The sequence below is a fragment of the Streptomyces sp. NPDC021093 genome, from assembly GCF_044333135.1.
Lineage (GTDB): Bacteria > Actinomycetota > Actinomycetes > Streptomycetales > Streptomycetaceae > Streptomyces.
Genome location: NZ_JBIRQJ010000001.1, coordinates 1 through 115,343, shown reverse-complemented (window position 1 = coordinate 115,343; position 115,343 = coordinate 1). Strand labels below are relative to the sequence as shown.

Annotated in this window: 92 protein-coding genes and 2 pseudogenes (1 of these 94 running past the window's edge); 42 read left to right on the top strand and 52 right to left on the bottom strand. The window is 72.5% G+C overall.

Translation table 11 applies throughout. The features are described 5' to 3' along the window. Nucleotides 1-625: the 3' portion of an HAD family hydrolase gene (locus ACH4SP_RS00470; protein WP_398407956.1), read on the top strand. It extends 167 nt beyond the left edge of the window; the window shows 625 of its 792 coding nt (coding positions 168-792); its start codon lies off the left edge, out of view; its stop codon occupies nucleotides 623-625. A gap of 67 nt (nucleotides 626-692) precedes the next feature. On the opposite strand, the gene ACH4SP_RS00465 is transcribed toward ACH4SP_RS00470, so the two are convergent. Continuing rightward, entirely contained in the window at nucleotides 693-1,592 is a 900-nt protein-coding gene (locus ACH4SP_RS00465) for an aminoglycoside phosphotransferase family protein (protein ID WP_398407955.1), read from the bottom strand. Nucleotide 1,593: 1 nt separating this feature from the next. After that, nucleotides 1,594-2,190, bottom strand: a complete 597-nt coding sequence (locus ACH4SP_RS00460) for a TetR/AcrR family transcriptional regulator (RefSeq protein ID WP_398407954.1) — start codon at nucleotides 2,188-2,190, stop codon at nucleotides 1,594-1,596. A 333-nt stretch (nucleotides 2,191-2,523) separates the two neighbouring features. Here ACH4SP_RS00460 and ACH4SP_RS00455 point away from each other — a divergent pair, with 333 nt between their 5' ends. The 4 genes from ACH4SP_RS00455 (at nucleotide 2,524) to ACH4SP_RS00440 (ending at nucleotide 6,343) form a co-directional block, all read left to right on the top strand. Next, a complete protein-coding gene (locus ACH4SP_RS00455) occupies nucleotides 2,524-3,951 on the top strand; it encodes an APC family permease (protein ID WP_398407953.1) in 1,428 nt (475 codons plus the stop codon). Nucleotides 3,952-4,001: 50 nt separating this feature from the next. After that, nucleotides 4,002-4,868 (top strand): carbon-nitrogen hydrolase family protein, encoded by an 867-nt coding sequence (locus ACH4SP_RS00450; RefSeq protein WP_398407952.1) that lies wholly within the window; start codon nucleotides 4,002-4,004, stop codon nucleotides 4,866-4,868. 57 nt (nucleotides 4,869-4,925) lie between these two features. Beyond that, a complete protein-coding gene (locus ACH4SP_RS00445) occupies nucleotides 4,926-5,696 on the top strand; it encodes a class I SAM-dependent DNA methyltransferase (RefSeq protein ID WP_398407951.1) in 771 nt (256 codons plus the stop codon). A 302-nt stretch (nucleotides 5,697-5,998) separates the two neighbouring features. Beyond that, entirely contained in the window at nucleotides 5,999-6,343 is a 345-nt protein-coding gene (locus ACH4SP_RS00440) for a DUF5713 family protein (protein WP_398407950.1), read from the top strand. Between the two features lie 50 nt (nucleotides 6,344-6,393). Here ACH4SP_RS00440 and ACH4SP_RS00435 read toward each other — a convergent pair whose 3' ends face one another. Then, on the bottom strand, nucleotides 6,394-7,125 hold the full coding sequence (locus tag ACH4SP_RS00435; protein WP_398407949.1) for a TetR/AcrR family transcriptional regulator C-terminal domain-containing protein: 732 nt from the start codon (nucleotides 7,123-7,125) through the stop codon (nucleotides 6,394-6,396). 187 nt (nucleotides 7,126-7,312) lie between these two features. Between ACH4SP_RS00435 and ACH4SP_RS00430 the strand changes: the two genes are divergently transcribed. From ACH4SP_RS00430 to ACH4SP_RS00420, 3 genes are all read left to right on the top strand, one after another. Next, a complete protein-coding gene (locus ACH4SP_RS00430) occupies nucleotides 7,313-9,136 on the top strand; it encodes a CocE/NonD family hydrolase (protein ID WP_398409446.1) in 1,824 nt (607 codons plus the stop codon). A gap of 242 nt (nucleotides 9,137-9,378) precedes the next feature. Continuing rightward, the gene (locus ACH4SP_RS00425) at nucleotides 9,379-11,742 is read left to right on the top strand and encodes a M12 family metallo-peptidase (protein ID WP_398407948.1); all 2,364 of its coding nucleotides are present in this window, start codon (nucleotides 9,379-9,381) and stop codon (nucleotides 11,740-11,742) included. A 94-nt stretch (nucleotides 11,743-11,836) separates the two neighbouring features. Further along, a complete protein-coding gene (locus tag ACH4SP_RS00420; RefSeq protein ID WP_398407947.1) occupies nucleotides 11,837-12,832 on the top strand; it encodes an NAD(P)-dependent alcohol dehydrogenase in 996 nt (331 codons plus the stop codon). A 75-nt stretch (nucleotides 12,833-12,907) separates the two neighbouring features. On the opposite strand, the gene ACH4SP_RS00415 is transcribed toward ACH4SP_RS00420, so the two are convergent. Then, nucleotides 12,908-13,870: an NAD(P)H-dependent flavin oxidoreductase gene (locus ACH4SP_RS00415; RefSeq protein ID WP_398407946.1), complete on the bottom strand. Its 963-nt coding sequence runs from the start codon at nucleotides 13,868-13,870 to the stop codon at nucleotides 12,908-12,910. 122 nt (nucleotides 13,871-13,992) lie between these two features. Further along, the gene (locus tag ACH4SP_RS00410) at nucleotides 13,993-14,700 is read right to left on the bottom strand and encodes a TetR/AcrR family transcriptional regulator C-terminal domain-containing protein (RefSeq protein WP_398407945.1); all 708 of its coding nucleotides are present in this window, start codon (nucleotides 14,698-14,700) and stop codon (nucleotides 13,993-13,995) included. Between the two features lie 122 nt (nucleotides 14,701-14,822). Here ACH4SP_RS00410 and ACH4SP_RS00405 point away from each other — a divergent pair, with 122 nt between their 5' ends. Beyond that, nucleotides 14,823-16,373, top strand: coding sequence for an FAD-dependent monooxygenase (locus ACH4SP_RS00405; protein WP_398407944.1), 1,551 nt, complete (start codon nucleotides 14,823-14,825; stop codon nucleotides 16,371-16,373). Here ACH4SP_RS00405 and ACH4SP_RS00400 read toward each other — a convergent pair. The 3 genes and pseudogenes from ACH4SP_RS00400 to ACH4SP_RS00390 form a co-directional block, all read right to left on the bottom strand. Next, a pseudogene (locus tag ACH4SP_RS00400) lies at nucleotides 16,374-17,378 on the bottom strand (hypothetical protein); the annotation flags it as partial. Further along, nucleotides 17,375-20,839, bottom strand: a complete 3,465-nt coding sequence (locus ACH4SP_RS00395; protein ID WP_398407943.1) for a DNA polymerase III subunit alpha — start codon at nucleotides 20,837-20,839, stop codon at nucleotides 17,375-17,377. The gene ACH4SP_RS00395 and the pseudogene ACH4SP_RS00400, both read right to left, overlap by 4 nt. 170 nt (nucleotides 20,840-21,009) lie before the next feature. Further along, a pseudogene (locus tag ACH4SP_RS00390) lies at nucleotides 21,010-21,381 on the bottom strand (dienelactone hydrolase family protein); the annotation flags it as partial. A gap of 242 nt (nucleotides 21,382-21,623) precedes the next feature. Here ACH4SP_RS00390 and ACH4SP_RS00385 point away from each other — a divergent pair. Beyond that, nucleotides 21,624-22,379, top strand: a complete 756-nt coding sequence (locus tag ACH4SP_RS00385; RefSeq protein ID WP_398407942.1) for an SDR family oxidoreductase — start codon at nucleotides 21,624-21,626, stop codon at nucleotides 22,377-22,379. A 17-nt stretch (nucleotides 22,380-22,396) separates the two neighbouring features. Here the strand turns inward: ACH4SP_RS00385 and ACH4SP_RS00380 are convergent, their stop codons facing one another. Then, nucleotides 22,397-23,812: an MFS transporter gene (locus tag ACH4SP_RS00380; RefSeq protein ID WP_398407941.1), complete on the bottom strand. Its 1,416-nt coding sequence runs from the start codon at nucleotides 23,810-23,812 to the stop codon at nucleotides 22,397-22,399. 275 nt (nucleotides 23,813-24,087) lie between these two features. Here ACH4SP_RS00380 and ACH4SP_RS00375 point away from each other — a divergent pair, with 275 nt between their 5' ends. Both ACH4SP_RS00375 and ACH4SP_RS00370 read left to right on the top strand, forming a co-directional pair. Beyond that, on the top strand, nucleotides 24,088-26,082 hold the full coding sequence (locus ACH4SP_RS00375; RefSeq protein WP_398407940.1) for a tetratricopeptide repeat protein: 1,995 nt from the start codon (nucleotides 24,088-24,090) through the stop codon (nucleotides 26,080-26,082). Between the two features lie 190 nt (nucleotides 26,083-26,272). Next, nucleotides 26,273-27,769 (top strand): S41 family peptidase, encoded by a 1,497-nt coding sequence (locus tag ACH4SP_RS00370; protein WP_398407939.1) that lies wholly within the window; start codon nucleotides 26,273-26,275, stop codon nucleotides 27,767-27,769. Between the two features lie 13 nt (nucleotides 27,770-27,782). On the opposite strand, the gene ACH4SP_RS00365 is transcribed toward ACH4SP_RS00370, so the two are convergent. Beyond that, nucleotides 27,783-30,266: an ATP-binding cassette domain-containing protein gene (locus tag ACH4SP_RS00365; protein ID WP_398407938.1), complete on the bottom strand. Its 2,484-nt coding sequence runs from the start codon at nucleotides 30,264-30,266 to the stop codon at nucleotides 27,783-27,785. 228 nt (nucleotides 30,267-30,494) lie between these two features. Here ACH4SP_RS00365 and ACH4SP_RS00360 point away from each other — a divergent pair, with 228 nt between their 5' ends. From ACH4SP_RS00360 to ACH4SP_RS00345, 4 genes are read left to right on the top strand one after another with little or no spacing between them, the layout of a single operon-like run. After that, nucleotides 30,495-30,731, top strand: coding sequence for an acyl carrier protein (locus tag ACH4SP_RS00360; protein WP_398409445.1), 237 nt, complete (start codon nucleotides 30,495-30,497; stop codon nucleotides 30,729-30,731). After that, nucleotides 30,728-32,050, top strand: a complete 1,323-nt coding sequence (locus tag ACH4SP_RS00355) for a beta-ketoacyl-[acyl-carrier-protein] synthase family protein (protein ID WP_398407937.1) — start codon at nucleotides 30,728-30,730, stop codon at nucleotides 32,048-32,050. The genes ACH4SP_RS00360 and ACH4SP_RS00355 overlap by 4 nt, the downstream gene beginning before the upstream one ends. Beyond that, nucleotides 32,047-33,003, top strand: coding sequence for a hypothetical protein (locus tag ACH4SP_RS00350; protein WP_398407936.1), 957 nt, complete (start codon nucleotides 32,047-32,049; stop codon nucleotides 33,001-33,003). The genes ACH4SP_RS00355 and ACH4SP_RS00350 overlap by 4 nt, the downstream gene beginning before the upstream one ends. Nucleotides 33,004-33,037: 34 nt before the next feature. Next, nucleotides 33,038-34,570, top strand: coding sequence for a patatin-like phospholipase family protein (locus ACH4SP_RS00345; RefSeq protein ID WP_398407935.1), 1,533 nt, complete (start codon nucleotides 33,038-33,040; stop codon nucleotides 34,568-34,570). Here the strand turns inward: ACH4SP_RS00345 and ACH4SP_RS00340 are convergent. Next, on the bottom strand, nucleotides 34,562-35,926 hold the full coding sequence (locus ACH4SP_RS00340) for an MFS transporter (RefSeq protein WP_398407934.1): 1,365 nt from the start codon (nucleotides 35,924-35,926) through the stop codon (nucleotides 34,562-34,564). The two genes, ACH4SP_RS00345 and ACH4SP_RS00340, sit on opposite strands and share 9 nt — an antisense overlap. Nucleotides 35,927-36,062: 136 nt before the next feature. Between ACH4SP_RS00340 and ACH4SP_RS00335 the strand changes: the two genes are divergently transcribed. From ACH4SP_RS00335 to ACH4SP_RS00315, 5 genes are all read left to right on the top strand, one after another. Further along, nucleotides 36,063-37,307, top strand: coding sequence for a PLP-dependent aminotransferase family protein (locus ACH4SP_RS00335; RefSeq protein WP_398407933.1), 1,245 nt, complete (start codon nucleotides 36,063-36,065; stop codon nucleotides 37,305-37,307). A gap of 88 nt (nucleotides 37,308-37,395) precedes the next feature. Then, nucleotides 37,396-37,974, top strand: coding sequence for a Type-2Aa cytolytic delta-endotoxin (locus tag ACH4SP_RS00330; RefSeq protein ID WP_398407932.1), 579 nt, complete (start codon nucleotides 37,396-37,398; stop codon nucleotides 37,972-37,974). Nucleotides 37,975-38,098: 124 nt separating this feature from the next. Beyond that, on the top strand, nucleotides 38,099-39,088 hold the full coding sequence (locus tag ACH4SP_RS00325; protein ID WP_398407931.1) for an NAD-dependent epimerase/dehydratase family protein: 990 nt from the start codon (nucleotides 38,099-38,101) through the stop codon (nucleotides 39,086-39,088). A 219-nt stretch (nucleotides 39,089-39,307) separates the two neighbouring features. Beyond that, nucleotides 39,308-39,628, top strand: a complete 321-nt coding sequence (locus tag ACH4SP_RS00320; RefSeq protein WP_398407930.1) for an ArsR/SmtB family transcription factor — start codon at nucleotides 39,308-39,310, stop codon at nucleotides 39,626-39,628. Beyond that, on the top strand, nucleotides 39,625-40,014 hold the full coding sequence (locus ACH4SP_RS00315) for a VOC family protein (RefSeq protein WP_398407929.1): 390 nt from the start codon (nucleotides 39,625-39,627) through the stop codon (nucleotides 40,012-40,014). Before ACH4SP_RS00320 ends, ACH4SP_RS00315 begins: the two co-directional genes overlap by 4 nt. A 10-nt stretch (nucleotides 40,015-40,024) precedes the next feature. On the opposite strand, the gene cydC is transcribed toward ACH4SP_RS00315, so the two are convergent. The 4 genes from cydC to ACH4SP_RS00295 form a co-directional block, all read right to left on the bottom strand. Continuing rightward, entirely contained in the window at nucleotides 40,025-41,716 is a 1,692-nt protein-coding gene (gene cydC / locus ACH4SP_RS00310; protein WP_398407928.1) for a thiol reductant ABC exporter subunit CydC, read from the bottom strand. A 347-nt stretch (nucleotides 41,717-42,063) separates the two neighbouring features. Beyond that, complete coding sequence (cydD, locus tag ACH4SP_RS00305) at nucleotides 42,064-43,863, bottom strand: thiol reductant ABC exporter subunit CydD (RefSeq protein ID WP_398407927.1); 1,800 nt, start codon at nucleotides 43,861-43,863, stop codon at nucleotides 42,064-42,066. A 27-nt stretch (nucleotides 43,864-43,890) separates the two neighbouring features. Beyond that, nucleotides 43,891-44,919 carry a cytochrome d ubiquinol oxidase subunit II gene (locus tag ACH4SP_RS00300; RefSeq protein WP_398407926.1) on the bottom strand — a complete coding sequence of 343 codons (1,029 nt, stop codon included), beginning with the start codon at nucleotides 44,917-44,919 and terminating at the stop codon, nucleotides 43,891-43,893. A 40-nt stretch (nucleotides 44,920-44,959) separates the two neighbouring features. After that, nucleotides 44,960-46,174, bottom strand: coding sequence for a cytochrome ubiquinol oxidase subunit I (locus ACH4SP_RS00295; RefSeq protein WP_398407925.1), 1,215 nt, complete (start codon nucleotides 46,172-46,174; stop codon nucleotides 44,960-44,962). A gap of 295 nt (nucleotides 46,175-46,469) precedes the next feature. Between ACH4SP_RS00295 and ACH4SP_RS00290 the strand changes: the two genes are divergently transcribed. From ACH4SP_RS00290 to ACH4SP_RS00280, 3 genes are all read left to right on the top strand, one after another. Further along, entirely contained in the window at nucleotides 46,470-47,381 is a 912-nt protein-coding gene (locus ACH4SP_RS00290; protein WP_398407924.1) for a LysR family transcriptional regulator, read from the top strand. A gap of 282 nt (nucleotides 47,382-47,663) precedes the next feature. Then, entirely contained in the window at nucleotides 47,664-47,987 is a 324-nt protein-coding gene (locus ACH4SP_RS00285; RefSeq protein ID WP_398407923.1) for a 2Fe-2S iron-sulfur cluster-binding protein, read from the top strand. Then, entirely contained in the window at nucleotides 47,987-49,228 is a 1,242-nt protein-coding gene (locus ACH4SP_RS00280) for an NAD(P)/FAD-dependent oxidoreductase (RefSeq protein ID WP_398407922.1), read from the top strand. Before ACH4SP_RS00285 ends, ACH4SP_RS00280 begins: the two co-directional genes overlap by 1 nt. Before the next feature lie 38 nt (nucleotides 49,229-49,266). Here ACH4SP_RS00280 and ACH4SP_RS00275 read toward each other — a convergent pair whose 3' ends face one another. From ACH4SP_RS00275 to ACH4SP_RS00265, 3 genes are all read right to left on the bottom strand, one after another. Beyond that, entirely contained in the window at nucleotides 49,267-50,565 is a 1,299-nt protein-coding gene (locus ACH4SP_RS00275; RefSeq protein WP_398407921.1) for a D-alanyl-D-alanine carboxypeptidase family protein, read from the bottom strand. A gap of 170 nt (nucleotides 50,566-50,735) precedes the next feature. Next, a complete protein-coding gene (locus ACH4SP_RS00270; protein ID WP_398407920.1) occupies nucleotides 50,736-52,109 on the bottom strand; it encodes a hypothetical protein in 1,374 nt (457 codons plus the stop codon). A 111-nt stretch (nucleotides 52,110-52,220) separates the two neighbouring features. Next, on the bottom strand, nucleotides 52,221-53,666 hold the full coding sequence (locus ACH4SP_RS00265; RefSeq protein ID WP_398407919.1) for a glyceraldehyde-3-phosphate dehydrogenase: 1,446 nt from the start codon (nucleotides 53,664-53,666) through the stop codon (nucleotides 52,221-52,223). A gap of 123 nt (nucleotides 53,667-53,789) precedes the next feature. Here ACH4SP_RS00265 and ACH4SP_RS00260 point away from each other — a divergent pair, with 123 nt between their 5' ends. Then, on the top strand, nucleotides 53,790-54,533 hold the full coding sequence (locus ACH4SP_RS00260) for an MFS transporter (RefSeq protein WP_398407918.1): 744 nt from the start codon (nucleotides 53,790-53,792) through the stop codon (nucleotides 54,531-54,533). Here the strand turns inward: ACH4SP_RS00260 and ACH4SP_RS00255 are convergent. Genes ACH4SP_RS00255 through ACH4SP_RS00245 form a run of 3 tightly spaced genes read right to left on the bottom strand, consistent with a single transcriptional unit; the run spans nucleotide 54,530 to nucleotide 58,139 of the window. Further along, on the bottom strand, nucleotides 54,530-54,799 hold the full coding sequence (locus tag ACH4SP_RS00255; RefSeq protein WP_398407917.1) for a hypothetical protein: 270 nt from the start codon (nucleotides 54,797-54,799) through the stop codon (nucleotides 54,530-54,532). The two genes, ACH4SP_RS00260 and ACH4SP_RS00255, sit on opposite strands and share 4 nt — an antisense overlap. Beyond that, nucleotides 54,796-57,669: a M48 family metalloprotease gene (locus ACH4SP_RS00250; RefSeq protein ID WP_398407916.1), complete on the bottom strand. Its 2,874-nt coding sequence runs from the start codon at nucleotides 57,667-57,669 to the stop codon at nucleotides 54,796-54,798. Before ACH4SP_RS00250 ends, ACH4SP_RS00255 begins: the two co-directional genes overlap by 4 nt. Next, nucleotides 57,666-58,139: a hypothetical protein gene (locus tag ACH4SP_RS00245; RefSeq protein WP_398407915.1), complete on the bottom strand. Its 474-nt coding sequence runs from the start codon at nucleotides 58,137-58,139 to the stop codon at nucleotides 57,666-57,668. Before ACH4SP_RS00245 ends, ACH4SP_RS00250 begins: the two co-directional genes overlap by 4 nt. A 162-nt stretch (nucleotides 58,140-58,301) precedes the next feature. Between ACH4SP_RS00245 and ACH4SP_RS00240 the strand changes: the two genes are divergently transcribed. After that, on the top strand, nucleotides 58,302-59,069 hold the full coding sequence (locus tag ACH4SP_RS00240) for a spermidine synthase (RefSeq protein ID WP_398407914.1): 768 nt from the start codon (nucleotides 58,302-58,304) through the stop codon (nucleotides 59,067-59,069). 10 nt (nucleotides 59,070-59,079) lie between these two features. On the opposite strand, the gene ACH4SP_RS00235 is transcribed toward ACH4SP_RS00240, so the two are convergent. Together ACH4SP_RS00235 and ACH4SP_RS00230 are read right to left on the bottom strand one after the other, a co-directional pair. Next, nucleotides 59,080-59,913 (bottom strand): MerR family transcriptional regulator, encoded by an 834-nt coding sequence (locus tag ACH4SP_RS00235; RefSeq protein WP_398407913.1) that lies wholly within the window; start codon nucleotides 59,911-59,913, stop codon nucleotides 59,080-59,082. Continuing rightward, complete coding sequence (locus ACH4SP_RS00230) at nucleotides 59,910-60,503, bottom strand: helix-turn-helix domain-containing protein (protein WP_398407912.1); 594 nt, start codon at nucleotides 60,501-60,503, stop codon at nucleotides 59,910-59,912. The genes ACH4SP_RS00235 and ACH4SP_RS00230 overlap by 4 nt, the downstream gene beginning before the upstream one ends. Before the next feature lie 83 nt (nucleotides 60,504-60,586). On the opposite strand from ACH4SP_RS00230, the gene def reads away from it, so the two are divergent. Continuing rightward, a complete protein-coding gene (gene def / locus ACH4SP_RS00225; RefSeq protein ID WP_398407911.1) occupies nucleotides 60,587-61,246 on the top strand; it encodes a peptide deformylase in 660 nt (219 codons plus the stop codon). A 73-nt stretch (nucleotides 61,247-61,319) separates the two neighbouring features. Here the strand turns inward: def and ACH4SP_RS00220 are convergent, their stop codons facing one another. After that, on the bottom strand, nucleotides 61,320-62,717 hold the full coding sequence (locus tag ACH4SP_RS00220; RefSeq protein WP_398407910.1) for a phytase: 1,398 nt from the start codon (nucleotides 62,715-62,717) through the stop codon (nucleotides 61,320-61,322). A 306-nt stretch (nucleotides 62,718-63,023) separates the two neighbouring features. Here ACH4SP_RS00220 and ACH4SP_RS00215 point away from each other — a divergent pair, with 306 nt between their 5' ends. Next, nucleotides 63,024-63,614 carry a DNA-binding response regulator gene (locus ACH4SP_RS00215; protein ID WP_398407909.1) on the top strand — a complete coding sequence of 197 codons (591 nt, stop codon included), beginning with the start codon at nucleotides 63,024-63,026 and terminating at the stop codon, nucleotides 63,612-63,614. A gap of 100 nt (nucleotides 63,615-63,714) precedes the next feature. Here ACH4SP_RS00215 and ACH4SP_RS00210 read toward each other — a convergent pair whose 3' ends face one another. The 4 genes from ACH4SP_RS00210 to lanKC all read right to left on the bottom strand — a co-directional run bounded on the left by ACH4SP_RS00210 (nucleotide 63,715) and on the right by lanKC (nucleotide 70,429). Further along, complete coding sequence (locus ACH4SP_RS00210) at nucleotides 63,715-65,637, bottom strand: ATP-binding cassette domain-containing protein (RefSeq protein ID WP_398407908.1); 1,923 nt, start codon at nucleotides 65,635-65,637, stop codon at nucleotides 63,715-63,717. Then, nucleotides 65,634-67,376, bottom strand: coding sequence for an ABC transporter ATP-binding protein (locus ACH4SP_RS00205; protein ID WP_398407907.1), 1,743 nt, complete (start codon nucleotides 67,374-67,376; stop codon nucleotides 65,634-65,636). The genes ACH4SP_RS00210 and ACH4SP_RS00205 overlap by 4 nt, the downstream gene beginning before the upstream one ends. A gap of 156 nt (nucleotides 67,377-67,532) precedes the next feature. After that, a complete protein-coding gene (locus ACH4SP_RS00200) occupies nucleotides 67,533-67,661 on the bottom strand; it encodes a SapB/AmfS family lanthipeptide (RefSeq protein ID WP_398407906.1) in 129 nt (42 codons plus the stop codon). An 11-nt stretch (nucleotides 67,662-67,672) separates the two neighbouring features. Then, the gene (gene lanKC / locus ACH4SP_RS00195) at nucleotides 67,673-70,429 is read right to left on the bottom strand and encodes a class III lanthionine synthetase LanKC (RefSeq protein WP_398407905.1); all 2,757 of its coding nucleotides are present in this window, start codon (nucleotides 70,427-70,429) and stop codon (nucleotides 67,673-67,675) included. A 178-nt stretch (nucleotides 70,430-70,607) separates the two neighbouring features. Between lanKC and ACH4SP_RS00190 the strand changes: the two genes are divergently transcribed. Further along, nucleotides 70,608-71,123 (top strand): nuclear transport factor 2 family protein, encoded by a 516-nt coding sequence (locus ACH4SP_RS00190; RefSeq protein ID WP_398407904.1) that lies wholly within the window; start codon nucleotides 70,608-70,610, stop codon nucleotides 71,121-71,123. A gap of 10 nt (nucleotides 71,124-71,133) precedes the next feature. Here the strand turns inward: ACH4SP_RS00190 and ACH4SP_RS00185 are convergent, their stop codons facing one another. Then, a complete protein-coding gene (locus tag ACH4SP_RS00185; RefSeq protein ID WP_398407903.1) occupies nucleotides 71,134-71,529 on the bottom strand; it encodes a hypothetical protein in 396 nt (131 codons plus the stop codon). Between the two features lie 27 nt (nucleotides 71,530-71,556). Further along, nucleotides 71,557-72,498 (bottom strand): DUF5829 family protein, encoded by a 942-nt coding sequence (locus ACH4SP_RS00180; RefSeq protein ID WP_398407902.1) that lies wholly within the window; start codon nucleotides 72,496-72,498, stop codon nucleotides 71,557-71,559. A gap of 197 nt (nucleotides 72,499-72,695) precedes the next feature. On the opposite strand from ACH4SP_RS00180, the gene ACH4SP_RS00175 reads away from it, so the two are divergent. Then, entirely contained in the window at nucleotides 72,696-73,778 is a 1,083-nt protein-coding gene (locus ACH4SP_RS00175) for a serine hydrolase domain-containing protein (RefSeq protein ID WP_398407901.1), read from the top strand. A 29-nt stretch (nucleotides 73,779-73,807) separates the two neighbouring features. Here ACH4SP_RS00175 and ACH4SP_RS00170 read toward each other — a convergent pair whose 3' ends face one another. Both ACH4SP_RS00170 and ACH4SP_RS00165 read right to left on the bottom strand, forming a co-directional pair. Beyond that, nucleotides 73,808-74,029 carry a hypothetical protein gene (locus ACH4SP_RS00170; RefSeq protein WP_398407900.1) on the bottom strand — a complete coding sequence of 74 codons (222 nt, stop codon included), beginning with the start codon at nucleotides 74,027-74,029 and terminating at the stop codon, nucleotides 73,808-73,810. Continuing rightward, a complete protein-coding gene (locus ACH4SP_RS00165) occupies nucleotides 74,026-74,739 on the bottom strand; it encodes a BTAD domain-containing putative transcriptional regulator (protein ID WP_398407899.1) in 714 nt (237 codons plus the stop codon). The genes ACH4SP_RS00170 and ACH4SP_RS00165 overlap by 4 nt, the downstream gene beginning before the upstream one ends. A gap of 350 nt (nucleotides 74,740-75,089) precedes the next feature. Between ACH4SP_RS00165 and ACH4SP_RS00160 the strand changes: the two genes are divergently transcribed. From ACH4SP_RS00160 to ACH4SP_RS00130, 7 genes are all read left to right on the top strand, one after another. After that, nucleotides 75,090-76,613: a phage tail sheath family protein gene (locus tag ACH4SP_RS00160; RefSeq protein ID WP_398407898.1), complete on the top strand. Its 1,524-nt coding sequence runs from the start codon at nucleotides 75,090-75,092 to the stop codon at nucleotides 76,611-76,613. A 28-nt stretch (nucleotides 76,614-76,641) separates the two neighbouring features. Continuing rightward, a complete protein-coding gene (locus ACH4SP_RS00155) occupies nucleotides 76,642-77,169 on the top strand; it encodes a phage tail protein (RefSeq protein ID WP_398407897.1) in 528 nt (175 codons plus the stop codon). A 26-nt stretch (nucleotides 77,170-77,195) separates the two neighbouring features. Then, nucleotides 77,196-77,918, top strand: coding sequence for a hypothetical protein (locus ACH4SP_RS00150; protein ID WP_398407896.1), 723 nt, complete (start codon nucleotides 77,196-77,198; stop codon nucleotides 77,916-77,918). Between the two features lie 671 nt (nucleotides 77,919-78,589). Next, nucleotides 78,590-78,877, top strand: a complete 288-nt coding sequence (locus tag ACH4SP_RS00145; protein ID WP_398407895.1) for a hypothetical protein — start codon at nucleotides 78,590-78,592, stop codon at nucleotides 78,875-78,877. Nucleotides 78,878-78,896: 19 nt separating this feature from the next. After that, nucleotides 78,897-80,195: a DUF4255 domain-containing protein gene (locus ACH4SP_RS00140; protein ID WP_398407894.1), complete on the top strand. Its 1,299-nt coding sequence runs from the start codon at nucleotides 78,897-78,899 to the stop codon at nucleotides 80,193-80,195. Beyond that, complete coding sequence (locus ACH4SP_RS00135) at nucleotides 80,192-82,171, top strand: ATP-binding protein (RefSeq protein ID WP_398407893.1); 1,980 nt, start codon at nucleotides 80,192-80,194, stop codon at nucleotides 82,169-82,171. The genes ACH4SP_RS00140 and ACH4SP_RS00135 overlap by 4 nt, the downstream gene beginning before the upstream one ends. Then, nucleotides 82,159-82,386 (top strand): hypothetical protein, encoded by a 228-nt coding sequence (locus ACH4SP_RS00130; RefSeq protein WP_398407892.1) that lies wholly within the window; start codon nucleotides 82,159-82,161, stop codon nucleotides 82,384-82,386. Before ACH4SP_RS00135 ends, ACH4SP_RS00130 begins: the two co-directional genes overlap by 13 nt. Here the strand turns inward: ACH4SP_RS00130 and ACH4SP_RS00125 are convergent. The 14 genes from ACH4SP_RS00125 to ACH4SP_RS00060 all read right to left on the bottom strand — a co-directional run bounded on the left by ACH4SP_RS00125 (nucleotide 82,362) and on the right by ACH4SP_RS00060 (nucleotide 101,529). Then, a complete protein-coding gene (locus ACH4SP_RS00125) occupies nucleotides 82,362-83,810 on the bottom strand; it encodes a hypothetical protein (RefSeq protein WP_398407891.1) in 1,449 nt (482 codons plus the stop codon). The two genes, ACH4SP_RS00130 and ACH4SP_RS00125, sit on opposite strands and share 25 nt — an antisense overlap. Further along, nucleotides 83,807-86,902, bottom strand: coding sequence for a DUF6519 domain-containing protein (locus tag ACH4SP_RS00120; protein ID WP_398407890.1), 3,096 nt, complete (start codon nucleotides 86,900-86,902; stop codon nucleotides 83,807-83,809). Before ACH4SP_RS00120 ends, ACH4SP_RS00125 begins: the two co-directional genes overlap by 4 nt. Before the next feature lie 59 nt (nucleotides 86,903-86,961). Further along, nucleotides 86,962-89,154 carry a phage tail protein gene (locus ACH4SP_RS00115; protein WP_398407889.1) on the bottom strand — a complete coding sequence of 731 codons (2,193 nt, stop codon included), beginning with the start codon at nucleotides 89,152-89,154 and terminating at the stop codon, nucleotides 86,962-86,964. Further along, complete coding sequence (locus ACH4SP_RS00110) at nucleotides 89,151-91,667, bottom strand: putative baseplate assembly protein (protein WP_398407888.1); 2,517 nt, start codon at nucleotides 91,665-91,667, stop codon at nucleotides 89,151-89,153. Before ACH4SP_RS00110 ends, ACH4SP_RS00115 begins: the two co-directional genes overlap by 4 nt. 2 nt (nucleotides 91,668-91,669) lie before the next feature. After that, nucleotides 91,670-94,153: a hypothetical protein gene (locus ACH4SP_RS00105; RefSeq protein WP_398407887.1), complete on the bottom strand. Its 2,484-nt coding sequence runs from the start codon at nucleotides 94,151-94,153 to the stop codon at nucleotides 91,670-91,672. Further along, nucleotides 94,150-94,509, bottom strand: a complete 360-nt coding sequence (locus ACH4SP_RS00100; protein ID WP_398407886.1) for a GPW/gp25 family protein — start codon at nucleotides 94,507-94,509, stop codon at nucleotides 94,150-94,152. Before ACH4SP_RS00100 ends, ACH4SP_RS00105 begins: the two co-directional genes overlap by 4 nt. Before the next feature lies 1 nt (nucleotide 94,510). Then, on the bottom strand, nucleotides 94,511-94,831 hold the full coding sequence (locus tag ACH4SP_RS00095) for a hypothetical protein (protein ID WP_398407885.1): 321 nt from the start codon (nucleotides 94,829-94,831) through the stop codon (nucleotides 94,511-94,513). Then, nucleotides 94,831-95,337, bottom strand: a complete 507-nt coding sequence (locus tag ACH4SP_RS00090; RefSeq protein WP_398407884.1) for a phage baseplate assembly protein V — start codon at nucleotides 95,335-95,337, stop codon at nucleotides 94,831-94,833. Before ACH4SP_RS00090 ends, ACH4SP_RS00095 begins: the two co-directional genes overlap by 1 nt. Beyond that, the gene (locus ACH4SP_RS00085; RefSeq protein ID WP_398407883.1) at nucleotides 95,334-96,467 is read right to left on the bottom strand and encodes a hypothetical protein; all 1,134 of its coding nucleotides are present in this window, start codon (nucleotides 96,465-96,467) and stop codon (nucleotides 95,334-95,336) included. Before ACH4SP_RS00085 ends, ACH4SP_RS00090 begins: the two co-directional genes overlap by 4 nt. 65 nt (nucleotides 96,468-96,532) lie before the next feature. Further along, entirely contained in the window at nucleotides 96,533-96,850 is a 318-nt protein-coding gene (locus ACH4SP_RS00080) for a LysM domain-containing protein (RefSeq protein WP_398407882.1), read from the bottom strand. 1 nt (nucleotide 96,851) lies between these two features. After that, nucleotides 96,852-97,523, bottom strand: a complete 672-nt coding sequence (locus tag ACH4SP_RS00075; protein WP_398407881.1) for a hypothetical protein — start codon at nucleotides 97,521-97,523, stop codon at nucleotides 96,852-96,854. Between the two features lie 209 nt (nucleotides 97,524-97,732). Beyond that, the gene (locus tag ACH4SP_RS00070) at nucleotides 97,733-99,250 is read right to left on the bottom strand and encodes a SulP family inorganic anion transporter (protein ID WP_398407880.1); all 1,518 of its coding nucleotides are present in this window, start codon (nucleotides 99,248-99,250) and stop codon (nucleotides 97,733-97,735) included. A 54-nt stretch (nucleotides 99,251-99,304) separates the two neighbouring features. Further along, nucleotides 99,305-100,009: a carbonic anhydrase gene (locus ACH4SP_RS00065; RefSeq protein WP_398407879.1), complete on the bottom strand. Its 705-nt coding sequence runs from the start codon at nucleotides 100,007-100,009 to the stop codon at nucleotides 99,305-99,307. Nucleotides 100,010-100,422: 413 nt separating this feature from the next. After that, entirely contained in the window at nucleotides 100,423-101,529 is a 1,107-nt protein-coding gene (locus tag ACH4SP_RS00060) for a M24 family metallopeptidase (RefSeq protein WP_398407878.1), read from the bottom strand. A 99-nt stretch (nucleotides 101,530-101,628) separates the two neighbouring features. On the opposite strand from ACH4SP_RS00060, the gene argG reads away from it, so the two are divergent. Continuing rightward, complete coding sequence (gene argG / locus ACH4SP_RS00055) at nucleotides 101,629-103,074, top strand: argininosuccinate synthase (protein WP_398407877.1); 1,446 nt, start codon at nucleotides 101,629-101,631, stop codon at nucleotides 103,072-103,074. 102 nt (nucleotides 103,075-103,176) lie between these two features. Here argG and ACH4SP_RS00050 read toward each other — a convergent pair whose 3' ends face one another. The 3 genes from ACH4SP_RS00050 to aac(3) all read right to left on the bottom strand — a co-directional run bounded on the left by ACH4SP_RS00050 (nucleotide 103,177) and on the right by aac(3) (nucleotide 106,867). Then, nucleotides 103,177-104,784: a phosphodiester glycosidase family protein gene (locus ACH4SP_RS00050; protein WP_398407876.1), complete on the bottom strand. Its 1,608-nt coding sequence runs from the start codon at nucleotides 104,782-104,784 to the stop codon at nucleotides 103,177-103,179. Nucleotides 104,785-104,918: 134 nt separating this feature from the next. Continuing rightward, nucleotides 104,919-105,905 (bottom strand): MerR family transcriptional regulator, encoded by a 987-nt coding sequence (locus tag ACH4SP_RS00045; protein ID WP_398409443.1) that lies wholly within the window; start codon nucleotides 105,903-105,905, stop codon nucleotides 104,919-104,921. Nucleotides 105,906-106,012: 107 nt separating this feature from the next. Next, on the bottom strand, nucleotides 106,013-106,867 hold the full coding sequence (gene aac(3), locus ACH4SP_RS00040) for an aminoglycoside 3-N-acetyltransferase (protein WP_398407875.1): 855 nt from the start codon (nucleotides 106,865-106,867) through the stop codon (nucleotides 106,013-106,015). A gap of 279 nt (nucleotides 106,868-107,146) precedes the next feature. On the opposite strand from aac(3), the gene ACH4SP_RS00035 reads away from it, so the two are divergent. The 3 genes from ACH4SP_RS00035 (at nucleotide 107,147) to ACH4SP_RS00025 (ending at nucleotide 111,720) form a co-directional block, all read left to right on the top strand. Next, on the top strand, nucleotides 107,147-107,899 hold the full coding sequence (locus ACH4SP_RS00035) for an N-acetylmuramoyl-L-alanine amidase (RefSeq protein WP_398407874.1): 753 nt from the start codon (nucleotides 107,147-107,149) through the stop codon (nucleotides 107,897-107,899). Nucleotides 107,900-108,241: 342 nt separating this feature from the next. After that, nucleotides 108,242-109,846 (top strand): alpha/beta fold hydrolase, encoded by a 1,605-nt coding sequence (locus ACH4SP_RS00030; RefSeq protein ID WP_398407873.1) that lies wholly within the window; start codon nucleotides 108,242-108,244, stop codon nucleotides 109,844-109,846. Nucleotides 109,847-110,022: 176 nt separating this feature from the next. Further along, complete coding sequence (locus ACH4SP_RS00025; protein WP_398407872.1) at nucleotides 110,023-111,720, top strand: chitinase; 1,698 nt, start codon at nucleotides 110,023-110,025, stop codon at nucleotides 111,718-111,720. Nucleotides 111,721-111,869: 149 nt separating this feature from the next. Here ACH4SP_RS00025 and ACH4SP_RS00020 read toward each other — a convergent pair whose 3' ends face one another. After that, a complete protein-coding gene (locus tag ACH4SP_RS00020) occupies nucleotides 111,870-112,430 on the bottom strand; it encodes an isochorismatase family protein (protein ID WP_398409441.1) in 561 nt (186 codons plus the stop codon). An 11-nt stretch (nucleotides 112,431-112,441) separates the two neighbouring features. Continuing rightward, nucleotides 112,442-113,398 carry an AraC family transcriptional regulator gene (locus ACH4SP_RS00015; protein WP_398407871.1) on the bottom strand — a complete coding sequence of 319 codons (957 nt, stop codon included), beginning with the start codon at nucleotides 113,396-113,398 and terminating at the stop codon, nucleotides 112,442-112,444. A 118-nt stretch (nucleotides 113,399-113,516) separates the two neighbouring features. Here ACH4SP_RS00015 and ACH4SP_RS00010 point away from each other — a divergent pair, with 118 nt between their 5' ends. Continuing rightward, nucleotides 113,517-114,530: a zinc-dependent alcohol dehydrogenase family protein gene (locus ACH4SP_RS00010; protein ID WP_398407870.1), complete on the top strand. Its 1,014-nt coding sequence runs from the start codon at nucleotides 113,517-113,519 to the stop codon at nucleotides 114,528-114,530. On the opposite strand, the gene ACH4SP_RS00005 is transcribed toward ACH4SP_RS00010, so the two are convergent. Beyond that, entirely contained in the window at nucleotides 114,508-115,158 is a 651-nt protein-coding gene (locus ACH4SP_RS00005; RefSeq protein ID WP_398407869.1) for a class F sortase, read from the bottom strand. The genes ACH4SP_RS00010 and ACH4SP_RS00005 overlap by 23 nt on opposite strands. Between the last annotated feature and the right edge of the window lie 185 nt (nucleotides 115,159-115,343).

The following is a 115,343-nucleotide window of genomic DNA, read 5'->3' as shown; positions in this document are numbered from 1 at the left end:
GTTCGTCGGCTCCTCGGACGAGGTTTACACCGCCGCCGTCGCAGAACGTCTCGGTCGCACCCTTGAGGAGGGCTGGCGGCTGCCGTACGAGCACCTCTATGAGGAGGCGTTCGCAGCGGAACTGACCGCGGTCGACGGCATCGGCGAGATCCTCGACCGGCTCACCCGCTCCGCCACCCCCTTCTGCGTCGCGTCCAACGGCCGTCACCAGGACATCCGGCGCAGCTTCGGACTCACCTCCCTGGCGCGCCACTTCACGGACGACCGCATCTTCAGCGCCACCGACGTCCCCCGGGGCAAACCCGCCCCCGACCTCTTCCTGCACGCGGCCCGCTCGCTGGGTGTGGCGCCCGAGCGGTGCGTGGTCGTCGAGGACAGTCCGTACGGGGTCCAGGCCGCCCGCGCGGCCGGAATGCGCGTCCTCGGCTACTGCGGAGGGCTCAGCCGCGCCGCCCGGTTGGAGGAGGCGGGCGCGGTCGTGTTCGACGACATGAGCGCCCTCCAGGGCCTGCTGGACATCCAGGACCTGTCGGATGTCCCGGGGGCGTTGGACATCCCGGGGCAGTCGGACGCGGCCGGCGTGCGAGGGGCTTCCGGTCTGCAGAGGGCTGCCGGCCAGCACTGAGAGCCGACGGCTGACCGCTGACCTCTGACGGCTGACCTCTGACCTCTGACCGCTGACCGCTGAGTCCTCAGCGGTAGTTGGTCAGTCCGTCCGCCAGTTCCTCTCCGTCCCCGTCCTGGTGTGCCGCGAGAGCCTGTTGGAGGGCGAACGTGCCCTGGATCGCGGCGATACGGGCGGGCAGTGTGCGGTCGGCCGCCCCGTAGCGCGCGAGCACCCGCCCCAGAAACGCCGGGCCGTAGCTCGCCCCGATCGCGGCGAGATCCTCGGCGGGGTCGCCGAGCGTCACCTCGTCCCAGTCGATCACCCCGCTGAGCCGGGGCAGTGGGGTGATCGGGCCGCTCGGGCGGCTCAGGAAGTGCTCCCCGGGCGCGCTCACCCACAGGACGTTCTCGCCGCCGAGGTCGCCGTGGACCACCGCCCCGGTGAGGTGCGGCAGGGTGTCGAGCGCCGCCAACTCCCGTGCGGCGCGCTGACGTCCGTCCTGCGACATGAGCGCGTACAACTCCCCCCGTACCTCCGCAGCGAACAGCCGCCAGCGATCCTCCGCCGACCGCGGCAGCACCGCCCGTGCCCGCTCGTCCGCGCCTGCCGCCGCCAACTCGGCCAGCAGCGCGGCACATTGAGCCGCCACCGCCCCGGCCGCCCCGGGGTCGCCGAGTGCCGCGGCCTCCAGCGGCTCGCCGGGAACCCGGCTGAGCACCAGATGCGGCACCACGCCATCCGCCCCGTACGCCTCCGCCAGCGGTACGGGTGTACGGAACCCGAGCCCGATACCGGCAACCGCCCGCAGCAGGGCCGCACGCGCGGGCAGCCGAGCCGCGGCCGCATCGGTCCTGGCCAGACAGACCACCCGGTCCGCACCGACGACCACCTGATGGAACTGCCCCTGATGCACGGCAAGACCTCCGGCGTCCTCGCCGGGCAACAGCCCTTCCACCAGGGCCTGGTGATTCTCCGTCAATTCCACCTCAGGTCAGCCGGTGGCCGGTTACCGCCGCTGCGAAAGAGTGCAGTGCGGCGAGCACTTCCGTGCGGGTGCGGCGGCCCGCCAGGATCTCCATCTGGTAGCCGTCCTCCAGCGCCACGAAACTGGTCGCCAGCATCCGGGGCGGGTCGGTCAGGGTGAACAGGCCCTGTGCCTGGCCCAGTACCAACGTGGCGTAGTAGACCGTGATCTGACGTTCTGCCAGCGAGCTGTCCAGGGATGCGGCCCTGGGGTCGCGGAGGCTTCGCGGCCAGTACTCGAACATCAGGCGCGGCAGCGTGTCGTCCGGGCCCGTCGCGACGCCCGATTCGATGCAGCTGCGGAGCCGGTCGGCCGCGTCGGTGAGGGGCTCGACGGCCGCCTCGCGCTGGTGGCAGAAGCGCTCGATCGCCTGCTGGAACGTCTCGTACATGAGGGCGTCGAGGTCCTCGTAGTAGTACAGGACGGCGGCCGGGGTCATGCCGGCCTCCTCCGCGACGTCCCGCAGGCGCAGGCCTTCGAGGCCCCGGTTGAGCAGGGCCCGCTGGGCGGCCGAGCCCAGCTGGGCCCTGCGGGCTTCCTGGTCCTTGCGGCGGGCCACGGTGCCGCCCCCTTTCCTTGTCGAGTCGTCGAGTCGTCGAGTCGTCGAGTCGTCGAGTCGTCGAGCTGCCGAGTCGACGAGTTGTCGAGCTGTCGAAATGCCGAGCCGGTGTTCGATTCGTTGAACGGTCGAAGTCACCTTACCCCCGGGTCTTGACGGGGGCCTGAGCTATTCCTTAAATGAGCCATCAAAGAATCCGGGTCGTACGCAAGGGATACGCAAGGAGCAGCCTTGACCGCCGAATCCGCTTCAGAGCCCCCACCTCTCCCACCCCCACCGGCCCCGGGAAGCCTCGCCCCTGAGTCCACCGGCAAAGGCCTCCGCGGCGGTTCCGTGGGGCTCCTCGCTGCCGTCGTGCTCGGGCTTTCCTCCGTCGCGCCGGCGTACAGCATCGCCGTCACCCTCGGCTTCGTGACGCTCGTCGCGGGCCACTTCGCACCCGCCGCCCTGCTCCTCGGCTTCGTGCCGATCCTGCTGACCGCCTTCGCGTTCCGCGAGCTGAACCGGGAGATGCCGGACTGCGGCACCACCTTCGTGTGGTCGACGCGCGCGTTCGGCCCGTACCTGGGGTGGCTGTCCGGCGGGTGGGTGGTGCAGTGCGCCACCGTCATAGGGATGACCGCGCTGGCCCGCGTCGGCTCCGGGTACTTGCTGGACCTGCTCGGTCTGGAGTCCCTGTCGCGCAACGGCCTCGCCGTCACCGGGGTCGCCGTCGCCCTCCTCGCCGCCGCGACGGCGGTCGCGTACCGAGGCATCCACTTCGCCGCCTCCGTGCAGTATGTACTCCTCGGCCTCCAGCTCCTCGCCCTCCTCGCCTTCGGTGCCGCCGCCTTCGCCTCGGACGCCGCCGAGGCCCCTTCGCTCGCCTGGCTCAACCCCTTCGGCTTCGACGGCGTGGACTCCTTCGCCCAGGCCGTACTGCTGTGCCTGTTCATCTACTGGGGCTGGGACGCCCTGCTCACCGCCAACGAGGAGACCACCGACAGCGGCCGCACCCCCGGCAAGGCGGCCGTCATCTCCACACTGGTGCTGCTCGGCACCTATCTCTTCACCGCGTTCGCCGCGATCTCCTTCGCGGGTACGGGCACGGACGGCATCGGACTCGGCAGCCCTTCGAGCGCCGCCGACGTGCTCGCCACCCTCGCCCCGCCCGTCGTCGGCGACGCCTTCGCGAAGGTCGTCCAGCTCGCGGTCTGCGTCTCCGCCGTCTCGGCGCTCCTCACCTGCCTCGTCGGTACCTCCCGTGCCACCCTCTCCATGTCCGTGCACGGCGCGTTGCCCAAGCGCTTCGGGCGTATCCACCCGCGTTACGGAACCCCCGGCTTCGGCACCGTCTTCTTCGGTATCGCCGCAGCGGCCACCCTCACCCTCCTCACCGTCGTCTCCACCGGCTTCCTCGGTGACATCGTCCTCTCCGTCGGCCTGCTCATCGCCTTCTACTACGGCATCACCGGTCTCGCGTGCGTCTGGTACTTCCGTCGTCAACTCCGTAACTCCGTACGGGACTTGATGCTGAAGGGCGTCCTTCCGCTGCTCGGCTCGCTGATGATGGTCGCCGCCTTCGGCCGCAGCGCGTACGACATGCTCGACCCGGAGTACGGCTCCACCTCGGTCGGCGGCGTCGGCGGTGTGTTTCTGCTCGGCATCGGCTCGATCGCGGTCGGCGCAGTCGCACTGATCGCCGTACGGGCCCGCTTCCCCGGCTTCTTCCGCGACGGCCGCACCGGCGTCACGGACCGCGTCGTCACCCTGGACGACTGAGCCACCAGCACAGACGACTGAACCACCGCTACAGAACAAGGAATTCAGCCATGCGCACCCTCGCCGTCGCCGCCGTGCAGACCACCCCCGTGACGTACGACCTCGAAGCGACCTGGCAGCGCTACGCCGGGCAGGTGCGTGCGCTGCGCGACACCTTCCCGCACGTTCAGCTCGCCGTCGCCCCCGAGTTGATGCTCGCCGCCGAGGCCCCGCTCCTCGAAGCCCGCGCCGAGTGGATGCGGGAGGCGGCGGTCACCGTCCCCGGCCCGCTCACCGACCGGCTCTGTGCGCTCGCCCGCGAGACCGGGCTGTGGCTCGTCCCCGGCTCGCTGTACGAGAGGGCCGCGGACGGGCGCGTCCACAACACCGCCGTCACCATCTCCCCACAGGGCGAGATCGTCGCCACGTACCGCAAGATCTTCCCCTGGCAGCCGTACGAACACACCGAACCCGGCAGTGAGTTCGTCGTCTTCGACCTCCCCGGCATCGGCCGCGCGGGCCTGGCCATCTGCTACGACGGCTCCTTCCCCGAAACGGCCCGCCAACTGGCCTGGCTGGGTGCCGAGGTGATCATCCAGCCGACCCTGACCACCACCCGCGACCGCGAGATGGAACTCGTCTGCGCCCGCGCCAACGCCTGGACCAACCAGGTGTACGTCCTCAACCTCAACGCCGCCGACCCGGCGGGCGTCGGCACGAGCGTCATCGTCGACCCCGAGGGCATCGTCCGCCAGCAGGCGGGTCCGGGGGAGGAGGTCCTGGTCGACGTCCTCGACCTGGACGCGGTCACGCGCGTACGGACGTACGGATCGGCGGGGATCAACCGGCCGTGGGAACAGCTCGCCCGTTACGGCGAGAACATCAAGTTGCCTATGTACGGGGGGAGTTATCGGCCGCGTCCGAGTTCTCGCCCGTAGTGAGGCGGGGCGAAAATGGGGTGCGCGGTGTCGGAGCCGCGCACTACGGTCCCGCGAATGGACTCATGCGAGAACCAGAGCCCCGAGCCGGACGCGCCGGAGGACGGCTACTTCGGCGCCTCGGTCGCCGCAAGCTACGACAGCCCCACATCGGCCATGTTCACCCCCGAAGCGGTCGAACCCGCCGCCGACCTCCTCGCCCGCCTCGCCGCCGGTGGCCCGGCCCTCGAATTCGGCATCGGCACCGGGCGCATCGCCCTCCCGCTCGCCCGTCGCGGCGTACCCGTCCACGGCATCGACCTGTCCCGCGCAATGGTGAAGAAGCTCCGCGAAAAACCGGGCGGCGACGCACTCGGCGTGACGATCGGAGACTTCGCGGCCACCGAGGTGGAGGGGCGGGGGAAGTTCTCCCTCGCCTACCTCGTCTTCAACACCATCATGAACCTCACCACCCAGGACGAGCAGGTCGCCTGCTTCCGCAACGCCGCCGACCACCTCGCCCCTGGCGGCGTCTTCGTCATCGAGGTCGGGGTTCCGGAGCTGCGGCTGCTGCCGCCGGGACAGGACGCCGTACCCTTCCAAGTCACCCCCGGCCGCTGGGCTTTCGACCACTACGACGTCGCCACCCAGGCGATGAGCTCGAACTACGTCGAGGTCGTCGGGGGCCGCGGCTCGTACCGCTCGATCCCCTTCCGGTACGTCTGGCCCGCCGAACTCGACCTGATGGCCCGGCTCGCCGGAATGCGGCTGCGCGACCGCTGGGCGGGATGGTCGGGGGAGCCGTTCACGAGCGAGAGCGGGTCGCACGTCTCGGTCTGGGAGAAGTAGTGCACCGTTGACGTCAGTTGAAGATCGCTGACCGGTCCCTCCGGCTCTCCCGTCCCTCACCCGGTCCCCCTCCCGGTCCCTCCCTGCTCGGTCCCTCCTTCGGTCCCTCTTTCAGTCCCTTCTGTATCGCCGCAGGTCAAAGGGTGTACCAAAAGGCGAGACGGGGCCGAGAGGGACTCAGAGGGACTGACATCCGGAATGAGGTCAGGGGCGTTCTCGCGGCGATTGTCAGACCCGTGGTGCACGATCGGATGTGTCGGCCCGTTCCGTGCGCCGGCTCTGCGGGAGAGATGGGGACGGACATGTCGTCGGTGACGAACCAGCAGGTGAAGGACCGTGCGTTCCTGCACGCGCTGTACGGGTCCGGCTACTACCCGGAGCACGTCCTGGACAGGGGCAGGGCGGTTCTGATGGGCCTGTGCGAGCGGATCGAGGCGGAGCGGCCCGCGGATCTCGCCGCGCTGTACGTGCTCACGGAGGCGGCGACGGAGCAGTTCAATGATCTGGAGGCCGAGTTCGACGAGACGGGCAGCGAAATCGACACCGTCGCGCGCGAGGAGACAGCCGAAGAGTTCTGGTTCGTGGCGACGGCGTACGGCTTCGCGGACGCGGACGTGGAGGAGTTGGTGGCTGCCCGGGAGTGGTGAGGTGGTGGGGGAGCAGGGAGCAGGGGGCAAGGGGCAGGAAGGGGTGGGGTTCAGTCCGTGTCGAGGCCGTCGACCAGGCGGTCCAGGAAGCGGGTGAACATCGCGTCCGGGGAGAGGGGGCGCGGCGGGGCCGCGAGCGCTTCGGCGAGTTCCGGGTGCCGGCCGTCGGCGGCGACGGCGGTCAGATAGCGGATCTCGGCGGCGGTGCGGTCGGGGTGGTCCGCCGCTGCGGCCTGGGTGATCTCGTGGCCGACGTAGCCGGAGACGAAGCCGGTCAGCTGGCTGAAGACCTCCAGTTTCGCGGCGCCGTCCAGGCCGGTGGGGCGCAGGGCGGCGAGCGCGTGCTCCAGGAAGGCCAGGGCGTTCGGGCCCAGTGAGCGACGGGTGGACAGCGCCGTCGGCAGCCAGCGATGGTGCAGCATCTGGGCGCGCTGGAGGCGGGCGACGGACTTGAGGTCGGCACGCCAGTCGCCGGTGAGCGGGGACGCGGCCGTGGCCGGTGCGAGTTCGGCGCTGACGTGGTCGACCATCAGCTCCAGCAGGGTCTCCTTGTCGGGGGCGTAGCTGTAGAGGGACATGACCCCGGCCCCGACCTCAGCGGCCACCCGCCGCATCGTGACCGCGTCCAGCCCTTCCGTGTCCGCCAGGGCGACCGCGGCGGCCGTGATCGCCCCGCGGGTGAAGGCGGGCTTGCGACCCCTGCCGGACCGGGCTGTTCCGGTGCCGAGCCAGAGCTCTTGCGGGTCGACGGCTGCGGGGGCTGGGTTGTCGCCGCGGGGCATGGTCTCTTCTCGTTTCTCGGGTGGCCGGTGTGGTCCCATCCAAGCATCCGCTATTCTCGTACGACGTACGAGAATAGCGAAGGGGAACGCGATGCAGAACGAACGTGATGGGGTGGGCGGGGTCACCGGGGTCACCGGGAGCGGGTGGGCCGCGTCGGCCGCCAAGCCGCCCCTGTCCTCCCGGCTGATGCGGGCGACCTGGCGCAACCTGCCTGCCAAGCGGTACGACGTCGGGTGGCGGCCGGGGCTGGAAGTGCCGGGGGCCGACGGCAGTCCGCTGATCACCGATCACTACTTCCCGCGCGGCACGGGCGACTTCCCCACCCTCCTCGTCCGCTCGCTGTACGGGAGGGGCATTCCCTGGTCGCCCCTGTACGGGATCCTCTTCGCCGAACAGGGCTTCCACGTCGTCCTGCAGAGCTGCCGCGGCACCGGCGGCTCCGGCGGAAGCTTCCACTACTGGCGCAACGAGGCTGCCGACGGTCAGGCAGCGGTCGCCTGGCTGCGCCAACAGCCCTGGTTCAACGGCAAGTTGGGCACCGTCGGCCCCAGCCACCTCGGCTATGTGCAGTGGGCCCTCGCCCTCGATCCGCCCCCCGAGCTCAAGGCCATGGCGATCCAGGTCGGCCTGCACGACCCGCACGCCCTGTTCCACGCGCCCGGCGCCGACGGCGCCACCGGGCCGCTCCGGCTGGAGAGCACGCTCGCCATCGGCGCGGGCGTCGAGTACCAGCACCAGGGCGTCCGCCCCCTCCTGAAGGCGACGATCCGCCTCAAGCGGCAGCTCGGCCGGATCGTCGCCGCCCGGCCGCTGCGCGGGGCGTACGAACCCGCCCTCGGCGAACTGCCCTGGCTGGACGACATGATGACCCACCCGGCCCCCGACGCCCCCTACTGGGAGGGCGCCTCACTCGCCGACGTGGCCGGCCGGGTGACCGTACCCACCAGCCTGGTCGCCGGGTGGCACGACATTCTGGTCGACCAGACCCTGCAGAGTTACGAAAGGCTGCGGGCGGCCGGCTGCGAGACGGCGCTGCTCGTCGGCTCCTGGACGCACACCAGCGCACTGCAGCAGGGCTGGCCCGAGGTGTTCGCGGAGACACTGGCCTGGCTGCGCGCCCACCTGTACGACGACCCGTCCGGGCTGCGGCCCACGGCGGTACGCGTGCACATCGGTGGGGGTGGGGGGAAGGGCGAGGGAGAGTGGCGGGACCTCGACGAGTGGCCGTGGGGAGCGGGCGGTGAGGGCAGCGTGGGCGGTGCGGGCGGCTCGGGTGGTGCGGGCGGTGGGGGCAGCGCGGGCGGCTCGGGCGGTGTGTCCGGCGTCCCTGTCACCCCTGGCACTCTCCGTACTTCCGGCACCCCATGGTTCCCGGCCCCCGGTGGCCACCTCGTTCAGCAGACCCCCACGGACGACGGCCCCGTGGCCTCCTTCCGCTACGACCCGGCCGATCCCACCCCGTCCGTCGGAGGGTCCCTGCTCTCCCCGGCCGCCGGTTCCCGTGACAACACCGCACTGGAGGCGCGCGACGACGTCCTCACCTTCACCGGCCCGCCGCTGACCGAACCGCTGGAAGTCCTCGGCCCGGTCCTCGCGCGCCTCCGGATCTCCACCGGAACCGGGGGCAACGACAGCGGTGCCAACGACAGTGGTGCCAACGACAGCGGGTACGCCGATGTCTTCGCCCGCCTCTGCGACGTGGACCCGGCGGGCCGCTCCGTCAACATTTGCGACGGCATCACCTCGTTCCGTACCGCCGAAGGCGCCACGTCGGCGGTCACTGTCGCGATGAGCTCCACCGCGTACCGCTTCGCCGCCGGGCACCGTGTCCGCCTCCAGCTCAGCGGTGGCGCCCACCCGCGCTACGCACGTGGTTCTGGTACGGGTCAAATCCCGCTGGACGCAACGGAGTTCAAGCCCGTACGCATCACGGTGCGCGCGGGCTCGGCACTCAGCCTTCCGCAACTCCCGTCACCGCTCCTGTCGCAGGAGCTGCCGCCGGGGCGCTGACCGCAGGAGCCTCCGAGAGCCGTGCCGAGCCGCGCCGAGCCGAGCTGGGTCGAGCTGGGCCGAACCGTACGGCCGCGTGCAAAAGATGGAAATCCATCACGTCGCGGCCGTCATCACGGTGAAGCGGGAGGCGGGCGGGTTCCCTGGGAGCCGTTCCACACAGGGGGACCGCGCGACAGCGAGAGCTGCGAGAGAGGCTTCACGTGAACAGACGTTGGTGGCAGGCAGGGTGCGCCCTGGTCGTGGCCTGCACCGTATCCATGGGCTCGGCGTCCATGGGCTCGGCATCCACGGGCTCGGCCGAACCGGCCGTGTCCGACAGCGGGCCCGCCCCGTCCGCACCGGGCGGACCGGTCGCACGCGGCCCCGTGCCCGGTGAGCCGTGGGTGGTCAGACAGGGGAAGATCGGCGTGCCCCGCGACGTGGTCAGTCATCTGTGCGAGAACACCTCACAGGAGGCGTACGACCTGGTGATGCCGCTCTTCGGTGACGTGGAACTGCAGGTCACCGCGGATCTCGTCGTCCCGCGGGGCGACCAGCTGCTGATCACGGGACACGTGGTCGGCGGCACCGACGACGAGTCGGCCCACCTGGTGTTCTCGGGAGCCTGCTCCGACGGCCCCGTGGGCCTCTCGGGCGTGATCCGGCACGGCGTGATGCTCTACGAGCTGACCGCGACGGACGAGGGGTACAGCCTGGTCCAGGAGATCGACCTGCGCGAGAAGCGGCTGAAGCCCAGCAGCTACGACACGCCGCCGGACAAGCCGACCGTGGTGCGGTCGGGAGCGCGCACGGTGCCGCGCCAGGTCGGTGTCCTGGCCAAGTCCGCCGTCGTGGACGTCGCCGTGGGCTACACCAGCAAGGCGCTCGCCAAGGCCGGAGGACTGGAGGCGCTCAAGGCCAAGGTCGCCGTCGCCGAGAGCCAGATCAATGACGCGTTCCAGTCGGCGGGCGTCAAGGGCAAGGTGAAGTTCATCCACTTCTTCGAGGCCGACTACACGGGCAGCGAGGACGCGAGCGAGGTGATGGACGCCCTGGACGACGCGTCCACGGTGCTGGGCAAGCAGGCCCGCGAGGTCCGTGAGGCGCAGTACGCCGACCTGGTGAGTGTGCTGTCCGACGTGCCCAAGGGCTCGGGCGTGTATACCTCGGGCATCGCCAACACTCCGCGGGAGCCGCGCGACAAGCCTCAGGAAAAGAAGATCGGCAACACCACCTACCGCTACGCGGCGACGGACGACGAGGCGTGGTCGGTCGTCGACGTCGTGGACACGACGACCGGCACCATGGCGCACGAACTCGGCCACAACTTCGCCCTGTGGCACGACGACAAGACCCTGGACGAGGGGAAGGGCAAGGGGTGGGCCAAGAACCCGGTCTTCCCCTACAACCGCGGTTGGGTCACCGAGAGCAAGAAGCAGTACTCCATCATGGCCTACGGCTCGTCGTGCGACTGGAAGTGCACCATGGCCCCGCGCTACTCCAGCCCCACGGAGACGGCAGGCGCGGAAGGGCTGGGCGACGACGACCACGACAACGCGCGGGTGCTGCGGCAGACCGTGCCGGTCGTGGCGCGGTACCGCACCCCGCCCGTCGCGCCCGACGACCAGTTCGACCTCGCGCTGTCGGCATCCCCGACGGGCGGCGGCACCGCCGACGCCGCGCAGTCCGGACCGTACGACAAGGGCACCAAGGTCAGCGTGGTGGCCGAGCCCAGCGCGGGCTACGTGTTCGACGGCTGGCGGCTGGACGGCAAGGACGCAGGGAAGGCCAACCCGATCGCCGTGACGATGGACGCCGAGCACGCCCTGGTCGCCGTCTTCAAGCAGACCTCCGCCCCGGTCAAGGAGTGGAAGCTCACCACGGGCGTCACGCCGAGCGGCGCGGGCAGCGTCAAGGCGTCCGCGCCGGGCCCGTACACCGACGGTACGGCCGTCTCCGTCACCGCACGCGCCGCCAAGTGGCGGGCGCTGAGCGGATGGCAGGTCGACGGCAAGCCGTCCCCCGCGCGCAACCCGCTGCGGATCACCATGAACCGCGACCACGCGGTCACCGCCCGGTTCGACTGCGCCATCCGGCACAGCGGTGCCATCGGGGCCGCCCGCAACAGGGCGGCCCACCTCGGCTGCGCCGTCACGCCGCAGCATGCCGCGGCGGCCGGCGGCCAGTACCAGAACTACGAGAAGGGGGCCGTCTACTGGTCGAGCAAGAGCGGCGCCCACCCGCTGTGGGGCGCCGTCCACGCCAAGTGGCGCTCCCTGCGCGCCGAGCGCGGCGCCCTGGGGTACCCGGTCGCCGACCCGCGGAACGTGGTCAACTCCCGTGGCCTCAAGGGCGTGTGCCAGAACTTCCAGCGCGGGGTGATCTGCTGGTCCGCGAAGACGGGCGCCCACGCGGTGCTGCCGCCGATCCTGGCGCACTGGAAGGCACTCGGCGGGGTCGCGGGCAAGCTGGGCTTCCCCACGACGGACGTACGCAGGCTGCCCGGCGGCCGCATGCTGCCGGCCGGTGGTGACGGGCCGGTCGAGGGCCTGATCCAGGGCTTCCAGGGCGGCGACGTCATCCACGACTCCAAGAGTGGAAAGGCCACGGTCCAGCCGCACTGACAGGCTCCATGTGCCGCCGCCCCGCGTCGGGGCGGCGGCAACTCCCCTCACCTGGCGCATGCTTGGGGCCAGGACGACCGAGGGAGAGCAAGCCATGAAGGCGATCGTTCACCACACCTACGGTCCGGCGGGTCTGCTGGAGGTCCGGGAGGCCGAGCGGCCCCGCCCCGCCGACGACGAAGTGCTCGTACGGGTCCACGCGGCCGGGATCGACCGGGGCGTCCTGCACTTCATGACGGGCCTGCCCTACCCGCTGCGTCTCGTGGGCAACGGCCTCCGTGCCCCCAAGTCGCCATATCTGGGACGGGAGTTGGCCGGAGTCGTCGAAGAGACCGGCAGTGAGGTGACCGACCTCGACCCCGGCGACGAGGTCTTCGGCATCGGCGAGGGAACCTTCGCGGAATTCGCCTGCGCCAAGGCCGCCAAGCTCGCCCCCAAGCCCGCCAACCTCACCTTCCCGCAGGCCGCCGCACTCGGCGTCTCCGGCCTGACCGCCCTGCAGGGACTGCGCGACCACGGCCGGGTCGGGCCGGGCCTGCACGTCCTCATCACCGGGGCCTCCGGCGGCGTGGGCACCTTCGCCGTACAGCTCGCGGCGGTCTTCGGCGCCGAGGTCACCGCCGTCTGCCGTACGTCCAAGACCGACCTGGTCCACTCCCTGGGCGCCGACCACGTCATCGACCACACCCGTGAAGACCTGCTCGGCGCCCAGGGCAAACACCGCTACGACGTCATCCTCGACCTCGCGGGCAACCCCTCCCTCTCCCGGCTGCGCCACGCCCTCACCCCGAAGGGCACGGCCGTCATCGGCGGCGGCGAAACCTCGGGGCGCTGGCTCGGCGGCTACGACCGACAGCTCCGCGCGAGCCTGCTGAACCCCTTCGTACCGCAGCAATTGAGGACGTACATCTGCGCGGAGAAGCGCGTGGACCTGCTCGTACTCAAGGATCTCTGCGAGGCGGGGAAACTCACCCCGTCCGTCGAGCGGACGTACCCCCTGGCCGAAACGGCCGCAGCCCTGCGGCATCTGGAACAGGGGCACGCCCGGGGCAAACTCGTCATCGTGCCCTTCGCGCCCACGCTGCCCTGACCTGTTCCGGCCCGTTCCGTTCCGGCCCGTTCCGACTCGTTCCGTTCCGACTCGTTCCGTTCCGACTAGTTCCGCTCAGTGTTTTCCCGCCCGTGCCAGGGCGGTGTCGGCCTGCGCGGCCAGGGTGGCGACGAGGTCGGCCGCGGGCGGCAGGTCGGTGATGAGGTCGACGGCCTCGCTCGCCCACACCGGCAAGGGCGGTGCGTCGCCCCGTGCCACGGCGCTCTGGTAGGCCAGTTGGGCCTCGGGGGTCGCCGCGAGTTCCGCCTCCCGGCCCTGCCACGGGGCCAGGGAGGGATGGCCGAGGGTGCGAGCGGTGTACTTCGACGACGGCCAGCTGGATCCGCGGGCGATGTCGGAGACGCCGCTGCGCTCCGTGTCCTGCCCGCGTCCCTCGACGATCGCCCGTGCGGTCGAGGGGTCGACCAGGGCCTCGGCCGTGGCCTGGAAGCGGGTACCGATCAGGGCTCCGGCCGCGCCCAGCGCCAGGACGGCCGCCACGCCGCGGCCGTCGGCGATCCCGCCGGCCGCCAGCACGGGCACCGGTGCCACCAGATCCACCACGATCGGTACGAACGGCAGCGTGGAGCGCCCGTGCCGGGCACCGTGCCCGCCGCTCTCGGTGCCCTGCGCCACGATGACGTCGGCGCCCAGGTCCACCGCCTGCCGGGCTTCCTCCAGGTCGGTGACCTGAATGATCAGCGCCGCGCCCGCCGCACGGATGCGTTCGACGAACGGGCTCGGATCTCCGAAGGACAGCATCACCGCCCCGGGGCCGTGCTCCAGCGCCTGTTCCACCGCACCGGCACCGGTCGCCCAGCTCAGGAACCCCACGCCCCACGGTTTCCCGGCCCCCGCCACCAGCGGCAACTCGCGGGCCAGCCAGTCCCGTTCACCGTACGCGCCACCCAGCAGCCCGAGTCCGCCGCCGCGGGAGACGGCCGCCGCCAGGGCGCCGCCGGCCGATCCCCCCATCGGGGCCAGCGCGATGGGGTGCTCGACACCGAACAACTTCGTAAACGCCGTCGACAAGGCCATGCCCACCATCCTTCCCCGCTGACCGCCCGGCGATCCGCCCAGCGACCCAGTCAGCGACCCAGTCAGCGACCCAGTCAGCGACCCAGTCAGTGACCCGGTCAGTGACCCAGTCAGTGACCCGGTCAGTGGCCCAGCCGGGCCGCGAGCCCGTCGAGTACGCAGTCCAGACCGAACGCGAACTCGACGTCGGGGTCGAGTTCCTCGGCTTCGATGACGCGGCGGGCGAGCATCGGGTGTTCGCCCGCCGCGATGACCTGGCTGATGTAGGGGCCGACGCTGCGCTGCCACTCCTCCTCGCTGAGCCCGGTGCGCTGCTCCGCGCGCCGAAGGGCCTGCTGGGCGGCGACCGAACCCAGCACGTACGCGTGCACGGCGCCGAGCGCCCGCGAGGCCAGGGTGATGTCGGGCGTGAGCGCGACGGCGGCGCGCAGCGCGGACTCGGACCGCCGCAACCAGTTGGGGCCGAGCGCGGGCCTCCCCGCCAGTTCACCCGCCAACCAGGGGTGCCGCAGCAGCGTCGCACGCAACGCGTGCGCGACCGCCCCCAGACCGGCACGCCAGTCCTCGGTGGACTCGGGCAGCGGATCCTCGCCCTGCGCCGCGTCGACCATCAGGTCCACCAGTTCGTCGCGGTTGGTGATGTACCGGTAGAGCGAGGCGGTCCCGGAACCGAGATCGCCCGCGACCCGCCGCATCGACACCGCCGCCAGCCCCTCCGCGTCCGCGACGGCCAGCGCGGCGGCCACGTACTGGTCCACCCCGGGCGCGCGGCGACGCGGCTCGGGGCGCGGCCGGGTCCACACCGACGAGGGAGCGGGTTCGGTGGTCATGGGGGCGGATCCTTTCCTCGTTGACCCGCATCCTACCTTCTGGCTACGGTGTATCCATGACGGAGACAGCGTATCCAGAAGTGCCAGTGCCAGTGCCAGTGCCAGTGCCAGTGCCAGTGCCAGTGCTCGTGGTCGGAGGCGGCAGCGTCGGCCTGCTCACCGCGGCGCTGCTCACCCACCACGGCGTCCCCGCGGTGCTCGTAGAACGCCGGTCCGGCCCTTCGGTGCACCCGCGTGCCACCGGCATCGGACCGCGCACCGTCGAGGTGCTCCGCGAACTCGGGCTCGACTCCGCCGTCGACGCCGTCGCGGTCGACCTCAGGGGCGCCGCGGGCAAGGCGGTGGCGCGGACCGTCGTCGAGATGGGCGCGGGCGACGTCGTGACCGTGCCCATGCCGGCCCCGTCCGCCGACGAACAGGACGTGACGCCGTTCAGACTGCGCGGCGTCTGCGCCCAGGACCGGCTCGACGCCGTCGTGGCAGCCGACCTGGCACATCGCGGAGCGGACCTGCGCTGGTCGACCCGCCTGGTCGGCATCGCGCAGGAAGCCGACGGGGTCGACGTCGAACTGGAGGGCCCCGACGGCCGTCACTCGCTGCGGTGCACCCACGTCGTCGCCGCCGACGGCACGCACAGCACCGTGCGGACCGCGCTCGGCGTGGGCACCTCGGGCCCCGGCGACCTGGGCAGGTCGAAGATCAACATCCTGTTCCGCGCCGACCTCCGACCGCACCTGCGGGGAATGTCCTTCGCCACCTGCACGATCACCACGCCGGACGCGCCCGGCCTGCTGGTCACCGTGGACGGTGGGACGAACTGGGTCTTCCACGTCGCCTGCGACGTCGACGGCGGCGAACGCCCCGAGGACTTCACGCCCGAGCGCTGCGCCGCGGTCGTCCGGCTGGCGGTCGGCGACCCCGAACTCGACGTCGAGGTGCGCAGCGTGCTCCCGTGGCGGCCCCGGAGCGCGGCGGCCGAAAGCTTCGCCGTCGGCCGCGTGTTCCTCGTGGGCGACGCCGCGCACACCGTGTCGCCGCTGGGCGCGTTCGGCCTCAACACCGGGGTCGCCGACGCGCACAACCTGGCGTGGAAGCTGGCCGCCGTGCACCACGGCGAGGCCGGTGCCGGGCTGCTCGACACCTACGCGCACGAACGCGAACCGGTCGCCGCGGCGACGCTGGACCAGGCGCTGCGCAGGCTCGCCGACCCGCAGCTGCACTGGGGACGCGGACCCGAGGCCGACGCCGCCAGGGCTGCGGCGGGGGTGTGGGCGGCGCCGGTCGTGCACCTCGGCCAGCGGTACGACTCGGCCGCCGTTGTCGACCCGCGGCCCGAACTCCCTTCCACAGTGGACCTGGTGCTGGACGGGTCGCCGGGTTCACGGGTGCCCCACGCGTGGATCGACGGGGTTTCCACGCTCGACCTGGTGGCGTCCCGGTGGACGCTGCTGGCGGGCGTCGCCGGTGAGCGCTGGCTCACCGCCGCGGCGGACGTCGGACTCCCCGCGCACCGCGTCGCGGTCCCGTGGCTCCCCGCCGAAGGGGCGCTGCTCGTCCGTCCTGACGGGATCGTCGCGATGCGCGCCACGGCGTCGGCGACGGACCCGGCGCGGTTCCTCACCGGGGTCCTGGACCAGGTGCTGGCCAGGCCGGTCCCGGTGCCGAGCACCTGAACGGGGATGGGAGGAAAGGGTGCCGGGGCGGACCGCCTGATCGCCGAACCGGCCCCGTGCCCGGTCGGCGGCCTGCTCGATGCGGCGCCGTTTGCCGTCCGCGGGGTCCAGGAGCAGCTGCTGGACGGCGTACTGGGAATCGGTGAGGTCCGCGCGGAGGGTGACCGTGCGGACGCGGGCGCGCTGCAGTCCGAGGCGGGCGTACAGGTCGTACGCGGCACTCCTGAGCGCCGGGGTGTGCGCGGTGTACTCCTCCAGGGTGCGTGAGCGCTGCGTCGTGGCGCCGTCGGCGTACGTGATGCTCAGCGCGAGCCGCGCGGCGACCTGCCCGCTGGTGCGCAGCCGCAGCCCGAGACGTTCACAGAGGTCGAGCAGGGCCCGGCGGTGCGCGGCGGGGTCGAGCTCGTCGTGGGCGAACTCGTAGGAGCAGCCGGTGGACCTGGGCGCCGCCTCGGAGGAGACCGGCCGCGTGTCCAGGCCGCGGGCCCGCTCCGACAGCGTCACGGCCGTGGCTTTGCCGAGGATGCGCCGCAGCGTCAGCGGCGGCACGCCGAGAAGGTCGCCGATGCGGCGGATGCCGTACTCCCCGAGCGTCCGGGCGGTGGCCGGGCCGACGCCGAGGAGGGCGCTGACGGGTTTCGGATTCAGGAACGCGGCGACCGCCTCGGGGGTGGAGCCGACGACGGTGACCTCACCGGGGGCGGTCGCGGCCACCGCCATCGCGGCCAGCATCCGGTTCGGGCCGGCGCCGATCGTCGCGCGCAGCCCGATGTGCGCGGCCAGCCGGAGTCCGGCCATGGCGGCCAGGCCCTCCGTGTCCCGGTCGAAGAACCGCAGGGCACCGGTGACATCGAGGTCGACGGCGTCCGGCGGGAGGGCCTGTACGAGCGGGGTGAGATCGCGCAGCAGCGCGAGCGCCCGCTCGTACGCCTCCTGGCCGGCCGGGCCGAGGTCGTGGAGCTGGATCCGCAGGATGCTCCGGGCCCGGGTGGTCATGACGCTCACCCCGCCGAACCGGGCGACCGGTGGCCGAGGCGGCGCAGGTCGGCCGAGCGGGACCCGGCGGGCTGAAGATCGCTCCAGGCGTTGAGCTTCGCCCCGGCAGTACCGTCCTCGATCGTACGGCCCGCCCCCGCGGTGCTGCCGCCGCGCGCGGGTGTGGGGGCGGGAGCGGTGCGGCCGAGCAGACCGAGGGCGGCCCCGGGGCCCAGGTCACGGCGGGCGGTGGCGACTTCCTCAAGGTCCCAGGCCATCTGCCCGACCACGGTGCGCCGGTTGCCGCGCTGCTCGACGAGTCCGCGGACCAGCAGCAGGCCCGAGTGGAAGATCGTGTGCGCGCAGGCTTCGTGGGAGTCCTCGAAGAACGCGAGATCTACCAGACCGGAGCCGTCTTCGAGCGTCACGAAGATGACCCGCTTGCCGGACGGGATCGGCGGGGTCTGGGTCGAGGCCCGCACGCCGGCGACCAGCACCTGCTGCCCGCGACGCATCGCCTGCAGCCGGCGGGCGTCGGTCGCGCCGAGCTCGGCGAGCAGCCGGTGGTGGTGGTCGAGCAGATGGCGGCTGACGTCGACGGAGAGCACGTCGAGTTCGGCGTCCAGCACGTCGCGGCCGGTCATCTCGGGCAGCCCGGCCGGGTCGCCCGCGTACGTGTCACCGTCCAGTGGGAGCTGACCGTCGATCGCGGTCCGGTTGCGGGCACACCGGTGCAGCTCGGTGGCGTGCAGCAGCAGGTCCCGCCGGGTCAGCCCGCCCTGCAGCGGACCGAGGGCACCGATCTTGATGAGGCGCCGGGCGAGCGGCAGGGACGGGCGGGCGCGCAGCCACAGATCCTGCAGACCGGCGTACGGCCGGCCGGCCACGATGCGGGCGCTCTCCGCCTCGGTGATCCCGCGCACCGTGGACAGCGCGAGCCGCACGCCCCAGCCGTCGGCGGTCCGCTCCACGCTGTGCGCGCCGCGGGAGGCGTTGACGTCGACCGGCAGGATCGCCACCCCGTGCCGCTTCGCGTCCTGGACCAGCACGCGCATCGGCCACATGCCGGGGTCGTGCTGGAGCAGCCCGGCGAAGAACGCGGCCGGGTGGTGCGTCTTGAGCCACGCCGACTGGACGGCCGGGATCGCGAAGGCCACGGCGTGCGCGCGGCAGAACCCGTACGCCCCGAACTCCTTGACGATGTCCCAGACTTCGCCGATCACCCCGGGGGCGTAGCCGCGCTCACCGGCGCAGCGGCGGAACCACTTCTCCACCCCCGGCAGGCGTTCGGAGTCGGCGAGGGCGCGGCGGGCCACGTCCGATGCGGCACGGTCGCAGCCGGTCATCGTGGCCAGGATCATCATGATCTGCTCGTGCCAGATCACCACCCCGTACGTGTCGTCCATGAGCGGCACCAGGTCGGGATGCGGGAAGCGGGGCTTCTCGATCCCGTGCCGGGCGGCGATGAAACGGGCGGGCATCCCGCCCTTGACCGGCCCCGGCCGGAACAGCGAGATGTCGGCGATCACGTCCTGCATGTGCCGGGGCTGGAGCCTCGCGATGAGGTCCTGCTGGCCGGAGCTTTCGAGCTGGAAGCAGCCCAGCACCGCGGTGCTGCGGATCAGTTCGAAGGTGGGTCCGTCGGCGAGGTCGACGTGGTCGGGGCTGTCGAGGTCGAGGTGGCGGCCGGTGGTGCGGCGGATCTCGGCGACCGCGTGCGCCATCGCCGACTGCATGCGGACCCCGAGGACGTCCAGCTTCAGCAGGCCGAGGGCCTCGACGTCGTGCTTGTCCGCCTGCACGGTCGGATACGAGCCGCCGGGCGCGGGCTGCACCGGGAGGCGGTCGAGCAGGCTCGTGTTGGAGAGGATCACGCCGCACGGGTGCATGGCGAAGCCGCGCGGCAGCGCGTCCAGGCCCTCGGCGAGCTCCCACAGCGGCCCGTACCGGTCGGCCTCGGCGGCGAGTTGCCGCAGTTCGGGCAGCTCGGACAGTGCGGAGCGGATGTCGCACGCCCGGATGTGCGGAAAGCTCTTGGCGATCCGGTCCACGGTCTGCGGGCCGATCCCGAGCGCGAGTCCGGTGTCGCGCAGGGCGTGCCGGGCGCGGTAGGTCTCCGGCATCCCGGTGACCGCCACCCGCTCGGCGCCGAACCGTTCGAGGATCCGGTCGTAGACCTCCAGCCGGCGGTGGGACTCGACGTCGAGGTCGATGTCGGGCAGGGACGTGTGCCGCTCGCTGAGGAAGCGTTCGAACAGGAGCCTGTGTGCGAGCGGGTTGGCCGTGGCGATGAACAAGCTGTGGTTGACCATGGAGCCGGCGCCCGAGCCGCGGGCGGCCACCCGGATGCCCATCGCCCGGATGTCCGCGACGACCTGGGCCACCGCGAGGAAGTACGCCTCGTAGCCGAGGCGTTCGATCACCCCGAGCTCGTGGTCGAGCCGGTCCACGGCCCGCGCGTCCCGGTCGAGGCCGCGGGCGGTCATCCCGGCCTCGCAGCGCTGTCGCAGCAGCCGCACCGCGTCCCCCGGCCGGGTGCCGGCGCCCACCACGTGCGGCTCGGGAAAGTGGGGTCGGCCCAGGCCCAGGTCACGTACGGGGTCCACCGTGCACTGCTCGGCGGTGGTCGCCGTTTCCCGGAGCAGGAGCCGCCCGCGGTCGGCCGGGGCGCTCGCGGCCGCTGCCACCCGCGCGGCCACCTCGGCCATCTCCGGCCCGGACTTCAGATGGCGCTCGCCCGGGTCGAGCGGTCCACGCCGCGGGATCGGCCGCAGCAGCCGGGCGGCGTCCAGTACGTCGGCCAGGCGGTGCTGCTCGGGCCGCTCGTAGCGCACCGCGTTGGTGAGCACCGTGGGGATGCCGAGCCGGTCGCCGAGGGCCAGGGTGTGCGCGGCCAGCCGCACCGATCCCGCGCCCAGGCCGGGCAGACCGTAGGCGACGGCCTCCAGCCGAAGGCCGTCGCCCGATATCTCCCGCCACGGCACGAGCAGCCTTTCCGCGATGTCGGGCCGCCCTGCGGACAGTGCGCGTACGGGCTCGGAGGCCGGCCCGAGGAGTGCCACCACGTCCTGGCCCAGGTGTGCGTGCAGCGCCTCCCAGGAGGCGACCGGAAAGCCGTCGACCGTACGTGCGTGGGCCGTGGAGACGAGGCGGCAGATGTGTGCCCACCCGTTCGCGGAACCGGCCAGCAGCGTGATTCTCCAGCGCGGCTCCGCCACGTGCCCACCGCCGCGGACCGGAGTGCGCGGGCGCCGGGGAGCCTGCACGGTGTCGAACGCCGGGACCGCGAGGTCCACCCCGAAGATCGGACGTATCCCGGCCTTCCTGCACGCCTTCGCGTGCCGCACCGCGCCGGTGACGCAGTCCCGGTCGGTCAGCGCGAGCGCGTCCATGCCGAGCTCGGCCGCCCGGCGCACCAGGTCCTGAGGGTGCGAGGCGCCGTAGCGGGCGGAGAACCCGGAAGCGACGTGGAGATGCGTGAAAGCGCCCATCGCGCACCTCCGAATCTGCTCTGGCCCCCTCTGCTCGTCTGTCGTCCTGCTGTCAGGGCGCCACACTCGATCTATTCGCACAATAGTTCGATAGAGCGATTTCGGCCAACCGATCTTTCCGTGGCGAAAAGTCGTGGCTGTCCGACGGGGGGTGAAACTCACCGGGCCCGTCCGCCGTGGACCACCAGGCGCCGGCCGACGCCCGCGGCCTGTACTTCGGCGGAGAACGCGTCCCGTCGCGCGAGCGGCATGATCGGGTCTTCCGACCCGACCCGACCCGACCCGACCTAGACCCCGGCCCCGGCCCCGGCCCCGGCCCCGGCCCACACCGGGCAGCGGATGCGGGCCGCCTCGCCGGGGCGGCCCGTGGTCAGTGCGTTGATCGTCCCGATCGCGCGCAGGTTGACCCCCGTGCGCCCGAGCTCCAGCGCGATCGTGCCCCCGGTGCCGTAGCCGACGGCGGCGATCCGGTCGGGGTCGGTCCGCGGTTCGGCGCGCAACACGTCGAGCGCCGCGTGGCCGATGCCCCGCATCCGGGCAGGGCGGGTCGACCAGGACGTCCCCGTCGGGCTCGGTGCTCCCGTGCGAGGCGTCATCGGCGCCCTCCGGGCGGGTGCGGGTTGGCCGGACTCAACCAGCCTCCATCGGATCCAACCGGACACGATCGTGAGCCGCGCCCCGGATTGCGATCTTGTGGAGCTGAAGGGAGGGTTCAAACGGTATTTATTCCGCCCAATCAGGGCGGTGATGACACGGCTGTGCGCCCTGTGAGAGAGGCAGCGACATGAGTGACCACAACCTGTCGGGCAAGACCGTGCTGGTCGGCGCCGGGGCCAAGAACCTCGGCGGTCTGATCAGTCGCACGGCCGCGGAACAAGGGGCGAACGTGGTGGTCCACTACCACTCGGACGCGACCAGGCCGGACGCGGAGGAGACGGCGAAGGCGGTCGAAGCGGCCGGGGGCAAGTCCCTGATCGTCCAGGGGGACCTGTCCCGGGTGGACGCGGTGGAGCGGCTGTTCGCGGCTGCCGGGGAGCAGTTCGGCGGTGTCGACGTCGCGGTGAACACCGCGGGCATGGTCCTGCGCAAGCCGATCGTGGAGACGACCGAGGAAGAGTACGACCGGATGGCGGCAGTGAACTCGAAGGCCGCCTACTTCTTCATGCGCGAGGCGGGCAAGCACCTCAACGACAACGGCAAGCTGATCACGATCGTCACCGCACTGCTGGCCGCGTTCACCGACGGCTACTCGACCTACGCCGGGAGCAAGGCCCCCGTCGAGCACTACACCCGGGCAGCCGCCAAGGAGTTCGGCGCGCGGGGCATCTCCGTGAACAACATCGCCCCCGGCCCGATGGACACCCCCTTCTTCTACGGCCAGGAGACCCCGGAACGCGTGGAGTTCCACAAGTCGCAGGGCCTCGGCAACCAGCTCACCAAGATCGAGGACATCGTTCCCCTGGTCCTCTTCCTCGCCACGGACGGCTGGTGGATCACCGGCCAGACCATCTTCGCCAACGGCGGCTACACCACCCGCTGATACCCGGAGTGCTGCGGTCAGCGTCGTGCGGCCGGCAGGCTCCTTCCCAGGCGCCGCAAGGGGGAGAGGGTCATGAACAGCGGGGAGAGGGTGAGGGCGGCCGCGGTCACCAGCAGGCCGGTGTGCAGCCCCCACCACTCCGCGAGCCGGCCGCCGAGCAGTGAGCCCAGCGGGGTCAGCCCCATCCCGACGACGTTGATCGTCGCCACGACCCGGCCCTGCAGCCGGACCGGCGTACGGGCCTGTCGTACGGCCATGAGGGTGACGTTGACCGTCTGACTGCCCATACCGAAAAGGAAGTTGACCGCCATGAGGGCAAGGACCGTCGCCCAGGCGGACGCGGCGGAAGAGGCGTAAGCAGTGGAAGCGGCGGGGCCTGCGGAGCCGTGCAGCGCCGGCACGCACAGCAGTGCCCCGTCGCCCAGCACCGCCGCCCCCACCAGCACCCGCCCGTAACCCCACCTCCCGGGCAGCTTCGCGGCCAGCAGCGAGCCGATCACCGCCCCCGGTCCGACCGCCGCCAGCACCAGCCCGACGGCCGTGCCGGACAGATGCAGTTCGCGCGGCAGGAAGAGTAGCAGGACGGTCATCAGGGCCGCGAAGGAGAACTGGTAGAGGGCCGAGGCCAGTCCTACGGACCTCAACAGGGCGTCGGTGCAGACGAGTTGGAGCCCTTCGCGGACGCGTGGCCAGAGCCGTGGCGCCGGTCGCTCCGTCCGGGCGACCGTCTGCCCTTCAGCCGTCTGCCCTTCAGACGTCCGTTCTTCAGTCGTCCGTTCTTCAGCCGTTCGTTCCTCGGCTGCCCGCTCCTCGGCCCCGCCGGTCTCCTCGCGTCGGCGAATGCGCCGGATCGACAGGAACGACACCGCGAAGAACAGCGCCCCCGCCGCATTGGCCACCGGCGCCGACAGCAGCGAGACCAGTGCACCCCCGAGCGCAGGCCCACCGGTCTGCGCTGCGGACCTGCTGCCCTCCAGCGCACTGTTGCAGCGCACCAACTCACCGCGTTCCACCAGCCGTACGAGAGAGGCCTGGCAAGCCACGTCGAAGAACACGGACAGCACCCCGACGAGGAACGCGACCACCAGCAGCAGCGGGAGACCGAGCCCGCCGAGCACGTACGCGACGGGAATCGCCGCCAGCGCGAGGGCGCGGCCGAAGTCCGCCCACACCATCACGTCACGGGTCCGCCGACGGTCCACCCACGCCCCGGCGAACAGCGAGAACAGCAGGATCGGCGCCTGTTCCACCGCGCGCAGCGCGCCGAGCTGACCGGCGTCCGCAGCGAGCGCGACCACGGCCACGAGCGGCAGAGTCACCTGACTGGCATGCGCCCCGAGCTGGGAGAGGGTCTGACCGAACCAGAGCCTGCGGAAGTCGGCGTCCCGCCACAGGGCGGGCGGCGCGGAAGGAGGACGGGGTACGGGTGGCACGGGACTCCCTGGAGCTGCGCAGAGCGGCGCCGCCCGTCGGCCCGCCGCACGGTCAGGTGCGCAGGCGGAGCGGGGGCGCGGGAAAAGGCTCGCTGTGCCGCAACTCGAAGGCAGCACGCGATGACGGGCCGATCGTGGGCCTACGGCGTCAACGCGTGCTCGTGCAACCGGGACTCGGCATGCCAACTCCTCGCTCTTCAGGCTCCGTTGAAGACTACCGGAACAGCGGGAGAAGCACTGTGGGAGGCAGTCGCACCCCTGCTACCTTCCCTTTCATGACGGGCGGAGCACAAGGATCGCAGGCGCTGAGCGCCGCGCGGCGGAAGGTGGACGAGTGCCGGCGGCGGGCCGGTGACGACCCCCGGCGGAACCTGTCCGATCTCGGCTGTGCACTGTACGAGCTGAGCTATCTGCTCATGGAAGTGCCCGCGCTGCACGGCGAGTTGGCCGAGGTGCTGGCCGAGACGGTGCGGGTGTGCCGTCGTCTCGCCGTCCGGGACAAGGGCACCTGGCTGCCGAGTCTGGCCCTGGCGCTGGATCAACGTGCCCGTGTCATGGGCCTGTTGGGGCGGCGGAACGAAGCGCACGAGCTGGCCCGGGAGAGCGTCGGGCTGTACGAGGGTCTCGCGCGGAAGGACCCCGAAACGTATCTCCGCTCCCTGAGCGAGGCGCTGGCCAACCTCGGCAACCAGCTCGCCGAGCTCGGGCAGCACCACGAAGCGCTCGACCGGATACGCGAATCCGTCGAAGTGTCCCGTCTGCTCGCGTCCCGAGGGTCGGGTGAGGGAGGGGAGGAACTCGCCGCCTCGATGGCGGAGTTGGGGCTGAAGCTGGGGGAGATGGGGCGCCGGGAGGAGGCGGTCACGGTCCTGTGCGAGGCGGTGGAGCGCTACCGGGCGTTCCACGGCGGGCACGGCGGCCCCCGGACCGGGACGCCCGGCTCCGGTTCTGGTCCGAGTTCCGGTTCCGGTTCCGGTTCTGGTTCCGGTACGGGTACGGGTTCGGGTCACGGCTCCGGCACGGGTCTCGGGTTTGGCACGAGGTTCGGGTTCGGCAGGGGCCCAAGGGTCGGTGCGGGCCCGGCCTCCGGCACAGGCTCTCGCTTCGGCGAAAGCTCCGGCGCGAGCTTCAGCACGGACCCCGGCTCCCGTCCCGGCGCCGGCTCCGGCGTGCGCGGGCCCGGGTCGGTCGGTGGTCTGGCCGGGCAGTGGGTGGCTCTGCTCGCCCTCGCCCGTGAGCTTCCGCACCTCGGCCGTGCCGACGAAGTGCGCCCGTACCTCGACGAGGCCGCGGACCTCTACCGCCGACTCACCCGTACCAGCCCGGACTTCTGCGTCTTCCTGACCGAGATGGCGCGCAAACAGGGCATCACGATCACCGAGGACGGCCGGTTCGCCGAACCCGATCCCGTGGACCACCTGCGGCGCACCACGACCGCGCCGCCGGAGCCCGGCCTGCTCGACCGGATCCAGAAGCTCAACGAGAACGCCCTGCGGCTGGCCACCGGCGGCAGCCTCGGCCTGGCTTCCCGTGCGGCCCGCGACGCGGTCGACCTGTGCCGGGAGGCCGTCGGGGCGAGCCCCGGCATGCAGATCGCCCTGGCCCGCTCCCTGCACAACCTCGCCCTCGTACAGTCGTGGAACGGGCAGCTCGCCGAGGCGCTCGCCGCCGCCGACGAGTCGGTGCACCTGAGCCGCCGCATGCTCGCGGCGGCCCCCGAGCTCGTACGTCCGCTGCTCGCGGACGCACTCGACACCCTCGCCACCCGGCTCGCGGCGGTCGGCCGCCCGCACGACGCGCTGCCGCCCGCAGAGGAGTCCGTCGCCCTCCACCGGCAGCTCGCCGGGGCCGATCCGACCGCCGGACTCCCGGGCATGGCAAGGGTGTTGAACAATCTGAGCAACCGTCTCGCCGGCGCCGACCGGCACCCGGAAGCGCTCGCCACCACGCAGGAAGTGGTGGCCCTGCACCGGCGGCTGCGCGCCGACGAACCCGGTGGGCACCTGAGCGGACTGCTGCACGGCCTGGCCAACCTCGGCGTCCGGCTGCACCGGGTGGGACGCGAGGACGAAATCCTCGCCCCCACCGGGGAAGCCGTGGAGCTGCTCTCCGAACTCACCGAGATCCACCCCGGGAACGACCTCGCAGGACTCGCGGATTCCCTGGCCTGGCTCGGCGACCGGCTCATCGAGCAGGGCCACCGCCAGGAGGGCCGGGCCGCCGGCCGGGCGGCCAAGGACCTGCGGCGCAGGGTGCGTACCGGACGGTAGGGCTGCGACGCGCCAGGGACGGTGGGGCTGCGATGCGCCAGGGACGGCGGGGCTGCGACGCGCCCGCCCCCGGGGAAGCCGGAGCGCACCAGGGCCGGGGGTGGGGACAGCCCCCGCCCCGGAGTGGGGGCGGTCGGCTGGTGGGGGCCGCCGTGGCGCGGGAGGGTGGTCGGGACGGGAGTTCCGGGAAGTGTGCACGAATGAGGTGCTGGCGATGTTCGGGAGTACGGGGCGGCCGGAAGTGCGGACGGCGACGAAGTGGGGAGCGGTCGCCGTGGCGGCCGCGGCAGTCGCGGCGGCGCTGGTGGTGCCGCCGGGTGCCGCGGCGCAGGCGAAGGACGCACGGCAGTCGGCCGGGGGCGGAGCGAGTGCGGGCGCCGCGCTGGAGGGAGTCTGGCGAAGTGACGGCTACCAGCAGTACTTGACGGTGCATCAGGGAGAGATGCGGAGTTACGAGTACTCCGCTGCGGGGTGCCTGCCGGGCCGTCTGCGGCTGACCGCGGGGAAGGGGGCTCCCGGCCACAGTGGCGTGCCCTTCCGCGACAAGGACGGAGTGCGCTGGCTGACGCTCCGTACGACAGGAGCCGACAACGCCCGCCTCGCGCCCGCCGGTTCGGTGGGGGAGCAGCGTCTGGAGCGGATCGCCGCACTGCCCGCCGACTGTGCGCGCCCCCCGGCCGCCGACCCGGTGCACACCTTCGACGTGTTCTGGGCGACCCTCCGCGAGAACTACCCCTTCCTCCGCGCCAAGGGCGTCGACTGGGACGCGATGCGGGCCAAGTACCGCCCCCAGGTGAACGCGGGCACGAGCGACGACCGGCTCTTCGAGATCCTCAGCGCGATGATCGAGCCGCTGCACGACATGCACACCCAGCTCCGCGACGCCACCGGCAAGCGGCACACCCTCAATGTCCGTCCCGGCACCTTCTTCGGCGACGAGAAGTACCGGGACCGGGTGGCGGCCGTGACGCGCGCCCAACTGCCCGAGAAGGTCGAGGAGTTCGCGGACGGTCAGATCCAGTACGCGGACCTCGGGCGAGGCACCGGATATCTCCGCGTCACGATCTTCGCCGGGTACGGCGGCAAGGAAGGACCGGTCGGCCCCGATGCGGACGCGGCCATCCTGGACCGGGCACTGGCCGCCGTCTTCACCGAGAAGCGGGTACGGGCCATGCGTGGCCTGGTCGTCGACCTCCGCCTCAACGGGGGCGGCGCGGACGCGCTGGGCATCAGGATCGCGGGCCGGCTGACGGACCGTGCGTACACCGCGTACACCAAGGTCGCCCGCAACGACCCGGACGATCCGGAGAGTGGGACGCCCCCGCAGCCGATCCGGGTCCGCCCGGCGGCGGGCCCCCGTTTCACGGGACCCGTCGCCGTGCTCGGCGGCCCGCTCACCATCAGCGCCGGAGAGTCCTTCGCCCAGTCCCTCATGGGCCGCACGCCCGCGCCGATCCGGATCGGCGAACCCACCCAGGGGGTCTTCTCCGACACCATGCAGCGCGCCCTGCCGAACGGCTGGACACTGACCGTTCCCAACGAGAAGTTCCTCGACGGGGACGGCAGGACCTACGACGGCACCGGCATCCCGCCCACCCACCCCGAACCGGTCCATGCCGAGGCCGACTTGGCGAACTTCCGCGACCCGGCCCTGAAGCGGGCACTGCGGGAGCTGCGCGCTCGCTGACGGAGCGCCTCGGTCAGCCGCCCACGTACTCCGCCAAGTGTTCGCCCGTGAGGGTCGGGCGGGAGGCGACGAGGTCGGACGGGGTGCCCTCGAAGACGATCCGGCCGCCGTCGTGGCCCGCGCCGGGGCCGAGGTCGATGATCCAGTCGGCGTGGGCCATGACCGCCTGGTGGTGCTCGACGACGATGACCGACTTGCCCGAGTCCACCAACCGGTCGAGCAGGCCCAGGAGTTGCTCGACATCGGCGAGGTGGAGGCCGGTGGTCGGCTCGTCGAGGATGTAGACGCCGCCCTTCTCGGACATGTGGGTGGCCAGCTTGAGGCGCTGCCGCTCGCCGCCGGAGAGTGTGGTGAGCGGCTGGCCGAGGCTGAGGTAGCCGAGCCCGACGTCGGCGAGGCGGGTGAGGATGCGGTGCGCGGCGGGGGTGTGGGCCTCGCCGGAGGCGAAGAACTCCGCCGCTTCCGTCACCGACATCGCGAGCACCTCGCTGATGTCACGGCCGCCGAAGCGGTATTCGAGTACCGACGCCTGGAACCGCTTCCCCTCGCACTCCTCGCAGGGGGAGGAGACGCCGGCCATCATCCCCAGGTCGGTGTAGATGACGCCCGCGCCGTTGCAATTCGGGCAGGCACCCTCGGAGTTGGCGCTGAACAGGGCCGGCTTCACCCCGTTGGCCTTCGCGAACGCCTTGCGGATCGGGTCGAGCAGTCCGGTGTACGTCGCCGGATTGCTGCGCCGCGAGCCGCGGATCGCGCCCTGGTCGATGGAGACCACGCCCTCGCCCCTGGGGAGCGAGCCGTGCACGAGGGAGCTCTTGCCGGAGCCCGCCACACCCGTGATCACACAGAGCACCCCGAGCGGGATGTCGACGTCGACGTCCTGGAGGTTGTTGGCACGGGCGCCGCGGATCTCCAGCACGCCGTCGTGCTCGCGCACCGTCTCCTTGAGGGTGGACCGGTCGTCGAAGTGGCGCCCGGTGACGGTGCTGCTGGAGCGCAGCCCGTCCACGGTGCCCTCGAAGCAGACCGTGCCGCCCGCCGTACCGGCGCCGGGGCCGAGGTCGACGACGTGGTCGGCGATCGCGATCGTCTCCGGCTTGTGCTCCACGACGAGGACGGTGTTGCCCTTGTCGCGCAGCCGCAGCAGCAGGTCGTTCATCCGCTGGATGTCGTGCGGGTGCAGGCCGATGGTGGGCTCGTCGAAGACGTACGTGACGTCGGTGAGCGCGGAGCCGAGGTGGCGGACCATCTTCACGCGCTGCGCCTCACCGCCCGACAGGGTGCCCGACGCGCGGTCCAGGGAGAGGTAGCCGAGACCGATCTCCACGAACGAGTCGAGGGCGTCCTGCAGAGCGGTGAGCAGGGGTGCGACGGAGAGCTCCGTCAGCCCCCGTACCCACTCGGCCAGGTCCCTGATCTCCATCGCGCAGGCGTCGGCGATGGAGAGCTTCTTGATCTTCGACGACCTGGCCAGCTCGCTCAGCCGGGTGCCGTCGCACTCGGGGCAGGTGGCGAAGGTGACCGCCCGGTCCACGAACTCCCGGATGTGCGGCTGCATCGACTCCCGGTCCTTGGCCAGGAACGACTTCTGGATCTTGGGGATGAGCCCCTCGTAGGTGAGGTTCACGCCGTCGACCTTCACCTTGACCGGCTCGTGGTAGAGGAAGTTCTCCCTCTCCCGCTTGGTGAACTTGGCGATCGGCTTGTCCGGGTCGAGGAGGCCGGACTCGGCGTAGACCCGTACGGTCCAGAAGCTGCCGGACTTCCAGCCGGGGATGGTGAACGCGCCCTCGGAGAGCGACTTGGAGTCGTCGTAGAGCTGGGTGAGGTCGATGTCGGAGACCGAGCCCCGGCCCTCGCAGCGGGTGCACATGCCGCCGGTGCGGTTGAAGGTCGCCTTCACCGTCTTCTTGTTGCCGCGCTCGACGGTGATCGCACCGCTCGCCCGGACCGAGGCGACGTTGAAGGCGAACGCGCCGGGCGAGCCGATGTACGGCTTCCCGAGCCGGCTGAAGAGGATGCGCAGCATCGCGTTGGCGTCGGTCGCGGTGCCGACCGTGGAGCGGGGGTCGGAGCCCAGCCGCTGCTGGTCGACGATGATCGCGGTCGTCAGCCCTTCGAGCACGTCGACCTCGGGGCGGGCCAGAGTCGGCATGAATCCCTGCACGAAGGAGCTGTACGTCTCGTTGATCAGCCGCTGCGACTCGGCGGCGACCGTGTCGAACACCAGCGAGCTCTTGCCGGAGCCCGAGACGCCGGTGAACACCGTCAGCTGGCGCTTCGGGATGTCGATGCTGACGTCCTTGAGGTTGTTCACGCGTGCGCCGTGGACGCGGATCAGGTCGTGGCTCTGCGCGGCGGGGCGGCCTGCGGAGGGGCGCTTCGCGGTGCCTCTCGCGGTGCTCTTCGTGGTGCTTTTCGCGGTGCTGGTCTTGCGGCTGTTCGCGGTGACGCGCGGCGCAGACGACTGCTTGCCCGCCCTTGTGGCCCTGTCCATGGTGTCTCCATCTGTCGTGCGGGCCGTTTCCACGATCCCCGCCGGCGTCCGTGCAGGTCACGCTAGTGCGGCCGGGGTGTCCTGCGCTTCTCGAATCCTGACCGGTACGGGCGTACCCGCGGGCGGTCGCCACGCGTGGCCCAGCCATGCGTAATGATTTGTCCGATAAAGGCAATAATGTCCGGAAATCTGGTTCGCGAGGAATGCAAGGAGGTAGCCGTGACAGCCATGACAGCCGTGTTTGCCGAAGTCAGGGTGCTGATGGCGGAAACGTTGCGGATCCCGGCGGCCGACATCCGCCTCGACGGGTCGCTGGACGACCTGCAGGTGGATTCGCTCGCGATGGCGGAGCTCTGCGTCGTACTGGAGAACACCTACGGCAGCAAGGTGGACGGCGACCGGCTGGCCCGGGCCAGGACCGTCGACGAGCTGGTCACGCTTGTGGAAAAGGGCATCCGCCGGTGACGGACACGGCCGTGGTCACGGGCCTCGGTCTGGTCACTCCGGCGGGCATCGGCGTACCGGCCAGCTGGGAGGCCATCTGCGCCGGGCGCGGCACGGCCACCCTGGAGCCAGGGTGCGGAGCAGGAGCAGGAGCAGGAGCAGGAGCAGGAACTGGAGCTGGAGCTGGAGCTGGAGCAGGGGCAGGGGCAGGGGCGGAGCCCAAGCCGGGAGTCGGGGCCCGGTCGGCCGCAGGCCACCTCACCTGCCGCGTGCCCGGCTTCGACGCCGACTCCCTGCTGGGCGCGCGCGAGGCCCACCGGCTTGAGCGGTTCAGCCAGTTCGCGCTCGTCGCCGCCGCCGAGGCCCTCGCGGACGCCGGGCTCGACACGGACGGCTGGGACGGCGCGCGGGTCGGCGTCGTGCTCGGCACCGCCTTCGGCGGACTGAACGCGTACACCGTCGCCCAGCAGGCCCTCGACAGCCGGGGTGCCCGCGCCGTCTCGCCCCTGCTCCTCCCGCTGTACCTGCCGAACATGGTCGCCGGGCAGACCGCGATCGCCCACCGTGCCACCGGGCCCTGCCTCGTCGTCAGCACCGCCTGCGCCTCCGGCTCCAGCGCCGTCGGCGTCGCGCGCGACATGCTGCTCGCCGGGCGCTGCGACGTCGTGATCACCGGCGGCAGCGAGTCGGCGCTGACCCCCGCCGTACTGTCCGGCTTCGCCCGCCTCGGGGCGCTCTCCGGGCCGGGCGACGGCGACCCGGCCGCCGCCTCCCGCCCCTTCGACACCGCGCGCGACGGCTTCGTCGCGGCCGAGGGCGCGGGCGTGCTGATCCTGGAGCGCGAGTCCCACGCGCGTGCGCGCGGCGCCCGCATTCAGGCCCGGCTGGCCGGTTACGGGGCCAGTGCCGACGCCCACCACCCCGTGGCCCCGCACCCGGACGGCACCGGCCTGGAAGCGGCGGTACGGGGCGCGCTGGCCGACGCCGGAGTGGCGGCGGGGGACGTGGACCACGTCAATGCCCACGCCACCAGTACGCCCCGGGGCGACGCCGTGGAGGCCGCCGTCCTCGCCCGGCTTCTGCCGCACCGCCCGCTCGTCACCTCGGTCAAGGGGGTCACCGGCCACGCCCTGGGGGCCGCGGGCGCCATCGAGGCGGTCTGTTCGGTGCTGTCCGTGACGCGCGGGACGGTGCCGCCGACGGCCAACCTCACCGCGGCGGACCCCGAGTGCGACCTGGACATCGCCCGTACCGTCGTACGCAGGAGGGTCGACGCGGTCCTCACCACCTCCGTCGGCTTCGGCGGACAGAACGCGGCGCTGGTGGTGACCGCACCGTGAGCCGTCTCGACCGCCGTGTCCCTTTCGGCCGCCGTCTCCGGGCCTCCGCGCGCGGGCTCGGGCTGTTGGGCGCGTACGTCGTCCGGTTCGAGGCCCCGGTGCTGCTGGCCGTGGTCCGCGGCCGGGCCTCGGACCCGCAGCAGTGCGAGCGGCTGCTGGCGCGGCTCACCCACCGCGTGTTCACCGACGGTCTCCGCCGGGCCGGGCTCACCCTGGACACCGGCGACGGCCTGCCGCTGCCCGCCCCCGGCCGCCCCGTCGTCCTGCTGCTGCGGCACTCCGGGCCGTTCAACTTCCAGCTGGCGGCGCTGCTCGCCTGCCGCGTCCTGGACCGCGGCATGCTCAGTGTGGGGCGCTCCCTGCCGGGTTTCGACCCGGCGGTCGGGCTGCTGGCCCGCCGGCTCCGGGTGAACCTGATCCGCTGGAACAGGAGCGGCCCGGCCCGCGCCATGCGGGCGCTGATCCACCACTCCCGCAACATGGGACCGCGCGACGCCCTCGCGTACTTCCCGGAAGGCGCGAACATGACCGCCGCCGGGCGCCGCAGAACCCTCGCCCTGCTGGACGGCACCGATCCTGAACGGGCCCGCTGGGCAAGGGAGTTGAGGTACGTAATGCCGCCGGTGTCCGCCGGTGCCGCGCGCGTACTGGCCCAGGCGACGGAGGCGGACGTGCTCGTCGTCGGCCACACCGGCCTGGAGGACCTCGTCGGCGGCTTCGTCGACATCGGCTACCCGCCGCCCCGGGCGGACGACCGCAGGATCCACCTCACCTGGTGGCACACGCGCGCCGAGGACGTGCCCCGCGAACCCGCCGCGGCCGCCGCCTGGCTCGACGGGCAGTGGGCGGCCATGGACGAGTGGATCGCCCGCAAACGCGGTGCGCCGGACCCCGGACCCCGAGCCCCGGCGCCTGCCCAGAAGCTCCGGCGCTCCACCCCGTACGCCCCGTAAGCCCGAAACCGCACCCCAGTGAGAGATCCCGGCCATGACTGACACCCCGGCCACGACCGGCCGCCCCGATGCCACCGCCGCTGCCTCCGGTTCTCCCCGCGTCGCCTTCGTCCTGGGCGGCGGCGGGCCCCTCGGTGGCTATCAGGCGGGCATGGTGCGGGCCCTGTTCGAGCGCGGCATCGTCCCCGACTTCGTCATCGGCACGTCGATCGGCTCCGTACAGGGCGCCATGATCGCGAAGAACCCCACCCTGTCCGTGTGCGAGGAAATGGAGAGCTTCTGGCGGGACTTCGTCACCAGCAGGGCGATGCGGCTGAACGCGCGCAGCATCCTCAACGCCCTGTCCATGCGCTCGGCGATCAACTCCAACGAAGTGGTCCGCAGACTGCTCTCCGAGTACCTCGGCGCCGCCACCCGCATCGAGGACCTGGCGGTGCCCTACGAGTGCACGGCCGCCTCCATCGAGCGGGCCACCGTCCGCTACTTCGACTCGGGGCCGCTCGTCCCCTGCGTCATGGCGTCCGCCGCGATCCCGGGGCTGTGGCCGTCGATCCGTATCGGCGACGAGCATTACGTCGACGGCGGAGTGGCCGAGTCCGTGCCCCTCACGCGGGCGATCGCCCACGGGGCCACGACGGTGTACGTGCTGCGGATGCGGCAGAAGGAGCTGCAGCTGCGGCCCGCCCGGTTCCCCTGGCAGCTGGGCCCCATGGTCCTGGAGCTGTCCCGCCGCCACCACCTCCACCACGCCCTCAACAGCAGGCCGGACGGCGTGGCGGTGCACATCCTGCCCAGCGGCGAGGACCTGATGGAGCCGCCGGAGAACGGGGCGTGGACCACCCGGCGCGAGGAACTCGCCACCATCCACCGGCGGGTGGAGGGCGGCCACCGGGCGGCGGCCCGCTTCCTCGACGAGCAGGAGAACCGGCGGCCGGCGGCCCCCCGGCGCAGCACCCCCGCCGTGTCGCCCGTGCGCAGACCACTGACGCCGTTCGTGGCGGCCAAGCTCCGCAGGCATTTCGACGTGTACGACACGGATGCCGACGGCGTCGTCTCCGGTACGGACTTCCGGCGGGCGGCCCAGCGGGTCGCGGGCGCCTTCGGACACGCGGAGGGCAGCGCCCGCGCGGCCGCTCTGGAGCGGGAGTTCACCACGTACTGGGAGAGCCTCGCGGCGGCGGCAGAGGGTGCGGCAGGGGCGGCGCGGAAAGGTGTGGACGCGGACGCGGTGACGCTGGAGCGGGAGCCGTTCGGCAAGGCCCTGGCCGGGCTCGCATCGAGTTCCGCCGCGTACAGCACGCATCTGCTGCCCGTCGTGGCGGCGATTCTGGCGGTGGCCGACCACGACCACGACGGCTTCCTGAACCCCGCCGAGACCGGCCGTCTGCTGTGCGCCCTGGGCGTCGCCGAGTCCGAAAGCGCGAGGGTGGCACGGCGGTTGGACACCAACGGTGACGGGGTCACCAGCCTCGACGAGCTGGTGGAGGCGTTCCACGACTACTTCACGAGCAGCGAACCGGGCTGCGTGGGGAATTCGCTGTTCGGTACCGGCCCCGGCTCAGAGTGAGACGGCGGGAGCCGGTTGGGCGTCCAGCTCCCGTCCCTTCGTCTCCGGTGCCGCCACCGCCATCCACGCCATCGCGGCCAGCACCGCCACGCCCAGCACGGCGAACGTCCACGGCAGACCGAGCACCGGCCACAGCACCGACCCGAAGAGCAGCGGCGCGAAACCCGTCAGCGACCGGCTCACCGACGACGCCCAGCCGAAGCCGGTGGCGCGCAGCGGGGTCGGGTAGAGCTCGGACGCGTACGCGTACAGCGCCGGGATCGCCAGCTGGATCAGGAAGCCGAACGCACCGATCGCCACCAGCGGGGCGACGCCCTGGTCCCGTACCAGTGCGAAGACCACCAGCGCCACGGTGGCCAGCGGCGCGCTCACCCCGATCAGCCACTTGCGGCCGACGACATCCACCAGGGCCGTCGAGACGAGCACGCCCAGGATGCCGAGCCCGGCCATCAGCGTCGTACCGGTGAAAGCGGCGGTGTCGCCCTGCCCCTCGGCCTTGAGGATGGAGGGCATCCAGCTCAGCGCCGCGTAGTAGACCAGCAGGATCGTGGCGAACATCAGCCAGACCGCCGAGGTGATCCGAGGGCTGAACGACCAGATGAGGCGCAGCTGTTCGGCGGCCGCTGCGAGGCCCTTCGTACGGGGAGCGGCAGGCGGGTCCGGGATTCCGTACGGCTCGACGGGGGCGCCGGTACGGGCGACGAGGTCGTCGATGACCGCACGCGCCTCCTGCTCGCGGCCCTTCTCGGAGAGGTAGACCGGTGATTCGGGGACGCCCCGCCTGACCCAGAACAGCAGCAGCGCGGGCAGCGTCATCGTCAGCAGCATCCACCGCCAGTTCCCGTCCAGCGGCAGCATCGCCGTCGAGACGAGGCCGCACAGCGTGACCCCGATCGGCCACCACAGGTCGAGCGCGGTGAGGATCCGCCCCCGGTACTTGCGCGGCGAGAACTCGCTGACCAGCGCGTAGTCGACGGGGATGCAGCCGCCGAGGCCGATGCCGGCCAGGAAGCGCAGCAGCAGGAAGATCCCGTACGTGGGCGAGAGCGCGCCGAGCACCGAGAACACGGCGAAGATCAGCAGCGTGACGCTGAACGCCTTCTTGCGGCCGATCCGGTCCGCGACCGAACCCCAGGCCACGGCGCCGACGGCCATGCCGACGAGGTTCGCGGTGGCGACGAGACCGCGCTCGCCGATGGTGAGGCCGAACTCCGTGCCGACCAGGGGCATCAGAAAGCCGTTGAGGGCGATGTCGTACGCGTCGAAGAGGTAGCCGAGGCCGCCGATGACGAAGATCCTGCCCTGAACACCCCATCTCCACGGGAGCTCCTGGACAATCTGATCGCCTGTCTTCACTGCTGCTCCAAGTGGGGGGCCGATGGCCGGGGTGGGGAGGCCCGATCATAGATCCTGGCCGATCCCGCCCGGCGCACCGCGCTCGGATGTGGGAGTCCCTCTGGACGCACGGCGCCCTCTTCGTAGGGTCTGCACCATGACCACCACAGCCGGAAGCAGCCCGAGTCCCGCCAGCACCAGCCCCGCACGCCCCGGCCGCACCGCAGCCGCCGTGCCCGCCCTCGCCGCCCGTACCGCCGCCGTCGGCGGGTCTCCCGTCCGGGAGATCCTGGCGCTGACCGACGCCCCCGACATCATCTCCTTCGCGGGCGGTCTGCCAGCCCCCGAACTGTTCGACGCCGGGGGCATCCGGGCCGCGTACGACGCGGTGCTGCGCGAGTCGCCGCGGCGGGTGCTCCAGTACTCGACCACCGAGGGCGATCCCGCGCTGCGTGCGGCTGTCGCCGCCCGGCTGGACGCCCGGTCCCTGCCGACCCGCGCCGACGACCTGCTGATCACCGGCGGCTCGCAGCAGGGGCTCTCGCTGCTGGCCGCCGCCCTCCTCGAACCCGGCGACACCGTCCTGGTCGAGGACCCCACGTACCTCGCCGCGCTCCAGTGCTTCGGGCTCGCGGGCGCACGGGTCGTCCCGGTCCCCACCGACGACGACGGCGTCGTCCCGGACGCCCTGGACGCACTCGTCGCGTCCGAGCGGCCCAAACTGCTCTACCTGGTCCCCAACTTCCAGAACCCCACCGGCCGTACGCTCCCCCTCGCCCGCCGCCGCGCAGTCGCCGAGATAGCGGCCAGGCGCGGGCTCTGGGTCGTCGAGGACGATCCGTACGGCGAACTGCGCTTCGAGGGCGAACCGGTGCCGTGGATCTCCCAGTGTCCCGGCGCCGAGGACCGCACGGTCCTGCTCGGCAGCTTCTCCAAGGTGATGGCCCCCGGGCTGCGGCTCGGTTGGCTGCGCGGCCCCGCCTCGCTCCGGCGGGCCTGCGTGATCGCCAAGCAGGCCGCCGACCTGCACACCTCGACCCTCGACCAGGCGGCAGCGGCCCGCTACCTCGCCGACAGCGACCTGGACGTCCACCTCGCCGTCGTCCGTGACGCCTACCGCATACGCCGTGACGCGCTCCTCGCCGGACTGGCCGGCGCACTGCCGTCCGGCAGCACCTGGAACCATCCCGAGGGCGGCATGTTCCTCTGGGCCCGCCTCCCCGAAGGGAACGACGCGACCGCCCTGCTGAAGAAGGCGGTTGCGCATCAGGTGGCCTATGTCCCCGGCGCCCCGTTCTTCGCGGGCAGCCCGGACCAGGCGACGCTGCGCCTCTCCTTCACCACCCACACGCCCGACGAGATCGCGATCGGTCTGACCCGGCTGGCCGAGGCACTGGGCTGACCCGGAGCCGGTGGTGGGCGGGGCCGGACAGCCCTGCATACTGGCCCCGCCCTGATCGGCCGACTCCCTCAGGAGGAGAACCACAGCAATGCCAGCAACCTTCAAGACCGTCATGGAAGTCAGCCCCGAACACCTCGACCAGGCCCGCGCCGTCGACCGGCTGTTCCAGCAGGCGATCGCCCCGGCGACCGTCAACTTCGACTTCGGCCACATCAGGGAGGCCGCCGCCGCGATCCCCGACAGCTCGATCGTCAAACTGGTACGGGGCTGGGGCCTCCAGGAGACCGCCCCCGTCGCGGTCATGGCGCTCTCCCTCAAGGAGGCGGTGCGCCAGGCGCTCCCGGGGGAGTTCGCCGAGGCCTCCTTCTGGGGCACCGTCGAGGACGAACTCGTCGGCGCGTTCACCGGCCTCGCCGCCCAGGAGGGCACACCGGGACTCTCGTACTACGAGGAGACCCCCGACCGCACCAGCTACTACCGCGACCTGTTCTTCGCCCTCCAGGGCGAGGAGACTGGCGACCACCTGTACGCGATCGCGTTCTGCGTCGACGTGAGTGTCGGCCTGGACCGGGCGAGCGCGGGTGCGCTGGAGCTCACGGACATCGCCCCGTACCGGATCCGCCTCAACGCGATCGTCGTACGTCAGCAACTCGGCCTCGCCGCCTGACGGTTCGTCCGCCCATCCGTCTGAGCCCTACCGTCCCGCCGTCCCGGGCCGGTCCGGCAGAAGATCTCTCGCTGAGAGCGAACCCGTCTGGGCAGACCGGTGGCCACGGTGCTTGGGTGGAGCGATGGAGATCCTGGTACTGGGCGGAACAGCATGGGTGGGCCGGGAAGTGTCCCGGCAGGCGATCGCGCGCGGTCACCGGGTGACGTGCCTCGCGCGCGGCGAGAGCGGTGACGTCGCGGCCGGGGCGGAGCTGGTGGTCGCCGACCGGCGTGACCCTTCGGCGTACGAGCCACTGCTCGGCCGGGACTGGGACGCGGTCGTCGAGGTGTCGTGGCAGCCCGGATTCGTACGAGAGGCGCTCGACGCCCTGGGGGCGAGGGCCCGGCACTGGATCTACGTCTCCTCCGTCAGCGCGTACGCCTCGCACGGCACGCCGGGCGCTGACGAGTCCGACGCACTCCTGCCGCCGACCGAACTCGGCGAGGTGGAGAAGGAGTTGTACGGCGAGGCGAAGGTGGCGTGCGAGCAGGCGTCGGCGGCCGTCGTGGGCGACCGCCTCCTCGTCGCACGCGCCGGACTGATCGGCGGCCCCGGCGACCACAGCGGGCGTTCCGGCTACTGGGTGGCGCGTGCGGCGCGCGATCAGCGGGGCCCGCTGCTGGTTCCCGGCGAACCGGCTCTGGCGACCCAGGCGGTCGATGCGCGCGACCTCGCCTCCTGGCTGCTCGACGCCGCCGAGAAGCGATCCGTCGGCACGTACAACGCCGTGGGTCCCGTCGTCCCGTTCGGGGAGTGGATCGAGCTGTCCCGCACGGCGGGCGGGCACACGGGCCCGGTGGTCACGGCCGAATCGGCGTGGCTGCTCGCGCACGACGTGGTCGAGTACATGGGCCCCGGATCGCTGCCGATGTGGGTGGTCCAGCCGGGCTGGCAGGGCTGGGCGGCCCGCGACGGGTCGGCGGCGCACGCCGCGGGACTGCGGCACAGGCCCCGGGCGGAGATGCTGGCCGACACGCTGCGCTGGGAGCGCGAACAGGGCCTCGACCGGGAACGACGGGCCGGGCTGAGCGCGGAGCGGGAGCGCGAGCTGCTCGAAGCGCTGGGTTCCTGACGGGAAGCGCCCGGCCGGTGGGGGGGGGAAGCGCTCGGCCGGTTGCGGGAAGCGCTCGGCCCATGGCTCATCACGGAAGCGCTCGGCCGGTGAGGGAGGCTCGGCCGGGGGCAGCGCCCGGTTCCTGAGGCTGTCCGGCCGGGAGGGGCGCGCCCTAGGGGCGGTCGATGAGCATCGCCGCGGTTGATAGGCAAGTCGCTACTTGCCTATGCTGGGGTGGTGACGGACGATGTCTTCAAGGCACTGGCCGATCCCACCCGCCGGAAGATCCTCGACGAGCTGGCGGAGCGGAGCGGTCAGTCGCTGTTCGAAATATGCACGCGGCTCACGACCCGCCACGGACTGGGCCTGTCGCGCCAGGCGGTCAGCCAGCATCTGGCCGTCCTGGAGGCGGCCGACCTGGTCCGGGTCAGGCGTGAGGGCCGCTACAAGTTCCACGACCTGAACACCCGACCGCTGCGGCGCATCATGGGCCGCTGGCTCACCCCCGGCGCCCCGCCCGATGCCCCGAGCCCCACCGAACCGGAGCCCACCCCATGAAGATCCACCTGACCAGCGTCTTCGTCGACGACCAGGAGAAGGCCCTGCGCTTCTACACGGAGACCCTGGGCTTCGTGAAGAAGCACGAGGTTCCGCTGGGCGAATACCGCTGGCTGACCGTCGTGTCGCCCGAGAACCCCGAAGGACCCGAGCTCCTGCTCGAACCCGACGCGCACCCCGCGGTCGGCCCGTACCGCAGCGCACTGGTCGAGGACGGCATTCCGGTGGCCCAGTTCGCCGTGGCCGACGTCCACGCGGAGTTCCGCAGGCTGACCGGGCTCGGGGTGCGGTTCACGCAGGAGCCGATGGAGGCAGGCCCGGTGACCGTGGCCGTACTGGACGACACCTGCGGCAACCTGATCCAGATCGCCACGGTGCCCGCATAGCCCCTCCGGGTCAGCTCCGGTCGAGGGTCACGATCTCGTCGGCGGCGGCCAGGCCGGACTGTTCGTGGGTGACCAGGAGCGTGGTGCGGCCCCGGGTGGCGTCGAGGATGTCGGCGAGCACGGCGGCCGCGGTGTCCGGGTCGAGCCCCTCGGTGGGCTCGTCCAGGACGAGTACGGGCGGATCGGCGAGCAACGCGCGTGCCAGCAGCAGGCGTTGGCGCTGACCGCCCGACATCGTGGCGCCGTCCGCGCCGAGCAGGGTGTCCCAGCGGTCGGGCAGCGACTCGATCCAGTCGAGGATCCTGGCCCGCCGGGCGGCCTCGCGCAGGTCGGCCCCGGTGGCGTCGGGGCGGGCCAGGACCAGGTTGGCGCGGATCGTGGAGTGGAAGACGTGCGCGTCCTGGGTCATGCCGGTGATCGCGCGCCGGACGTCCGCGCCCGCGCAGTCGCGCAGCTCGCGCCCGCCGACGCGGATGCTCCCCGCTTCGTACGGTACGAACCGCATGAGCGCCGCGATCAGCGTCGACTTGCCGGAGCCGCTGGCACCGACGAGCACCACCCGGTGACCGGGCGGCAGCCGCAGGCTCACCCCGTCCAGAGCCGGGGGACCCTCGGGGCGGTGGCGTACCCGCAGCCCGGTGATCTCCACGCCGAGCGGACCGCCGGTGGCGGGCGGAACGGGCGGCGGAAGGGGCAGCGGGACCGGATCAGCCGGTTCGATGACGGGTGGAGGCGTGTCGAGTACGTCGGCCAACCGGCGTGCGGAGGCCTGTACTTGGGCGAACCGGCGGGCTGCCGCCGGCAGCGGCGCGAGGGCCTCGAAGGAGACCAGCGCGAGGACCGCGAGCACGGTGAGATGCACGGCGGGCAGCTCACCGGCCGCGTGCGCACGCAGTGCGAGCCGGGTGACGCCGACCACCGCCCCGCCCTGGAACAGCAGTACGACGGCCGAGGCGAGCGAGGTGGTGAGGGCCTCGCGGCGCTCCAGCACGGCGATCCGGGCGGCGGCCCGACGGGCCCGCTCGTCGGCGCGACCCCGGGCACCGTACGCGGCGAGGTCCGCCGCACCCTCGACCAGGTCGACGGCGAGCGCGGCGAGTTCGCCGCGCAGGGCCTTCTCCGTACGCCCCGCACGGCGGGACAGCGCGAGCACCAGGGCGGGTACGAGGACCCCCGCCACGACCAGCAGCACCCCGAGCACCGCACCCGCCCCCGGCAGCAGCACCGCCGCCGTCCCGGTGGCGACCACGCCCACCGCGCAGGCGGCCGCAGCCGGGATCAGGACCCGCAGCAGCAGGTCCTGGGCGGCGTCGACGTCGGCCACGAGCCGGGTCAGCAGATCACCGCTGCGGAACGCGGGGAGGCCGGCCGGAGCGAGGGGCACGAGCGCCTCGTACACCCGGGTACGGAACCCGGCGACGGCCCGCAGCACACCGTCGTGCCCCAGCAGCCGGTCGCCGTACCGCAGCACCCCGCGCCCCAGCGCCAGGGCCCGCACGGCGACGATCGCAAGACCCACCGAGGCGAGCGGCGGCTGCTCGGCGGCCCGGGTGATGAGCCAGGCGGCGACCGCCATGAGGGCCACAGCCGCAAGCTCACTCCCGGCGGCGGCGAGAGCCCCGGGCAGCAGCCGACGCCAGTGGGGGAGGAGATGACGGAGGAGCCGGAGGGCGGGCCGGCTCTCCCGCTGGGCTGTGGGCACTCGCTCCCGCCGGGCTGTGGGCCCGCTCTCCCGCCGGGCTGTGGGCATTCGCTCCCGCCGGGCTGTGGGCCCGCTCTCCCGCCGGGCTGTGGGCACCCGCTCCCGCCCGGCTGTGGGCACCCGCTCCCGCCCGGCTGTGGGCACCCGCTCCCGCCCAGCTGTGGGCACTCGCTCCCGCTCCCCCTCGCTGTGGGCATGCGTTCCGCTAGGGGCGGAACGGGTGGGCACAGCGGAACCCCTCGCTCCGGGCAGGAGCTCGTCCGCCCCGCCCCCACCCCCGTACCGCATGCTGCCTTCACGTCGGCCCGCCAACCCGAGCCCACCCCGCTCCCGCGCGCCCCGCCTCCTCACGACCCCACCACCCCTTCCGCACCCACCAGTTGGGGAACACCCAAGCTCCCCCCACGTACCTCGACCACCCGATCCGCATACGGCAGCAACCCCGCCCGATGCGCCACCACGATCGACGTCCGCCCCCGCATCAGCCGTGCCGTCGCCCGCGTGACCACCGCCTCGCTCGCCGCGTCCAGGTGCGCGGTCGGTTCGTCGAGGAGCAGTACGGGTGCGTCCTTGAGGAATGCGCGGGCCAGCGCGATCCGTTGCCGCTGGCCCGCCGAGAGTCCCGCGCCGTGCTCCCCGAGCACCGTGTCGTACCCATCCGGCAACGCCTCGACGAAGAGGTCCGCCGACGCCGCACGGGCCGCCTCCCGCACCTCGGCGTCGCTCGCCCCCGGCCGCCCCAGACGGATGTTGTCCCGTACGGACGCCGCGAACAGGTGCGGTCGCTGCGGCACCCACGCCACCTGTGCACGCCACTCGTCCGGGTCGAGGTCCGCGAGGTCGGTGCCGCCGACCGTGATCCGCCCCGAGGCGGGGGCCGTGAAGCCGAGCAGCAGCGCGAGCAGGGTCGACTTGCCCGCGCCGCTCGGCCCGACCAGGGCCACGTGCTCGCCGGGGCGCACGGAGAGGGAGACGTCCCGGAGGGCGGGCCGGGACCGGCCCGGGTACTGGACGGTGACCCCGTCGATGCGCAGGTGCGAGGTGCGGGCATCGGGGGCCGGCATGCGCTTCTCCCGGCCGTCGGGGGAACCGACCCCACCGGTGTCGTCGGCGTCGCCCTCACCCCTGTCGTCGAGAATCGCGAAGACCCGTTCCGCCACCGCGATCCCTTCCGCGCTGTCGTGGAACGCCGCACCCGCCGCGCGCAGCGGCAGATACGCCTCGGGGGCGAGGAACAGGACGATCAGCGCCGTACGGAGATCCGTCGTGCCGCCGAGCAGCCGCAGTCCGACCGGTACGGCGACCAGTGCCACCGAGAGGGTCGCCACCGTCTCCAGGACGAAGGAGGAGAGGAACGCCACGCGCAGCGTGCGCATGGTGGCGCGCCGGTGGGCGTCCGCCATCTCGCCCACCACTTTGCTCTGGTGCCGCTCGCGGCCGAACGCGCGCAGCGTCGGCAGCCCGGCCACCACGTCGAGGAAGTGCCCGCCGAGCCGGGAGAGCAACTGCCACTGCCTGGCGGTGCGTTGGGCGGTGTGCATACCGACCAGCGCGCCGAACACCGGGATCAGCGGCAGCGTCACGACCACGATCAGCGCCGACGTCCAGTCGGTCCACGCCAGCCAGCCGACGACCACGAGGGGCACCACGGTCATGGCGGCCCTGGTGGGCAGGCAGCCGACGACGTACGCGTCCAGGGCGTCGAGGCCGCGGGTGAGCAGCGTCGCCGTCTCGCCGTGCCTGCGGGCCGTGAGCCGCAGGGGGCCGGTGTGCCGCAGGCTGCCGGTGATCCGGTCGCGCAGCGCACGCTTGGCATCGGCCGCGGCACGCTGCGCGAGCGCCCCGCGGGCCCAGGTCAGCAGGGCGCGCAGCGCCATGACGGAGCCCAGGGCGGTGAGCAGGGCGATCGGGGACCCGGCCGCCCCGACGAACCCGTCCCCGACGAATCCGGCCCCGACGAATCCCTCCCCGGCCGTCTCGCTCCCGGCCAGCCCGCTCCCGGAGAAGCCGTCCGCGAGCACCGTCGCCAGCAGGCACGCCTGGGCGACGATGCACCCGGCGCCCAATAGTGCCAGCACCGCGGAGTACGTCATATGACGCCGCAGCAGCGGGAGTTCGCGCAGCAGCCGCCGTTCGGCCGGCTTCATCTCAGGGCCCTTCCCGTCGGAGTCTCATCAGAAGTAGCTGGGGTGGCGGCGGCCCGTCCGCCCCCGGAAGGCCCACCAGCTCCACGACTGGTACGCGAGGATCACCGGGACCAGCACGACCCCGAACACGGTCAGGATCTGCAACGTGACACCGTCCGTGACCGCCTGATGGATCGTCATCCCGCCACCGGCCGAGTCGATCAGTACGTACGGGTAGTGGCCGGCCCCCACGAGCAGCACGGGCAGCAGCACCGCGCAGCAGGTGGCGGCGAACGCCCGGACCCGGTGCCCGCGCGAGAGGCACCACCAGGCGCCGGTGAGCGCCGCCGTGAACAGGGCGGCGAGAACCGCCGAGGTCACGCGGTTCGTCACGGCGGCGCCCGCACCGAAGAGCGTCAGCAGCAGCGCGAGGGAGCCTGCGGCACCGGCCGCACGGAGCAGTCCCGTACCCAACTTCCTTGCCGTGGAGGCAAGTTCTGGATCGGAGCGCAGTGCGACGAAGGCTGCCCCGTGCGCCGCGAAGAGCAGCGCGGTCGTCGCACCGCAGGCCAGTACGAACGGTGTGAACACCTCGCCGAACCCGATGTGGAAGGTCCCGTCCGCCCGTCGCGGCACCCCGTGGAGCAGCAGGCCCACGACAAGTCCCCAGCACACGGCGGGCAGTGCACCGCCGCACACGATCAGGACGTCCCAGCACCGCCGGCCACGGACGCCGCGGGCGCGGCCGCGCAACTGGACCCCGGCATTGCCGAGCACAAGACCGACCAGGATCGCCACGATCAGCGGATAGAGACCGGGCAGGAGAGAGCCCTCCAGGTGCGGGAAGGCCCCGAACAGGACTCCGGCGAACGCGACCAGCCAGACCTCGTTGCCCAGGAAGAACGGTGCGATGGCGTCGAGGGCGGCGTTCCCGCCGCGGCGGCGTATGCGTGGGTCGTCCCGGCCGCCACCGAGGAGCGGGTGCAGCATCTGTGCGCCGTAGTCGTAGCCGCCGAGCACGAAGTACCCGCCGAGCAGCAGCCCGAGGAGGGCCAGCCACAGTGTCTCCAGGCTCATTTCGTTCAACTTTCTTTCCGTGTGCTGGAGTTGACGTCCGTCAGAAGGTCGTGACCGTCTCCCTCTCCTCTTCCTTCTCCTCGGCGAGCGGCTCCGTGGCGCCGAGCTGTACGGCGCCGGGACCACGGCGGACGAAGCGGACGATCAAGGTCCAGTTCACCGCCGCCAGCGCGACGAAGAGGGCGATGAACACGGCGCAGGACACGGCGAACAAGGACGTACTGACATGGGAGAGCGCGTCCTCCACCGTCAACTCGCCGTAGACCAGCCAGGGCTGGCGTCCGACCTCGCGGAAGACCCAGCCGCCCACGGAAGCGATGAAGGGGAACGGGATCATCGCCGTCATCAGGTACGCGAGAGGGCGCCAACGCACCAGCCGGTCCTTCCGCAGCAGGACGGCGGCGACGAGCAGGACGGTGGACACGGTGTTGCCAATGACCGTCATCGCGTCCAGAGAGAACTGCAGCCAGCCGCCGCCCTCGACGGCGGCCGCCTTCGCGGGCTGGTTCGCCCGGATCAGCGGGAACTGGAGGTCGCCGACGATGATGACGAAGAAGGAGGCGACCGTGGACACCGCGACCCCCAGCCGCAGGGAACCGCGGAACAGTTCGGTCTCGGTGGTCCCCCGTACGAAGTGGTACGCGCTGACCCCGGCGACGAAGACGCCTCCCGTCGTCAGCGCGGCGAGCGTGATGTGGGCGAGCGCGAGCAGCGCGTTGGGGTTGGTGAGCAGCGCCCCGAAATCGGTCAAGTACGCGGCCCCGTCCCTGACTTCGTAACCGACGGGATGCTGCATGAAGCCGTTGGCGATCAGGATCCAGTACGCGGAGGCGTACGCGGTCAGGGCGACCAGCCAGATGAGCGTCACGTGCACGCCCTTGCGCAGCCGGCCCCAGCCGAAGATCCACATGCCGAGGAAGGTGGACTCGGCGAAGAAGGCGATGAGGGTTTCGAGGGCCAGCGGGGCGCCGAAGACATTGCCCGCGAACTTGCTCAGCCCGCTCCAGCTGAGTCCGAACTGGAACTCCATGACCAGGCCGGTGGCGATGCCGACGGCGTAGTTGATGACGTAGAGCTGTCCCCAGAAGCGGGTCGTACGCTCCAGGACGGCCCGCTTCGCGGGATCGCGGGTGAACGCGGCCCGGGTGTGCATGACCGCCACCAGGGGGACGAGCCCCATGGTGAGGATCACGAACAGCCAGTGGATGCCGGTCGTGGCCGCGAACTGGAGCCGGGCCAGATCCGCAGCGCTCATGAGGTGACCTTTCCGGGAGTTGACGGGGTGGGAGTTGACGGGGTGGGGGTTGACGGGGTGGGGGTTGACCGGGCGGGAGTTGACGGGGTGGGACACAGGTATGTGGTCCGGGTCCTCGCTTCGCGTGTGCAGGTGCCGGGCGTCGTGTGCCCGTCCACCTGTGCGGTGACCCGATGAGAACGACCGTAGAGAGATTTCCTTATGCGTTCCAAGACTTGTTCTGCCATGTGAAGATGACTCTGAAGGCATAAGCGGAGACCCGGCCCACGGAAGGCCGGCCCTCGGAGGGCGGACCATGGACCTGCTGCAGTTGCGCTACTTCCAGGCCGTCGCGCGCTACGAGCACATCAGCCGCGCCGCCGAGGAGCTGCGCGTCGCCCAGCCCTCGCTCAGCCGCACCGTCGCGCGCCTTGAGGCCGAGCTCGGCTCCCCGCTCTTCGACCGGCAGGGCCGCCGCATCCGGCTCAACCAGTACGGCGCGATCTTCCTGCGGCACGTCGACCGCGCCCTGAGCGAGCTCGACGACGGCCGCAGAGCCGTCCGCGAGGCCCGTGACACGGGGCTCGGCCGGGTCGCCGTCGCCTCCGAGACCCTCCTGACGGTCACCCATCTCCTCGGCAGCTTCCGGGCCGCCCACCCCCGCGCCGACGTACGGCTCTTCCAGTCCAACGTCCGGGAGATGGACCGCCAAATCCGCGCCAGGGAGGTCGACTTCTGCGCCGCCTCACAGCCGCTGACCGGCGCGAACCTAGAATCGGTCGAGCTGCTCCGCGAGGAGGTGCTGCTCGCCGTACCGCCCGGACACCGGCTCGACGGGCGGGAGAGCGTGACGGTCGCCGAGATCGCCGACGAACCCTTCGTCACCACGCGCCCCGGCAACTGGCAACGGGCCCTTCTCGACCGGCTGTTCGCGTCCGAGGGGCTCACACCGCTGCTGTCCTGCGAGGGCGACGAACCGGGTGCCAGCCAGGACATGATCAGCGCAGGCCTCGGCATCGGGCTCATCCCGGGGATGTCCCGTCAGCTCGGCACGAGCGAAAGGGTTCCCGTCGCCTGGGTGCGCCTGGCCGCGCCCGACTGCCACCGCGTGCTCAACCTGGTGTGGAACGGCGAGGCCCACCTGTCCGAAGCGGCGCTGAAATTCCGCGAGTTCGTCACCGGCACCCCCTTCATGAGCCACCGCCTGCCGGACCCTCCCGCCTCCTGAGCAGAGTCCTGCGAGTGTCCCTCTGTGAGTCCCTCTGTGAGCTCCTCAGCGGGCTCACCTGCGGGCCGTCCTGGCGCGCCGGGAACTCCTCTGGTACGTTCCAACGCGCTGCCGCATTCCCGGCCCAGGACGTCGTGTGTCCGAACGGCCGCTCCGTGAGGCCGAGTTGGCAGGGGTGTCGCGTCCCCCGCCGGCCACCGGCGGCGTCCTTCACACCTTCCGATTTCCCTCTGCTTCCCCCTGTCCGGCCCTTTCGGCGGACCATCGAGGAGTTGTTCTGCCATGCCCAGGATCACGTACGTCACCGCCGACGGAACGGCACATCCGACCGAAGTCCCCGTCGGTACGAGCATCATGCGCGGCGCCGTCCTCAACGACATCGACGGCATCCTCGCCCTCTGCGGCGGCAACGTGCTGTGCGCCACCTGCCACGTCTACGTCGACGAGAGCGCCCTCGACAAGCTGGCACCGGCCGGGCCGATCGAGGACCACATGCTCGGGCTGTCCGCGAGCCCTCGCCTGGAAAACAGCCGGCTGAGCTGCCAACTCCCGGTGACCGAAGGCCTGGACGGCCTGACCGTCCACCTCCCCGAGCGGCAGATCTGATGACGGGCGTCGTCATCGTGGGGGCCGGGCAGGGCGGCTACCAGACCGCGGCGTCGCTGCGCGAACTCGGCCACCCGGGACGCATCACCCTCATCAGCGCCGAGGACGTGCTGCCGTACGAACGCCCGCCGCTGTCCAAGGCGTACCTCAAGGGCACGGCGGACGAGACACAGCTGTGGCTGCGGCCCGTGACGTACTACGTACGCCGGTCGATCGACCTGGTCGGCGGCACGGTGACCGGGATCGACCCGGCCGCCCGCACGGTGCGCCTCTCCGACGGCTCCGGCTACGGATACGACCACCTCGTCCTGGCCACCGGCGCCCGCCCGCGCACCCTCGACCTGCCGGGGGCCGGACCGCGCGGAATACAAGGCGGTGCGCTGCGCGGCGTACACACCCTGCGCACCGCGCAGGACGCCGCCGCCCTGCGGGCTTCGCTGGCTGCCGCCCGGCACGCGGTGGTGGTGGGGGCCGGGTTCATCGGTCTCGAATTCGCCGCCGTGGCAAGGGGGTTCGGCTGCGAGGTGACGGTCGTCGAAGCCCGGAGCCGGCCGCTCGCACGGGCCGTCTCGGTGCGTACGGCCGAGCACTTCACCCGGCTGCACGAGCGGGCAGGCACCCGGCTGCTGTTCGGCCAGGGCGTCGCCGGCCTGCACGGCGACCGGCGCGGAGCCGTGACGGCGGTGGAACTGGCCGATGGCCGACGGCTGCCCGCCGACCTGGTCCTGATCGGCGTCGGAGTCACCCCGCGCACGGAACTCGCCGCCGCGGCCGGCCTCCCGGTGGGCGACGACGGCATCACCGTCGACTCCCGCCTGCTCACCGGCGATCCGTACATCTCGGCCATCGGCGACTGCGCGGCGTTCCCCCAGGTGCGCTCCGGGAACCGGCGGCGGCTCGAATCGGTCCAGAACGCCGTCGGCCACGCCCGGCTGGTCGCCGAACGGCTGACCGGGACGCCCCGTGCGTACGACGAACTGCCCTGGTTCTGGAGCGACCAGTTCTCAACGAGCCTGCAGATAGCGGGCGTTGATGAAGGGCACGACGCCGAGGTGGTGCTCGGCGAAGACCCCGAAGGGTTCTCGGTGCTTCTCTTCCGGGGGAAGAACCTACGGGCGGTCGAGTCGGTCAACCGCCCCGTGGATCACTTGATCGCCCGTCAGCTCCTCCGGAAGGAGGTCGAATTGAACCCGGAAGAGGCTGCGGCGGAGGGCTTCTCCTTCGCCTCGCTGCTTCCGTGAAGTGAAGTGAAGTGAAGTGACGTGACGTTGCGCTGCCGTCAGCCGGTCGGCGCGTTCCCGCTCCCGTTCCCGCTTTCGTCGCCGGTCTCCTTCTTGCCCGCCCCGGTTCCGCTGCCCCTGCGGCGGTTGAGGGCGAAGGCGGCCGCGCTTCCCGCAACCACCAGTGCCGCGCCGATTCCGGTCCAGCCGAGTGCGCCCATCGATTCCGAGTCGGAGTCCGCGTCGGCCCCGGCGGCGCCCCTGGGGGGATTCGGCTCGTGGGCCGTGGTGGCGGTGGGGTTCAGGCTGCCGATCGGCGTGGCCCTGCCCGCGGTGGCGAAGCCCCAGTCGAGGAGCTGGCGCATCTCGTTGTAGACCTCGTCGTGCTTCTGCGTCTGCGGGTTCATCACCGTGACCAGGAGCGTGCGGCCGTCGCGCTGGGCGGCCTCGGCGAGGGTGTTGCCCGCGTTGGTGGTGTAGCCGTTCTTGCCGCCGATCAGGCCGGGGTACTTGGCGACCCCGCCGATGCCGGACAGCATCCGGTTGGTGTTGGAGATGCCGAACGGCTTGCCCTTGGTCTGCGGGCCGCCGGGGAACTTGGCGTCGGCCGTGGAGCAGTACTCCTTGAAGTCCTTGTTCTTCAGCCCCGCGCGCAGGAACAGCGACAGGTCGTACGCCGACGAGACCTGACCCGGGGCGTCGTAACCGTCGGGGCTGAGGACATGAGTGTCCTTCGCGCCCAGCTCCTCGGCCCGCTTCTGCATGTCGGCGACCGTCTTCGGCACACCGCCGTTCATCGCGGCGAGCACGTGCACGGCGTCGTTGCCCGAACGCAGGAACACCCCGCGCCACAGGTCGGCCACCTGGTACTGCTGCCCCGGCACGATGCCGACCGCGCTGCTCCCGGCGCCCATCCCGGCCAGGTCCGCGTCGGTGACCTTGTGGCTGGTGCCGTGCGGGAGGGTGGGCAGCACGGTGTCGGCGAAGAGCATCTTCAGGGTGCTGGCGGGCGGGAGCGCCCAGTGGGCGTTCGACGCCGCGAGGACGTCTCCGGTGTCGGCGTCCGACACGATCCACGACAGCGCGGAGAGCTTCGCGGGCAGTGCGGGCGCCCCCGCGCCGACCTGCGGTCCCGGCTTGCCCAGCAGCTCGCCGCCGACCGTCGACATCTGCGCGGGCGGCGTCTTCCCCTTCGTCGCCCCGGTGGTGCCCGGCGCCGCAGTGGTCGCCGGGGCGGTCTGCGCCGGTGGGTGGTACGTGCTCGCGAGGGCGGGGGAGACCCCGGCGAAGGCCGTGACCGCGGTCGCGGTCAGGGCCACGAACCCGCGTCGTACCTGCGGGGATGAAGAGGGACGCATCGCCCGAACGTATCGCAGCCGACGAGGCCCGAACGACGCGTCGGGCTCCGTCGGGACGTGGAATTCGCCACGGGCCGGGGAGGGAACGGAACGGCTTCGGATCCCGTCCGGCCGCGGACGAGCCGGGTGTCGGGGTGTGGGGAGTGCGCCGGTGAGCGTATCCCGTGCGGCTACGGCCGTGCCAGCGCCTCCCGGGCGGCGTCGACGCCGAGGGCCAGGTCCGCGTGGAAGGCCTGGTGGAGGTCGAAGTCCCGGGTCATGTCGACGTAGTAGCCGTCCGGCAGGGTCGATTCGGCGCGGGAGAGGTCGGAGTTCAGGGCGTCGAGCTGGTGGAGCATCCGGTGGGTGTCGAACAGGGAGTTCCGCAGGGCGTCGGCGAGGGGGCCCTGGGCCTCGTGCCCGGTGTCCACGCCGGGTCTGTGCATCGCGCGCAGGGCCAGTCCGAGTGCGGAGCGCCGGAATCGGGCCAGGGCGAGGGACAGCTCGATGCTGTCGTAGGAGACCTCGATCGTGTAGGGATCGTCCTGGGCGAGGCCCTGCGCCAGGAATCCGGCCCGGCGCGGTACGTCGAGGTTCTGCACGGCGTCGAACATCGGCGCGGCGCGCAGGGCGTCCCGTGTCAGCGCCAGTGCGAAGGCCTGGGCGTCCTGCGCGGTGAAGTCGTCGCGGTTGGTGCGGAATCCGGACCGCTCGGACTCCCGCCGGAACCTCTCCACCTGGAGGGCGAACACGGCCCCGAGCCGCACCGCCGCCAGCTCCGCCACGGGAAACCGGTCCCGTTCGGCGACGAGGTACGGGGCGTCGCGTACCGCGAGGTCGGCGGCGTACGCCCGTACGCCGGAAGGGACGGGCTCGGCGAAGGTGTGCAACAGGGGCGCGCCGTACGGCGGAACCGGGGGCTGTGGGCCGAAGTCCTGCAATGGTGTGGGAAGTTGACGGGACGCGTCGCTCACCCGGTCGAACCCCGCCTTCAGGTCGAGTACGGGATCCAGTGCGGCGACCAGCTCGGCCAGCAGGCCCACGAAGCGGTCGTCCCGGTCGCCCGCTTCGTCGCCCGCCCCGAGCAGCCTGCCGACGTGGTGCAGTGTGCGGTGCACCTTGGGCATCGAGAGCCCCAGCTCGTAGCCGACGGCTCCGGGCGGGCAGCCGGTCAACCGGTGGGCCAGGACGTTGCGCTGACGCTCATTCAGCTCGTGGAGCGGGGTGAGCACTGCGGCTGTACGCGCGTGCAGGGGCGGGCTGTCGGCGCCTGCTCCCAGTAACGGGTCGGGCGCGGTCGCCACCCCTCCCGCTCCCTGGCCGGCCGCCGCCAGCCGGAGCGTCCATGCCCGCAGGCCCTGGGCGTCGACCCCGGTGCTCGTGCCGAGCCGGCCCGTCCAGCGGTGCGCCACGGTCATCGCGTCCTGGGCGAGGCGCACCGCGTCGACCAGACCCGTGCCCCGCAGGAGCAGCAGGGCGACGAGCGGCGCCGCGTGCGCCCGGTAGAAGTCCTCGAACCCCAAGCCGCCCTCGGAGGGCTTCGCGCCCACCGGTTCCGTATGCATCAACTCGCCCGCCCCGTCCCGCTGTTCACTGTCATCGTCGGGAGAACGTTAACTGCCCCGCACCCCTCCTCGGAGGGGTGCGGGGCAAGTTGACGCTCGGGCAGCAGCGGGTCAGACCACCGGGGCCGGGTACGTCGGGTACTCGACGCCGGAGACGTGCTGGACCACGCGGATGACCTGGCAGGAGTAGCCGAACTCGTTGTCGTACCAGAGGTAGAGGATCGCGTCGTCGCCCTCGACCTTGAGCGCGCCCGCGTCGATGATCGACGAGTGGCGCGAGCCGATGAAGTCGCTGGAGACCGCGTCGGGTGCGCTGGTGAAGTCGATCTGGCGCTTGAGCGGCGAGTTCAGCGAGATGTCGCGGAGGTGGTCGACGACCTCCTCGCGGGTGGTCTCGCGGGCGAGCCGCAGGTTGAGGATCGCGATCGAGACGTTCGGGACCGGGACGCGGATCGAACTGCCGGTGATGCGGGCGTCCAGGTCGGGCAGCGCCTTGGCGACGGCGGAGGCGGCACCCGTCTCGGTGATGACCATGTTGAGCGGTGCGGAGCGGCCGCGGCGGTCGGAGCCGTGGTAGTTGTCCAGCAGGTTCTGGTCGTTCGTGAACGAGTGGACGGTCTCCACGTGGCCGCGCAGCACGCCGTACTCGTCGGCCATCGCCTTCAGCGGCGGCACGATCGCGTTCGTGGTGCAGGACGCGCAGGACAGGATCTGCTCGTCCGGCTTGATGGTGTCGTGGTTGACGCCGTGCACGATGTTGGGGACGTCGCCCTTGCCAGGGGCGGTCAGCACGACCTTGGCGATGCCGGGGCGCAGGTGCTTGGAGAGGCCCTCGCGGTCGCGCCAGCGGCCGGTGTTGTCGATCAGGATGGCGTCCTTGATGCCGTACTCCGTGTAGTCGACCTTGGTCGGGTCGTCGGAGTAGATCATCTTGATCGTGTTGCCGTTGGCGATGATCGTGTCGTTCGTCTCGTCGACGGTGATCGTGCCCTGGAACTGGCCGTGGATCGAGTCGCGGCGCAGCAGCGAGGCGCGCTTCACGATGTCCTGGCCCGCACCCTTGCGGACGACGATGGCGCGCAGGCGCAGACCGTTGCCCGAGCCGGCCTTCTCGATGAGCAGCCGGGCCAGCAGACGGCCGATGCGGCCGAAGCCGTAGAGCACGACGTCGCGGGACTCGTTGCGCTCGATCTTGTTCTCGCCCGTGGCGCCGGCGACGGCCTCGGCGGTGAACTCCTCCACCGAGAGACCGCGGTCGTCGGCCCGGTACGTCTCGGCGAGGAGACCGATGTCGATCTGCGACGGGCCGAGGTCGAGCGTGGTGAGCGCCTGGAGGAAGGGCAGCGTCTCGGTGATCGAGAGCTCCGCACCGGCTATCTGGCGGGCGAATCGGTGGGTCTTCAGGATGCTGACCACCGACTTGTTCACCAAGGAGCGGCTGTGGATCAGGACCGTGACATCACGCTCCCGGTGCAGCTTCCCGATGATGGGGATCATCGACTCCGCGATTTCCTCGCGGTTCTTCCAGTTGGTGAACGAGTCGTCGTTGACAGTCACAGGGCTTCTCTTTCGAGCTAGGCGGCGCTCATATGCTAACCCTCGGTTGTTTTGATCACGCACGGGGCCCGTTTCCGGTGCTCAGGGGGCTGCTCGGCGCCCTGCCCGGCGGCTGTTCCGTAAGTGAAGTGGCCCACTGGAGAGAGTGTCAATCGGCCCACTGGAGGGGGTCAATCTCGGCCTGGTGTCGAGTGCACGCCGAACTTCCTGCCGCCCGTCGGGCCCCAACGGACGCTCTCCCTCGCCCAGTTGGGCAATTCCGTCGGCGACGGCGCGTTCTACGTCACCTCCGCACTCCACTTCACCCACGTCGTCGGCCTCGCCCCCGCCAGGATCGGCCTCGGGCTCGCCGTGGCGTGGGCGGTCGGCTCGGTCGACGGGGTCCCGCTCGGGCGGCTCGCGGACCGGCACGGGCCGCGCGGCACGGCGGTGCTGCTCGCGCTGGCGACCGCGGCCGCCGTCGCGTCGTTCCTCGTCGTACGGGGCTTCCTGCCGTTCGTCGCGGCCGCCTGCCTGTACGTCTCCGCGCAGTCAGGACTCGCCGCCGCCCGGCAGGCGCTCCTCGCGGGGCTGGTCGCCAGGGAGGAGCGCACCGGCGCGCTCGCCCACCTCCAGTCGACGCTCCACGCGGGCCTGGCGCTCGGCGCCGCACTCGGCGGACTCGCCCTCGCCGCCGGCACCCGCACCGCCTACCAGGTCGCCTTCGCCGTCGACGCCCTCAGCTTCCTGCTCTGCGCCCTCGTCCTGCTCCGGCTGCCCGCCGTCGCCCCGGCCCCCGCACCGCCGGGCGCGCGGCTCGAAGTGCTGCGGGACCGCCCGTACGCCGTCCTCACGCTCCTCAACACTGGTACGGTGATGCTCTTCTAGGTCCGGACCGCCCGCACGGTCCGCGACCCGGCCACGGCCGTGCGCGCGCTGCGCCGCTCGGGTGCGCTGACGCTCGCCACCTGCGGGGTCTTCGCGCTGTCCGGCGGCACCCCGACGGCGGTCGCGCTCACCGCCCTTCTCGCCGGCTCGGTTCTGCTGGTCGTCGCCGAGATGCTCCAGTCGGCCGGTTCCTGGCAGCTCGGCTTCGACGCGCGGTGGGCGGAGAGGACGCGGGTGGAGGGGGCGCGGGCGGCCCAGGCTGTCACTGCTGGAATTCCTCCGGCCAGTACCGCTTCGCGTCGGCCAGCCTCGCCATGATGGGCTCCATCGCCTTCGTCGTCGCGTCCAGGCCGTCGTCCAGCCTTGCGACGGCCCGTGCACCGCTGCTGTGCATGCCTCCCGGGGGCAGCCAGGCAAGGCAGGCGGCGGCTGCCTGCCGGGTGGTGTGCAGGGCCGAGCTCCAGGTGCGTTGGACCACGGGATCCGGATAGGGGACACCGCGCTGCGCCCGGAGCGCGTCGGCGGCGAGGGCGGTGCACACGCCACGGAACCGGACGGCCTCCGCCGGCGCGGGAGGCGCGGGGCTCCGGGCCGTGCGGAGCATGGCCTGCCGCTCCTTGCCGTACGCGCCGTAGTCGGAGAGCACCGCGAGGTTCGTGCCCTTGGTCTCCCTGAGCCAAGCGAGAGCCTGTCGGGCCCGCACGTGCGGGTCGGTCGATTCCTTGGGAGGTACGGGCGCGGGCACGGGGACGTGCCTCGCCACCGGGGGTGTGCCCGGAGCGCTGAACGCCCGTTCGCCGACGATCACCGCGGCCAGGACGAGGAGCACCGAACCCGTCACCGTCGCGGCACGGTACAGGACGGGCTTCGACCGTTGGGCCGTCAGGTCTGGGTCCGGGGCTGGTTCCGGTGCTGCCGTCACAGGGCGGTCCCTGACGCCTGCCAGGTGCATCGCTCCGAGGACCACAGCCGCGACGAGCAGGGCACCGAAGACGGCGGGGAGAGCCGATTTGGCCAGCGGGGCCGTCCAGGCCCATGCCGCACCGGGCTTCCAGGCACAGGGCGCCGCTGTGATGCTCAGGGGGCCGAGGCAGCCCCAGGTGGCCGAGACGAGGAAGCCTGCCGCCACGGCGACCGTCTGCGCCACTGCCGCGGCGACGACTGCCCGCAGCAACCGCTCGTGACGTACCAGGATCACCACCGCCAGGGCGGTCATCAGCGTGCCGAGCCACACCACACCCCGCGCGCCGAGGCCGAAGGCGACGTCGAACCCCGTGTCGCGCAGGGCCAGCGGCTGGTGCCAGGAGCGGAGGTAGGCCAGCAGACCCAGCAGGCCTGCCGCGGTGACCGCGCCGCCGACGAGGCCCGCGGCGAGGGTGCCCGCCAGCCCGCTTCCCCGGCGGCCCCCGGTCTGCCACACCCAGAGCAGCAGGGGCAACGCCCAGAGCACGAGCGCCATTATCAGCGAAGTCTTGTGAAAGGCGAGGTCGAGGAGGAGCAGAGTCATGGTGGCGAGCACCGCCAGCTGCCCATCGCGGCTCACCCAGGTGGTGGGCGAGTCGACGGCGAGCGCGCGGGTGAACTGCTCCCGCAGCCACTGGTCCTCGCCCGCCACGTAGAAGGATCCGCTCTGCGTCCACCAGGAGAGGGCCACCACGGCGAGCAGGACCGCAGCCAGCGCGGAGGGCCAGATGAGCACCCGGGGGCGGCCGTTGAAGCGCAGCTGGAGCCTGCCGCACAACGCGATCCACGCGGTGTAGGCCACCGCGGCGGGCACGAGCACCAGTGACAGTTCCCAGCGCTCCGGCACCCACTGCCCGAGCGGGCCGAGCCCCGAGATCAGTTCGCCGACGGTCAGCCCCACCCCGAGCCAGAGCCCGGAACGCAGTCCGCCGGGCTGCTTCCGCCCGCCGTTGTCCTTGGTGTAGAGGAGAGCACGCCATACGGCGAAAGTGACGATCAGCGCGACCGGGACGGAGATCAGCCGGACCATCAGCAGCCCGTCCCAGAACCTGGTCAGTGCGTTCGCCGTCACCAGCGCCGCACAGCCGATCAGGAACATCTGGGCCGCGCCGAGGCTGAACAGTGCGGCGGGGTCCCCCAGGGCCAGCTCACGCTGGCGCCAGGACGGATGTGCCCGCCAGGGCGCCAGAAGAGCCCGGACGGTTCCGGCTCCACGACGGGCAGGTGTGCGGGCGGCCTCGCTCTCCCACACGCCGCGGTCGGCGCCGAGCGCGACTGCGGTGGCGTCGGCGTACAGCTCGCGGTGGCGCAAGGCGTCCGACTTCGCGAGCGGGACCAGCAGGAGCAGCAGGACCGACGTGGCGAGGTCACGGGCGAGACCGGGCAGCGACAGGGCCTGCATGGCCTCGCTGAACCCGACGTACTGGGGAGCGGCGATCAGGCTGGGAACGAAGTAGAGGAGCAGATAGGGAGCCACCACGAGGCCGAGGTAGGCACGCCACAGCGCCACTACGGCGTAGGCGATGTCCACGTCCCTGTTCTTGAGGTGCGCCAGCTCGTGCAGCACCACCGCTTTGAACCGTCCCGAACCGGAGTCGCGTACCGCGAGCAGGCCCGCGTCCAGGCGAACGGTGCGGCGGCCGGGGCGGCCGAACACCGACGCGCCGGTGCCGGGACTCGCGAAAACCATGAAATCCGGGGCCGGACGCACCCTGGCGTCCTCCACCAACCCGGCCAACTCCGCGCGGATGCCGTCGTCCTCGGCCCCCGGTGCGAGCTTCTTCAGCCGGCTGCTGCGTCGACGCCACCAAGGCAGCCACCAGTAGACCGCGAACGCCACCAGCAGGACGACCGCAGTGCCCGTCACGCCTCGCCAGTACAGGAAGAGACCGTCATCGGCGTAGAAGCAGCCCGGCCGGTCCAGTGCGTCCATCTGAACCTGGAAGTTCCTGTGGGGATCGCCCTTCGGGTCGAATCCTGCGGCGATCCAGCAGTCCTCGCTGCCCGCACTGCCGAACCAGCCCTGCAGAGCCCGGTCCAGCGCGCCGACACTCGCGACGACCATGACGAGCAGGAGAACGCCGAATCGCAGCGTCGTACCGGACGGAAGCGCCCGGCTGTCCGGTGCCCGGGTGCCCGAACGGACCTCGTCCGAAGGTGCTTCGGCGGTCACGGCCGCTCCGGAGGCTCCCCGGGGTGATCCGGATCCCGCGGCCGGAAGTGCTCCTTCACCCGGTCGGCGAGTGCTCGCGCGGCATCCTCTTCGAGGCCCGCGGTGCGGGCCTCCCGGCAGACCCGGCCATGGAGCTCCTCCAGGGTCTCGGCGGTCATCGGGGGCACCGTCAGGGCAGGTGCGGGCCGTCGCAGGACGCGACGCATCAAGGCTCCGGTCCGCCGCCGCAGGGCGCCCACGGCCGGCTCCGCCGCCGCACGGCACACCTCCTGCACCGCGATCCAGACAACGGGTGTCACCAGGGTGGCGATTTCGGCAAAACCGAAACTGAGCGGGTCCTTGCTACGGCGCTTCAGCAATCGCGTCGTCTGCTCGTCGTCGAACCCGTCGAGGCTCTCCAGAAGCACGCGCTCCTTCGGAGCCTCTTTGCTGACGAATTCCTCGACGGCCGTTCGCAGCGTCACAGTCATCCTGTTCCGTTTCCTCAATCGAACTCGCCAAGTTCATTAAGCCTAGGGTGAGTTGGTGACATGTACAGAGATGTTCACGCCGTGCTGTGGAACCCCTTGCGGTGAGGCGTCGTTGAGCCGGTGAGTGACCGGGCCGTACGGTCACGGAGAGGAAGCCGCCCCATGTCAGCCCCCACTGAATCCCCTGTTCTGCTGGACCGCCGCGAAGGCCCGCACGGTGAGGTCGTGCTGCGTCGGCGCGGAGAGGCGACGTACGAGATCATCGCGAACGGCTGCTTCCTGATGGACACGTCGGACGGTCGCTCCGAGCGGCTGCTCGTCGACGCCGCCCATGCCGCCCATGCCGCCCATGCCAGGCGTGCCGTCCCTGGCTGCCGCACGGCATCCGGTATGCACGTACCGAGACGGCCCTCGCTGCTGATCGGCGGACTCGGCGTCGGATTCTCTCTCGTGCACGCCGCCGCGCAGGAGCACTGGGGGGCGATCACCGTCGTCGAGCGGGAGGAGGCGATCGTCGACTGGCACGTGGCCGGGCCGCTGGGCGCGATCTCCGGTGCCGCGCTGGCCGATCCGCGCGTGTCCGTGCTGTGTACGGACCTGGTGGCCCATCTGTGCGCGCCCGTGCGGACGCAGGAGGTGACGCAGGAGGTGACGTACGAGGTGACGTACGACGTGCTGTGCCTGGACATCGACAACGGGCCCGACTGGACCGTCACGGACGACAACCGCGGTCTCTACACCCCCGTCGGCCTCGCCGCCTGCCGGGCTCGGCTGAACCCGGGAGGGGTCCTCGCCGTGTGGTCCGCACAGCCATCGGCGCGCTTCGAGCAGGCGCTGCGGGACGCCGGGTTCGAGGCCGTGCGGACCGAGGAGGTGGCGGTGGCGCGGGGCGTGCCGGACGTGGTGCACCTGGCTCGCAATCCTGACTGAGAGCGCACTCTCATTCCCACACGGCGGACTCCGGGGCCACGCCGTGGGCCTCGGCGTTCGCGAAGATCACGTCGCGGAGCCAGCCGGTCAGGCCCGGTGCGAGCCCGTCGTAGTGGGCGGTGTACCCGGGGTCGTCGACGAACATCCGCCCGAGGCACGCGTGCATCGCGTGCGTGCAGTCGAAGTACGTGGAGAGTTGCGCGCGGTGCCGTTCGGCCAGGGCGTTCGCGCGGTCGGAGCCGGGGGCCACACCGCTGCGCCCGGCAGCGGCGAGGTCGGCCTCCAGCGCCTTGGTCGACGCCGCGATCCGCTGCCAGTCCTGCGGGGTCATCGCGGCGGCGCGTTCCGCGTACTGCGCCCACTGTGCGCTGTCGCCCCAGCGCTCCTCCGCCTCGTCGACCCAGCCGGGCTGCCAGTCGGCGCCGAAGAGGTCGGCCTGTTCCTGGACGGTCAGCCGCATCCCGGTGCGCGAGGCCTCCAGCACGCCGTCGACGGCGCCGACCATCTTCTGCAGACGGGCGATCCGGTCGAGCAGCTCCGAGCGCTGTCTGCGCAGATGGTGGCGGACCGGGGTGGCCGGATCGTCGAGGATGCGGCCGATCTCGCCGAGGGGCAGCCCGAGTTCCCGGTACACGAGCACCCGGTGAATACGGGCGACGTCCTCGCCCGAGTACACCCGGTACCCGCCCGGGGTGCGCCCGCTCGGCAGCACCAGACCGATCGCGTCCCAGTGGTGCAGCGTCTTCACGCTGACCCCGACGAGGGCAGCGGTCCGCCCCACGGTCAGGCTCTCACCGGGGGAGGGGGTCGGTTCCACGGGTTCACGGCTCGTCGGCGCGCTCATCGGTGTGCGGGGTTCTCGGGCAGCAGCGGGAACAGCCTGGTGATCGCGGCCACGGGCACGGCGTCCGCGGGGCGCGTGCCGGGAAGCCGGTCCCGTTCCTGGTAGCCGGCCAGCAGGAGGCGTACGGAGGCGGCGAGTTCGGCGGTCTCCGCCGGGGTGAGGTGGAGCACGGCGCTGAAGGACTCGTCCTGCTGCCACTCGGCCGGAGCCTGGCCCTGATGGGTCAGCCAGTGCCGGTAGCTCTCGTCCTCAAGACCCCGGGCGAGCGCGCTGAAACCTGCCGAGGCCTCCGGGGAGCGGGACTGGTCGGCGGACTCCCAGCGGAGCCGCCACGGCCGGGCCCGCCCGCCCGTGTGCGGCACTTCCTCGATGAGGCCGTGCCGGGCGAGCTGGCGCAGATGGAACGAGCAGAGGCCCGAGCTGTGGCCGAGACGCGTGGCGGCCTCCGTCGACGTGACGGTGCCGACCTCGGCGAGCAGGTCCAGCAGGGCGACGCGCACCGGATGGTCCGGGAGGAGCCGGCGGGCGCGGTGCAACGGCGCACCTGCGGCGGCCCCTTGGGAAGCTGCTGGAGAATTCTCGTCACTCATTTGCAAAGGATGCTACTTTGCAAAGCGTTCGGTCAAATGGACCCGGGCCTACCCGGGCAGGTGCGGAAGGCATGGGGAAAGTCATGGCTGTTGGGTTCGGCGACACTTCGCAGGACCGCCGGGTACGCGTGCAGGGCGAGCCCGTCGATTCCTTTCCGAGGTTCGCGCCAGAGGTCGGACGGGGCTCGGTGCGCCGCATCACCGTCGTCGGGGAAGAGATCCTGCGACGCCGGTGCCGGGAGGTCACCCGGTTCGGGACGCCGGAACTCTCGCGGCTGATCGACGACATGTTCGCCACGAACCAGGTGGCGGACGGCGCGGGGCTCGCCGCCAACCAGATCGATGTGGACCTGCAACTGTTCGTGTGGGACATCACGGACGAGTGGGGAGTGCGGCACGTCGGGCACATCGCCAATCCCGTCCTGGACGACGTGCCGGCCGAGGACCGCAGGCTGGTCGAGGAACCGGAAGGGTGCCTCTCCGTCCCCGGGCCCTTCCGCGTGGTGTCCCGCCCGGACCACGCGGTCGTACGAGGCCGTGACAAGGACGGCAATCCCCTGGTGATCGAGGGCAGCGGCTACTTCGCCCGCTGCCTGCAGCACGAGACGGACCATCTGCACGGCCACCTCTACCTGGACCGGCTCGCCCAGCGGGAGCGGAAGACAGCTCTCCGCGAGATGGCCGAGTCCCAGGACGAGGTGTACGCCCGACGTGCCGCCAGGGCTGAGGAGTTGGGCAAGTAGCGCCCGAGCGGGCGCTCCTTGCGGCACGGCTGGTTCGCCCGGACGCGGATCTCAGGGGCACGAGGTCACAAGGTCACAGCGCGTCCGAGGCGTCCTTCAGCCTGCCGAGGTCGACGAACTTGAAGCCGGTCGCCTCCCGCTCCGCACCGTCGCCGCCCTGGCCGGCCGGGGTGTCGTGGCCGTCCTGCACGACGAGCAGACCGCGCGGGAACCGCCTGCCCAGCGGCTCGTCGAGCACCGCCGCGCCGTCGCACTCCTCCACCCCGTCCGGGCCGGTGGCTCCGGAGGACGCCTTGATGCGGAAGCCGCCCTCGTAGTCGTTGTCGTCGCGCGCGCCGTCGAACTCGCGGTCGTAGACGGCGAAGGTGTTGTCCCCCTGGCTGGAGGCGAGGAGCCTGCCGGCGCTCTTCCTGCCCTTCCTGTCCTTTCCACCCTTCTCGCTCTTCCCGTCCTTCCCGCCCTGAAGCAGTGTCAGGCCCTCGACGTCCGCGGCCAGGTGCTTGCCGCCGTAGCCGGGGTCGCTGCCCGCCACGCACTCCTCGGTCGTGTCGTCGTACGTGCCGGGGACGCCGTACTCCTTCACCTTGTCGACCAGCACCGGGGCGCCGCCGCGCAGGTCGGCGCGGAGCCGCCAGATGCCGACGTCCTCCTGGCCCGCGTACAGCACCCCGCTCGCCGGGTCGACGACCATGCCCTCCACCTGAGGCAGCTCGCCGGGTTCGGCGCAGGGGCTCCACCGGGTGCCGTTCGGGAGGGTGAAGGCGGCGGGGAGGTCGAGGGTGCGGACCTTGCGGTACGTGACCGTGCCGCGCGTCGTCGGCAGCAGTTCGAGGAGCGCGATGCGGGTTTCGTTGCGGCGGCTGACCAGGGCGTACGCGCGCCCGGTGGCCCGGTCCTGCCAGGTGGCCAGGCCGTACGCGGTGTGCTGGGCGTTGATCTCGTCCTGCCCCGCGGAGAACACCGGGGCTGCGTCCGGGTCGGTGACGTCGACGAGCGGTCCGCCGGGGCGGGACGGGTCGATCCGATAGGTGCGCAGCCGGTCGCCGCCCCGGTCGGTCGTCACCGCGACGTCGGCGGGGCCCGACGGCAGCCGGAGCCCGCGGACGAGGTCGACGTTGTTGAACCGGCCAGGCGCGTCTCCCTCCCGGGGCGGTCCCGGCGCCGGGACCGACTGCTTCAGGCGTGCGTCGAGCCCGTACACCCGCAGCCCGCCCTCCTTCGCGGTCGCGACGACGAGGCTGAGCTCCGGGTCCTTCTCGTTGCGCCAGATCGCCGGGTCGTCCGCGTTGGCGTTGCCGCCCGCCTCGTCGTCGTACAGCGTCGCCGTCTCGGCGGCCGCGGTCACGGCGGGCAGCGGCTCGGCGGCCCGGGGCCGGGGTGCCTGGGCCTGGGCGGGTGACGGTGGCAGGAGTGCGGCGAGAGCGGCGGACGCGGTGACCGCCGTCCAGCGCGCGGAGCGGGTGGTACGCACGAAGATTCCCTCAATTCCCGGACAGTACGGAGGAGTTGTCGCCGCATCCTGCCGCGCTCGGATGACTCGCGAGTGGCCTGTGGGCAGCCGGGGGGTGACCCCCGGGCTCTCGTACACCTGTCTGGGGCGCATGATGGCGCACGGTGACGGATGATGAGCCCCCTGTGCTTCCCGAGGAGGGTGGCGACGCGTTCCTTCGCCCGCTTCATGGGAACTGGTGTTGCGGTATCGACCCGAAGCCCCCCGGGTTCCCGTAGGTCCACCTGGTGGGAGGGCTCCTCGGGGCCCCTGTCGAAGGAGTACAGCATGATACGTGTGCAAGTCGCCCATGCGGCCGGTCTCTTCCGCTCCGCCCTGGTGGCCCTGTTGCGTGTCGAAGCGGACTTCGACGTGTCGTTCGGCCCACCCGGGCCCCTCGCGGACTACCCGGACCTCGGCCACCCGGCCGAGGTCCGGGTGACCGACGCGGAGGACCTGCTGACGGGCCGGGCCGGGTGTCCCGGGCGGGCGGGAGGTGCCGGGTTACTGGTGCTGGCCACCGCCCACCGGCCCGGCGTGCTGCGCCGCGCCTTCGAAGCGGGTGCGCTCGGATACGTCGACAAGGAGGGCTCCCCGGGGCGATTAGTCGAGGGAATCCACGCGGTCGCGAGGGGAGAGCGGTACGTCGACGTGTCACTGGCCGTCGGTCTCCTGCGCGCCACGGAGATTCCCCTGACTCCGAGGGAGTTGTCCGTACTGTCCCTCGCCGCCGAAGGCGCCTGCGTCGGCGAGATCGCGCTCGCCCTGCACCTGTCCCGGGGCACCGTGCGCAACTACCTGGCGGCGTCCATCCGCAAGACCGGCGCCCGCAACCGGGTCGACGCGATACGCATCGCGCGCGGGGCGGGCTGGGTGTGAGCCGGCTGCGGGTGAGCCGCCTGGGTGCGAGCCGGTCGGGCATGAGCCGGTCGGGCGTGAGGCGGCCGGGTGTGAGGCGGCCGGGTGTGAGCCGGTCCGCTCAGGATGCCGCCGCCGTGCCGTCGGCGGCCCGGTGCGTTCCCTCGTCGTGCCAGTGGCCGGTCAGGTTCCGGTAGAGGGCGGACCGTTCCAGCAGTTCCCGGTGCGTCCCGCAGTCCGCCCGGATTCCGTCCAGTACGAGGACCCGGTCGGCGCGCAGCGCGGAGGACATCCGGTGCGCCACCACGACCAGCGCCCCCGGCCGCGCGGCCAGGGCCCGCTCCACCCGGTCCTCCGTCTCCTGGTCCAGGTGGCAGGTCGCCTCGTCCAGTACGAGGAGCGGGGCGGGCGACAGATGGGCGCGGGCCAGGGTCAGCAACTGCCGTTCCCCCTGCGACAGTTCACTCGGTACGAGGAGGGCGTCCTGGCCGCCGAGCCGGTCGATCAACGGCCCCAGGTGCAGCGCGGCGACCGTCTCCGCGACCTCGGCGTCCGTCGCGCCGGGGCGCAGGTGGGTGAGGTTGTCGCGGACGCTCGCGGTGAAGACGTACGCCTCCTGGGGGACGAGCGCACGCAGCAGGGCCAGTTCGGCGGGGGGACGGCCCCGGACGCACCGGCCGCCGATGAGGGCCGTTCCCCGGTCGGGAGGCAGTAGCCCCGCGAGGACGTTGGCCAGCGTGGACTTGCCGATGCCGCTGGGCCCCACCACCGCGAGGTGCTCCCCGGGGCCGACGGTCAGATGGAGGCCGTCGAGTACGGGGCGGGCGCCCGGCCCGTACGCGAGGCCGACGGCGCGCAGTTCGGCGGCGGGGGACGGCTCTGCGGTGCGGGACGGTGCGGCGGTGCGGGACGGCTCTGCGGTGCGCGGCCGCCCGGCGTCGCCGGCCACGTCGCTCGGGCTGCTCGCACCGCCGGTCGGCGGCCCGGCTGCCTCCGTCTCGTGTGTGAACCTGTCCAGGACCACCAGCAGCCGGGTGCCCGCCGCGCCCAGGGCCGTCATCAGCGTGTGCAGGGCAGGGAGCAGCGACTGTACGAGGTAGGTGAGCGCACCCGTCAGCGCACCCGCGGTGAGGCCCCGGTCAAGCAGCCACGGGACGGCCACCAGGAGGAGTACGGGCGGGAGTTGGCCGGCCACCCCGAGCGCGAGGACCCGCACCGCCGACCAGCGCGCCAGCACGCCCGCCGCGCGTTCGGCCGCCTGCGCCGCCCCGGCGGCCCGCGCGCCCACCTCGGCCTGCACCCCGCAGGCCACCACGTCGCGCAGCCCGGCGCCGGCCGCGCGCGTCCGGTCGGTGAACTCCTCCTCCGCGTCCAGGAAGGCCCGCTGGGCGTCGGCCATCGGCCGCAGCGTCGCCAGGAAGAGCCCGAGCCCCAGCACCAGCGGAGGGGCCGTGACCACCAGCAACTCCGGTGCCAGCGCGAACAGTCCGGCGAGCGCGCCCACCGCCGTGAACACGAACGACCGGGCCGTGAGCACAAGACCGGCGAAGCTGTCCCGGGCGATCTCGCTCTGCTGGGCGACCCGTGAGACGGCGCTGCCGGACCCCGTGGTGCCGTCCCGGCCGGACCCCGTACCGTCGCGGCCGCCCACGGCCCGGTGCAGGGCCTGGTCCACCGCGCGCCGTACCAGCGCGTCCCTGAACGGCTCGACCAGTGCCGCGAGTTGGGTGAAGACGCCGCGGGCGACCGGTCCGCCCGCGAGGATCGCGAGCGCGGCGAGGGCCAGCCACGCCGCGCCGGTGCCCGCCCTCCCCGCCAGGAAGCCCCGGTCGAGCGCCTGCGCGAGGCAGTAGCCGCCGAGGAACGTCTGCGCCGACTCCACCAGCGACCACGCCGTGATCCGCGCCAGCACGGACTTGCGCCGGGCGAAGAACCGCTTCCCGTCCCGCCGCAGCCAGGCGCGCCCGGACCCGGCCCGCCCGGTCCCGCTCCGATCGCGAGAGGACGCGCCCCGGCCGCGCCCGGCGGCCTCCCGGGCGCTCACGCCTGCCCCTCAGGGCCGCCGTCGGCCGCGGCGAAGACCGCCCGGTAGGCCCGCTGCTGCCACAGCTGCCGGTGCGCGCCCACCGCCCGTACCCGCCCCTCGTCCAGCCAGACGACCAGGTCCGCGCGGGCGGCGGAGGAGAGCCGGTGTGCGACGCACAGCCGGGTGCCGGGGCCGACGTCGCGGGCGAGGGCCTCCTCGACGCGCCGCTCCGTCGCCGTGTCCAGGCTGGAGGTCGCGTCGTCGAGCACGAGGAGCCGTCCGGCGTGCGCGAACGCCCTTGCCAGGCCCAGGCGTTGGAACTCCCCGCCGGAGAGCGGTGCGTCGCCCGGCGCGGTGTCGTACCCCTGCGGCAGCAGTCGTACGAAGTCGTCGGCGCCCGCCGCCTCGGCCGCCGCCCGCACCTCGGCGGGCGACGCCGTGCGCGCACCCGAGGCGAGCGCGGCCAGGAGGGTGTCCCCGAAGAGCGCCGGTCGCTCGAACGCGTACCCCACCTCACGGCGCAGCTCCCGCGCCCCGACGTCCCGCAGCGGTACCCCGTCCAGCAGTACGGTCCCCGCGTCCGGGTCGCACAGCCGCCCCGCGACCGCCGCCAGGGTCGACTTGCCCGCCCCGCTGCGGCCGACCACGGCCGTGGTCGTACCTCCGGGGAGCACCAGCGACACCCCGCGCAGCAGGAACTTCCCGTCCTGCACGACATCGACGCCGCGCAGTTCGAGGGTGCCGGGGCCGCCCGGCGGGAGCCCCCGCGCACCGTGCGGGAGGCCGGGCAGATCCAGTACTTCGGCCACCCGGCGGGCGGCGGTGCGGCTGCGCACCAGCGAGCCGACGAGGCCCGCCACCGCTCCGACCCCTGCGGCGAGCGCCGCGTACCGCGACGCGGCGAGGAGTTCGCCGACGGTCATCCGCCCCGAGACCACGCCCAGGCCGCCGACCAGCACGACGGCGGTCGTCAGGAGGGGGAGCAGGACGCCGCTGCGCGCCACGGCACGGCCGTGCACGACCCACATGCGGCGTCCCTGGACGCCCAGTTCGGGCAGCGGGGCCAGGATCCGGGCGCGCTCGCGGCCCGCGGTGCCCGCGGCGGCGATGCTGCGCGCCCCGGCCAGCGCCTCGGTCAGCAGCGACGCGAGGGTGGACTGGACCTGCTGGTAGCGGGCGATGCTGTCGGACGACCCGACGGCGAAGGCGCGCAGCACCACCAGCAGCAGCGGCAGGCCGGCCGCGAACGCCAGCGCGCACCAGAGGTCGACGAGGGCCAGCGCGACGAGCGCGCCGACCGGGGTGATCAGTGCCGCGGCCAGGCCCGCGGCGGCACCCGGCGCGGCACCGGCCTCGGTCGCGTTGGCGGACAGCCGGGTCGCGGTGTCGCCCGGTGCGAAGCGGGCGGCGTCCCGCGGCGCGGAGCCCAGCAGCCGGGACACTCCCCGGGTGCGCAGCCACGCGGTCGACCTGGCCTGCGCGGTTCCGGTGAACAGGGCTTCGGCGGCCTCCAGCACCACTTCGGCGAGCACCAGCACGGCGCACAGCACGAGCCAGCCCCTGGCCGCCGGGTCGCGCGAGAGCAGCAGGTCCAGGGTGCGCCCGACGACGGCGGGCAGCGCGACGGCCGCGCAGGCGGAGAGCGCGGACGCGGTGAACACACCAGCCGCGCGCCCCTTGTTGCGCCGGGCCGCGGCCAGCAGGACCGAGTCCCCCGGGGCGGTCGGGCGCTTCCGCTTCTGGTCCTTCTTCCGCACGGGCGGCGCCCCACTCCCTCGTACTCGCGTCTCGTACCTGCGTCTCGTGCCTGTGTCGTCGCGTCACTTGCGCGGGCTCTCGCAGTACGGGCCCCGGGCGAGGAAATCCGCCCGGGGCCCGCACTTCTGACGGTGCGTCAGTGTCCTGACGGTGAGTCAGTTACAGGTGGTGACGCTCAGGCTGCTGTCGCCGCAGAGCAGCAGGCTCGCGCGGCTGCCGCCACCGCCGCCGCCCATGGCCTCTTCCTTCGGGGTCTCCATCGACTGCAGGTCGAGAATGCTCATGATGTTTCCTCTCACTGGGGACGGTCATCTTGCGGTACGGCCCCGGAAAGGGGCCGGCTCGTGGGCCGCCGGAAGGGCGGCAGGAAGGGCAGCTGCGCGGACCGGCCGTCGACGGTCGGAGAACCGGAGGCGGCGGCGAGTGCCAGCAGACAACCGGCGGTGCCGGTCGCGAGGTCCATGGAAAGGCGCATCATCTGCTCGCCGGGGAAGGCGAGCCGGCCCTGGTGGGGCACGGCGTGCCAGGCGAGCGCGTCGATCTGGCGCCGCACGTCGGCGGGCCCGGTGCCGGGGCCGCCGGTCGTCGTGCGGCTCAGATGGAGCACCATGCCCGCGGCGCCCCGGAACAGTCCGGGCTGCGCGTAGAAGGTGGCCTGCGCGGCGGCCACGATGTCCCGGCGCGCCCGCTCGAAGTCGCCGTCGGGGCCGCCGGGGTCGGGCCGGTGGGCGAGGAGGTCGTCGAGGACCATCCCGATGCCGACGCTGCCCGCTCCGAGGTACGGCATGGTGCGCCAGCCCTCGTCGACCTGGAGGGTGCCGCTCGCACCGCGCACGCACCGGTCGAGGTCACGGCGCAGCGCGTCGGCGGCCAGGTCGGGCAGGGCGGCGTCGCCGGTGCGTTCGTACAGCCGCAGGAAGAGGAGGGCGCTGCCGGAGGCTCCGTACAGGAGCCCGGCGCGCGGCGCCTTCCCCCGGGGTGCGCCGCCGTGCGGTCGCGCGACCAGGTCCGCGCAGCGCAGCGCCGCGTCGTGCAGGGCGCTCTCGCCGGTCGCCGTACCGAGCGCGTCGAGGGCGAGGCCGAGCCCGGCGAGGCCGCTGTGCAGGTCGGGGCCGATGGCCTCCCACGGCTGGGCGAGGACGAGCTCGGCGAGTTCCAGCGCGCGGGCGCGGTGGCCGAGCCGGTCCAGCGTCCAGGCGACGCCCGCCAGACCGTCGTAGAAACCGAGCGGAGTGCCGGAGTCCGGCTCCTTCGTACGGGCCAGCAGCCACTCCTCGCCCGCTGCGGATCGGCCGGCACCGCTCTCGGCCAGCGCGTACAGCACCCCGGCCGTGCCGTATCCGAAGCTGTGGCCGCCGCCGGTGGTGGCGAACTGGGCGATGTCGCCGGGGAAACACCGGTCATCGCGGCCGGGCGTCGCCGTGGCCAGGATCGCGCCCGCGAGGGAGTCGCGGCTGTCCGGCCAGTCGCCGGGTTCGACGGGAAGATACGGCCGCGCGCCCGCGCCGCCCGCCGCACTCGCCGCGCCCGGCGCCGCATTCACCGTTCCCGCCGCCGCACTCGCCGCGCCCGTCGGTGTCTGGGCCGCGCCCGTCGGTACCTGGGCCGTGCCCGCCGGTGCCTGCGGATCGCGCAGTATCTCCTCGACCGCCTCCCGCAGGAAGGATTCCGCGACCGGGAACTGCCGGGCCGCGATCGTGGCCAGATGGGCCGCCTTCGTACGGTCCAGTGCGAGCAGGCTGGTCAGCGGTATGAACAGCGAGAGCCGCAGACAGGCCAGCGCGTACCGGTCGACGTCGAAGCCGCGCCGGTCGGCGGGTGCCACGAACGCCGGATTGGCGACGGTCTGCCGCCGGTTCTCGACGGCCGGAGCGGCGGCCTCGAAGTCGAGCAGAGCCACCGACGACTCGTCGTCGGACACCATGATGTTGAACAGGTGCAGGTCGTTGAAGACCACCCCGCGCTCGTGGACGGCGGCCACCGCCTCCGTCACCAGCGCGTGGATGCGCAGCGCCCACGCGGTGTAGTCGGCGAGCCGCTCGGGCCCCTGATCGGCCTCGATCAGCGGGTGGCGGCGGGCGAAGAAGGAGTTGAGCGGCTTGCCCTCGACGAATTCGAGGACCAGGAAGTGGTGGTCGCCCAGCACGAAGGAGTCCAGCACCTCGGGCGTGCAGCCGAGCCCGGACAGCCGCTCCAGCGCGTCCTGTTCGCGCTTCAGCCGGGCCACCGCGTCCGCCCCGTCGGCGGCGAGCCCCGCGTGCGGCCTGGCCTCCTTGAGGACGACCCTGGCCCCGGTCCTGCGGTCCTTCCCCGCGTACACCCCGCCGCCGTTGGAGAAGTGCAGCGCCTCCTCGATCACGTACGGCATGTCCGCGACGGTCGCGGCGGACCGTGCGTCGAGGTGCGGCCGCAGCCACTCGGGCGGCTCGATCCACTCCGGCACGCGGAAGGCGGGCCCGCGCACGTCGGGCACGAGCACCCCCTCGGCGTTCTCCAGGGCCGGCTGCTGCTCGCCGTTCTCGTCGTAACAGTCCCGCCGGGTGAAGCTGCCGTACCGCAGGTACACCGGACCCGCGCCCCAGCGCAGATCGCTCAGGACGTACGGTCCCTGCGATCCGGCGAGCACCGCGTCCAGGTCGGCGGCGACGGTCCGGCACTGCTCGTCGTCGGCCGGATAGACGGTGATGAACTTGCCGCTGGCCGCGCGGTCCGCGTACTTGGCGTTGCGGTTGTGCAGCAGGTACCGGCTCGGTACGAACTTGAAGGCGATGGAGCGCGGCAGGCAGTACGCCATGACCCGCTCAAGGACCGACTCCGCGTTGTCGAGCGTGGCCGACACGTGGATCTTCCAGCCCTGGGCGGGCAGCCGGCAGGCCACGGGGCGCAGCGCGAGCCAGTCCGCCGACCGGTGCCGCTGCCAGCCGTCGGGCACCGGCAGCGTGGCCGCCGCGTACAGGGCGCCCCTGCCGCCCTGGGCATCGGTGCTCATCCGGTGCGGCGCGTCGTAGAAGTGCCGGTCCGCGTCGCAGAACACGGCATACCCCTTGTTCACGCGCTCTCCTTCGCCTGCTTCCGATCTGCTGACGGACAGAATCTGTCACGCGGTCGCCGGGCCGGACAGTCACAACTGTCACCATCCGACCGTGCGGAACTCATAGGTAACCGGCGGGAATCGACGGTGGATCAGCACTCTTGACCTCAAGTGCGCTTGAGGTTGCAGGATCGTGTCCATGAACAGCGACGCACTGCACACCGAGATCCGCGCCCTGACCGACCGGGCCGAGATCACCGACCTCTTCGACCGCTACCTGCACTCGCTCGACGACCCCGGCCAGGAGTACGACGAGAACTGGGCCGCCGCCTTCTTCACGGCGGACGCGAGCACCGCGACGCCCGCCGGGGAGGTGCGCGGACGCGGCGCGGTCCGCGCGAACGTGGCGACGGCGATGCGGCTCTTCACCCGCACCGTGCACTTCGGCTCGAACTACGTGATCGAGGTCGACGGCGACCTGGCCACCCTGCGCGGCAACCAGCTCAGCACCCATGTCCTGGCCTCCGACGGGGAGTTGTTCGTCTCCGGCGGCCGCACCGACAACGCACTCGTCCGCACCGCCGCGGGCTGGCGGCTGAGCCGGGCGGACCTGCACATCGCCTGGACGCAGGGCAGCCCGCCGGTGCTGCCGCCCGAACTCGGTGGCACCGGGGGCTCCTTGCAGGGCGCCTCGCAGGGCGCGTCGCACCGCTAGCCGGACCTCGCTACCCGGCGTCCGTCACCCAGGTCGTCCTGTCCTCGTGCTCGCCGACCACCATCCACGGGCAGGCCAGGCGCAGCGCGTCGGCCAGCAGCCGTACGTCGTTCGCCGGCGGGTTGAAGGCCGCCCGGGTGCGGTAGGTCCTGCGGCCCACCCGCAGTTCCAGGACACTTTCCCCGCTGCCCTCGGTCGAGCGGTAGCCCACGGTGAGCGGCCGCAGCGCCGTCACCGAGGAGAGCGGGTGCGTGGTCTCGGTGCCGCTGCGCTGCCGCAGCACCAGGACCGCCGGCGGGCCCGGCCGGATGCCGACCGTCACGACGATGCCGCTGCTCCAGTCGCGCCGCCGGGGGAGGGCGCTGTGGAACATCTCCCAGTGGAAGGGGAGGGGGCCGGTGTTCAACTCCTCGGTCGCGGGGTGGTCAGGGGGTCAGGACGGCGTGTCGAAGTTCCACACCGCGCGGGGGCCGGGGCCGACGGTCAGCGTCGAGCTGCCGAGGCGTTCCTCGTGGCGGTGCTTGGCGGGCCGGTTGAGCGCCATCCCCACCTGTCGCAGCCCCACCCTCTCCCGCGGCACGGCGTCGAGCCTGATCGTGGTGGTGCCGCCCCGCGCGACGACGCCGTCCCCCGCCACGTCGCGTACGGCGAACCCGCCCGCCCGCAGCAGCGGCACCGTATTGGCGAGGTCGCGTGCGGTGACCGCGAGGCGAATGGACGTCACGTCGCGCATCATGCGGTCGCGGTAGACGTCGGGCAGCACGCGCTCGCGGCCCACGTCGCCGGGGTAGTTGGGAGGCTCGGTCTTGCTGCGCGGGTCGGCGAAGTACTCCTGCCGGTTCTCCATCCCCCAGGCCCCGAAGGAGTCGTAGACGTCGGTGGTGAACACGGCGTCGAACCACGGCACCGGGATCCCGTCGCCGAAGTCGCGCGTCTGGTGGTACTCGACCGGATGCTCGACCCCCTGGTCCCGCAACCGCTGGATCACCTTCGCCAGTTCGCCGCTCCGCTCGACCGAGATGCCCATCCCGGCGGCGCCGAGCGTGCCGTCCTGGCCGGGCAGGTCGCCCACCCCGAAGAGTTCGAGATAGGTCTCCCGGCCCAGCAGATAGCGGCCGGTCCAGGTCTGGCCGCCGGAGCCCGTGGTGGTGCGGACCTGGAAGTTGGCGAACTCGCGCAGATAGGCGGAGTGCTCGACGGCGTCGGCGGTGGCCCGGTCGAGGACGCCGTAGGCGTGGTTGTAGAGCAGCAACTGCCGCTGTCCGGAAGGCAGTTGGTCCTTCCCGGCCGGGGCGGCCAGCGCGCTTTCCTGGGCCGCTCCGGTGAGGGCGACGGTGGGGACGACGGCCAGTTGCAGTACTCGGCGACGCAGCATGCGAAGCATCGTAGAGCGCGGAGTACCGGTCACGACGGCAATTTCGGACAGATTCGGTACCACTTCGCGCCGGACGACGCGGTGCGGTGATCACAATGGTGTACGTACGACCACGGCTGTACGCGCCACAGCGGTACGGCCACGGCTGTACGCAACCACGGCTGTACGCACCACGGCGACGACGGAGGAACAGCACCATGCGCACCACGGCCCAAGTCCTTGACGGCACCGGCACCCCCGCCCCGGCCGACCCGTGGGAAGGGGTGGACCCGGAAGAGCTGGCCCGTGCCGCGCGAGCGCAGTTCGCGCGGCCGGTGCCCGGCATCGAGGACATGGCCGGCTACCTCGCCGCCCAGGTCGCCGACGACTCCCACCGGGACGTCCTGGGACCGCTGTTGGACGGGAAGGACCCGAGCGGCGTCGTCGTACGGCGCGGCACGGTCCTCGCGTCGTGGGGCGACCCGGCCCGCGAGGAGATGGCGTACAGCGCGACGAAGAGCGTGCTGTCGCTGGTCGCGGGGATCGCGTACGACGACGGGCTGCTGCACCTCGACGCACCGGTGTCCGCCGCCGTCGGCCTGCCCCAGTTCGAGGGCGCGCACGGACGCGCGATCACCTGGCGCCACCTGCTGGACCAGACCAGCCAGTGGGAGGGCGAACTCTGGTCCAAGCCGACCTCCGTCGACGCGCAGAGCACCCGCGAGGGCACCGAGTCGGCCGGCGGTCCGCCGGGGGAGGGCTGGGCCTACAACGACGTACGCGTCAACCTCGCCGCCCTCGCCCTGACCGCGCTCGTCCGCCGCCCCCTGCCCGAGCTCCTCCAGGAGCGGATCATGACCCCGATCGGGGCCTCGCAGGACTGGTCCTGGCACGGCTACGACAACTCCGTCCTCGAACTCGACGGCGCCCGGCTGCCCGTCGTCTCCGGCGGCGCGCACTGGGGCGGCGGCCTGTGGATCAGCGCCCTGGACCTGGCCCGCCTCGGCCAACTGTGCCTGCGCGGCGGCCAGTGGGGCGGCCGGCAGGTCGTCTCGGCCCGCTGGGTGGACGAGCTGTGGACCCCGTGCGCGGTCAAGCCCGAGTACGGCCTGTCCTGGTGGCTCAACGACGACCGCACGGTCTGGCCCGCCGCCCCCACCACCGGCCGCTGCGCCCGGGGCAACGGCGGCACCCACCTCCTCTGGGTCGACCCGGCCCGCGACCTGGTGATCAGCTCCCGCTGGGGCGCAGGACCGGAAACCCTGCTGGCCGAGGTGTCGAAGGCAGTGGAACCGGCATGAGTCCGAGGTGTCAGGGGGGCAGGGGGGTGTCAGGGGGCGGCCCGCGCCAACCACCGGCGGGCCGCCTCCAGCACGCACTCCGGCGTGCCGACGACGAAGCTCTCCTCCGGCCGGCCGGAGGCGATGTCCGTGGTCGTCATGACGCGGGCCCGGAAGCCCTCGCCCGGAGCCCCCGGTTCGAACCAGACGCGCACGACCAGGACCCGGCCCGGCGGGGCCTGCGCGGGCGGCGCGCCGTCCGTGGGAATCACCGGAGCCTCCTGAACACCAGATCGGCCAGTTCCGCGGAGGGTTCGATACCGAGTTCTTTCATCAACAGCCGCTGGAATTCCTCGAATTGCCGTACCGCTTCGACGACGTTGTGCTCCGCCAGATGTACGAGGATCACCGCGCGCCGCGCGCTCTCCCGCAGCGGTTCGCAGCGCACCGCTTCGAGCGCGAACTCCAGGGAGGCCGCGTAGAGTCCGCGCGCCGTCAGGTGGTGCGCGGCGGCCTCAAGACCGTGCAGCCTCAGGTGGCGCAACCGTTCCCTTTCGAAGATCACCCAGTCCTCGTACCAGCCCGGGAGCAGCTCGGCACGGCGCACGGCGGGGAAGGCCGCGAGAGGGGCGGCCGCGCCGCCGGTGCCGTCGGGGAACCCGATGCGGTCAGGGAACCAGGTGCTGTCGAGGAACAGGGCCGAGCCCTCGACGAGTTCCGCCACGTCGATCCGTACGAAGTCCGCGAGCGTGAGCTGACCGCGGCCGACGTCGACCAGCCCGCCGACGGCCCTGTTGCAGCGCCAGATGGCCGTCCGCAGGCTGCCCATCGCGTGCTCCTCCCGGACGTCGCCCCAGAGGGTGCCCGCGGCCACCACCCGCGCCACCGGGCCCCTCAACGCGAGGAACGCCAGCAGGCGTTGGGCACTGGCCAGCGGGGTGACCCGGATGCCGTCCACCTCCAGGCGGAAGCCGTCGAGCATCTCCAGTCTGACGGCGCGCCCCGGGGAATCCGCCGCGTGCGGTGTCCCCGGTGTGTGCGGTGCCCCTGGAGTGTGCGGTGCCCCTGGCGTGTGCGGTGCCTCCGGTACCTGCGATGACAAGACTTCTGGCAGCACGAACCTCGCCCCCCTCTTGCCGAGCTGTTCAGCGTGGTGGGCCCGCGACGCCGCGTCAACGCGTTCCCGCAACCGGGTGCCCGTGCCGGCGGCTCCACCGGCGGGCGCGGTGACGCGCCCGTGACGGGGCCGTGACGCCCCTCGTCGTACGGTCCCGGCCAGCACGGTCCGCGCAGCAGGGCGCGCGGCACGGCTGGACCGGAGACGAGGGCGCCATGACCGCCGCAACCCCCTACCCCGGCGTATACATCCAGGAGATCCCCAGCGGGGTGCGGGCGATCACCGGGGTGGCCACGTCGATCACCGCGTTCGTCGGCAGGACCCGGCGCGGCCCCGTCGACACGGCGACGACCCTCTTCGGATTCGCCGACTACGAGCGGGTGTTCGGCGGCCTGTGGGCGGACAGTACGGTCGGTTTCGCCGTACGGGACTTCTTCGCGGGCGGCGGTGGCGAGGCGGTCGTCGTCCGGGTGGCGAACGACGCCAAGCCCGCGGCCATCGACGTGGACACCCTGCCGCTCGAAGCGGCCGACCCGGGCTCGTGGGCCGACGGGCTGACGGCGGACGTCGTGCACGACGACGCGACGCTGCTGACGGACGTGGCCACCCGGCTCGGTGTCACCCCCGGCGACCTGTTCACGCTGACCGTCAACGACCCGGTGACCGGTGAGCAGGAGACCTTCCGCAACGTCACGGTGATCCAGAGCCCCCGCAGGCTCGACGGCGTGCTCACCGCATCCCGTCTGGTCCGGGTCCGCGGCAACCTGCCCGCCACCCGTCCGGCCGCGACGACCGGCGCGAAGGTGAAGACGAAGGGCACCGACGGGAAGGTGCTCGTCGCGGGCGACTACGTCGGCGGTACCCAGGCGGCGGCGCACCGGGGACTCTACGCGCTGGACCACACCGACCTGTTCAACCTCCTGGTGATTCCGCCTCCGACGACCGCGGGCGACACCCCGGCCGAGGTGTACCGGGCGGCGCTCAAGTACTGCTTCGACCGGCGGGCGGTGCTCCTGGTGGACGCGCCGACGACCCTGACCGTCGCCAAGCCCGCCGACGCGCTCGCCTCGCTGGGCCTGGCCGGGACGACGGCCTCCTACGCGGCGCTGTACTACCCGCGCATCCGGCAGACCGACCCGACGGCGGACGGACGGCTCACCACGTTCGTCGCGTCCGGTGCGGTGGCCGGTGCCATCGCCCGTACGGACGCCACCCGGGGCGTCTGGAAGGCACCGGCCGGCACCGACGCCGCGCTCGCCGGGGTCGCGGACCTGGACGCGAACCTCACCGACGCGGAGAACGGCAAGCTCAACCCGCTCGGCATCAACTGCCTGCGCTCGTTCCCTGTCGTCGGCCGGGTCGTCTGGGGCGCCCGCACGCTGCGCGGCGCGGACCTGCTCGCCGACGAGTACAAGTACCTCCCGGTGCGAAGGCTCGCGCTGTACATCGAGGAGAGCCTGTTCCGCGGCACCCAGTGGGTGGTGTTCGAGCCGAACCACGAGACGCTCTGGGCGCAGATCCGGCTGAACGTCGGGGCGTTCCTGCAAGGACTGTTCCGGCAGGGCGCGTTCCAGGGGGCCAGCGCGCGGGACGCGTACTTCGTCAAGTGCGACCGGGAGACGACGACGCCCACCGACGTGGAACTCGGCCGGGTCAACGTACGCGTCGGCTTCGCTCCGCTGCGGCCCGCCGAGTTCGTGGTGCTGCAGATCCAACAGATCGCCCAGGCGCAGGTCTAGCAGGTCCAGTGGGACCCAGGAGTCTTCGATGGCCCAGTTCACAGTCAACGGCGAGCGCTACGACCCGTACAAGAACTTCAAGTTCCGGGTGCTGTGGGACGGCCGGTACGTCGCAGGAGTCAGCAAGGTGGGCGCCCTGAAGCGCACCACCGAAGTGGTCAAGCACCGGGACGGCGGCGACGTGAGCACCAGCCGCAAGTCGCCGGGGCGCAGCGAGTACGAGGCGATCACCCTCGAACGCGGCGTCACCCACGACCCGGAGTTCGAACGCTGGGCCAACAAGGTCTGGAACTACGGGGCAGGACCCGGCACCGAGGTCTCGCTTCGCGACTTCCGCAAGGAGATCACCATCCAGGTCTACAACGAGGCCGGTCAGATCGCCCTGGCGTACAAGGTGTTCCGCTGCTGGGTCTCGGAGTTCCAGACGCTGCCCGAACTCGACGCCAACGCCAACGCGATCGCGATCCAGCACATCAAGCTGGAGAACGAGGGCTGGGAGCGCGACTACGAGGTGTCCGAGCCGACGGAACCGACCTTCCTCGAACCGAGCGACTGAAGTGAGTACTGAAGTGAGTACTGAAGGTGAGTGAGGCCGTGCTGTCGCTGCCGGACCCCGCGTCGCTGCTCGCGCTCTGGGAAGAGGGTGGCCGACAGCCGCCGCTGGAGCGGGCGTTGACCCTGCTGTCGGCGGCCGGACCCGACCGGGCCGAGGGCGCCCGCTGGGACACCGGCAGCCGCGACGTGCTGCTCGCCCGGCTGCTGGAGGGCTTCACCGGGGCCACCGCCTGGGGCTGCGCCGAGTGCGCGGGGTGTGGTGCGGAGCTGGACGTGCCGGTCGACGTGGGGGCTCTGGCACGGCTGCCGGTGCGGGCGCCCGACGAGGTGCTGCGGACGGTGGTGGACGGTGTCACGGTGACCTACCGGCTGCCCAACACCCTTGATATGCAAGCCAGTTGCGTGGCGGGTGCCGAGCCTGCCGCCGTGTGTGCCGCACTGCTCGCCCGCTGCACCGGCGACGGTGGGCACGGACTCCCCGAGGGACTTGCAGGGGCGGTCGAGGCGGCCATGGGCGAGGCATCGCCTGCCGGGGCGATCAGTTTCGCGGTCTCCTGTCCCGAATGCGGGACACGGAGCGTGGTGGCCCTGGATGTCGCCGCGCTGCTGTGGGCCGAGGTGCAGCAGCGTGCCGTGGCGCTCCTCCACGAGGTGCACGCCCTGGCGGCGGCGTACGGCTGGACCGAGAGCGACGTACTGGCGCTGAGCCCGGTCCGCCGGGCCTGCTACCTGGAACTGGTCGGACGATGAGGGAACACGACGGATTTGTACGGCAGTTGGTGGACCGGACCCTCGGGGAGGTCCCGACGCTGAGGCCGCGGCCCCGGTCGGTGTTCGAGCCGGGTCCTGGCGTGCCGGAGGAGGTGGTTCCCGGGGGCGCCGCGCCCGTGACCGGCCCTGAGCCGGGCGTTCGAACAGCTGGGGACCGAGGGCTTCCTGCGGCCTCCGGTCAGGAGCGGTACGTACCGGAGAATGGATCGGCAGCAGCGGCGGCGGCGGTGCGGTGGGAAGCGGGGCGGGAGGTACTGGCGGATGGGCCGGTGGATGGGCTGCCGGTCGTGCCGTGGGGTGTGGCGCCGGACGTGTCGTCGGTCGTGCTGCCGGAAGCGCCGAGTGCCCGGACGGGGAGCCCGGACGGCGAGGCCCGGAAACCGGGCGTCCGTTCCGGGCGGGAGGTGGTGCTTCCTGGGCAGCCGCCTCGTCGGGTGCCTCCCGGGACGGGGCGCGTCGAGGGCCGCGACGGGCCGGTATCGTCTGCCTCTCGTGACGCCCAACTGTCGCCCGTACCAACGGATTTGTTGGTATCGGGATCGCCCGACAGGACGCCTTCGGTACGGGGCGAAGCCGCTCCCGTTCCCGCTCCCGCTCCCGTTTCCGACGGTGTTGCCCCGCCGCAGGCCGTGCGGCCGGAGCCGTCCGTCGTGCGTACCGCTGTCGAGGGTGCTGTGCGGGCCGCCGTACGGAGGGCCTCGTCGGGTGTGTCGCCGCAGGGCAGTCCGTCCGTACCGCGGCGCAGGACCTCGCCCGTACCGCCGCAGGGAGGTTCGCCCGTTCCGCCGCAGATCACCGTGACCATCGGCCGGGTGGAGGTCAGGCCGCCGCCGCTCCCCGCGCTGCCCGCACCGCCGCCTGCGGCTCCGTCGGGGCCGAGGCCGGAGCCGGGGGCCGAGCCGCTGTCGCTGGGCGACTACCTCGACCGGCCGACATAGGCATGGGAGAGGTGGGGCGATGAGCAATCCGCTGGCGGTCGCGATGGTCACCGCCGTGCTCGGCCGGGTGCTGGCCGAGGCCCTCGTCGGTGCGCCGCCCGGCGGAGCGGCCGGGGCAGGGGTGAGCACGCTCCGGCCCGACATGCTCGCCGCCGCCGAGGCCGACGGCAAGGCGCGCGGCATCAACGTCTTCCTCTACCAGGTGGTTCCCAACGGGAGTTGGGGCAGCGTCGACCTGCCGACCCGGCGGGCGGACGGCACCCTGCTGACCCGCCCCCAGCAGGCCCTCGACCTGCACTACCTGCTCACCTTCTGCGGTGACGAGAGCACCCTTGAGCCCCAGCGGGCACTGGGCGTGGCGGTCAGCACGCTGGCCGCGCGGCCCCTGCTGAGCCGGGAGCTGGTCCGGGACACGATCCGGCACGCGATCGAGCGGGACCCGGCGAGCTGGGAGCAGTTCTCGGACCTGGCCGACCAGATCGACATCGTGCGGCTCACGCTGATGCCGCTGAGCCTGGAGGAGCTGTCCAAGCTGTGGTCGACGTTCCACCAGGCGGCGTACCGGCTGTCGGTGGGCTATCGGGCGACCGTCGTCCTGCTGGACAGTGCCGACACCCCGCAGCCTGCGCTTCCGGTGCTCAGTCGCGGAATCGACGTGTTCCCGAACAGCGTGCCGCTGATCACCCGGGTGACGGCCGACTCGGCGCCGACCGCTCCCGTACGGGCGGGCACGCTGCTGCGGATCGAAGGGCAGCGGTTGCGCGGTCCGCTGCGGACGCTGGTCCGGGTGGGGGGAGTGGAGGCCGAAGTTCCCGACGGCCGGGCCACGGGAACCCGGCTCACCGTGCCGCTGCCCGCCGGGGTCAGGGCGGGCGTACAGGGCGTGCAGGTGCTCCAGCCGCGCACGGCGGGCGACCCGCCACAGGAGCGGGGCGGCGCTGAATCCAATGTGTCGCCGGTGACGGTCCGCCCGACGGTCGCCGGCGAGGTCACGACGGCACCCGGTGACGAAGAACCCGACAGGGTACGGGTCTTCACCGTCCCGCTGGACCCGCCCGCCGGCCCGCGCCAGCGCGTCGTCCTGCTCCTCAACGAGCACCGTCCGCCGGGCGGCCGTACCGCCCGCGCCTACACCTTCCTCGCCCCGCCGCCCGGCGCAGAGGGTGCACCCGACCGGCCGTCGGTCGCCGTGCCGACCACCGGCGTCGAGCCCGGAACGTACCTCGTCAGGGTCCAGGTGGACGGCGCGGAGAGCGTCCTGACCACCGGCGACGACGGACGCTACGACCTGCCGAGGGTGACGGTGACGGCGCCGTGACGGAACCCTCGCAGCCCGTGGACTGGGTGACGGCCAATCAGAACCACCTCGCCGCCGCACTGGAGCTGCTGCGCGCCCGGCTGACCGAGGACCCTGTCGAAGACCGCACCGAAACCGCCCCGGCCTTCCTGCACGCCATGGCGGACCCGCCCGCTCTGGAGGTGATCGCGAAGGCGTTCGGGCTCTCCGACTTCGAGCGCGACACCCTGCTGGCCTGCGCAGGGGTCGAGCTGGACACGGAGGTCGCGCGAGCGTGCGCGAGCGCGCAGGGCGATCCTTCGCGTACGTACGTCACCTTCTCCCTGGCCCTGGCGAAGCTGCCGGGGCCGCACTGGAGCGCGGTCACCCCGACGGCACCGCTGCGCCACTGGCACCTCGTCGAGCCCGCCCGCCCCGAGGTGCCGATGACGAGCCCGCTGCGCATCGACGAGCGGGTGCTGCACGCGCTGACCGGCATCGGCCACCTCGACCCGCGGATCCAGCCGCTGGCCGAACCGCCGCCGGAACCACGCCCGTTGCCCCCTGCCCTGGAGGGGGCGGCGGACCGGCTCGCGGTGCACTGGTCGGCGGCCGCGGGCGGCGTACACCTCCACGGCCGCCGCCCCGCGGACCTGCGCGCGGTCGCCGTGTCCGCCTGTACGGCGCTGGGCCTGCGACCCGTCTGCCTGCGGGCAGGAGACCTCCCCGCCGCCCCCGCAGAACAGGACCTGCTGGCCCGCCTCTGCGAACGGGAGACCGCACTGGACGGCCGTGCCTGGCTGCTCGCCGTGGACGACACCGACCCCGCGCCCGAAGGCGGCCGGCACGCGCTCGACCTGGCGGTACGCATCGCCGCGCCGGTCGTCGTCCTCACCCGGGAGCCGCTCCCCGGGGCGGCCGGCCGGACCCGCCTGACCTCGTTGGACGTCCCCGCGCCCCGCCCCGCGGAAGCCCGTACGGCATGGCGGGCAGCACTGGGTGGCGTGCCGGCAGACGCCGACGACGTTCCGGCCGCCGCGCAGCACCTCGACGGCTGGCTCGGCCGGATCGCCGGACAGTTCGACCTGGACCTGGCCGCCATCGACGCCGCACTGCACGAGGTCCGCCAGGACCTGGGCGGTGCCGACGCAGGACCCCGGCTCTGGGACGCCTGCCGTCGGCTGGCCCGCCTTGCCCGCCGGGACCTGGACGACCTGACCCACCGGATCGAACCCCGGGCGCGCTGGGACGACCTGGTCCTCCCCGCCCCGCAGTCGCAGACCCTCCGGGAGATCGCCCTGCACGTCCGCCACCGGTTCACCGTGTGCGACGACTGGGGCTTCGCCGCGCGCGGCGGGCGGGGCCTCGGGGCGGCCGCGCTGTTCGCAGGGCCGAGCGGTACGGGCAAGACGCTGGCCGCCGAAGTCCTCGCAGGCGCACTGGAGTTGGACCTGTACCGGATTGACCTGAGCCGGGTGGTGAGCAAGTACATCGGCGAGACCGAGAAGAACCTGCGCCGCGTCTTCGACGCGGGGGAGGCGGGCGGTGCGGTCCTCCTCTTCGACGAGGCGGACGCGCTGTTCGGCCGACGCAGTGAGGTCAAGGACAGCCACGACCGGTACGCCAACATCGAGGTGAGCTACCTCCTGCAACGCATGGAGAACTACCGGGGCCTCGCCGTCCTCACCACCAACCAGAAGAGCGCACTCGACTCGGCCTTCCTGCGCAGGCTGCGCTTCGTGGTGCAGTTCCCGTTCCCGGACGCGGCGGGGCGCGCGGAGATCTGGCGCCACGCCTTCCCCGCCGAAACCCCCACCGACAGCCTGGACTTCGTACGGCTGTCCCGGCTGGCGGTCGCGGGCGGCACGATCCACAACATCGCCCTGTCGGCGGCCTTCCTGGCGGCGGACGCGGGAGAGCCGGTGGGGATGGCGCACCTGCTGCGGGCGGCCCGCAGCGAATACACCAAGCTGGAGCAGCCGTTGACGGACAGGGAGGTGGCGGGGTGGACGAAGTGATCCGGATCGATGAACTGCTGTGGGAGGACGGTCACTTGTCGGGGCTCGACCTGCCCGGCTCCGACCCGGTCGCGGACACGCCGGGCCTGGTCGACGCTCTGCGTACGGAGATCCTCGCGGCGCTGGCGGGGCACCCCGCCGTTGCGGCCCGTCTCGGCGGAGCCCCGGGTGGTGCGGGAGCGGCATCGGCTCAGGGGCCGTCCGGCGCCTCATAGGTCGAGGTGGCGAAGAAGGCCGGGTCGCTCTCCGGCCGGATGAAGGGTTCCGTCGCCGAACGGTCGAGGCTGCCGTGGTGGAGGTAGGCGACCACGCGTACTGCCACGGCCCGCCGCAGTGTGGTGCCGTCGGTGCGGTGTGTCTCGTCGACCCGCCACGAGTAGCGCTCCGGGTTTCCCAACTGGGAGCGCAGCTTGCCGAGCAGTTGCTCGTCGTCGGAGTGCTCCTCGACGTACTGCCGCGTGTCCGGCTGTCGCTTCCCGTCGGGTCCTGCCGCGGTTCCCGTGACGGTGACGGTGAAGTGCAGTACGCCGTCCGCGAGTTCGCGTTGGACGGACACCGCGTTCGCCCGGAACCGCCCTTCCCGGAACGGCGCCCGGTAGAGCTGTTGGGCCTCTTCGGGACTTGCCGGATCGCGTACCACCTCGGAGTAGGCGAGGCGGAACACCCGTTGCCCCTGCTGACCCCGCAGCCCGTCCTTGCCGGCCTGCGCCTCCGACCTGCGGTCCCGGGCCGCGAGCCGGGCGGTCAGGTCCGCCCGCCGGGCGTCGGGGAGATGCCCGTACAGGGCGTCCACCTGCGGGCGCAGTTCCGCCGTGGTGAAGAGCCGGTGCCCCGGCCGCTGGAACATGGGGCCGCTGAAGCTCTCGTGCACGGCCGGGGAGCCTTTCGGATCCTTGGCGCCGCCGCGCCGTTGGCGGAAGGAGTAGACCTGCTCGTGGGTCGGTGCGGTCACCGTCCCGGCGCCGCCGAACGCTTCGTCGACGAGTTCGACCATGGCTTGCGTACGGCCCAGGTCGCAGCCCTTGATGCTGATGGAGGTCCGGGAGTCGACGACACCCCGCACATCGGCCAGCGGCTGCTGTCCGCCGGCCGGGTGCAGTGCGGCCCGCAGTTCGGCCGCGGAGGTGCGCCCGTCGCTGTCACCCGGGTTCAACGCGAACGACAGGGTGCCGTCCTCGTTCGCATGGCTGACGATGACCAGGTTTCCGATCGGCTCCTTCACGTTGACCGCGACCCAGGACAGGAGGTCGGCCAGGGTGCGCAGGTCGGTGACGAAGGTGGCTGTCGGCCTGCGGGCCCGGTAGAAGTGTTCGGCCGCCGTGTAGAACTGTTCCGGGGTCCGGTTCCGTGCGGTCGGCGCCCGGTCCTTGCCCATGATGAACACGAAGTCCCGCCGTGGGGTTGCCGGTTCGGGTTGCGCCGGGCGTTCCGCCTCCAGGTCTTCCTGAGCGCGTGAGTCGGGTCCGGCGTCCGCCGTCACCGCGACCCTGGCGAAGGAATGCGCGGGGGACGCCGGGGTGGCGGTCGCCGCGTCCGGTCCGGCGGGCGGCACCTGGCCCGGGACCGGTCCTTCGGCGTCGTGCCCGGGGCGTACGGCTGGCTCCGGGCGCGGTTCCGCCGCGTCACGCCTCGTACTCACAGGCCGATCGCCTCCGTGAATCCACCCAGGCCCTGGACCGGGGCCGCGGACCTCTCGTCCGTCAGTACCCCGTCCAACTCCTCGCCTGCGTCCCGACGTTCTCGTACGGTGACGGCGGGCTCGGCCGTCACGATCAGTTCCACTTCCGTGTTCAGCCCGCCGAGGGACTCCCCGAGCACTGTCGCCGCCTCCACGTACCGCTCGTCCACCACCAGCACCAACCGCCGCTCCGGCCTCCCCCGGAACGCCCGGTCCGCCGCCCGTAGCGCGGCATCCGGATCGGGCTCCGGTGCCTCAGGAGAGAGCGGCACCCCGGCCGGGAGGCTCGCCAGGAGTTCCGTACGGCGGAGGGACAGGGTCAGCGCGTCCCGGGCGGACTTCAGCCGGAGCAGGCCCGACCGGGTCGGGAGGACGACCGGGGAAGGAAGCTCGCGGACCAGCCAGAACCACATCGTGAAGTCCGCGCCCGTGACGTCGTCGATGCTCGGAAGCTCCATGTCGGTGCGGTTGCCCGGTCCTGGCAGGCCGAGGGTGAGGCCGTTCACCACGCGGCGGTCGGCGGCCCGGGAGTCGGCGATCGCGCGGCCCGTCAGGGTCAGGTGGCACAGCACCCGGTCGAGCGGATCGAACCGGCCCAGGGCCGGGAAGAGGCGCTCCATCAGGAAGAGCGAGGTCGGCCCGTTCGGTTCCCAGAGCACCGCCGCGCCCTCCGCCTGGGCGGTGACCTGCCCGGCGAGCGTGAGCGGCATCGTGCCGATCAGCTCGTCGCCCCAGAGGTCCACGTCGGACCGGGAGAAGGGGAAGGGGAGGTCGAGGGTGACGGTGAGGACGGGTTTGCCCGTCAGCATGTCGGCGAGTGCCGGGCCGTCGAGGCCCACCAGGATGCCGTCCTGCAAGTGCTGGGGGAGGAGGGAGATGTCGTTGGAGATCCGCTTCCAGAGTCGGCGGTCGCGGATGAAGACGTCTTTGACGTGCAGTCCTGGCCGGTGGTTCGGCTCGGAGCGCAGGTTGGCGGTGAAAGCGAGGAGGGTGGGCGGGACGCTCGGGGCCTCCGCGTCCGGGGCCAGCTCCGCCGTCAGGGTCTGGACGGGGTCGGTGGGGCCCAGCAGCCAGAAGCAGCGGGCCACCCCGTCCTGATCGGTGCCCAGGTCCACCGTCCGTGGTCCGCCCACGAGGGTGTCCGGCCGGTCGCCCACCGCACCCGAGTCGACCCGGAAGGTCACGGCGGCCCCCTCCACCGGCCCGCAGTCCCCGCGTACCAGCACCTCGACCGGCAGCGGCAGGGCCGTGTCCGGGCGGCCGTCCTGGCCGTCCCCGCCGAGCGCGACCAGCGAACGTACCCTCGCCAGCCGGTCGATGGCCTCCTGCACGGTGTGCGTTCCGCGGAGCGCCGGGCAGGAACCCGGTTCGTACGCCACCTGGGCGGCGATGCTGAGACCGGCCGAGAAGAGGACGGGCGCCGCCGCCACGTCCGTACCGGCGGGGTCGATCAGGCGGGCGGTCACCCGCTGGCTGGGCCGTGCCGGGTCCGGGGCGGGCAGCCAGAAGCAGCGGGCGATGCCGTCCCCGTCGGTCTCCGAGATCAACTCGGAGAAGTGCGTCCTGGCAAGATCGGCTGCGCTACGGGCCAGTCGGCCGTCGGCGTCCGCCGCCACGAAGCGGACCCGGGCGCCCTCCACCGGCCGGGTGCCGTTGCAGACCGAGACCGCCAGGGGCTGCGGCAGCGGATCGCCCGGCATCGCCTCCTGACCGTCCCCGCCCGCGTACTCGACGTCCGTCAGCCCGGTGAGCGGCGGGAAGAGACGGCGGCAGTCCGCCACCCCGGTCCACTTCCCGTCGGCGGCCAGGTCCAGCAGGGCGACGGCCGCGTACAGGTGCTCCACCCCTGCCCGGGGACGGAACAGCGGGTCGCCGCCGCCCGTCCTGGGCCACTCCACGTCCCCGGCGAGAGAGAGGTCCGACCGCTCTGCGCGCAGGTCGGCGGTGCGGGCCGGGATCAGCCAGTGGTCCCCGGTGCGGTGGACACCGTCCTTCTCGAACTGGATCTCCACCCCGTCCTCGTCGTTGAGCGCGGCCCAGCCCTCCTCGACGGCGGTCGCCCCCTCGCCGTCCCAGCGGCGCACCACCGCGGCACCCCCCGCACCGCCGACGCCGACGGGCGGCCCGCCGCGCCACTCGGCCACCGGCAGCCGGGTGCCCGTCACCTCGCCGAGCCTGCCGAGGAAGCCGGGCTCGCCCCGGCGGACCCGCCCGGCGTCGGTGACCTCCACCCAGTCGTCCTTGGCGAAGCCGAGCCGTTCGTCGCGCGGCGGGGCTTCGAGGGTGAGGGCGTCGTTCTCGACCTTCAGCAGGCGGGCCGCCACCGATCCGTTGTCCCGGGACCAGACGTACGTGGGGCCGCCGGGGGAGCCGCTGGGGTCGAGGATCTCGACCCGGTAGAGCTGGTTCTCCAGCCGCCGGTAGCCGGTGCCGGCCGGGATCACACAGGGAAGGGGTGCCTCCGCCGGTGCCTTGGCGCGGGCCCGCAGCCGCCCGGTGGACGTGGTTCCGGGCGGCTCCCACGGCGGTGCCACGTCCGGGCAGGTCGCCCCGTCCGCCACCCGGGACAGCCGCAGCTGCCAGACGGTGCGCGCCCGGGTCGCCGTGTCCGGGCCGCCCAGCGCCACCTCCCGCAGCGCGGGCCGCTCCAGGGCGGTGACGTGCTCGCACCACACGTCCAGGTAGGCGGCGTAGCGCCCGGCGTCCTTCGGCAATGGCACGCCGGGCAGATCGGGTTGGACGGCCAGCGGGACGACGTCCTCGTTCTCGCACAGCACGCCGCCGACGTAGTACCGCCCGGCCGAGATCCGCAGGTCCATCGGGGCGGTGCCGGAGGGCCGGGCTCCGCCCGCGTCGGTGACGGCCATGCCCGCGCCGGGCAGCGGGCCGCCGTGCGCGCCGATGGTGTCATCGGCGGTCTGCTGCGCCAAGTGCGCCCAGATGTCGGCCTGTTCGTTCCAGTCCGCGTCGAGCTGCACCCGGCCCTGCTGGAGCAGGACGGCACGGTAGTGGTCGCGGCGGTCGAACGTCCGCCGGGTGAAGTCGCCCTTCATCCTTGTGCACCTCACGTCACGAATAGGGTCGCGAATCGCGTCACGAATCACGTCACGAATCACGTCACGAAGAAGACACCCGCTTCGAGGCCGAAGCGCAGGTAGTGCTCCAGCTGCGAGGCCAGGTTGGCCAGCCGCCGGTGTTCGTGCAGGAAGTGGTACGCGCCCATCTCGCCCTCGTCGTCCGCGCCGCCGGAGATCTCGGCGGGACAGCCGGTGGCGAGCCTGCCGAAGCCAGGGTCGGTGGTCCTTACCGACGTGAACCGGGGGGACACCGGGGGCCCCGCCGCCCCCTCGGACGGCTGGCACCGGTACCTGCGCGGCGCGCGCGACCCGGGCGGCAGGTAGCTGAACCGCACGCACCCCTGCTGCCGCCGCTCCACCTCGACGCGGCCCCACAGGATCGCGTTGCTCGCGGCCAGGCTCCGTACCGTGGTGGTGCCCAGCAGCGTGCACTCCTCGATCTCGGCGTGCGCCTCGGGCGCGGACACGGCGGGGGCGGCGGCGTCCCCGTCCGCGTGCAGCAGACAGTCCGTCAGGCCGAGCCCGGGGACGCGGTCGAGCAGCACCCGGGTGCAGACGGTGCGCAGCAGGCGGACGGTGAGGTGGGGGTTGTCGGTGGCCCGCACCAGGCCGTTGTCGCTCCCCGATGCCTCCCGGCCCGCGAGCACCGTGCAGTGCGCAAGTACGAGTTCCGCGAGGTCGCCGGATTCGGCGTGCACGCTGCCCTCGACCGACAGGCCGTCCAGGACGAACGCGCTGTCGCCCGCGGCCACGCCCGCCCCGCCCGTCACCCCGATCGCCCCGACCAGGTGCGGGCGCAGCCCGTCGGCCACGTACGTACCGTCGTCCCTGACCCGCACCCCGGGATGCTCAGGGTCCTCGCGGTCCGGCCACGACGCGGCGACCAGCAGCAGCCGGGTGCCGGGCGCGATCACCACCTGGAGGTTCTCGTGGTACGTGGCGCTGTCCAGCACGGCGATCACGCCGAAGTCCCCGGGGCGGGGGCCGGGGCGGGAGTTCCACGCGTCGACCGCCTCGCCGAGCGTACGGACGATCCTGCCGGGGCCGGGGCCGGGGCCGGGGCCTGGGCCTGGGCCGAGGTCCGCGTCCCGGTCGACACCGCACTGCCAGTTCACCCGGGCGGGCGGCCCGAGCCCCGCCTGGACGAGGGCCCCCGCCAGGGTCTCCCGCCGGTCGAAGGGGCCCGCGCCGATGTCGCCGGGGAAGCCGTACGCGAAGTCCGCCCGGATCCGGTCCGGTTGGATCCCGTCGGGAAGGGTCAGTCGGCCGAGTACCGGGTCGATGGCGACCGTTGGGGGTGCGCCGGGAACAGCGGCCGGTCGGTGCCAGTCGGTGAGGTCGCAGCACAGCAGGCGCGCCGGGTCCACCGGTCCCTGTTCGCCGGGCAGTCGCACCCGCAGCGCGGGCTCCGGCTCGGCGAGGAACACCGGCGGGCGGCCCGCGGACCGCAGCGCGGCCAGCTCCTCGTGCAGCGCGCGCCGTCGCAGTGGGGCGGGCACGTCGGCCTCCTCGGCCAGGTGCGTGATCTCGGTCTCGGTGTGCGGCCGGTGGAACAGCGCCAGGTCCCGGCCGGCCGGATCGAACGTCCAGCGTCCCAGCGCCGCGTCGACGGGCCTGGCGTCCACCTCGGTCAGGGCGTACGCGGTCGGCAGCCACAGGTGCAGCCCGAGGTGGAAGATGTTGTGCCGGCCGCGCCGCACGTCGATGTGGCGCACATCGGCCGAGTGGGCGACCGTGTCGAACGGCGAGTCAAGCAGTTCGAGTCGTCCGGCGTCCCGCAGATCGGGGGTGCGGACGTTCAACGGCCTCACATGGTCGAGGTGTTGGGCCGTACCGAGCAGGGTGAAGTACTCGACCACCCTGGCGGGCCGGCCGGTCATGTCCCTGGCGAGCTGCTCCAGCACCGCCGCGGTGCCCTTGCGCCGCCGGTAGGCGATCGTGTGGGCGACCACCGCCCGGTCGGTGGCGACGTCCTGTCCCGGCACGGGGGCGAGGCCCGTCACGCCGAGCAGGTCGCCCAGGTAGGGCACCACCCACTCGTCGCAGGTCTCGATGAACCAGTTGTCGTAAAGCCCGTCGACGTCCTCGCGCAGTCGGCTCAGCTCCGCCTCCACCACGTCCAGCAACGACCGCAGTGGCCACCCCTGTTGGGCGTCCCTGATCCGCAGCGCGGCGGGCAACAGCGCGTAGGCGGTCCGCTCCGTCGGCTGCCCCGCGCCCGGCGTCACGGCGCCATCTCCGTCACCGCGACGCGGTCGAGCAGCAGCAGTGCGGCCGGGACGACCACGCCCCCGGGCCCACGGTGCGCGTCGTGCGCCACCAGCACCTCGTGCACGGCTTCCGCATCGGTGGACAGGTGGAGCGCCGTCAGTCGGCACGCGATGACGCCCGGCACCCCCTGCACCGCGGTGATCACCTCGGATGCGGTCACCGGCTGTGCGAAGGCACGCCGCTCGAAGGCGTACGCCTGCCGCAGCGCACCGGTCACCGCCGTGTGCACGTCGTCCTTCCGGTACGCCGGTTCGGCCAGCACCGCGACGCCCACCCGGAACGTCGGCCGCAGGCAGTCGGCGACCACCACGGCACGGGTCCGGTCGCGGACCCCGTCGACCACCGCCCGCAGATTGCCGAGGGTCACCTCGTCGACGGCCCCGCCGCCCGGGGCGACGACGCTCACGTGCACGAAGAAGTCCGTTCCGCCCCACAGCGCGGTGGCGCGCGCCACCGCGATGCCGCCGAAGGCCCGCGCGAAGTCCTCGTGGTCGCGCAGCGACACGATCCGGTCCAGGGTCAGTACGGTGAGCGGCGCGTGCGCGCGGGCGTCGGCCAGCACCTCGGGTGCGGTGCCGCCGGCGGCGGGCAGGGGATTGGCCACCTCCCTTATGCCCAGGGGGCGTTGGGGCAGCAGTGACAGCGCGTGTGCGGGTACGTTGCCCTGCGGGCCGATGCCGAAGCGGTAGGTGGCCCGGACGTTCTCCTGCCCGGTCGGCAGCCGGGCGCCGCGGCGGCCGTCGCCGGAGACCACCGTCGCCCGGGTGTCGTCGTCGGTGCGCACCACGTACGCCGGGTCGTGCGGGCCGAGCGGGAACAGCGAGCCGCTCGGTGTGCGGGCCACCCCGTCCACCCGTACGACGAGGGTGTCGCGCACCCCGCTGGGCGTGCGCGCAGGCACGTGGGTGAGCGGCGCGTGCCGCAGGGTGAACCGCTGGAACGGCACGGCGCCGTCGCCGCTGCCGAGCACCTCGTCGGCGACCGTCTCGCCGTGGGTGGCGGCGACCACGTTGCCCAGGACCGTCACCGAATCCCGCAGCAGCGGGCGGCTCAGCGGGGCGGTGAGCACGAGTGCGGTACCACCGTCCCGCGCGGTGACCGAGTCGACGAAGGCCACCTCGGTCACCGGCTCCTCCTCGGCGGTCCGGCCGGTGACTACGACGGGTGATCCGGTCGGCCACGGCGGACCGGTCGCCAACAGCGGGTCGGGAAGGGCGAGTTCGGGTCCCTGGACGGTTCCTCCGAGGGGTTCGTCGGACAGGGTCAGCTGCTCGCTCCCGGCGTACACGGCGGTGGCCCGCAGCCCGAAGCCGGACAGGTGCTCCCCGGTGTCCAGCAGGATCCGGGTGGTACGACCGGTGATGCCGAAGCCCTGCCCGGCGGACGGTTCGGCGCTCTTCGCCCGGTACAGCTCGGTGTGGCCCGGCAGGTTCAGGACCAGCCACGAGCCGGGGCCGATCCCCGGCTGGTCGCCGTCGAGGTCGATCACCGGGGGCGCGTCGGGGCCCGGCAGCGAGAAGCCGGGCCACTCCGTGACGCCGTCGTGGTCCTTGCCCGCGTACCGGGCCCGGATGGTGTCGGGCATGGTCCGCCAGTCGGGCGCCTGGTGGCCGAAGAGCGCGGCCCGCAGCCGGAAGGCGTACACCGTCACGCCGCGCTCGGCGGGCCGTGCCGGAACGTCGTGGTCGAAGCCGAGCGCGACGTCCCAGCCGACCCGGGTGACCGGGGCATCGCCCGGCGCGCGGGCGGGCCGCACCTCGACGGTGCGCAGCACCCGGAAGTCCCACTGCTCGCTGTCCGGGGACTCCCGGCGTTCGTCGCCGACGACGAGGAGGGCGTCGCCCGGCCGCAGCCCCGTGCCGTCCCCCGCCAGGTACAGCTGCCTGATGCCGCGCACGAGTCGCTGGGGCCGCCCCAGGCGCAGGGTCGGCGCGTTGCGCCCGGCCACGGCGAGGAGGTCGGTGCTCGTCTCGAAGGTCTGCGGCAGCTCGTCCCGGCCCGGCACGCTGCGCACCCGGGTACCCGCCGGGACGGGCGCGGTGGGCGGGACGCCGGGCGCCGACTCGACGGTGAAGGCGAGATGGGTCGAAGCGGCCACCCCGGGGTGCAGCTCGTAGCCGATGGCGCGGGCCAGTTCGAGCACCGAGCGGCGCTCGGTTGCGGTCCGCAGGAAGCCCTCGTTCGCGATCCGCTCCTGGTAGAACGTCACCACGTCGGCGACCGTCGCCCAGGCGTCGAGGAGCGCCGCCGCCGGGTCGTCGGTCCCGCGCACGGTCAGTGCGGGCAGCTCGGTGGCGAGCGCGGCGAGCATCCGGCGCAGCACCGTGCCGTGGGTGCCGCTGCGGTACGCGAGCGCAGGGGCGCCCGGCGGATTGGCGACGGCTGTGCGCACCGACGGGACCGTGCGACTCCCCTCGCCGCAACCGCAGTTGTCGTCCAGGCCTCCTGCCATGTCCCACGGTGCGGTCACCGTCACATCCCTCCCGCCAGTACGAAGTCGATCCGGCCGTTCTCGGGCTCGCCCGGGTCGCTGTCGCAGCGGGCGACCTCCAGCCGTCCCATCGGGATCCGCCCGGCCGCCAGCTCGCCCGCGTCCGGCATGCCCCAGCGCCGGAACCGGTTCGGTCCGCCCACGGACGCGCCGGTCTCCACCCGGGCGACGCCGTCGACGGCCGTCGCCGCGGCCACCACCCGGCTCAGGTACACCGGCTGCGCGAAGGTGAAGTGGTCGGGGTGGAAGAAGCCGCGCCGCCCGTCGGGCAGGTCGTGGGCCGCGAACGCCTCGTGCAGCGAGCGTCCGACGTGCGCCCGCAGGGAGCCGGGCGCCACGCACACCGTCAGCACGATGTCCAGCGGCACGAACAGCGGCGCGCCGATCTCCAGGTCGTACCCGGCCGTCCGGAAGCGCTCCAGGAACCCGGCGAGCTCCGCCCGGAACGCGGCGTCCACCGCGGCGCCGCGCCGCCGGTCGACGGTGAGGAACTCCGTGTACCAGGAGCCCGTCCAGCGCCGGGTCGCGGCCGCCCGCTGCACCTGTGGATGCCGCTCGCACACCGCCGCCCAGTCGGCGTCGGTGACCGCCCGCTCCTGCACCCGGAACGCCTGCGGAGCCCACTGCCGCACCTGCTCCACGGGTTCCGGGCCGATGCCGCCCGCGGCAGGCACCGGGTTGCGCACCGTGACCCCGGCCAGCGGCACCAGGAGCCGGGTCAGCACGTCCCGCCCGGCGTTGCCCGCCGGGCCCGCGCCGGTCCGGTACGTCGCCGTGAACCGGCTGCCCGCCGTCGGCCGCCGCCCCCGCACGCCGTCGCCGAACCGCAGCTGCGCACGCCCGTCGTCCTCGGTCTCCACCACGAACTCCCGGGCGAACCGGTCGCTGCCGAGCAGATCGCGCCGTACGGTCCACCGCTCGCGGCCGTCCTCCAGCGAGACGACGGCCGGGACGGCCGCGCCCGGGTCGAGCAGCAGCGCGGCGGCGGCCGGGCGCGACCGCGCGACCGGGTCGGCGTAGGGCACCGCGTGCAGCAGCCCCGGACTCCCGAGCACCGGGCGGTAGCGCCCCTGCGGGGGGACATCCGCCGGGACGAGCGGCTCCCGCTCCACCAGCCCGCCGTGCTCCGCGAGCGCGACGTTGCCGTGCGCCACCGCCGATCCGACGAGGCCGTCGTCCGGGTCGCCCCGCTCGCCGTCCCCGGGCGCGTACCGCCCCAGCCACAGTGGGAACGGCAGCGCGTCGCCGTCCGCCCACCGCACCTCGACGACCTTTGCACCGGTCAGTGGATCGGTCGCGTCGAGGGGAGCGGCGGCCAGCCGGACCGCCCACCGGTGCGTCGGGTCGGCGTCCACTGCCGTGCCCCCGAGGCCCCGTACCTCCTCCAGCAGCAGTACGTCCCCGGCGGTCAGACCGAGACCGGCGGCGGTGCCGCGCAGCGTCGCCCGGGTCGCCCCGCGCGGCAGGCAGCACCCGACGTCGCCCCACGTGTAGAGGCCGATGCGGTTGCGGGCCGCCCGCAGCGTCACGGGGGAGAGGGTGTGGAACACCAACGAGCCGTCGGTGGTGGCCACTTCACACCCGGACCGCACCACAAGGCCCTCGTTGTCCGGGGGTTCGACCTCCAGTACCAGCCAGGTCCTGGCCGCGACCCCGTCGTGCATCGGAAAGTCCAGCAGCTTCGCGTGCCGCCGCACCGAGACCCGGCGGCGGGCGGTGCCCAGGTACGCCTCGGCGGCGACGGCGTCCTGCGCGTACGCGAGATGGTCACCGAGGTAGGCGAACAGCTCGACCAGGGTCACCCCGAGGTCGGCGGCGTGCCGCCCGGTCCACTGCGGGGCGACCAGCGACAGCCGGTCGAGCAGCAGCCCGCGCAGTCCGGCGTAGTCCCGGCTGAGGTAGTCGAGCGGCGGCTCGGCCACCCGCTCGGGCGGGCACCCGGAACCGGCCCGGCAGTCGAAGTCGCCGGGGCAGTCCACCTTGAAGGTGAAGGGCGCCTGCGCCAGCCGCGGATCGAAGCCGTGCGCCGCCGGGTCCACGACCGCGAACCGGTAGGTGGAGAAGTCGCCCGTCGAGCCCGTCCTGACCACCAGCATCCGGTCGGGATCCGGCAGTGCCCCGAACACCTTCCGGTCCTGCTCGCCGATCAACTCCACTCCACCGGACGGCGGTTCGGCCAGCCGCCGGGCACTGAACGCCCACTCCACCCGGACCGGGTTGACCGCGGGGTCCGCCCGTACCCCGCCGAACACCCGCACCTGGCTGCCCGTCAATTCATCGGGCAGCTCCCGCAGACAGCGCACCAGCAGCGTCCGCTGCGGCGGCACGCCGGGCGGGTGGCCGCCGTCGACCTCCAGGAAGTCGATCCCGTTGAGACTGCCGTCGGCCCGCACCGCCTCCCGCCGCCGCTCACCGTCCCGGCAGAGGTACGGGCCCGGAGGGACGGGGCGCGGGTCCACGGTCACACCGGCCGGGTGAAGACGACGGTACGGGGCTGCGCGGCGCGCCGCGGCCGGTAGCGCACGGTCACACGCAGGGTGGCGTCCTCACCGGTCACCTCGACGGCGTGCACCTCCACCAGCTCCGCCAGCCACTGCTGGAGCGCGCCCTGCACCACGAACTCGGTGGCGGTGGCGAGTTCACCGCCGCCCGGCTCGAAGACCAGCCCGAGCACGCCGCTGCCGAAGGAGGGCCGGTTGACCCGTTCCCCGGGCGAGGTGAAGAGCACCTGCTCGACCAGGTCGCGCACGTACGCGTCCTCGTCGTCGGTGGTGGCGCAGGCGCCCCGGGAGTCGATCCGGAACGGGAGGTCGAGGTGCACGTCACACCCCCTTCGCCCGGGTCTGGCAGGAGACCACCGTCAGCGGAGTCCCGGTCGGCGTGCAGGTCGCCCGGCTGTCCCGGAGCAGCACAGGCGTGCCTCCGGCCTTGACCCGGGTGGCCGTGACGGTCCACTGCGCGCTGACGCAGGGCCCGTTGCCGTTCGGCGGGAGGAAGGGGCAGCCCGTCACGGTGTAACCCGCCTGCGCGGTGACCACCGGCCGGCCGCCGACCTTGACCCGGGGGAACGGCGAGGCGGGCACGGCCTGACCGCCGTGCGTACACAGCACCGACGCCCCGGGGTGGAGCAGGAACCCGGGCATCACGTCACCTCCAGGGCACCGTTGTTGAGCGACACCGAGGCATTGCTCAGCACGATCTTGGCGGAACCGTTGGACAGCTCGATGCCGGACGGGGTGAGCGCGATCTTCAGCGGTGCGGAGACCGCGGGCGGGGCCACCTCGACGGTGAGCCCGCCGCCGTTCGACACATCGCTGAGGGTGAGCGTGACGCCCGCCGTCCGGAACACCTTCACCTCGGGCACGGCGGGCGAGACGGGCACCTCGCCAGGACCCCAGAAGCAGCCGCTCCAGATCAGCGAGTCCGGGTCGCCCGCCTCGCACTCCACCCAGACGTGCGCACCCACCGGCGGCAGGGCGAAGAGGCCGACCCCGTTGCCCGCGTACGGCGTACAGGGCAACGCCCAGTTCTTGCTCCTGTCCAGGTGCAGACCCGGGCAGGAGACCTGGAGCCGGCCGAGACCCCAGATGTCCTTGTTGTCGTCCACCGTGCCCCGGTACTTGCCGAAGAACCTTTTCGGTTCCGTCACGTCGGCACCACCGTCACCGTGGCGCCGACCCCGTCCCGGGTCAGCGTGAAGGACTGGACGTAACTCTCCCTGGTGATCAGATGGGTGACCTCCCGGACGTAGTACAGGCCGTCGTGCAGCCACCCCGCGCCGCGCAGCCCGACCAGCCGCCTGGCGGCGAGCAGATGCCCGTAGCGCAGGGTGTCGAGGCTGCCGGTGGCCGTGACCGAGTCGCCGGACGCGTCGGCGTCGCCCTGGGCCCTGGCCAGCGCCCCTGCCGTGCTCGTACCGCCGTCGCGCAGCAGCGTGGTCCGCAGGTTCCCCGCGTGGGCCTGCCAGTCAGGTGCGGCGGACAGCGGCGGGCGGAGCGATCCCGTGCTGCGCACCGGGACCGCCCGGCCGGTCGTCCGGTCCTGGACGGTGCCGACGACCCGGGTGGGCGTCGTGGCGTTGTTGCGGAAGGTCAGCGACGTCACGTTGGTCTGTGCCCCCATGTCCACCGACAGGGCGGGCTGCGGCAGGCCGGCCCGCACCGGGGGACCCCAGTACGCGGTGTTCGTCAGCGGTGCGGGCCCCGGGGTGACGTAGAAGACGTAGCCGAACCGGGCGGCCGTCCCGGTCAGGTGGTCCAGGTCGGTGCCGCGCTGGAGCGGCACCCGCTCGACGGGCAGCGGCACGTCGAGCACGGGCGGCGGCACGACCACCGGAACCATGCCGTAGCGCGCGTACGAAAGGATCAGCTTCTGGGCGACGACCGGCTCCGACTGCGCCGGGTGCTCCACGCACTTCTCCTCCAGCCGCATCATCACGCTGACGTCCTCACCGGTGACGGTGAGCCTGGTGCTGCCCGGGGTGGTGCCGGGGGTCAGCTCGCGGTGCGTGACGATGCCGTCAAGGAGGACCGAGGGGCGCCCGTCGAAGGTGATCAGCAGGACCACCCGGTGAAAGGGCTTCAGCAGGGGCAGCGACAGCAGCGGGAAGTCCATCGCGCCGGCCCGGCCCGCCCGCCCGGCCGCGAAGCCGAGCTGGAACCCCGACCGCGCCGAGTCCGACGTGCTCACCTCGACCCGCTCCAGGTTCTCCAGCAGCAGCGGAGGCGCAGGCAGCGGGACGGTCGGACCGGTCAGCACGGTCAGCCTGGTGGTGGACACGGCACACATCCCTCCCCTCTTCTTCGGAGCCCGGAGCCCGGAGCCCGGAGCCTGGAACTCGGCCCTCAGCCCTGCGGCACGTGCGGAACGGGGACGCGCAGCACCTCACCGATCCTGTCCCCGGCGGTCAACTCGTCAGGATGGACACACGGGTTGGCGTCGCAGATCAGCCAGAACCCGGTCGGGTCGCCGAAGTGCCGCGCGGCGATCGTGTCCAGCCGGTCGCCACCGGACACGACGTGTTCGGCCTGCGTGGCCAGTGCGCCGGGCTGCGGCGGGAACCTGCGGCGCAGGAAGCGCACCGTGCGCCGCCCGCCCTCCCCGTCCGGCACCGTCGCGGTGCCCACGTCGAGACCCGCGTACCTGCTGAAGGACTCCAGCACCTCACACCCCCCGCGTCAGTGACCCGGTGACGCCCGTCCCCGCCGTGGCGACCGCGGACGCGCTGCCGATCGACGCCAGGACCTCCTTGGAGACCTGGTGGGCGAGGAACACGTAGTAGCCGGGGTCGGTGACCGACAGATCGTTGTACGACAGCACGCGCAGCCCGAGTGCCACCTGCGCCCGCGTCGGGTTGAGCTCCGGGTCGTATGCCTGCTCGGTGACGGAGAACCGGACGAGCCGCACCGGCACCACCCGCCTGACCCCCCAGACCAGCAGCGTCAGCGGTGCCTCGGGCGGGATCAGCTCGATCGTCCCCAGGAACGCCAGGGCGGTGTTCGCCACGACATGGGCGCTGCGCGGGTAGAGCAGCATCTCCAGCGCGGACAGCTGCGGGTGGACGCCGAGCGCGGCGGCGAGCGGATCACCGGCGGCCAGCCGGTCGGTGGCGTCGATCTCCACGGACAGGTTGATCTCCTCGACCGGCGCCCCGGACAGCCGCAGCGCCTCGCTGCGGGCACCTCCTCCGCCGCCACCGGCCGCCTGCGCCGACAGGGTCCTGGTCATCTCGTCCGGGTTGTACTGGAAGACGACGAGGGAGGCGAGCGGATTCAGCGGCTCCACACCGACCAGGGCACCGCGTGCGGCCCGGGGCGACCCGGGAAACCCGCTCACCGGATCGCTCGCTCGTGGCGCCCCGGCCCCGGCCTCCGAGGCACCGGCCTCCGACAGATTCGCATGACGAAATCCTGGCCCGCGCCCGTCACCGGGACGTCACGGCCCCGTCACTCCGGCAGGGCGAGCCCCTCCGGCAAGGCGGGCGACGGCATCCGGGTCGCGGCGTCAGGCTGAACCGCGTCAGCCTGACGCCGCGCCTCACCGCCTCAGGCTGACGGCGGCGGAGCAGCCACCGGACACGTCTTCATCCGCACCGCCTCCGTCCCGCTGTCGTTGTGCCGTATCGCCCAGTTCTCCAGCGTCGTACGGCAGGCGTGGTCCAGGTGGTGCACGGAGGTCAGGTCCAGCTCTATGGGCCGGTCCTTGGGCAGGGCTTCCAGGGTCTCCAGGATGCGGGGGAGCCGCAGGAAGGTGGCGTTCCCGGTCAGGGTGACGACCAGCCGTCCGCCCGTCAACTCCCTTACGTCCACGTGCGCTTGAGAGGTGTCCCAGGCGGTCTTGACCACCGCGAGTCCGAGGCCGATGAGTACGCCCTCGAACATGTTGGTCACGACGATGGCGATGGCGGTGGTGACCAGGACCAGGGCTTCGCCCCGGTGGGTGCGCAGGAGCGGGACGATGTCCTTGACCGGCAGCAGTTTGAAGCCCGCGTGGACGAGGACGCCGGCGAGGGCGGCGAGGGGGATGATGCCGAGTGCGGCGGGGAGCAGGACGGCGAAGAGCAGGAGCCAGCCGCCGTGCACGATGCGGGAGAGCGGGGTTTTGGCGCCGGCTTGGACGTTGGCGGAGCTGCGGACGATGACGGCGGTCATCGGGAGTGCGCCGAGGATGCCGCAGACGGTGTTGCCGACGCCCTGGGCGACGAGTTCCTTGTCGTAGTGGGTACGGGGCCCGTGGTGCATGCGGTCCACGGCGGCGGCGCTGAACAGCGATTCGGCGGAGGCGATCAGGGTGAAGGCGAGGACCGTGCCGAGGACGGCAACGCTGCCGAGCGCGGCCAGGTCGCCGAGCCCCGGTGGCTGGATCGCCTGGACCAGCCCCTTCACGGTCACGTTCGCCACGTCCAGTTGGAGTCCGGCGGTTACGGCGGTGGCGAGGGCGACGGCGGCCAGTGGCGCCGGTACCCGCCGCACGCTCGCGGGCAGCTTCGGCCACAGGACGAGGACGGCGATGGTGCCCAGCCCGATCCCGGCGGCGGTCAGCGCGGTGGGATCGGAGAGGGTGTCGGCGACCAGCCCGGGCAGCCCGGCGATCTTGCCGAGGCCGGAGAGGGGCTGCGCGGCTCCGGTCATTCCGTACAGCTGGCCGAGGATCAGGACGAGTCCGATGCCGGCGAGCATGCCGTGGACGACGGAGACCGAGATGGCGCGGAACCACCGCCCGCAGCGCAGCAGTCCGAGGACGATCTGCAGGGCGCCGGTGAGCAGGACGATCGCGCCGAGCATGCCGAGTCCGAATTCCCGCACGGCTTCGAAGACGAGCACGGTGAGTCCGGCGGCGGGTCCGCTTACCTGGAGGGCGCTGCCGGGGAGGAAGCCGACGATGAGGCCGCCGACGATGCCGGTGACGAGTCCCAGTTCGGCGGGGACGCCGGAGGCGACGGCCACGCCGACGCACAGGGGCAGGGCGACCAGGAACACGACGAGCGAGGCGAGCAGGTCCTGGCGCAGAACGCCCGGTTCACGCAGCGGGCGGAAGGAGGAGAGAACGGAGGGAGGAAGCATGAGGGTGGGGGTCCTGTTCTGGAGAGCGGGCCGGTCGATGGTGCGCGGCGGCTCTCACAGCGGACCGAACGCAGGCCGCACGCCTGCGCCTTGAAGTGCTTCTGCTTCCCGTGCGGCCTCCGTTTGCGCTTCCGCTTCCACTTCCGAGGACGTCGGAGAGGTCGCTCGGTGCGTGGTGACGGCTCCGGTGTGGACCTCGTAGTACCAGGCGTGCAGGGTGAGCGTGCCGTTGGCTATGCGCTCCTGGACGCAGGGATAGGCGCGTAGCCTCGCCACCTGTGCGAGGACGTGCGCCTGTACGGCTTCGGCCACGTCCGGAGTGGCGGGTGCGACGGAACGGACGGCGGCGTCCGGTGCGACGGAGTGCTCCAGCCAGTTCCGCACGGCAGGCACGCCGGACAGGTCCTCACCCCGTACGAGCGCGCCGACCGCGCCGCAGTGCGAGTGCCCGCAGACGACGATGTCGCGGACCCCGAGCACGCACACCGCGTACTCGATGGTGGCCGCTTCGCCCTGCGGAGGGAGGGGGCCGCGATCGGCGGGGTAGGGAGGAACGACGTTGCCGGCGGTACGGAGTTCGAAGAGCTCACCGGGGCGCGCCCCGGTGATCAGCGCCGGTACGACGCGTGAGTCGGAACAGGTGATGAACAGGGCTTCGGGCGACTGCCCGGCCCCGAGGGCCCGGAAGGCCTCGGCGTTCCGGGGGTCCGCCACGTGTGTGGCGGCGAATGAACGGGCGTTGTCGATCAGAGACTTCAAGGTGGCCTGCCTCCTGCGCCGCTCGGCGTGGGGGCCGGGACGCGGTGTGGTCGGGTCGATGGTCGCGAGGGGGCGGCGCGGAGGCCGCAATGACGGCGGACTCCGCGCCGCCCCGCCAAACAGCCTGGACGACTGCCGTATCTCTCACTTTGCCATCGCATTAACCTTTGATGACAGACCCAAAACCTGCCAAATATTGAGTGATAAACGCCCCTGAACAGGGAATTGGTCAATCAATCAACCCTTGGGCAGGGATTGTTGTGCGTATGACGTGGAGGCGAGGGGACATTCCGTTTGCACCCCGTTAATACGTACGACCCATGCGCCGGGTGCGGCGGAACGGGCCGGTCTCACGGCACGGCCGGTTCCGCTGCACGGTCGGTTCACGGCGCCGTCGTTCACAGCACCGTCGTTCACAGCACGGTCAGTTCACGGCTCGTCAGATTGAGCCGCTCGCCCCCGTCCTCCGTGCACACCACGATGTCCTCGATCCGCGCCCCGTACCGGCCGTCGAGGTAGATCCCCGGCTCCACGGAGAAGGCCATGCCCGGCTCCAGTGCCACCGGCGACCCGGACATGATGTACGGCTCCTCGTGCGTCTCCAGGCCGATGCCGTGCCCGGTGCGGTGGATGAAGTGCGGGCCGAACCCCGCCCCGGCGATCAAGTCCCGCCCGACCGCGTCGAGTTCGCCGGACGCGAGGCCGGGCCTCACCGCGTCCGTCTGGGCGCGCTGGGCGGCCAGTAGCACCTCGTACAGGCGCAGGTACTCCGGCGACGCCTCGCCGATCACGTACGTACGCGTGGAGTCCGAGCAGTAGCCGTCCGCCGTGGTGCCGCCGATGTCGACCACGACCGGGTCGCCGTGCTCGATCACCCGGTCGGACAGCTCGTGGTGCGGGCTGGCGCTGTTCGGCCCGGAGCCGACGATGACGAAGTCCACCCGGGCGTGCCCCTCGTCGACGATCGCCGCTGCGATGTCCCGGCCGACCTCGCGCTCGGTGCGCCCGGCCCGCAGCCACTCGCCCATCCTGGAGTGCACCCGGTCGATGGCGGCCCCGGCCCGCCGCAGCGCCTCGACCTCCGCCGGGACCTTGCGGATCCGCAGCGCGCCCAGCACCTGCCCGGCCAGCTCCTGGCGGGCGCCGGGCATGGCGGCACGGAAGGCGAAGGCCTTCTCGGCCCACATGTGGTTGTCCACGGCGACGGCGGCCGTACGGTCCGGCAGCCGGGCGGCGACCAGTGCGTACGGGTCCTCGGTCTCGCCCCACCCGATGACCTCGATGCCGAGGCCGGCGACCGGGGAGGCGAGCGCGGCGGCCCGCTCCAGCTCCGGAACCACGAGGAAGGCGTCTCCCGCCGCGGGGAGGACAAGACAGGTGAGCCGCTCCAGGGGGAGCGCCTCGTACCCGGTCAGATAGTGCAGGTCCGCGCCGGGGCTGATGAGCAGCGCGTCGAGTCCGGCGCTCGCGGTGGCCTTGGCGGCGCGTACGAGCCGGTCGGCGGAGTAGAGAGTGTCCATGGCGGCATCGTGCCAGTCCGGCGGCGGTCCGGTCGGCGTGATCCGCTCCACTCCGGAGCGGACTTTGCATGACCATGCGTCGTCATGCATAATCTTCCTATGTCTAAGGTCCTCACCTCCCTCCCCGCCGGCGAGCGCGTCGGCATCGCCTTCTCGGGCGGCCTCGATACCTCCGTCGCCGTCGCGTGGATGCGCGACAAGGGTGCCGTTCCGTGCACCTACACCGCCGACATCGGCCAGTACGACGAGCCCGACATCGAGTCGGTGCCGGGCCGCGCGAAGGCGTACGGCGCCGAGATCGCGCGCCTGGTCGACTGCCGTGCGGCCCTGGTCGAGGAGGGGCTCGCGGCCCTCACCTGCGGCGCGTTCCACATCCGCTCCGGCGGGCGCGCGTACTTCAACACCACGCCGCTGGGCCGCGCCGTCACCGGCACCCTCCTGGTGCGGGCGATGCTGGAGGACGACGTCCAGATCTGGGGCGACGGTTCGACCTTCAAGGGCAACGACATCGAGCGGTTCTACCGCTACGGGCTGCTCGCCAACCCGCACCTGCGGATCTACAAGCCCTGGCTGGACGCCGACTTCGTGACGGAACTCGGCGGCCGCAAGGAGATGTCGGAGTGGCTGCTCGCCCACGAGCTGCCCTACCGCGACTCCACGGAGAAGGCGTACTCCACCGACGCCAACATCTGGGGCGCCACCCACGAGGCCAAGACCCTGGAGCACCTGGACACCGGCGTCGAGACCGTCGACCCGATCATGGGCGTGCGGTTCTGGGACCCGTCCGTCGAGATCCTCACCGAGGACGTCACGATCGGCTTCGACCAGGGCCGCCCCGTCACGATCAACGGCAAGGAGTACGCCTCCCCCGTCGACCTCGTGATGGAGGCGAACGCCATCGGCGGCCGCCACGGCATGGGCATGTCCGACCAGATCGAGAACCGGATCATCGAGGCCAAGAGCCGCGGCATCTACGAGGCCCCCGGCATGGCCCTCCTGCACGCCGTGTACGAGCGCCTCGTCAACGCCATCCACAACGAGGACACCCTCGCCCAGTACCACAACGAGGGCCGGCGCCTCGGCCGGCTCATGTACGAGGGCCGCTGGCTGGACCCGCAGGCGCTGATGGTCCGCGAGTCCCTCCAGCGCTGGGTCGGCGCGGCCGTCACCGGCGAGGTGACGCTGCGGCTGCGGCGCGGCGAGGACTACTCGGTCCTCAACACCACGGGTCCGGCGTTCAGTTACCACCCGGACAAGCTGTCCATGGAGCGCACCGAGGACTCGGCGTTCGGCCCGGTCGACCGGATCGGCCAGCTCACCATGCGCAACCTCGACATCGCCGACTCCCGCGCCAAGCTGGAGCAGTATGCGGGCCTCGGCCTGATCGGCACTGCCAACCCCGCGATCGGCGCCGCCCAGGCCGCCGCCACCGGGCTGATCGGCTCCATGCCGGAGGGCGGCGCCGAGGCCATCGCCTCGCGCGGCGAGGTCTCGGGCGACGACGAGATGCTGGACCGCGCCGCGATGGAATTCGGCACGGACTAGTCAGACGGAAACGGCGGGGTCCCTGGGGTGCGATTCACCCCAGGGACCCCGCCGTTTCCGGGCTCGGCCGGTCGGCCGGTCACCGGTCAGCGCGCCCAGCCGTCAGCGCGCCTGCCGCGCCCGTACCAGCAGCACATTGCCGAGCGACCGCTGACCGGTCGCGTCCGACGGCCGGTTGACGATCCCCACGCCCCCCGAACCGGCCGTCGCCATGACGCTGGAGCCCCCGCCGTCGAGGTTCATCGCCTCGCGCGCGCCGAGTGTCCGCATCAGCTGCGCGGCCTGCGCGATGCCGAGCCCCTCGCTGTAGCCCGCCTGCCGGCCGTCGACGACGACCAGCAGCAACCTGCCCCGGTCGTCCACGCCGACCATCGAGCGCGGGTTGGCGCGCACGGTCCAGTTGTAGGTGAAGGTCTGGTCGGGGCCCTCGTGGACGACGCCGTCGCCCCGGGCGTTGACCGACACCTTCCCGTCCCGGACCAGCGACGGGCCGACCTGGAGGATCGTCGTGTCCGGGGTGAGCGGCACCGGGCGCCCCCTGCCGTCCTTCACCTGCTCGGTGAACTTCAGTACGGAGCCGACGGCGGCGTGGGTCCGCAGCCAGTCGGCGCTGTCGCCGATCGCCTGGACGGTCGACCCTCCGGCGGGCACGCCCGCCCCGCGCGAGGCGTTCACCGCGGTCACCCGGCCGCGCGAGTCCAGCACGGCTTCCGCGCCCGCGCCGGACGGCGGCTTCCCCCACTCCGGGGTGAACCGCACCAACTCGCTGGCGTCCGTGCACTTCATGTCGTGCTGCGGCTTCTGGGTCGGCAGGTCGCCGCCGACGCCGCCGCAGTTCCAGACCTCCCCCGGCAACCGGTTCACCCCGTCGACCTCGGCGCTCGCCGCACCCGCCCGGAGCGTCACCCGGGCGGTGTACGTGTCCACGTCGGCGGACCGGCCGCCCCGGTTCAGCCGGATGCCCGCCCGGCCCTGGGTCGCGGAGCCGAGCAGCTTGCCGTCCTTGACGTACAGGCCGCCCGGGGCGTTGTTGTAGAACCACTGCCCGTTGACGCCCGCCAGCGCGCCCGTCGAGGCCATCAGGTCGGTCAGCTTCTCCGTTCCGTTCAGTGTGGGCCCGAAGTCGGTGCCGACCGTGCCGTCGAACGTACGGAAGTCCACCCGGAGCACGTGCACCTTCTGCGGTGCGCGGGCGTCGGTGCCGTCCTGGGCGGTGTAGCGGGTGCTGCCCGTGAAGCCCGCCGCTCTGACCCTGCGCAGCTCGGCCTCCGCGGCCGCGGCGTCCTCGTAACTGCCGATCCGTACGGTCCAGCCGAGCGTCCCGGGGCGCTGGTCGGCGAAGGCGGGCGACCCGACCCTCTCGACCCGGGGCCCGAACCCCTTCTCCCGCAGCGCCGCCGCCACACGGTCGGCGGTGGCGCGGGGGCCGAGCGCCGTGGCGGCCGACCCGACCGGTCCTTCGGGAACGGCCGGCAGGTGGACGTGCACGGTCCAGCGGTCGTCGGCGTCCTTCTCGCCCAGCGTCGTCGAGGTCAGCGTCACCCCGGGCGCCACGGTGGTGGCCCTGGGCGCGGCAGGCCGCGGAGGCGCGGCTTCCGCGACGGACTGCGCGAGGGGCGAGGCAGCCGTGGCCGTGGCCAGCAGCGCCGCCGCGAGGAGGGAGAGGAGAGAGGGCGAGGGGGCGGGGGAGGAGAGGAACTTGCGCTGCATGTGCGTCCTTCCGTCGGCCGAGCGTCAACACAAGGCAAGACGGAGTCAATTACCGGGAGATGGACCGGAACACAACAGTCGGCGCAGCCTCGGCGAAAGCCCGCGCTCCGAGCCGGGGGTACAACTTCCCCGGCTCAGGCCCCCGCAAGCGCCGTCTGCGCCTCCAGGGCCGCACACAGCCAGTCGTGCGCGGACCCGGGCGTCGGCGCCGGACGGCCGCCCGGCGGGGTGACCACCTGGGAGGCCAGCTCCCAGTACCAGTCGATACGGGGATCGGCCGCGAGCTGACCGGCCAGCACCCGGCGGAACTCCGGGGTGTCCCGGCTGTCGTACGCGCGCGCGTACGCGTCCACGAAGCTGTCCAGCGCCTCGCCCCCGTACGGCTCCTGCCCCAACCGCATCCGCGCGCCCGCCAGTTCGTACGCCTCGGCCAGAGCCGCGTACAGTACGGCAGAACCGCGGGCCCCCGCGGCCCGGTGCGCGGCGGGCTGGGGCTGCTCGGCACCGCTGCACGGGCTGGTCGCGAAGGCGTGGAGCCGTGCGAAGGCGAGCACCTGGGCCGGTTGCGGGTCGTCCGGCGGCTGCGGGACCGCCACCTCCAGGAACGCGGAGGTCGCCCCGGCCGGCATCCGGGCCGGCAGCCAGCCGCGCCAGAACCGGGCCAGCGAGTCCGTGCTCGGCGGGGCGGTCACCGCGCCGACCAGCCGCAGCCGGTCGGCCCGCTCCCCGGGCGGGCACTCCTGCACCAGCCGCAGCCCGGCCTCCCGCCAGCGCAACGCCTTGAGCTGCGACCCCAGTTCGCGCAGCTGACCCGCGACGGCGTCCTCCAGCACACTGCCGGGCCCGACCGCCCCCGCTGCCGCACCTGCCTCGTCCGCTTCCTCGTCTTCCTCGTCGAGGATGCGGCGCACTTCGCGCACCGGCAGGTCGAGGGTCCGCAGCGAGCGGATCAGCCGCAGCCGGTCCAGTGCCCCAGGGGCGTAACGGCGGTGCCCGCCCGCACTGCGGGAGGCCTCGGGGAGCAGCCCGCGCTCGGAGTAGAAGCGGACGGTCTTGACCGTGACCCCCGCATGCTCGGCCAGCTCACCGATGCTGCACAGACCGTCGTACGACGAGAACACCCGCACCCCCCGATGCCGTCCGGGCCCGGATGCGCCACGGCTCGTTGGCGTCAGGATACTTCGGCGTCAGCGGCGGGCTCCGTCGCGGTGGCCGGGCAGTGAGCGGGTCACCGGGGCCGGCCCAGTCCTTCCTCGATCCAGGCGACGCCGAAGTCCACGACCTCGGCGGCCTCGAACAGATGGCTCTCCGCGGCGCCGACCGTCCCCCTGCGGCCCATGCCGGCGGTGAGCATGTCCTGGGCGATGGCCTCGAAGGGGTCCTGCCCCTCCGGCACCACGGAGGAGTAGTCGAAGGCCCCTTCCGACGAGTCGATGTCGTGGAAGCGCCGCCAGACCCGCTTCCCGTCGGCGAGGATCGGCTGTTCGTGGTCCACGAACCGTTTGCCGGGGGCTTCGGCGAGCGCCTCGGCGTGGTGCAGGAGCGTGAGGGAGTCCAGCGGGGCGCCCAGCAGGAGGACCCGGCCGCCCAGCGCGACCAGCCTGGCCAGCGGGCTGTCCGCGCCGTGCGGGTCGTTCCAGGGGTGGTCGGCCATCAGCGTGGTCGCCGCCGCACCGAGTGCGGCGAAGCCGGCGTCGGGGTGCCGGCTGCGTACCGCGCCGGGCCGGAGGCGCAGTGCCTCGGGGAGCCGGCCGTAGTCGTGGTCCGACTCGCTGAGTTCGACGTCGTACGCGGGGTGCTCCGCGCGCAGGGCGTCCTGCCAGGCCTGCGGCCAGTCGGTGAAGTCATAGGGCAGGGCGTCGTTCCAGCCGCAGGTCACCATCAGGGTTCCCGGCTCGCCCACGACATCGCGGAGCGCGTCGATGACCGTCCGGGCGCCGCCCGCCACGTAACCGACGGCGGACATCCGGGTGTGGAACATCGCGACGTCGCCGTGGCCGAGGCCGAGCGCGGTCAGATCACGAACAAGCCGACTGCGGGTGACAGGACCGTCGGACTTCTTGAGCAGGGCTGCTTCGTCCATGGACGCGACGGTACCCGTCGCCCTGCCGGCAGCCGCACGCCCTGACAGTCTCCGTACCGTTGCCGCGTGTTCGCAGGTCGACTCGTTCTCGAACGCAGTGAAGCTTGATGTGCGGACAGACGGGTATCTCCGCATCGTCGGCACGACTCCGTCCAACGCGACCAACCGCATCCAGCCGCCGTGGGTCAGCCTCAACGGGCTTCTCTGCAGCCTCTGAACAGCACGTTCGCCACCAACGCCCCAACGTGGGGGCGTTGTTCACGCCCTTGAGGAGGACGTATGGCCTGGTATCCGGGCGCCAAGAAGATGGAGCTCCAGCCGGAGTCGGACGCCCAACCGGCGATCCGCCCGACGCAGTTCATCATGCACAGCATCGCCGCCCCGTGGACGAAGGAAAGAATCTACGAGTACTGGCGCGACAGCACCAACCTCGAATCCCACTTCGGCCAGTCCTACGACGGGTCGATCGCACAGTACGTCGGAACCCAGACCAGGGCCGACGCCAACTATCTGGCGAACCGCAGGCCGGACGGCACGGGTGCGGTGTCGATCGAGACCGCGTCGAACCTTCAGCACACCGACCCGTGGACCAACGCGCAGGTCGAGCAGCTGATCCGGCTCGGCGTATGGCTGCACCGGCACCACGGCATCCCGCTGAGGATCTGCCGCACCGCCGACGACCCCGGCTACGGCTACCACCGGCTGCACGCCGCGTGGGCGGTGTCCGGCACGGCGTGCCCCGGCGATGCGCGAGTGAAGCAGTTCAAGACCAAGGTGTTCCCGGGCATCGTCGCCCGCGCCACCCAACCCCCCGAGGAGGACGACGTGGCACTCACGGACGCAGAGATCAAGAAGATCGTCGACAAGGTGTGGGCGCAGAGGATCACGAGCCCGACCGCCGACCCGAAGGCAGGCGACCCGACGCGCGCAGCCAGCACGTTCCTGGCCTACCAGGACAAGTTCCAGCAGACGCTGATCGAGCGCCTCGACCGCATCGAGGCGGAACTCAAGGCGCTGAGGGAGGGCAGGTAAAGATCCTCGGTAGAGAACCAGTTGTCTTCCTCAACGCCCTGTCTGCGGTCCTCGGGCTCATCGTCAGCCTCAGCATCACCAGGCTGTCCGCAGCCACGGCCGGCGCCGTCGTCGGTGTCGGTGTCGCCACCGCGATCCTGGGTGCGGTCGCCGCAGCGGTGACCGGGCCGATCGCACCACAGGCCTTCACTGCAGTCGTGGCTTCGGGCACGGTCCTGGGGCTTGTTGCCTGACGGCTACAGACAGGGCTTGAACCTCCCCTTGGGGGAGTTTCTATCCTGCGGCGAGCGGGGCCGGGAAGATCGGGCCGGTCCCCGGTGATGACGTACTGAGGAGGGCCCCATGACTGCATTCATCCTGGTGTCGGGCATGTTCACCGGCGCACACGTGTGGGAGAGCACGGCCGCCCAACTGACCGCGGCGGGCGATGAGGTGCACATGGTGGCCCTCACCGGGATCGACGCTTCGGGCGGTCGTACGGGCGGTCATGCGGGTGGTCGTGAGGATGGTCGTACGGAGGCGGATGTCGACCTGGAGACGCACATCGCGGACGTACTCGCGGTCATCGACTCGGTTCGCGAGGGCGAAGGGGGTGAAGGGGGCGGCAGCGGCCGGGAGATCGTGCTGGTCGGTCACGACTACGGCGTCCACCCGGCGGTCGGTGCCGCCGACCGGCGGGCCGAGCACCTCACCCGCGTCGTCTACCTGGACTCCGGCATGCCGCAGGACGGGGTCCCCGCCCTGGCCGCGCTGCCCGACCAGTCCCTGCGCGCACAGCTCGCCGAGCGTGCCGAAGTGGTGGGGTTCGAGGGTGAGTTGGCGGCACCCGGCCGTGACGAGTGGCAGCGCTGGGGGAGTGTCGAGGGGCTCTCCGACGCCGCACTGGACCGGCTCACCGCACTCGCCGCGCCGCAGCCGCTGGCCACGCTGCTCCAGCCGCTGAGGCTGACCGGCACGGCGGCCCCGGTGCCCACCACCGGGGTGCTGTGCACCAGCAACGGTGCGAGCATCGACATGGTCCAGATGGTGGTGGGTCTCGGCGACCCGGCCATGCAGGCCCTGACCGACCCCTCGGTGAGCTTCTTCGAACTCCCCACCGGGCACTGGCCGATGCTGTCCTGCCCCGCCGAGCTGGCCGGGGTATTGCGGCGGGCGGCTGCGGGCGAGGGGCGCCGGCTGACGCCCGCCGACGCCTGCGGAACGCCCCCGCACCTGGAGCCGTTCCTGCTGGACCTCCCGGACATCCCCCGCGAGCGGACCGGGAACGTCGACCTGTACGTGCCGGAAGGGGCTGAGGCGGTCGAGGGGGCCGACGGCGCGGGCCTGCTGCCTGCCGTGGTCGTCGTGCACGGCGGTCCGGTGCCCGCCGGTGCGCGGCCGACCCCGCGGGAGTGGCCGATCTTCGCGGGGTACGCCCGCTACGCGGCCGCCGAAGGGGTGCTGGGCGTCACCGTCGACCACCGGCTGCACGACGTCGCCGACTACCCGCGCGCCGCCGCGGACATCGCCGCCGCGGTGGAACTCGTACGGGCCGACCCGAGGGTGGACGCGGACCGCGTCGCGCTCTGGTTCTTCTCCGGCAGCGGGCCGATCACGGCCGAGTGGCTGGCCTCGCCCCCGTCGTGGCTGCGCTGCCTGGCGGCCACGTACCCGATCCTGGCGCCGATGCCGAACTGGGGGCTGACCGGCAGCCGTTTCCACCCGGCGCAGGCGGTCGCCGACTCGGGCACTCTGCCCGTCGTGGTCACCCGGGTCGGTCTTGAGGTGCCCGAAATCGCCGCCACGGTAGAGGAGTTCCTCGCCGCGGCCAAGGACTGCGGAGCCAACGTCGAGGTGGTCGACGTGCCGGAAGGACACCACGGCTTCGAGTCCCTCGACCGCACCGACGCGTCACGCGAAGCCGTGCACCGGGCGATGCGCGCGGTACTGGCGCACCTGAGGGCCTGATCGGAGCGGTAGCGGGGGTGGGGGAGGGGTTGCGGCGTTCCCACGAGACGTCGCAACCCCGCTTTGTTGCCACAGGTCTTGACAACTCAAATGGTCTGGACCAGCTTGTACCCCCAGCGGTGGCCACCGTCTCCCCACACCATCCCCGCCCCCACTCCTCTCCCCGGAGGCAGCACGTGGACCGCCAACGCCTGCCCGCAAGACCTCGCTCGGCCCTCGCGGCCGCGCTGACCGCCGCAGCCCTCGCCGCCGTCGGCATGGCCGCCGCACCCGCCGCACAGGCAGCCGACCTGAACGTGGCGAAGAACGCCGGATTCGAGTCCGGCCTCTCCAACTGGACCTGTACGGCAGGGACTTCGGTCGACTCGCCCGTCCACGGCGGCGCGTCCGCGCTCAAGGCCACCCCGGCCGGCCAGGACAACGCCCGATGTACGCAGACCGTCGCCGTGAAACCGGGCGCGACGTACACCCTGTCCGCCTGGACCCAGGGCGGGTACGCCTACCTCGGCGCGAGCGGCACCGGCTCCACCGACGTGTCGACCTGGTCGCCGGGCTCCACCGCCTGGAAGCAGCTGACCACCACCTTCAAGGCGGGACCGAACACCAAGTCCGTCACCGTGTACACCCACGGCTGGTACGGCCAGGCCGCCTACTACGTCGACGACGTCTCGGTCTTCGGCCCCGACGGTGGCGGCGGCACCGACCCCGAGCCCGGCATCCCGGCCACCCCCGCGGGCCTGACCGTCGGCCAGCCGACGTCGTCCTCCCTCGGCCTGTCCTGGTCCGGCGCCTCGGGCGCCACCTCGTACAACGTCTACCAAGGGGGTGTGAAGGTCCAGTCGGCCACCGGCACCTCCTCGACGGTGACCGGGCTTGCCGCCGACACCTCCTACGACTTCCAGGTGACTGCCGTGAACTCAGCGGGCGAATCCGCCAAGTCGGCGACCGTCAGCGGCCGTACGACCAAGGGCGGCACCAGCCCGAACCCCAACGTTCCCAAGCACGCCCTGACCGGCTACTGGCAGAACTTCAACAACGGCGCGACCGTCCAGAAGCTCCGCGACGTGCAGGCCCAGTACGACATCATCGCGGTCTCCTTCGCGGACTCCACCGCCACGCCCGGCCAGATCGTCTTCAACCTCGACCCGGCAGTGGGCTACACCAATGTCGCCGACTTCAAGGCGGACATCGCGGCCAAGAAGGCGGCCGGCAAGTCCGTGATCATCTCGGTGGGCGGTGAGAAGGGCAACGTCACCATCAACAGCGACGCCTCCGCGACCGCCTTCGCCAACAGCACGTACCAGCTGATGCAGGAGTACGGCTTCAACGGCGTCGACATCGACCTCGAACACGGCATCAACTCCGCCTACCTGTCGAAGGCCCTGCACCAGCTCTCCGCGAAGGCGGGCCCCGGCATGGTCCTGACGATGGCCCCGCAGACCCTCGACATGCAGTCGACCGGCACCGAGTACTTCAAGGCGGCGCTCGCCGTGAAGGACATCCTCACGGTCGTCAACATGCAGTACTACAACAGCGGTTCGATGCTCGGCTGCGACGGCAAGGTCTACAGCCAGGGCTCGGTGGACTTCCTCACCGCGCTCGCCTGCATCCAGCTGGAGGGCGGTCTCGACCCGTCCCAGGTCGGCATCGGAGTCCCGGCCTCCACCCGCGGCGCGGGCAGCGGCTACGTCTCCCCGGCCATCGTCAACAACGCCCTGGACTGCCTCACCAAGGGCACCGGCTGCGGCACCTTCAAGCCGGCCAAGACCTACCCGGCCCTGCGCGGCGCGATGACCTGGTCCACCAACTGGGACGCCACGGCGGGCAACGCCTGGTCGAACGCGGTCGGCCCGCACGTGCACGGCCTGCCGTAACTCCCCCTCGCTTCCCCGCCGTTGCTCTCCGCCCCCTGCGGGACAGGGGACGGAGAGCAACGGTCCGCGTCACATCACGTCAGGTCACGTCGCATCGGGTCGGGTCGTGTCACGTCGCGCACGCGACGACGTCCACCGCCGTCACTTCGTCACTTCTCGAACCTCACGTCCGCCGCCCCCGCGACGACCTCGACCTCGTCGCCCAGGGCCCACTCCGCGACCCGCGACACCATCGCCGCGGGCACGGCCTCGCTGATGCCCTCCGCCGCCGGGATGTCGTACGTACCGTGCGCGTCGTGCGGCAGGACGACCCGGAAGCCCAGCTCCAACGCCGTACGCGCGGTCGCGCCCACGCACATCTCCGACATCACGCCGCACACCGCAAGACCCCGTACCCCCGCCTCCTTGAGGCATTCGGCGAGCGGATTCTCCTCGAAGCCGTCGTCGACGGTCTTGTGCAGCAGCAACTCGCTCTCGGCCACCGGGAAATGCAGCCGCCACCCGTCGGTTCCGGTCTCGTCCTCCGTGCCGGGCGCCCCGTCGTTCTGCAGATGTACGACGAGGACGCCGGCCGCACGGGCGGCGGCAAGCAGCGCCGAGGTGCGGTCCAGCAGCCGGTCGGCGCCGGGCACGGGGTTCGCACCGGTGACGAAGGTCGCCTGCATGTCGACGACGACAAGGGCCTGAACGGGGTCGGTGGATCGAGCCATGGTGGAGTCAGTCATGGCCCCATCCTGACACCCGGCAGGGACCGCCGGTACTGGCCGGGTGGCGTTCCGTACTCCCGCTTGAAAGCCTTGGCGAAGGCGAACTCCGAGGTGTAGCCGGTGCGTTCGGCCACCGTGTGCAGCGGTGCGTCGGTGTCGCGGAGCAGCCGGCCCGCGGTCGTCATGCGCCACCAGGTGAGGTACGCCAGCGGGGGCCTGCCGACCAGCTCGGTGAAGCGCCGGGCGAACGCGGCCCGCGACAGGCCCGCCTCGGCGCCCAGCTCCTCGACGGTCCAGGGGTGCGCGGGGTCCCGGTGCACGGCCTCCAGTGCCGCGGTGACGGCGGGGTCGCGCAGTGCCCCCGCCCAGCCGCCGGGGCTCCCGGTCCCTTTCCCGGGCTCTCCGTCCTTGAGCCACCAGGCGCGCAGCAGATGCACCAGCAGGGTGTCCAGCAGCGCGGGAACCACCGCGTCGGAGCCGGGCAGGGGATCGGCGAGCTCGGCGCCGAGCATGTCGATCGCGGCGCGCAGCCGCGGGAACGTACCGACGCACGCCGGGACATGCACGAACGGCGGCAGTTCCGTGAGCAGCGGATGTGCGCGGAACCGGCTCAACTGATAGGCGCCGCAGAGGAGTTGGGTCTGACCCTCGGCCGCTGGTCCGGATTCGGACGCGGGAGGCTCGGGCCAGGACCCGTCGGGGCCCGGCTCGAAGGTCTGGAGCGGGGTGCCGGGGTCGTCCGCGAGCCCGTGGTCGTACCCGTGGGCGAGGAGGACGACATCGCCGGTGCCCAGCCGGACGGGCGCGGCGGCCCCGGGCCGCAGCAGCCATGCCGAACCCTGCAGCACCACGTGGAACCCGGCGCCGTCCGTGGCGGGGAACCGGATGCCCCAGGGGGCCGACTTGACCGTGCGCGAGGAGTGCGGGCGCCCGCTCCGCATGACGGCGAGCGCATCGCTGAGTACGTCCATGGGCCGCACCGTACTCCTGGCCGGAGTCTTTGCGAAGCGGAGAGGGCGAGACGGTGGGACAGAAAAAGGAGCGGGAGGGACATGGATCGTCTCGCACACAGTGCATAACGTCATCCTCATGACAACAACTCACCGCACCACCAGGGCAGTTCTCTTCCACGAGCTCGGCGGGCCCGACGTCCTGAAGGTCGAGGACGTGGCACTGCGCGGCCCCGGCCCCGGCGAAGTCCTCCTGCGGGTGGAGGCGATCGGCCTCAACCGGGCCGAGGCCCTCTTCCGCGCCGGCGCCTACTACTACCCGCCGACCCTGCCGGGCTCCCGGCTCGGCTACGAGGCCGCCGGCGTGGTCGAGGCGGTCGGCGAGGACGTACGGGCCTACGCACCCGGCGACTTGGTGATGACCGCCGCCAACTTCGACTTCGGCGTCCACGGCGTGTACGCCGAACGGGCCGTCCTGCCCCAGGAGTTCGTGGTCCCCCGGCCGGCGGGCGCGGACGCCGTGGCGTCGGCCGCCGCCTGGCTGACGTACTCCACCGCGTACGGCGGCCTGGTCGAGACCGCGGGGCTCGCCGCCGGCGACCACGTGCTGATCACCGCGGGGTCGAGCGGAGTGGGCACCGCCGCGATCCAGACCGCGCTCCGCCTCGGGGCGGTCCCCCTCGTCACCACCCGCGGCGAGGCCAAGCGGCAGCGGCTCCTCGACCTGGGCGCCGCCCATGTCATCTGCACCGAGAGCGAGGACCTGGTGAAGGAGGTCAGGAGGCTCACCGACGGCAAGGGTGCCGACATCGCCTTCGACGGCATCGGCGGGCCCGGCTTCGCCGCACTCGGCGACGCCCTCGCCACCGGTGGCACGGCGGTGCTCTACGGCTTCCTCGACCCCCGCCCGGCCACGCTCTCGATGAACTGGCCGCTCACGGTCCGTACGTACGCCAACGGCGCACTCGCCGCCACCGAGGCCTTCCGCGACCGCGCATCGGCCTTCATCGGGTCAGGCCTCGGCAACGGCACGCTGGCCCCCGTCGTCGCCGAGACCTTCGACGGGCTGGAGCGCATGGCGGACGCCCACCGCCTCATGGAGTCGGGCACGCACACGGGCAAGATCGTGGTCACGGTCGGGTCACCCCGGTGAGGTACGCGTACACGACCGTGTTCGCCGAATAGCCGCCGTCATCGGAGAACGTCCCGCCACAGGTGATCAGCCGGAGCTCCGCGCGGGCCGAGTGCCGGTAGACCTTCGCGCTGGGGAAGTCCTCCTTCTCGTACTCCTCGACGGCGCCGACGGTGAAGACGGCGGTGCGGCCGTCCGCCCGCACCACGCGCACCTCGCTGCCGGGTTCGAGCGCGTGCAGGCCGTAGAAGGCGGCCGGCCCGTGGCTGGTGTCGTAGTGACCTGCGACGACCGCGGTGCCGGCGCTGCCGGGGGACACGCCGCCACGGTCCCAGCCGGCCAGGTTCGCGTCGTCGGGCGGCGGCGGGAGCAGCGTGTTGTCCGCGTCCCGGCCCAGCTCCGTCAGCGGTGCGTCCACGTCGATCGCCGGGATCCTCAGACGGGTCGGTGCGGCGGACGGCAACGAGGGCGCCGGTGGCGGCGCGTCAGGGCCGAGGGCTCCGGCGTAGGCGCTCGCGGCGGAGGGACGGCCGGGCTCGCCCGCGTGTCCGCCCTCGGAGATCGCGCGGCCACCGGCGATCAGTACGACGACGACGAGCGCGGTCCGCGCCCGGCGGCGCAGGTGCGCCGGGATCCACGAGTCCGTCACGGCGGCACGCACTCCTGGGGGAGAAGGGGCGGGAGGGAAGGGGCAGGGGGGAAGGGGGGCGCCGCGCCCGGCACCAGCCCCGCGCACCGCCCCGAACCATACTAACCACCCCACCCGCCGTTCCCGATGGGGAGCGCGGAACCCGCAGTTACCGCCGGGCCCCCCCCCGCGGCGCACCCCCACGA

Coding starts and splice junctions, on each gene's coding strand:
- ACH4SP_RS00190 (WP_398407904.1), top strand. CDS start 70,608: ATGAACAGCGACGCACTGCACACCGAGATCCGCGCCCTGACCGACCGG.
- ACH4SP_RS00035 (WP_398407874.1), top strand. CDS start 107,147: ATGGCCTGGTATCCGGGCGCCAAGAAGATGGAGCTCCAGCCGGAGTCG.
- ACH4SP_RS00235 (WP_398407913.1), bottom strand. CDS start 59,913: ATGAGCGCGCCGACGAGCCGTGAACCCGTGGAACCGACCCCCTCCCCC.
- ACH4SP_RS00240 (WP_398407914.1), top strand. CDS start 58,302: ATGTCAGCCCCCACTGAATCCCCTGTTCTGCTGGACCGCCGCGAAGGC.
- ACH4SP_RS00365 (WP_398407938.1), bottom strand. CDS start 30,266: ATGGACAGGGCCACAAGGGCGGGCAAGCAGTCGTCTGCGCCGCGCGTC.
- ACH4SP_RS00230 (WP_398407912.1), bottom strand. CDS start 60,503: ATGAGTGACGAGAATTCTCCAGCAGCTTCCCAAGGGGCCGCCGCAGGT.
- ACH4SP_RS00165 (WP_398407899.1), bottom strand. CDS start 74,739: ATGCTCGACGGCTTCCGCCTGGAGGTGGACGGCATCCGGGTCACCCCG.
- cydD (WP_398407927.1), bottom strand. CDS start 43,863: ATGAAGCCGGCCGAACGGCGGCTGCTGCGCGAACTCCCGCTGCTGCGG.
- ACH4SP_RS00430 (WP_398409446.1), top strand. CDS start 7,313: ATGCGGGCGACCTGGCGCAACCTGCCTGCCAAGCGGTACGACGTCGGG.
- ACH4SP_RS00120 (WP_398407890.1), bottom strand. CDS start 86,902: ATGAAGGGCGACTTCACCCGGCGGACGTTCGACCGCCGCGACCACTAC.
- ACH4SP_RS00140 (WP_398407894.1), top strand. CDS start 78,897: ATGAGCAATCCGCTGGCGGTCGCGATGGTCACCGCCGTGCTCGGCCGG.
- ACH4SP_RS00280 (WP_398407922.1), top strand. CDS start 47,987: ATGACGGGCGTCGTCATCGTGGGGGCCGGGCAGGGCGGCTACCAGACC.
- ACH4SP_RS00050 (WP_398407876.1), bottom strand. CDS start 104,784: ATGCAGCGCAAGTTCCTCTCCTCCCCCGCCCCCTCGCCCTCTCTCCTC.
- ACH4SP_RS00180 (WP_398407902.1), bottom strand. CDS start 72,498: ATGCTGCGTCGCCGAGTACTGCAACTGGCCGTCGTCCCCACCGTCGCC.
- argG (WP_398407877.1), top strand. CDS start 101,629: ATGTCTAAGGTCCTCACCTCCCTCCCCGCCGGCGAGCGCGTCGGCATC.
- ACH4SP_RS00440 (WP_398407950.1), top strand. CDS start 5,999: ATGTCGTCGGTGACGAACCAGCAGGTGAAGGACCGTGCGTTCCTGCAC.
- ACH4SP_RS00385 (WP_398407942.1), top strand. CDS start 21,624: ATGAGTGACCACAACCTGTCGGGCAAGACCGTGCTGGTCGGCGCCGGG.
- ACH4SP_RS00435 (WP_398407949.1), bottom strand. CDS start 7,125: ATGCCCCGCGGCGACAACCCAGCCCCCGCAGCCGTCGACCCGCAAGAG.
- ACH4SP_RS00160 (WP_398407898.1), top strand. CDS start 75,090: ATGACCGCCGCAACCCCCTACCCCGGCGTATACATCCAGGAGATCCCC.
- ACH4SP_RS00375 (WP_398407940.1), top strand. CDS start 24,088: ATGACGGGCGGAGCACAAGGATCGCAGGCGCTGAGCGCCGCGCGGCGG.
- ACH4SP_RS00285 (WP_398407923.1), top strand. CDS start 47,664: ATGCCCAGGATCACGTACGTCACCGCCGACGGAACGGCACATCCGACC.
- ACH4SP_RS00175 (WP_398407901.1), top strand. CDS start 72,696: ATGCGCACCACGGCCCAAGTCCTTGACGGCACCGGCACCCCCGCCCCG.
- ACH4SP_RS00015 (WP_398407871.1), bottom strand. CDS start 113,398: ATGGACGTACTCAGCGATGCGCTCGCCGTCATGCGGAGCGGGCGCCCG.
- def (WP_398407911.1), top strand. CDS start 60,587: ATGGCTGTTGGGTTCGGCGACACTTCGCAGGACCGCCGGGTACGCGTG.
- ACH4SP_RS00395 (WP_398407943.1), bottom strand. CDS start 20,839: ATGGGCGCTTTCACGCATCTCCACGTCGCTTCCGGGTTCTCCGCCCGC.
- ACH4SP_RS00270 (WP_398407920.1), bottom strand. CDS start 52,109: ATGCATACGGAACCGGTGGGCGCGAAGCCCTCCGAGGGCGGCTTGGGG.
- ACH4SP_RS00245 (WP_398407915.1), bottom strand. CDS start 58,139: ATGACTGTGACGCTGCGAACGGCCGTCGAGGAATTCGTCAGCAAAGAG.
- ACH4SP_RS00275 (WP_398407921.1), bottom strand. CDS start 50,565: ATGCGTCCCTCTTCATCCCCGCAGGTACGACGCGGGTTCGTGGCCCTG.
- ACH4SP_RS00095 (WP_398407885.1), bottom strand. CDS start 94,831: ATGCCCGGGTTCCTGCTCCACCCCGGGGCGTCGGTGCTGTGTACGCAC.
- ACH4SP_RS00335 (WP_398407933.1), top strand. CDS start 36,063: ATGACCACCACAGCCGGAAGCAGCCCGAGTCCCGCCAGCACCAGCCCC.
- ACH4SP_RS00215 (WP_398407909.1), top strand. CDS start 63,024: ATGATACGTGTGCAAGTCGCCCATGCGGCCGGTCTCTTCCGCTCCGCC.
- ACH4SP_RS00200 (WP_398407906.1), bottom strand. CDS start 67,661: ATGAGCATTCTCGACCTGCAGTCGATGGAGACCCCGAAGGAAGAGGCC.
- ACH4SP_RS00300 (WP_398407926.1), bottom strand. CDS start 44,919: ATGAGCCTGGAGACACTGTGGCTGGCCCTCCTCGGGCTGCTGCTCGGC.
- ACH4SP_RS00325 (WP_398407931.1), top strand. CDS start 38,099: ATGGAGATCCTGGTACTGGGCGGAACAGCATGGGTGGGCCGGGAAGTG.
- ACH4SP_RS00330 (WP_398407932.1), top strand. CDS start 37,396: ATGCCAGCAACCTTCAAGACCGTCATGGAAGTCAGCCCCGAACACCTC.
- ACH4SP_RS00060 (WP_398407878.1), bottom strand. CDS start 101,529: ATGGACACTCTCTACTCCGCCGACCGGCTCGTACGCGCCGCCAAGGCC.
- ACH4SP_RS00315 (WP_398407929.1), top strand. CDS start 39,625: ATGAAGATCCACCTGACCAGCGTCTTCGTCGACGACCAGGAGAAGGCC.
- ACH4SP_RS00030 (WP_398407873.1), top strand. CDS start 108,242: ATGACTGCATTCATCCTGGTGTCGGGCATGTTCACCGGCGCACACGTG.
- ACH4SP_RS00290 (WP_398407924.1), top strand. CDS start 46,470: ATGGACCTGCTGCAGTTGCGCTACTTCCAGGCCGTCGCGCGCTACGAG.
- ACH4SP_RS00450 (WP_398407952.1), top strand. CDS start 4,002: ATGCGCACCCTCGCCGTCGCCGCCGTGCAGACCACCCCCGTGACGTAC.
- ACH4SP_RS00415 (WP_398407946.1), bottom strand. CDS start 13,870: ATGGCCTTGTCGACGGCGTTTACGAAGTTGTTCGGTGTCGAGCACCCC.
- ACH4SP_RS00295 (WP_398407925.1), bottom strand. CDS start 46,174: ATGAGCGCTGCGGATCTGGCCCGGCTCCAGTTCGCGGCCACGACCGGC.
- ACH4SP_RS00070 (WP_398407880.1), bottom strand. CDS start 99,250: ATGCTTCCTCCCTCCGTTCTCTCCTCCTTCCGCCCGCTGCGTGAACCG.
- ACH4SP_RS00010 (WP_398407870.1), top strand. CDS start 113,517: ATGACAACAACTCACCGCACCACCAGGGCAGTTCTCTTCCACGAGCTC.
- ACH4SP_RS00360 (WP_398409445.1), top strand. CDS start 30,495: ATGACAGCCGTGTTTGCCGAAGTCAGGGTGCTGATGGCGGAAACGTTG.
- ACH4SP_RS00445 (WP_398407951.1), top strand. CDS start 4,926: ATGGACTCATGCGAGAACCAGAGCCCCGAGCCGGACGCGCCGGAGGAC.
- ACH4SP_RS00020 (WP_398409441.1), bottom strand. CDS start 112,430: ATGGCTCGATCCACCGACCCCGTTCAGGCCCTTGTCGTCGTCGACATG.
- ACH4SP_RS00345 (WP_398407935.1), top strand. CDS start 33,038: ATGACTGACACCCCGGCCACGACCGGCCGCCCCGATGCCACCGCCGCT.
- ACH4SP_RS00420 (WP_398407947.1), top strand. CDS start 11,837: ATGAAGGCGATCGTTCACCACACCTACGGTCCGGCGGGTCTGCTGGAG.
- ACH4SP_RS00155 (WP_398407897.1), top strand. CDS start 76,642: ATGGCCCAGTTCACAGTCAACGGCGAGCGCTACGACCCGTACAAGAAC.
- ACH4SP_RS00410 (WP_398407945.1), bottom strand. CDS start 14,700: ATGACCACCGAACCCGCTCCCTCGTCGGTGTGGACCCGGCCGCGCCCC.